The 115,343-nt window shown below is 31.7% G+C and carries 118 protein-coding genes, 5 tRNA genes, 2 riboswitches and 1 other annotated feature (1 of these 126 only partly in view); of the genes, 94 read left to right on the forward strand and 29 right to left on the reverse strand.

Annotation, left to right across the window (positions count from 1 at the left end):
• The first annotated feature begins 202 nt into the window (after window positions 1-202).
• From HNR33_RS05030 to HNR33_RS05060, 7 genes are all read left to right on the forward strand, one after another.
• Window positions 203-278: transfer RNA gene (locus tag HNR33_RS05030), tRNA-Lys, on the forward strand.
• A 5-nt stretch (window positions 279-283) separates the two neighbouring features.
• A tRNA-Leu gene (locus HNR33_RS05035) sits at window positions 284-367 on the forward strand.
• A gap of 139 nt (window positions 368-506) precedes the next feature.
• Window positions 507-581, forward strand: a tRNA-Gly gene (locus HNR33_RS05040).
• 303 nt (window positions 582-884) lie between these two features.
• On the forward strand, window positions 885-1,679 hold the full coding sequence (locus tag HNR33_RS05045; protein WP_429080775.1) for a MerR family transcriptional regulator: 795 nt from the start codon (window positions 885-887) through the stop codon (window positions 1,677-1,679).
• Window positions 1,680-1,758: 79 nt separating this feature from the next.
• Window positions 1,759-2,241 carry a flavodoxin family protein gene (locus tag HNR33_RS05050; protein ID WP_429080777.1) on the forward strand — a complete coding sequence of 161 codons (483 nt, stop codon included), beginning with the start codon at window positions 1,759-1,761 and terminating at the stop codon, window positions 2,239-2,241.
• A complete protein-coding gene (locus tag HNR33_RS05055) occupies window positions 2,238-2,882 on the forward strand; it encodes a flavodoxin family protein (RefSeq protein ID WP_429080779.1) in 645 nt (214 codons plus the stop codon). Before HNR33_RS05050 ends, HNR33_RS05055 begins: the two co-directional genes overlap by 4 nt.
• 289 nt (window positions 2,883-3,171) lie before the next feature.
• On the forward strand, window positions 3,172-4,404 hold the full coding sequence (locus tag HNR33_RS05060; protein ID WP_429080782.1) for an alpha/beta hydrolase: 1,233 nt from the start codon (window positions 3,172-3,174) through the stop codon (window positions 4,402-4,404).
• Between the two features lie 144 nt (window positions 4,405-4,548).
• Here the strand turns inward: HNR33_RS05060 and HNR33_RS05065 are convergent, their stop codons facing one another.
• Complete coding sequence (locus HNR33_RS05065; protein ID WP_429080785.1) at window positions 4,549-4,782, reverse strand: hypothetical protein; 234 nt, start codon at window positions 4,780-4,782, stop codon at window positions 4,549-4,551.
• 188 nt (window positions 4,783-4,970) lie between these two features.
• On the opposite strand from HNR33_RS05065, the gene HNR33_RS05070 reads away from it, so the two are divergent.
• Together HNR33_RS05070 and HNR33_RS05075 are read left to right on the forward strand one after the other, a co-directional pair.
• On the forward strand, window positions 4,971-5,675 hold the full coding sequence (locus HNR33_RS05070) for a class I SAM-dependent methyltransferase (RefSeq protein WP_429080788.1): 705 nt from the start codon (window positions 4,971-4,973) through the stop codon (window positions 5,673-5,675).
• Window positions 5,676-5,792: 117 nt separating this feature from the next.
• Window positions 5,793-5,869 (forward strand) — tRNA-Arg (locus HNR33_RS05075).
• Window positions 5,870-6,057: 188 nt separating this feature from the next.
• On the opposite strand, the gene HNR33_RS05080 is transcribed toward HNR33_RS05075, so the two are convergent.
• The gene (locus tag HNR33_RS05080; RefSeq protein ID WP_429080790.1) at window positions 6,058-6,207 is read right to left on the reverse strand and encodes a hypothetical protein; all 150 of its coding nucleotides are present in this window, start codon (window positions 6,205-6,207) and stop codon (window positions 6,058-6,060) included.
• Between the two features lie 821 nt (window positions 6,208-7,028).
• Complete coding sequence (locus HNR33_RS05085; protein WP_429080793.1) at window positions 7,029-7,202, reverse strand: Spo0E family sporulation regulatory protein-aspartic acid phosphatase; 174 nt, start codon at window positions 7,200-7,202, stop codon at window positions 7,029-7,031.
• A 674-nt stretch (window positions 7,203-7,876) separates the two neighbouring features.
• On the opposite strand from HNR33_RS05085, the gene HNR33_RS05090 reads away from it, so the two are divergent.
• Window positions 7,877-8,677 carry an N-acetylmuramoyl-L-alanine amidase gene (locus tag HNR33_RS05090; RefSeq protein ID WP_429080796.1) on the forward strand — a complete coding sequence of 267 codons (801 nt, stop codon included), beginning with the start codon at window positions 7,877-7,879 and terminating at the stop codon, window positions 8,675-8,677.
• Between the two features lie 108 nt (window positions 8,678-8,785).
• Window positions 8,786-9,241 (forward strand): GNAT family N-acetyltransferase, encoded by a 456-nt coding sequence (locus HNR33_RS05095; protein ID WP_429080798.1) that lies wholly within the window; start codon window positions 8,786-8,788, stop codon window positions 9,239-9,241.
• A 194-nt stretch (window positions 9,242-9,435) separates the two neighbouring features.
• On the opposite strand, the gene HNR33_RS05100 is transcribed toward HNR33_RS05095, so the two are convergent.
• The 3 genes from HNR33_RS05100 to HNR33_RS05110 form a co-directional block, all read right to left on the reverse strand.
• Window positions 9,436-11,148, reverse strand: coding sequence for an ABC transporter ATP-binding protein (locus HNR33_RS05100; protein ID WP_429080801.1), 1,713 nt, complete (start codon window positions 11,146-11,148; stop codon window positions 9,436-9,438).
• A gap of 26 nt (window positions 11,149-11,174) precedes the next feature.
• Window positions 11,175-12,425, reverse strand: a complete 1,251-nt coding sequence (locus HNR33_RS05105) for a radical SAM protein (protein WP_429080804.1) — start codon at window positions 12,423-12,425, stop codon at window positions 11,175-11,177.
• 848 nt (window positions 12,426-13,273) lie between these two features.
• Window positions 13,274-14,521, reverse strand: coding sequence for a radical SAM protein (locus HNR33_RS05110; protein ID WP_429080807.1), 1,248 nt, complete (start codon window positions 14,519-14,521; stop codon window positions 13,274-13,276).
• Between the two features lie 538 nt (window positions 14,522-15,059).
• Here HNR33_RS05110 and HNR33_RS05115 point away from each other — a divergent pair.
• The gene (locus tag HNR33_RS05115) at window positions 15,060-15,839 is read left to right on the forward strand and encodes a class I SAM-dependent methyltransferase (protein WP_429080810.1); all 780 of its coding nucleotides are present in this window, start codon (window positions 15,060-15,062) and stop codon (window positions 15,837-15,839) included.
• A gap of 124 nt (window positions 15,840-15,963) precedes the next feature.
• Here the strand turns inward: HNR33_RS05115 and HNR33_RS05120 are convergent, their stop codons facing one another.
• Window positions 15,964-16,938, reverse strand: a complete 975-nt coding sequence (locus HNR33_RS05120; protein WP_429080813.1) for a hypothetical protein — start codon at window positions 16,936-16,938, stop codon at window positions 15,964-15,966.
• A 199-nt stretch (window positions 16,939-17,137) separates the two neighbouring features.
• Between HNR33_RS05120 and HNR33_RS05125 the strand changes: the two genes are divergently transcribed.
• The 3 genes from HNR33_RS05125 to HNR33_RS05135 all read left to right on the forward strand — a co-directional run bounded on the left by HNR33_RS05125 (window position 17,138) and on the right by HNR33_RS05135 (window position 21,477).
• Window positions 17,138-18,235 carry a GerAB/ArcD/ProY family transporter gene (locus HNR33_RS05125; protein ID WP_429080816.1) on the forward strand — a complete coding sequence of 366 codons (1,098 nt, stop codon included), beginning with the start codon at window positions 17,138-17,140 and terminating at the stop codon, window positions 18,233-18,235.
• Between the two features lie 377 nt (window positions 18,236-18,612).
• Window positions 18,613-18,734: riboswitch (molybdenum cofactor riboswitch) on the forward strand.
• Window positions 18,735-18,906: 172 nt separating this feature from the next.
• Entirely contained in the window at window positions 18,907-20,538 is a 1,632-nt protein-coding gene (pruA, locus tag HNR33_RS05130) for an L-glutamate gamma-semialdehyde dehydrogenase (protein WP_429080818.1), read from the forward strand.
• Window positions 20,539-20,661: 123 nt separating this feature from the next.
• Complete coding sequence (locus HNR33_RS05135) at window positions 20,662-21,477, forward strand: ABC transporter substrate-binding protein (protein ID WP_429080820.1); 816 nt, start codon at window positions 20,662-20,664, stop codon at window positions 21,475-21,477.
• A gap of 88 nt (window positions 21,478-21,565) precedes the next feature.
• On the opposite strand, the gene HNR33_RS05140 is transcribed toward HNR33_RS05135, so the two are convergent.
• Window positions 21,566-22,519 (reverse strand): ABC transporter substrate-binding protein, encoded by a 954-nt coding sequence (locus HNR33_RS05140; protein WP_429080823.1) that lies wholly within the window; start codon window positions 22,517-22,519, stop codon window positions 21,566-21,568.
• Window positions 22,520-23,004: 485 nt separating this feature from the next.
• On the opposite strand from HNR33_RS05140, the gene HNR33_RS05145 reads away from it, so the two are divergent.
• The 8 genes from HNR33_RS05145 (at window position 23,005) to HNR33_RS05180 (ending at window position 27,483) form a co-directional block, all read left to right on the forward strand.
• Window positions 23,005-23,796 carry a P-loop NTPase gene (locus tag HNR33_RS05145; protein ID WP_429080825.1) on the forward strand — a complete coding sequence of 264 codons (792 nt, stop codon included), beginning with the start codon at window positions 23,005-23,007 and terminating at the stop codon, window positions 23,794-23,796.
• Window positions 23,796-24,176, forward strand: a complete 381-nt coding sequence (locus tag HNR33_RS05150) for a NifB/NifX family molybdenum-iron cluster-binding protein (RefSeq protein WP_429080827.1) — start codon at window positions 23,796-23,798, stop codon at window positions 24,174-24,176. The genes HNR33_RS05145 and HNR33_RS05150 overlap by 1 nt, the downstream gene beginning before the upstream one ends.
• 4 nt (window positions 24,177-24,180) lie before the next feature.
• On the forward strand, window positions 24,181-25,014 hold the full coding sequence (locus tag HNR33_RS05155; protein ID WP_429080829.1) for an ATP-binding protein: 834 nt from the start codon (window positions 24,181-24,183) through the stop codon (window positions 25,012-25,014).
• Entirely contained in the window at window positions 25,005-25,874 is an 870-nt protein-coding gene (locus HNR33_RS05160; protein WP_429080831.1) for an ATP-binding protein, read from the forward strand. Before HNR33_RS05155 ends, HNR33_RS05160 begins: the two co-directional genes overlap by 10 nt.
• A complete protein-coding gene (locus tag HNR33_RS05165) occupies window positions 25,871-26,227 on the forward strand; it encodes a NifB/NifX family molybdenum-iron cluster-binding protein (RefSeq protein WP_429080833.1) in 357 nt (118 codons plus the stop codon). Before HNR33_RS05160 ends, HNR33_RS05165 begins: the two co-directional genes overlap by 4 nt.
• A gap of 69 nt (window positions 26,228-26,296) precedes the next feature.
• Window positions 26,297-26,605, forward strand: coding sequence for an iron-sulfur cluster assembly scaffold protein (locus HNR33_RS05170; protein WP_429080835.1), 309 nt, complete (start codon window positions 26,297-26,299; stop codon window positions 26,603-26,605).
• Complete coding sequence (locus HNR33_RS05175; protein WP_429080837.1) at window positions 26,589-27,026, forward strand: Fur family transcriptional regulator; 438 nt, start codon at window positions 26,589-26,591, stop codon at window positions 27,024-27,026. Before HNR33_RS05170 ends, HNR33_RS05175 begins: the two co-directional genes overlap by 17 nt.
• A 4-nt stretch (window positions 27,027-27,030) precedes the next feature.
• Window positions 27,031-27,483 carry a DUF134 domain-containing protein gene (locus tag HNR33_RS05180; RefSeq protein WP_429080839.1) on the forward strand — a complete coding sequence of 151 codons (453 nt, stop codon included), beginning with the start codon at window positions 27,031-27,033 and terminating at the stop codon, window positions 27,481-27,483.
• Window positions 27,484-27,555: 72 nt separating this feature from the next.
• Here the strand turns inward: HNR33_RS05180 and HNR33_RS05185 are convergent, their stop codons facing one another.
• Window positions 27,556-28,014, reverse strand: a complete 459-nt coding sequence (locus HNR33_RS05185) for an FUSC family protein (RefSeq protein ID WP_429080841.1) — start codon at window positions 28,012-28,014, stop codon at window positions 27,556-27,558.
• Between the two features lie 180 nt (window positions 28,015-28,194).
• Window positions 28,195-28,431: a binding site (T-box leader), on the forward strand.
• A 120-nt stretch (window positions 28,432-28,551) separates the two neighbouring features.
• Here HNR33_RS05185 and HNR33_RS05190 point away from each other — a divergent pair.
• The 10 genes from HNR33_RS05190 to HNR33_RS05235 all read left to right on the forward strand — a co-directional run bounded on the left by HNR33_RS05190 (window position 28,552) and on the right by HNR33_RS05235 (window position 39,555).
• Window positions 28,552-29,067 (forward strand): tryptophan transporter, encoded by a 516-nt coding sequence (locus HNR33_RS05190; RefSeq protein WP_429080843.1) that lies wholly within the window; start codon window positions 28,552-28,554, stop codon window positions 29,065-29,067.
• Window positions 29,068-29,342: 275 nt separating this feature from the next.
• Window positions 29,343-30,656, forward strand: a complete 1,314-nt coding sequence (locus HNR33_RS05195) for an L-cysteine desulfidase family protein (RefSeq protein WP_429080846.1) — start codon at window positions 29,343-29,345, stop codon at window positions 30,654-30,656.
• A gap of 145 nt (window positions 30,657-30,801) precedes the next feature.
• Window positions 30,802-31,026 carry a glutaredoxin domain-containing protein gene (locus HNR33_RS05200; RefSeq protein ID WP_429080848.1) on the forward strand — a complete coding sequence of 75 codons (225 nt, stop codon included), beginning with the start codon at window positions 30,802-30,804 and terminating at the stop codon, window positions 31,024-31,026.
• A gap of 45 nt (window positions 31,027-31,071) precedes the next feature.
• Window positions 31,072-32,493 carry a sigma-54 interaction domain-containing protein gene (locus tag HNR33_RS05205; RefSeq protein ID WP_429080851.1) on the forward strand — a complete coding sequence of 474 codons (1,422 nt, stop codon included), beginning with the start codon at window positions 31,072-31,074 and terminating at the stop codon, window positions 32,491-32,493.
• Between the two features lie 231 nt (window positions 32,494-32,724).
• Complete coding sequence (locus HNR33_RS05210) at window positions 32,725-33,645, forward strand: ABC transporter permease (RefSeq protein WP_429080854.1); 921 nt, start codon at window positions 32,725-32,727, stop codon at window positions 33,643-33,645.
• 13 nt (window positions 33,646-33,658) lie between these two features.
• The gene (locus tag HNR33_RS05215) at window positions 33,659-34,840 is read left to right on the forward strand and encodes an ABC transporter permease (protein ID WP_429080856.1); all 1,182 of its coding nucleotides are present in this window, start codon (window positions 33,659-33,661) and stop codon (window positions 34,838-34,840) included.
• Window positions 34,841-34,855: 15 nt separating this feature from the next.
• Window positions 34,856-35,875: an ABC transporter ATP-binding protein gene (locus HNR33_RS05220; protein ID WP_429080859.1), complete on the forward strand. Its 1,020-nt coding sequence runs from the start codon at window positions 34,856-34,858 to the stop codon at window positions 35,873-35,875.
• Entirely contained in the window at window positions 35,875-36,864 is a 990-nt protein-coding gene (locus HNR33_RS05225) for an ABC transporter ATP-binding protein (protein ID WP_429080861.1), read from the forward strand. The genes HNR33_RS05220 and HNR33_RS05225 overlap by 1 nt, the downstream gene beginning before the upstream one ends.
• A gap of 65 nt (window positions 36,865-36,929) precedes the next feature.
• Window positions 36,930-38,615: a peptide ABC transporter substrate-binding protein gene (locus HNR33_RS05230; protein ID WP_429080864.1), complete on the forward strand. Its 1,686-nt coding sequence runs from the start codon at window positions 36,930-36,932 to the stop codon at window positions 38,613-38,615.
• A gap of 190 nt (window positions 38,616-38,805) precedes the next feature.
• Window positions 38,806-39,555 carry a M15 family metallopeptidase gene (locus HNR33_RS05235; RefSeq protein WP_429080866.1) on the forward strand — a complete coding sequence of 250 codons (750 nt, stop codon included), beginning with the start codon at window positions 38,806-38,808 and terminating at the stop codon, window positions 39,553-39,555.
• 14 nt (window positions 39,556-39,569) lie between these two features.
• Here HNR33_RS05235 and HNR33_RS05240 read toward each other — a convergent pair whose 3' ends face one another.
• From HNR33_RS05240 to HNR33_RS05250, 3 genes are all read right to left on the reverse strand, one after another.
• Window positions 39,570-39,746: an aspartyl-phosphate phosphatase Spo0E family protein gene (locus tag HNR33_RS05240; protein WP_429080867.1), complete on the reverse strand. Its 177-nt coding sequence runs from the start codon at window positions 39,744-39,746 to the stop codon at window positions 39,570-39,572.
• 282 nt (window positions 39,747-40,028) lie between these two features.
• Window positions 40,029-40,688, reverse strand: coding sequence for a hypothetical protein (locus tag HNR33_RS05245; protein ID WP_429080869.1), 660 nt, complete (start codon window positions 40,686-40,688; stop codon window positions 40,029-40,031).
• Between the two features lie 131 nt (window positions 40,689-40,819).
• Window positions 40,820-41,389 carry a site-specific integrase gene (locus HNR33_RS05250; protein WP_429080872.1) on the reverse strand — a complete coding sequence of 190 codons (570 nt, stop codon included), beginning with the start codon at window positions 41,387-41,389 and terminating at the stop codon, window positions 40,820-40,822.
• Between the two features lie 263 nt (window positions 41,390-41,652).
• Between HNR33_RS05250 and HNR33_RS05255 the strand changes: the two genes are divergently transcribed.
• Both HNR33_RS05255 and HNR33_RS05260 read left to right on the forward strand, forming a co-directional pair.
• The gene (locus HNR33_RS05255; RefSeq protein WP_429080874.1) at window positions 41,653-42,330 is read left to right on the forward strand and encodes a GGDEF domain-containing protein; all 678 of its coding nucleotides are present in this window, start codon (window positions 41,653-41,655) and stop codon (window positions 42,328-42,330) included.
• 153 nt (window positions 42,331-42,483) lie between these two features.
• Window positions 42,484-43,827, forward strand: coding sequence for an MATE family efflux transporter (locus HNR33_RS05260; protein WP_429080877.1), 1,344 nt, complete (start codon window positions 42,484-42,486; stop codon window positions 43,825-43,827).
• A gap of 23 nt (window positions 43,828-43,850) precedes the next feature.
• On the opposite strand, the gene HNR33_RS05265 is transcribed toward HNR33_RS05260, so the two are convergent.
• Both HNR33_RS05265 and HNR33_RS05270 read right to left on the reverse strand, forming a co-directional pair.
• Window positions 43,851-44,303 (reverse strand): GreA/GreB family elongation factor, encoded by a 453-nt coding sequence (locus tag HNR33_RS05265; protein WP_429080878.1) that lies wholly within the window; start codon window positions 44,301-44,303, stop codon window positions 43,851-43,853.
• A 182-nt stretch (window positions 44,304-44,485) separates the two neighbouring features.
• Window positions 44,486-44,671, reverse strand: a complete 186-nt coding sequence (locus tag HNR33_RS05270) for a hypothetical protein (RefSeq protein WP_429080880.1) — start codon at window positions 44,669-44,671, stop codon at window positions 44,486-44,488.
• Window positions 44,672-44,924: 253 nt separating this feature from the next.
• Between HNR33_RS05270 and HNR33_RS05275 the strand changes: the two genes are divergently transcribed.
• Both HNR33_RS05275 and HNR33_RS05280 read left to right on the forward strand, forming a co-directional pair.
• On the forward strand, window positions 44,925-46,850 hold the full coding sequence (locus HNR33_RS05275) for an OPT family oligopeptide transporter (RefSeq protein WP_429080882.1): 1,926 nt from the start codon (window positions 44,925-44,927) through the stop codon (window positions 46,848-46,850).
• An 8-nt stretch (window positions 46,851-46,858) separates the two neighbouring features.
• A complete protein-coding gene (locus HNR33_RS05280) occupies window positions 46,859-47,212 on the forward strand; it encodes a PqqD family protein (RefSeq protein WP_429080884.1) in 354 nt (117 codons plus the stop codon).
• A 40-nt stretch (window positions 47,213-47,252) separates the two neighbouring features.
• Here the strand turns inward: HNR33_RS05280 and HNR33_RS05285 are convergent, their stop codons facing one another.
• Window positions 47,253-48,167, reverse strand: coding sequence for a DMT family transporter (locus HNR33_RS05285; protein WP_429080886.1), 915 nt, complete (start codon window positions 48,165-48,167; stop codon window positions 47,253-47,255).
• A 582-nt stretch (window positions 48,168-48,749) separates the two neighbouring features.
• On the opposite strand from HNR33_RS05285, the gene HNR33_RS05290 reads away from it, so the two are divergent.
• The 17 genes from HNR33_RS05290 (at window position 48,750) to HNR33_RS05370 (ending at window position 62,724) form a co-directional block, all read left to right on the forward strand.
• Window positions 48,750-49,736, forward strand: a complete 987-nt coding sequence (locus HNR33_RS05290) for a phosphotransferase enzyme family protein (protein WP_429080887.1) — start codon at window positions 48,750-48,752, stop codon at window positions 49,734-49,736.
• A 336-nt stretch (window positions 49,737-50,072) separates the two neighbouring features.
• Window positions 50,073-50,540 carry a hypothetical protein gene (locus HNR33_RS05295; RefSeq protein WP_429080889.1) on the forward strand — a complete coding sequence of 156 codons (468 nt, stop codon included), beginning with the start codon at window positions 50,073-50,075 and terminating at the stop codon, window positions 50,538-50,540.
• A 548-nt stretch (window positions 50,541-51,088) separates the two neighbouring features.
• Entirely contained in the window at window positions 51,089-51,502 is a 414-nt protein-coding gene (locus HNR33_RS05300) for a GFA family protein (protein WP_429080890.1), read from the forward strand.
• 156 nt (window positions 51,503-51,658) lie between these two features.
• Complete coding sequence (locus HNR33_RS05305) at window positions 51,659-52,492, forward strand: VanW family protein (RefSeq protein WP_429080893.1); 834 nt, start codon at window positions 51,659-51,661, stop codon at window positions 52,490-52,492.
• A gap of 216 nt (window positions 52,493-52,708) precedes the next feature.
• Window positions 52,709-53,233, forward strand: a complete 525-nt coding sequence (locus HNR33_RS05310) for an NUDIX domain-containing protein (RefSeq protein WP_429080895.1) — start codon at window positions 52,709-52,711, stop codon at window positions 53,231-53,233.
• A gap of 165 nt (window positions 53,234-53,398) precedes the next feature.
• A complete protein-coding gene (locus tag HNR33_RS05315; protein ID WP_429080898.1) occupies window positions 53,399-54,028 on the forward strand; it encodes a nucleotidyltransferase family protein in 630 nt (209 codons plus the stop codon).
• Window positions 54,029-54,215: 187 nt separating this feature from the next.
• A complete protein-coding gene (locus HNR33_RS05320) occupies window positions 54,216-54,353 on the forward strand; it encodes a hypothetical protein (RefSeq protein WP_429080900.1) in 138 nt (45 codons plus the stop codon).
• A 22-nt stretch (window positions 54,354-54,375) separates the two neighbouring features.
• Window positions 54,376-54,810 (forward strand): DUF3788 domain-containing protein, encoded by a 435-nt coding sequence (locus HNR33_RS05325; RefSeq protein WP_429080902.1) that lies wholly within the window; start codon window positions 54,376-54,378, stop codon window positions 54,808-54,810.
• A 1-nt stretch (window position 54,811) separates the two neighbouring features.
• The gene (locus HNR33_RS05330) at window positions 54,812-54,970 is read left to right on the forward strand and encodes a hypothetical protein (RefSeq protein ID WP_429080904.1); all 159 of its coding nucleotides are present in this window, start codon (window positions 54,812-54,814) and stop codon (window positions 54,968-54,970) included.
• A gap of 89 nt (window positions 54,971-55,059) precedes the next feature.
• On the forward strand, window positions 55,060-55,911 hold the full coding sequence (locus HNR33_RS05335; RefSeq protein ID WP_429080905.1) for a DUF4037 domain-containing protein: 852 nt from the start codon (window positions 55,060-55,062) through the stop codon (window positions 55,909-55,911).
• 91 nt (window positions 55,912-56,002) lie between these two features.
• Complete coding sequence (locus tag HNR33_RS05340) at window positions 56,003-57,247, forward strand: S41 family peptidase (RefSeq protein WP_429080907.1); 1,245 nt, start codon at window positions 56,003-56,005, stop codon at window positions 57,245-57,247.
• Between the two features lie 640 nt (window positions 57,248-57,887).
• Complete coding sequence (locus tag HNR33_RS05345) at window positions 57,888-58,784, forward strand: EFR1 family ferrodoxin (RefSeq protein ID WP_429080909.1); 897 nt, start codon at window positions 57,888-57,890, stop codon at window positions 58,782-58,784.
• A gap of 240 nt (window positions 58,785-59,024) precedes the next feature.
• A complete protein-coding gene (locus HNR33_RS05350) occupies window positions 59,025-59,606 on the forward strand; it encodes a hypothetical protein (protein ID WP_429080912.1) in 582 nt (193 codons plus the stop codon).
• Window positions 59,607-59,765: 159 nt separating this feature from the next.
• Entirely contained in the window at window positions 59,766-60,602 is an 837-nt protein-coding gene (locus HNR33_RS05355; RefSeq protein ID WP_429080914.1) for a helix-turn-helix domain-containing protein, read from the forward strand.
• A 117-nt stretch (window positions 60,603-60,719) separates the two neighbouring features.
• On the forward strand, window positions 60,720-61,301 hold the full coding sequence (locus tag HNR33_RS05360) for a hypothetical protein (protein WP_429080916.1): 582 nt from the start codon (window positions 60,720-60,722) through the stop codon (window positions 61,299-61,301).
• Window positions 61,302-61,671: 370 nt separating this feature from the next.
• On the forward strand, window positions 61,672-62,424 hold the full coding sequence (locus tag HNR33_RS05365; protein WP_429080918.1) for an aminoglycoside phosphotransferase family protein: 753 nt from the start codon (window positions 61,672-61,674) through the stop codon (window positions 62,422-62,424).
• A gap of 111 nt (window positions 62,425-62,535) precedes the next feature.
• Window positions 62,536-62,724 (forward strand): hypothetical protein, encoded by a 189-nt coding sequence (locus HNR33_RS05370; protein WP_429080921.1) that lies wholly within the window; start codon window positions 62,536-62,538, stop codon window positions 62,722-62,724.
• 161 nt (window positions 62,725-62,885) lie between these two features.
• Here the strand turns inward: HNR33_RS05370 and HNR33_RS05375 are convergent, their stop codons facing one another.
• The gene (locus HNR33_RS05375) at window positions 62,886-63,593 is read right to left on the reverse strand and encodes a MerR family transcriptional regulator (RefSeq protein WP_429080923.1); all 708 of its coding nucleotides are present in this window, start codon (window positions 63,591-63,593) and stop codon (window positions 62,886-62,888) included.
• A gap of 549 nt (window positions 63,594-64,142) precedes the next feature.
• A complete protein-coding gene (locus tag HNR33_RS05380; RefSeq protein WP_429080926.1) occupies window positions 64,143-64,889 on the reverse strand; it encodes a hypothetical protein in 747 nt (248 codons plus the stop codon).
• Window positions 64,890-65,034: 145 nt separating this feature from the next.
• Between HNR33_RS05380 and HNR33_RS05385 the strand changes: the two genes are divergently transcribed.
• The 13 genes from HNR33_RS05385 to HNR33_RS05445 all read left to right on the forward strand — a co-directional run bounded on the left by HNR33_RS05385 (window position 65,035) and on the right by HNR33_RS05445 (window position 79,520).
• Window positions 65,035-65,787 (forward strand): hypothetical protein, encoded by a 753-nt coding sequence (locus HNR33_RS05385; protein ID WP_429080929.1) that lies wholly within the window; start codon window positions 65,035-65,037, stop codon window positions 65,785-65,787.
• 51 nt (window positions 65,788-65,838) lie between these two features.
• Entirely contained in the window at window positions 65,839-66,039 is a 201-nt protein-coding gene (locus tag HNR33_RS05390; protein WP_429080931.1) for a helix-turn-helix domain-containing protein, read from the forward strand.
• Between the two features lie 84 nt (window positions 66,040-66,123).
• Window positions 66,124-66,531, forward strand: a complete 408-nt coding sequence (locus HNR33_RS05395) for a hypothetical protein (protein ID WP_429080933.1) — start codon at window positions 66,124-66,126, stop codon at window positions 66,529-66,531.
• Between the two features lie 172 nt (window positions 66,532-66,703).
• Complete coding sequence (locus HNR33_RS05400) at window positions 66,704-69,043, forward strand: ATP-dependent DNA helicase (RefSeq protein ID WP_429080934.1); 2,340 nt, start codon at window positions 66,704-66,706, stop codon at window positions 69,041-69,043.
• Between the two features lie 96 nt (window positions 69,044-69,139).
• Window positions 69,140-69,223 (forward strand) — tRNA-Leu (locus HNR33_RS05405).
• Window positions 69,224-69,536: 313 nt separating this feature from the next.
• Window positions 69,537-70,823 (forward strand): trigger factor, encoded by a 1,287-nt coding sequence (gene tig, locus HNR33_RS05410; RefSeq protein WP_429080937.1) that lies wholly within the window; start codon window positions 69,537-69,539, stop codon window positions 70,821-70,823.
• 22 nt (window positions 70,824-70,845) lie between these two features.
• On the forward strand, window positions 70,846-71,430 hold the full coding sequence (clpP, locus tag HNR33_RS05415) for an ATP-dependent Clp endopeptidase proteolytic subunit ClpP (protein ID WP_429080939.1): 585 nt from the start codon (window positions 70,846-70,848) through the stop codon (window positions 71,428-71,430).
• A gap of 20 nt (window positions 71,431-71,450) precedes the next feature.
• Window positions 71,451-72,731 carry an ATP-dependent Clp protease ATP-binding subunit ClpX gene (clpX, locus tag HNR33_RS05420; RefSeq protein ID WP_429080942.1) on the forward strand — a complete coding sequence of 427 codons (1,281 nt, stop codon included), beginning with the start codon at window positions 71,451-71,453 and terminating at the stop codon, window positions 72,729-72,731.
• Between the two features lie 209 nt (window positions 72,732-72,940).
• Window positions 72,941-74,629 (forward strand): ATP-dependent protease LonB, encoded by a 1,689-nt coding sequence (gene lonB, locus HNR33_RS05425; RefSeq protein ID WP_429080945.1) that lies wholly within the window; start codon window positions 72,941-72,943, stop codon window positions 74,627-74,629.
• A 137-nt stretch (window positions 74,630-74,766) separates the two neighbouring features.
• Entirely contained in the window at window positions 74,767-75,402 is a 636-nt protein-coding gene (locus tag HNR33_RS05430; RefSeq protein ID WP_429080948.1) for a CPBP family intramembrane glutamic endopeptidase, read from the forward strand.
• Window positions 75,403-75,543: 141 nt separating this feature from the next.
• Complete coding sequence (gene lon / locus HNR33_RS05435; RefSeq protein WP_429080950.1) at window positions 75,544-77,898, forward strand: endopeptidase La; 2,355 nt, start codon at window positions 75,544-75,546, stop codon at window positions 77,896-77,898.
• Window positions 77,888-78,532: a ribosome biogenesis GTP-binding protein YihA/YsxC gene (gene yihA, locus HNR33_RS05440; RefSeq protein ID WP_429080952.1), complete on the forward strand. Its 645-nt coding sequence runs from the start codon at window positions 77,888-77,890 to the stop codon at window positions 78,530-78,532. Before lon ends, yihA begins: the two co-directional genes overlap by 11 nt.
• Before the next feature lie 163 nt (window positions 78,533-78,695).
• Window positions 78,696-79,520, forward strand: coding sequence for a DUF2785 domain-containing protein (locus tag HNR33_RS05445; RefSeq protein WP_429080954.1), 825 nt, complete (start codon window positions 78,696-78,698; stop codon window positions 79,518-79,520).
• Window positions 79,521-79,619: 99 nt separating this feature from the next.
• On the opposite strand, the gene HNR33_RS05450 is transcribed toward HNR33_RS05445, so the two are convergent.
• The 12 genes from HNR33_RS05450 to rd all read right to left on the reverse strand — a co-directional run bounded on the left by HNR33_RS05450 (window position 79,620) and on the right by rd (window position 90,811).
• Window positions 79,620-80,999: an MATE family efflux transporter gene (locus tag HNR33_RS05450; RefSeq protein WP_429080956.1), complete on the reverse strand. Its 1,380-nt coding sequence runs from the start codon at window positions 80,997-80,999 to the stop codon at window positions 79,620-79,622.
• Window positions 81,000-81,162: 163 nt separating this feature from the next.
• Window positions 81,163-81,849, reverse strand: a complete 687-nt coding sequence (locus HNR33_RS05455; protein ID WP_429080958.1) for a TetR/AcrR family transcriptional regulator — start codon at window positions 81,847-81,849, stop codon at window positions 81,163-81,165.
• Between the two features lie 52 nt (window positions 81,850-81,901).
• Window positions 81,902-82,810, reverse strand: coding sequence for an FAD-dependent oxidoreductase (locus HNR33_RS05460; RefSeq protein ID WP_429080960.1), 909 nt, complete (start codon window positions 82,808-82,810; stop codon window positions 81,902-81,904).
• 134 nt (window positions 82,811-82,944) lie between these two features.
• Window positions 82,945-84,171 carry an NADH:flavin oxidoreductase gene (locus HNR33_RS05465; protein WP_429080962.1) on the reverse strand — a complete coding sequence of 409 codons (1,227 nt, stop codon included), beginning with the start codon at window positions 84,169-84,171 and terminating at the stop codon, window positions 82,945-82,947.
• Between the two features lie 10 nt (window positions 84,172-84,181).
• Window positions 84,182-84,691, reverse strand: a complete 510-nt coding sequence (locus HNR33_RS05470) for a VOC family protein (protein ID WP_429080964.1) — start codon at window positions 84,689-84,691, stop codon at window positions 84,182-84,184.
• Window positions 84,692-84,708: 17 nt separating this feature from the next.
• Window positions 84,709-85,500: a hypothetical protein gene (locus tag HNR33_RS05475; protein WP_429080967.1), complete on the reverse strand. Its 792-nt coding sequence runs from the start codon at window positions 85,498-85,500 to the stop codon at window positions 84,709-84,711.
• 2 nt (window positions 85,501-85,502) lie between these two features.
• Window positions 85,503-86,510, reverse strand: a complete 1,008-nt coding sequence (locus HNR33_RS05480) for a transketolase family protein (protein ID WP_429080970.1) — start codon at window positions 86,508-86,510, stop codon at window positions 85,503-85,505.
• A gap of 2 nt (window positions 86,511-86,512) precedes the next feature.
• Window positions 86,513-87,367 carry a transketolase gene (locus tag HNR33_RS05485; RefSeq protein ID WP_429080972.1) on the reverse strand — a complete coding sequence of 285 codons (855 nt, stop codon included), beginning with the start codon at window positions 87,365-87,367 and terminating at the stop codon, window positions 86,513-86,515.
• Between the two features lie 14 nt (window positions 87,368-87,381).
• Entirely contained in the window at window positions 87,382-88,638 is a 1,257-nt protein-coding gene (locus tag HNR33_RS05490; RefSeq protein ID WP_429080975.1) for an aminotransferase class III-fold pyridoxal phosphate-dependent enzyme, read from the reverse strand.
• A 14-nt stretch (window positions 88,639-88,652) separates the two neighbouring features.
• Window positions 88,653-89,399 carry a hypothetical protein gene (locus HNR33_RS05495; protein ID WP_429080978.1) on the reverse strand — a complete coding sequence of 249 codons (747 nt, stop codon included), beginning with the start codon at window positions 89,397-89,399 and terminating at the stop codon, window positions 88,653-88,655.
• Window positions 89,400-89,674: 275 nt separating this feature from the next.
• Window positions 89,675-90,556 (reverse strand): DMT family transporter, encoded by an 882-nt coding sequence (locus tag HNR33_RS05500; RefSeq protein ID WP_429080980.1) that lies wholly within the window; start codon window positions 90,554-90,556, stop codon window positions 89,675-89,677.
• Window positions 90,557-90,649: 93 nt separating this feature from the next.
• A complete protein-coding gene (rd, locus tag HNR33_RS05505) occupies window positions 90,650-90,811 on the reverse strand; it encodes a rubredoxin (RefSeq protein WP_429080982.1) in 162 nt (53 codons plus the stop codon).
• Window positions 90,812-91,091: 280 nt separating this feature from the next.
• On the opposite strand from rd, the gene HNR33_RS05510 reads away from it, so the two are divergent.
• From HNR33_RS05510 to cbiB, 27 genes are all read left to right on the forward strand, one after another.
• Window positions 91,092-91,478 (forward strand): ATP-binding protein, encoded by a 387-nt coding sequence (locus tag HNR33_RS05510; protein ID WP_429080984.1) that lies wholly within the window; start codon window positions 91,092-91,094, stop codon window positions 91,476-91,478.
• A 133-nt stretch (window positions 91,479-91,611) separates the two neighbouring features.
• Window positions 91,612-92,778, forward strand: coding sequence for an acyltransferase (locus HNR33_RS05515; RefSeq protein WP_429080987.1), 1,167 nt, complete (start codon window positions 91,612-91,614; stop codon window positions 92,776-92,778).
• Window positions 92,779-92,875: 97 nt separating this feature from the next.
• Entirely contained in the window at window positions 92,876-94,984 is a 2,109-nt protein-coding gene (locus HNR33_RS05520) for a YcdB/YcdC domain-containing protein (protein WP_429080988.1), read from the forward strand.
• Between the two features lie 237 nt (window positions 94,985-95,221).
• Window positions 95,222-95,563: a GrpB family protein gene (locus tag HNR33_RS05525; protein ID WP_429081495.1), complete on the forward strand. Its 342-nt coding sequence runs from the start codon at window positions 95,222-95,224 to the stop codon at window positions 95,561-95,563.
• Window positions 95,564-95,650: 87 nt separating this feature from the next.
• On the forward strand, window positions 95,651-95,854 hold the full coding sequence (locus HNR33_RS05530) for a hypothetical protein (protein WP_429080990.1): 204 nt from the start codon (window positions 95,651-95,653) through the stop codon (window positions 95,852-95,854).
• Window positions 95,855-96,044: 190 nt separating this feature from the next.
• Complete coding sequence (locus tag HNR33_RS05535) at window positions 96,045-96,881, forward strand: SH3 domain-containing protein (protein WP_429080991.1); 837 nt, start codon at window positions 96,045-96,047, stop codon at window positions 96,879-96,881.
• Between the two features lie 74 nt (window positions 96,882-96,955).
• Entirely contained in the window at window positions 96,956-97,762 is an 807-nt protein-coding gene (locus HNR33_RS05540; RefSeq protein ID WP_429080993.1) for a class I SAM-dependent methyltransferase, read from the forward strand.
• 278 nt (window positions 97,763-98,040) lie between these two features.
• Window positions 98,041-98,673: a histidine phosphatase family protein gene (locus HNR33_RS05545; RefSeq protein WP_429080995.1), complete on the forward strand. Its 633-nt coding sequence runs from the start codon at window positions 98,041-98,043 to the stop codon at window positions 98,671-98,673.
• 328 nt (window positions 98,674-99,001) lie between these two features.
• Entirely contained in the window at window positions 99,002-99,562 is a 561-nt protein-coding gene (locus tag HNR33_RS05550) for a GNAT family N-acetyltransferase (RefSeq protein ID WP_429080997.1), read from the forward strand.
• Between the two features lie 222 nt (window positions 99,563-99,784).
• Window positions 99,785-100,339, forward strand: coding sequence for a GNAT family N-acetyltransferase (locus tag HNR33_RS05555; protein WP_429080999.1), 555 nt, complete (start codon window positions 99,785-99,787; stop codon window positions 100,337-100,339).
• A gap of 228 nt (window positions 100,340-100,567) precedes the next feature.
• On the forward strand, window positions 100,568-101,227 hold the full coding sequence (locus HNR33_RS05560) for a class I SAM-dependent methyltransferase (protein ID WP_429081001.1): 660 nt from the start codon (window positions 100,568-100,570) through the stop codon (window positions 101,225-101,227).
• A 396-nt stretch (window positions 101,228-101,623) separates the two neighbouring features.
• A complete protein-coding gene (locus tag HNR33_RS05565; RefSeq protein ID WP_429081003.1) occupies window positions 101,624-102,226 on the forward strand; it encodes a class I SAM-dependent methyltransferase in 603 nt (200 codons plus the stop codon).
• A gap of 150 nt (window positions 102,227-102,376) precedes the next feature.
• On the forward strand, window positions 102,377-102,949 hold the full coding sequence (locus tag HNR33_RS05570; RefSeq protein ID WP_429081006.1) for a flavin reductase family protein: 573 nt from the start codon (window positions 102,377-102,379) through the stop codon (window positions 102,947-102,949).
• 249 nt (window positions 102,950-103,198) lie between these two features.
• Window positions 103,199-103,570 (forward strand): DUF6054 family protein, encoded by a 372-nt coding sequence (locus HNR33_RS05575; RefSeq protein WP_429081008.1) that lies wholly within the window; start codon window positions 103,199-103,201, stop codon window positions 103,568-103,570.
• 139 nt (window positions 103,571-103,709) lie between these two features.
• Window positions 103,710-103,997, forward strand: a complete 288-nt coding sequence (locus HNR33_RS05580; protein WP_429081010.1) for a hypothetical protein — start codon at window positions 103,710-103,712, stop codon at window positions 103,995-103,997.
• Between the two features lie 361 nt (window positions 103,998-104,358).
• The gene (locus HNR33_RS05585) at window positions 104,359-105,021 is read left to right on the forward strand and encodes a nucleoside/nucleotide kinase family protein (protein ID WP_429081012.1); all 663 of its coding nucleotides are present in this window, start codon (window positions 104,359-104,361) and stop codon (window positions 105,019-105,021) included.
• Between the two features lie 294 nt (window positions 105,022-105,315).
• Window positions 105,316-106,161 carry an AraC family transcriptional regulator gene (locus HNR33_RS05590; RefSeq protein ID WP_429081014.1) on the forward strand — a complete coding sequence of 282 codons (846 nt, stop codon included), beginning with the start codon at window positions 105,316-105,318 and terminating at the stop codon, window positions 106,159-106,161.
• 156 nt (window positions 106,162-106,317) lie between these two features.
• Window positions 106,318-106,791 carry a GNAT family N-acetyltransferase gene (locus HNR33_RS05595; protein WP_429081017.1) on the forward strand — a complete coding sequence of 158 codons (474 nt, stop codon included), beginning with the start codon at window positions 106,318-106,320 and terminating at the stop codon, window positions 106,789-106,791.
• A gap of 426 nt (window positions 106,792-107,217) precedes the next feature.
• A complete protein-coding gene (locus HNR33_RS05600; RefSeq protein WP_429081019.1) occupies window positions 107,218-108,111 on the forward strand; it encodes a DUF1848 domain-containing protein in 894 nt (297 codons plus the stop codon).
• A gap of 213 nt (window positions 108,112-108,324) precedes the next feature.
• Window positions 108,325-109,332, forward strand: coding sequence for an ABC transporter ATP-binding protein (locus HNR33_RS05605; RefSeq protein WP_429081022.1), 1,008 nt, complete (start codon window positions 108,325-108,327; stop codon window positions 109,330-109,332).
• Entirely contained in the window at window positions 109,316-110,113 is a 798-nt protein-coding gene (locus HNR33_RS05610) for an ABC transporter permease (protein WP_429081024.1), read from the forward strand. The genes HNR33_RS05605 and HNR33_RS05610 overlap by 17 nt, the downstream gene beginning before the upstream one ends.
• On the forward strand, window positions 110,103-110,894 hold the full coding sequence (locus HNR33_RS05615; protein ID WP_429081027.1) for an ABC transporter permease: 792 nt from the start codon (window positions 110,103-110,105) through the stop codon (window positions 110,892-110,894). Before HNR33_RS05610 ends, HNR33_RS05615 begins: the two co-directional genes overlap by 11 nt.
• A gap of 156 nt (window positions 110,895-111,050) precedes the next feature.
• On the forward strand, window positions 111,051-111,839 hold the full coding sequence (locus HNR33_RS05620) for a DUF4184 family protein (RefSeq protein WP_429081030.1): 789 nt from the start codon (window positions 111,051-111,053) through the stop codon (window positions 111,837-111,839).
• Window positions 111,840-111,844: 5 nt separating this feature from the next.
• Window positions 111,845-112,453, forward strand: a complete 609-nt coding sequence (locus tag HNR33_RS05625; RefSeq protein WP_429081031.1) for a hypothetical protein — start codon at window positions 111,845-111,847, stop codon at window positions 112,451-112,453.
• A 45-nt stretch (window positions 112,454-112,498) separates the two neighbouring features.
• Window positions 112,499-113,050, forward strand: coding sequence for a hypothetical protein (locus HNR33_RS05630; RefSeq protein WP_429081034.1), 552 nt, complete (start codon window positions 112,499-112,501; stop codon window positions 113,048-113,050).
• A 60-nt stretch (window positions 113,051-113,110) separates the two neighbouring features.
• A riboswitch (cobalamin riboswitch) is annotated at window positions 113,111-113,289 on the forward strand.
• 203 nt (window positions 113,290-113,492) lie between these two features.
• Window positions 113,493-114,992, forward strand: a complete 1,500-nt coding sequence (locus HNR33_RS05635; protein ID WP_429081036.1) for a cobyric acid synthase — start codon at window positions 113,493-113,495, stop codon at window positions 114,990-114,992.
• Window positions 114,985-115,343: the beginning of an adenosylcobinamide-phosphate synthase CbiB gene (gene cbiB / locus HNR33_RS05640; RefSeq protein ID WP_429081038.1), read on the forward strand. 607 nt of this gene lie beyond the right edge of the window; 359 of the gene's 966 nt are visible here — the first part of the coding sequence; it begins with the start codon at window positions 114,985-114,987; its stop codon lies beyond the right edge, outside the window. The genes HNR33_RS05635 and cbiB overlap by 8 nt, the downstream gene beginning before the upstream one ends.

The following is a 115,343-nucleotide window of genomic DNA, read 5'->3' on the forward strand; positions in this document are numbered from 1 at the left end:
TGTGCGAATCGCTTAGTTTATGGGTGATAAGCTAAGTAAGGTAAAAAAGTTAATGCCGTAACAGATAAAATATATGACCTATTAGCTCAGTCGGCATAAGCAGGGAGCCAAAACATGTTTTTAGTTTTGTGCGAATCGCTTAGTTTATGGGTGATAAGCTAAGTAAGGTAAAAAAGTTAATGCCGTAACAGATAAAATATATGACCTATTAGCTCAGTCGGCAGAGCACCTGACTTTTAATCAGGGTGTCCCGCGTTCGAGTCGCGGATGGGTCACCAATTAAGCGGGAGTGGCGGAACTGGCAGACGCGCTAGACTTAGGATCTAGTGTCATTGACGTGGGGGTTCAAGTCCTCTCTCCCGCACCAATTAAATAGGTTACGCGGAAGTGGCTCAGTGGTATAAGCAGAGAGCCAAAACCAAGCTCTTGGGTTTTGTGCGAATCGCTTAATGGGGAAGTGAATGATTACCATAGAGTAAAAAAGCAGTAAAAATTAAATAGATCGTGCGGAAGTGGCTCAGTGGTAGAGCATCGCCTTGCCAAGGCGAGGGTCGCGAGTTCGAATCTCGTCTTCCGCTCCAGAATATCAAGAACTATAGAACATACTATAGTTCTTTTTTATTGTCGAAGGATCAAATCATAAATAAGTTGAAATCAACCAGTCTTTAGTGCTGTTTTTTCGAATCAAATCTGAGTAAACAAAGCCAACAACATCATAGATATCTGTATCTAACCGACGATTAGGATTGACAAAGGGGCATTACATTAAAATGAACCACATAAAGAATTATACATTCATCAGATGCATAGGACTTTGATATAATGAAAGTATAATATTAACTACGAGAATGTATGCTATTGGTAAGTAAAGGGGCTGTTACATAGTGTTTAAAAAGTATCGCACAGGCAACATGTTAAACTATTTAGGGATGTCAAGGGATACACTGCGGTTTTATGAAGAAAAAGGGCTATTAAATCCCAAAAAGAATGATGAAAACAACTATAGAAATTATGATATTTTTGACGTATATACAATCATGATAATAGATTTTTATAAAAAGCGGGGAATGAAAATTAATCAAATTAAAGCTTTATTAAAAGAAAGCGATATATCAGAACTGCAGAATTTGTTGAAAGACAAGAAAAATGAGCTTGAGAGTATGATATATAACCAGCAATGTATGTTGAAAAGGATTGAAGAAACACAAGAATTTAGTAAGGGTATAAAGGATAATTTAAATATATTTACAGTCAAGCCTCTTCCATTATACATAGTTAATGGAGAAGTATCTGATTTTATTGCCGTTGAAGAATATGAAAATGTATTAGACGTTATAAATTCTACCAATGGGGACATGCTATCACAAATCATGCGTTACATTTCTTTTAATGAAAATGGTGTTATTAGTACAAAAATGTTTATTGTGGAAACTACAAAAGAAAAAAAAGAAAATAATTATTATCTACAATATCCTAAATGCTTATATACAATCGTAGAAGAAGTACAGCCTCAAAATGAGCAAATAAATATAATGGATAGAATGCATAAAGTTTCTTATGAATACGCGAATACACATGAACTTAAGCTTATAGGAGAAGCTTTTGCTATAATACGACTTGTTACATGCAAAACAAATAAAATTCATTCTTATATGGAAATATTTATTCCGTTTGAATAATTTATTTTTAGATATTGACATGGGTGTAACCCCCTACTTTATACTTAAGATAAGTTAAGGTTGTGGAGGAAAGTAGGATATGAAAACCATAGTAATTAAAGAATGTACAGATATTTCAATTAAAAATACTTATACCTTTGAAATTTCAAAAACAAAGGTAGCCCACTGTGTCGGCTGCTGGACCTGCTGGTGGAAAACTCCGGGGAAATGTGTATATAAAGATTTAAATGAATTTTATCATGAATATATAACAGCGGACAAAGCTATTTTTTTTGCAAAAGTAACAAAAGGATTTGTTAGCGGTAATATGAAAAACCTTTTTGATCGCATGATACCTCTTTATCTTCCGTATACCACCTATAAAACGGGTGAGTCTATGCATGTAAAAAGATATGAAAAATATCCTGACATAGAATTTTACTACGATGGTGAATTTGAAACGAATGACGGTCATGAAATTTTTGAAGACTATATAAATCGTTTATTTTATCAATTTTATTCAAAAAATATCATAGTAAAGCCTATTGAGGAGTTTTATGCTGATGGAGGTTATCAGGTATGAAAACAATTATTTTAAACGGGTCACCAAAAGGTAATGCACAAAACAGCAACACAAGAATTATCAGTGAAGAGTTTGTACGCAGCATGAAAACACCCTGTGAAATAAAATGTATTGCAGACTCTGATTTGGAAGAGTTGGCACAATATATAGAAAGGTTTGACACAGTGATTATAATAATGCCTCTTTATATCCATGCTATGCCGGGAATCATGATGAATTTTATTGAACATTTAAGGCCAGCAGCTATTCAAGGAAAATCCCTTGGTTTTATTATACAAGCAGGTTTTATAGAAACAGCTCAAGCAAAATATGTAGAGCACTATTTTAAGTCTTTGGCTAAGCAACTAAATTATAATTATTTAGGTACGGTTTCCAAAGGGGAAGCGGCAGCAATTTATATGTTTCCGAAGATGTTTAGAAAAGTTCTAAAGCGAATTAATGATTTAGGCAGCATTTACGAAGAAACCCATGCATTTGACCACAAAATAGTGAAAATGTTAGGAAAACCATATGAATTATCAAGGTTTAAAGCATGGATACTACAGTTATTTTGTGACATTGGACTGAATAATTTGGGGTGGCATAAAGTGTTAAAGCAAAATAATGCATTTGATAAACGGTTAGACAGACCATTTTTATAGTAGCTTGGATCTAGCAGTCCAGGCTGCTGCTTCGATCGGTTTTGTGCTGACCAGAAAAAGACAAATTAGCGTATGCAATAAGATTCATTTTGAAGTGATGAGTATTTTGTATGGTTACGGCCAGCATCTAAATCAAGCAAATAACACATATAAAACCTATGTGTAGGGATATGAAACTGCACATAGGTTTTTTTGTTTTGTTGTGATATAATCAATGTGCACATTATTTATATAATCTCATACAATTCATACCCAAGTAAGTTCTATACACTTTTAAGGAGAATAAAGAATGCAAAACAGACATAGAAAGCTAAAATTAATTTCTGTCATGTCTCTTACTGTCTTTTGGATATTGGCTGCAGTGATGATAGTGCACATCATAATTAAATACGTACAATTATCAAGAAGCGTATATTCCAGTGTACCTGGTTTCAAAACATTGCTATTTGGAGTACTTTATTTGTCCTTTCTTGCGGTAGCACTCGTTATACATGTTGTATTTAAAAAGAGGCTGCATAGAGAATTTCCTGATAAATACTTCCTAAAAGAAAAATTAATAAAAAATTATCTTATCAGGCGGAGCATTAAAGCCATAGCAATTGCTTGTATTATATGCGCGGTTTTATTAATTATTACTCCGTTTATTGCCATTCCTGTTTTTGTTAACAGACATGTAGATTACAAAGGCTTCACAACATATGATTATCCGCTACAGGATATCTATGAGGCTGTGGATTACGGACTCAAAGAAAACCAAATGTACTTAAAAACCGAGGATGGATATAACATCTGGTGTTCAGAAATTTATACCAAGCAGCCTAAAGCTGTGATTATTTATTTAACTGGTATTGTCCAGCCATCTGTCACCTATTTTTATGGTCATGCGAAACATATGCAGTTAAACGGATATGCTTCTATTTTGCTAGAGGTTCGGGGACATGGAAAAAGTGATGGAAGTCGGATTGGTTTGGGATATGAGGAAACATCTGATGTAAAAGCAGTTGTTGAATACATAAAAAATGAAAAGAAATACAACGGGGTTCCAATTATATTGCATGGGGTATCTATGGGTGGTGCAATTTCGGTCAATGCTTTTGGTCAGTTTGAGGAAATTGATGGTTTGATTGCAATGTCAGCTTACTCTTCTTTTGACGATATAATTATGGATGTTTTGGATGGATACGGAGTGCCAAAATTCATTCAGGCTATGGAAAAGCCATTGATTCACCTTGCTTTGGAAATGGTCTTTGGGAGCGATACTGTTCGCAAAATAAAACCGGCAGAACAAATCAAATGTGCAGGAAACAGACCTGTCTTTCTGATTGCATGTACGGGTGATACAGAGGTTCCTAAAGTTAATACGAAGAGATTACATGAGGTAAATCCCAATGTGCAGACATGGTTTCGTGATTCTTGGGAACATTTTATCATTAAAAATTGTGATTTTAAGAATGTTGGAAAAGATAAAGAGTATTGGAATAACATATTAAATTTCATTGAGGACAAGGTAGTATATGATTAATACAGAAATGAGCATTTTGCTCATGATTATTATTGTGCCTCTGTTGTGACGTTTTACAAGTCAGAATCAATAAGTATTATGCTTATATCTTTCAACCCTACACTTGTTGCTTTGTCTAGTCAACTGCAGGATGTAATTTTAAATTTAATAATTTACCTTTTTCACCCAGTAATCTTTTTCTGATATTCCGCATACAGGACATATTTTTATTCCTCTACTTTTGTTTTTTTTAAATATAACTGGCATTGAACAGTAAGGACACCACCACTCACTTGGTTTTAATTTAATATTATCTGGTATTTTTTCATCAACAACTTGTTTTGGTTTCGACATTATAGAGAATATAGTAAACTGCTTATTATCACTAATTTTAAACAACTCCTTTGCAGCTTTTTCAGTTGTTTTTATAATAAAAAAGCTTATTTTTATAAGAACTTTCTTTTATTTTATCAGAAAACTGAGATATGTGTTATCTTTTTTGCATATAAACATAAGTCATGTAGTAATTTGTCATAAATGTGTGATAAACTATATATTAATAGACATAAATATAGGAGTGAAAATGTATGGAAAAATTAGAGTCAAAGTTATCAGATGTATCGGGAGGAAAAGTATTAGATGTAGCAACTAGATATGGAGAATTTGCTCTGAAGCTTAAGGAGGGCTTGAAAGATTACGATGAGATTATAGCAATAGACAATAGTCAGGAAGTTGTAAACACTGCTATAGAAAAACATGCAGATAGTGGCGTAAAGTTTATACATATGGATGGAAGCAATCTGGATTTTAAAGATGAAACATTTGACATAGTATGTATATCAAACTCTCTTCATCACGTAACCGATATAAATAAGGTACTTAGTGAAATGAAAAGAGTGTTAAAGCCAGGTGGAATATTCATAGTAAATGAGATGTTTAATGACAATCAATCAGATGCACAAAACACTCATGTTCTTCTTCATCACCTTGGAGGAGAAATAGATACTTTGCTAGGTGAGTATCATGGCAAGACTTTAAAGAAACAAGAAATAGTTGATATAGTAAAAGAAGCAGGAATAAATGTTGAAGATATCTTTGAAGACTATGAAACAGATCCAGAGCTAGCTAAAAAGCTTGCAACAAAGATAGAGAAACTTGACAAAAAGGTTGAGAAAACAAAAGAGTATGATCAATATGAGGAATTTAAAAGAAGGACACGAGAAGTAAAAGAAAGCTTTAATAAATCAGGAATAGAGAGATGTACTCAACTTGTAGTAATGGGAAGAAAATAGTGATACATGATAAGCGGGAAATAGAGATATCTGTTTCCCGCAGTATTTATTAATTTGACGTTATTATATTTTTTTGCTATAATCATTCTGATTGATAGATTTAACAATTCAGAATATGCGCTCTTAGCTCAGCTGGATAGAGTAGCTGACTTCGAATCAGTTGGCCGGGGGTTCGAATCCCTCAGGGCGCACCAGTTTAAACCTTGTAATCCGAATGATTATGAGGTTTTTTATTTTATACTAAATGGCATATAGCGCTTGCATCAGTCAGAATAAATAAGTCAATTGAATTTTATCTAACTCTTTAATCTGATGTGACCTGAGAGATAAGTCCCTTTAAAATTCTAAAAGGGCGTTTGATGATATAAACTGCCTATAGAGTTTAATTTGATGATTTTATTTCAAGCAAAATAGTATCAAAGCAACGATTAAGCATAGATATGTCAGACCTAGACAAATCTTCATTTCTATTAACTTTAGTACAAATAAAATCATGTATACTATCGATTAAATTACTTACTACTGTGGACATCTATGAACACCTCACTATAATTGTTTATACCAATATCATATATGAATAAGAGTCATGTATGTTTAAAGAAATGTTACTTAAATGTTATTTTTTATGAAGAAGGTTTCTATCAATAATTTGGAGAAATCTTTAATAACGGACATATTGATAGTAGGAAATTATAAAAAGAATAATGGTTATGTAAAAAGAGAATAGCCATTAATTAAAATACTGAGGTAAACGGCTATAAAGTATGAAAGACTCTTACAAAAGAGTAGGAATCCTAAAAAAAGAAGAGTGGGACAAGTTAGTAAAAGGAAGAATAAGCGCTAAAGTCTAGTTTTTGAAATCATTTTGTGATTAATATGATTTTCTATGAAATAAGCTATTAAGTCAGTTTGTATAATTGATAAAGACAGATAAACTTTAGATTCTACTATGTGTCCAAGAATATTCTCTAAAACTATAGACGAGGGCATATGCACAAGGTACCAAAATAAAACTTCAGCATAATTTCGAGGAAAACTAGTGTCTGATATTGAATAATCCTCAATGCTTGGGCTGATAAATGTCAGAATAATATCTGAATAGAAAGTAAGCCAGAACAAAAAAAGATCAGTTAATATAACAATGATTACTATTTTATGTCTTTTTAAAATGTTAAACATATAAACTTCTTTATATATGGGATTTATACCCATGTAATGATGATTATGTAACAATATCATAAAGGTAGCCTATATTAACCATGAAATCTTAAAGCTAACAAATATATTGCTTTATTTAATGGTAGGGAAGTTTTCAAATGATAGCACAACAGGTTAAATATGTCTAATTAATTGCTATTTTATATTATTGTTATAGTACTGAGACAAAAGTTGATCAAGCAATTCGCTTGTCTTAATTACCTCAGGATCAATGAGATTGTACTGCTTTTTACATATTAAACTATACAGCTTGGTTTTAACTTCCTCAATTTCATTAATTAATTCTACTATTTTACTTTCGTTGCACAAATTACATGCTCCTTTCGATAATTATTACATTCAACCTGTTGTACTATGGAAATTTTACAGTAAAAATAGAAAAAGATGCAAAAATATGAATAAAAAAGGAATATAATATATATACAACAGGTATGAATGCTCAAAAAGTATAAAAGTAGAAGAAAAGATAGGTAGATTGGCAAGATGAGGCAATGTTTCTAGAAAGCTAAGGATAGAAACATTTAGAAGGAAGCATTAAGAAATTGAAAGGAATTGAGAATTTGAAGAAAGTTAAATATTTCAGGATGAGATGAATCTCTAAGGTAAGTAAGGATTCTTATCTAAGTTATCTTTCCTTAGAATTGGAATTAATTTTGACTTGATAGGCTCAGGAACATATTTTAATTGCGTATTATCGATTTTTAATATGATAGATGTTTTTAACTTTGATTGTTCAGCTAATTCTTTGGCAGTGTAACTACAATTTTTACGAAGTTCTTTTATTGTTTTGTTTTTATTACGGTAGTAAAAAAACATGGAAATCACCTCAAATTAATTATATTATATGAAAATAAATTATTCAATTATTGAGATGAGGTCTGATGAATCACGTTTAATATTAATGAAAATGTCATTAATAAGCTGAAATATCTAGGAGGGAGTATTTTTAATTCCTTTCTTTAATATATTTGGAGGTGGAAAAATTGAAACTAATCTTCATTATAGACAAAGGTCATAGACAAGATACTCCAGGCAAGCGAGCAAATGGATTACATGAATGGGAATTTAATGATGATGTGGGGAACAGACTAAAGAAACTATTAGAGCCTTATGGTGAAGTATATTTTACCATAAATGTTCCGAATCATCCGTATACAGAAATGACAGCAGAAGGAAGAAAAAAGAATCTTCAGTATAGATGTGACATAGCAAATCAAATATATGATGAAGCAAAAAAGAAATATGATGATGCTTTTAAGGTTGTTTTTATCTCAATCCATGCTAATGCACATTCTGATCCTAAAGTATCAGGATATGAGATATATGCTTATAAGCTTGGATCACAAGCTTATGAGATTGCTAAGTCAATTCATGAAGCTGCTAAAGAAGTACTAGGAGTAGGAGCAGCTATTAAAGACAGAAAGATAAAGAAAGCTAGTTTTTATGTACTTGCTAATACAAAGATGCCTGCAGTATTAGTCGAACATGAATTTTATACTAACATTGAAGCAGCTGAAAAACTGAAAAATAGCAGCTTTAGAGACAAGTGTGCAAAGCACATAGCAAAAGGAGTGTTGAAGTATATGGGTATTGAATATAAAGAAGCTACAAATGGTACAGACATCATAAGGTTAAGTATTCACGGCCAATATGAAGAAGTAGAAGGCATATTCAAAGATGGTATCAACTATGTTCCAGTAAGGTTTTTAGAGCAGTTGGGATATAAAATTAGTTGGAATCAGGAAAATAAAATAATAGAGATAAATTACAGAAAAGCTGAATAATACTGGGGTTATGATAACGTTTTTGCACTTAATATTAAATGTCGGACTCTATACTTTTTAAAAAATAAATTCAATAATCTAAACATAAGTTTAAAGGGGATATGTAATATGAATATAGAGATAAGAGAAGTAACAAAAGGAAATTTAGGCGAAATTTTAAAACTAAGTGTAAGTGAGAGTCAAAAATCATACATAGAATCAATAGAACAATGCTTAAAAGATGCTTTGGAGTGTAATTGTTATAAGCCAGTAGGACTTTATATTGACAATTACTTGGTAGGTTTTGCAATGTACGGTTTTTTTCCTGGAGAGGATGGAGAAGGAAGAGTATGGCTTGACCGTTTTCTAATTGATAAAAAATATCAAGGGAAAGGATACGGGAATAGAATGCTAGAATTTTTAATTCAACATCTAAAATGTAAGTATAATTGCAACAAAATTTATTTAAGTTTATACGATGATAATAAGCCTGCCTTGAATTTATATAAAAAATTTGGCTTTCAATTTAATGGAGAACTAGATGTCAACAAAGAAAGAGTTATGGTAAAAACTTTAAACGAATAAGAATATACTATTATATGCTAATGCAGCTAATACTTAAATAAGAGGCTAAATAGTCATTTGGCCTCTTATCTAGATTATTAATTATTTTGAGGAAAATGGAAAATGTATGAAGTTAGAATAAAAGTATAGCTGCTTATACTTAAGGAATTTTATATTGTAAACTAATGTAGATTTACAATATAAAAAACCTAAAATTACAAAGCAAAGGAGCAAAGGTCACTGTTATCTTCTATCATATATAAGCTATAGAAGTAACCTTGTTTTCCAATTAAATAGTTAAAATCACCAGATTCAATCACTTGTCCTTCCTTTAGCACAATTATTTCATCAAATTCTTTGAGTAGTTTTTTTGAAAGCTTATGTGTAATAACTATTATGGTTTTATCCTTTAAATTTAAAATAGTATTTTCAATAAAATCAGAAGTCTTGTTATCAAGTGAAGAAGTAGCTTCGTCTAATACTAGAATAGGTGTATTTCTAATAATAGCTCTAGCTATAGAAATACGCTGTTTTTCTCCACCTGATAAATTACACCCATTTTCTCCAATAAGAGTATTTTCTCTATTATCAAGCTGATTAACAAAATCGTATAAACCAGAGTCTATTAAGGCATTCTTAATCTCTGTACAGCTATAATCTTCAAACAAAGTAATGTTATTTTTAATAGTAGTATCAAACAAAAAAACATCTTGATGAGTAACTGAAATCATTTTATTTAGACTAATAGAACTAATAGTTTTATTGCTAATATTATCAATAAATATGTTTCCATCATAGTCGAAGTAATATTTCATCAGTAATTTAAGAATAGTTGATTTTCCACTACCACTTTTACCGATAATTGCGTATTTTTTACCTTTATTAAACCTAAAATTCAAGTCTTTAAGTACTCTTATTTCATGATCATATGAATAAGAAACGTTTCTGAATTCAATCGAGTTCACAAAGTCTTCTTTTATTTCACCTTGTTCTTCTAAACTATCTTCATTTAGTATGCTTTCAAGCTTTTTGCAGATAAGCGATACTGATTTAAAATTCCCAACTATATGACAAATACTTTGCATAGGTGCTTTAATAAATTCCATTAATTGAACTGCAGCTACGAATGTTCCTACAGTAGATTTATTTATGGCTACTAAATATGCTCCAATACTTAGTAAAATAAAAAATGATAGGAAAGAAAAACCTTCTACGATTAAATCAACTTTGGCATTATAGACAGAAAATTTAAATTTTGAAATGCCAACATTATCATTCGTTTTCTTGTATTCGGAAAAAACTTTATCTCTTAGATTATAGCTTTTTATAATATCAAAACCCATAAGAAAATCTTTAGATTTTTCTGTGAATTTACTAAGGTAATCTGAATGATCTTTTTTAAATAATGCTAGCTTATTACCAAAAATATAAGGTACTATTGCTGGAATTAAGCTAAGAACTAGTACAATAAGAGCAACGTAACCATTAAGCTTTATTATGCCTATTACTGCAATAATAAATGATACAACAACCTGAATAAGAACTAATGAGTTCGAAAAATATCCTCTTTCTAGCATCTCTACATCATTTGTGATGATAGATAAGTAATTAGCAGTATTTTGATTACTAAAAACTCTCTTGTCTCTAGAAATCAATTTTTTGAATATATCATTTTTTAATGACGTAAGAGCTAATTTTATTAGTTTTGCCCAGCATAGTTTTCTTAATAAACATACTAATACCATTACAATAATATAGAAAAATGCAAAAAATTGTAAATTTATTAATCTGTCAAAATTTTTATCTATTCCAAGGTCGATAAGCTCTCTTATGAGGAAGGCAAGACTTGTTACAAGAATTGAATGTGCAGTAGTTAGTATTAAATTGATAATCAAAAGATTTTTGTTTTTAATAAAGTATCTTATCATATCAAATACCTATAGTATAGTTAAATTTAAACACAATGCTCTAAACAGTATTCTGACATTAGCGGGCAGATATCTTCCAAGGAGCATTTTTCTTCTTTAAGGTACTTGTCCCAATTCTGTAGATTTTTAGGTAGCTGTTCAAAATTATACTCTGTTAATATTCTATCTATAGATTTTTCTAAAATATTATCTATAGTATAGATTTCATCTGGGATAAACTCACATGGTTTAATAGAGCCTTTTTCGCTTATGAACCACCTATATAGGCCACCACCACAACTAAGACATTTATATCTTTTGTCTATATCCGCTTTTCTTTTTTCCTCGTCCCAAGTTCCAACTCTAATCTTGTTTTTATATTTCTCTGACAGTGAATATAGCTTTAGCGTTGCCTCTTTCAATTCCTGTTTTGAAAGACACCAAGCACTTTTTAGATCAGCACCTCTGCCACTTGGAATAAAAATACCAAATCTAATAGATTTAATACCTTGATCTATAGCTAATTTAATTAAATCTTCAATTTTGCTTATATTATCTTTGATGACAAGGCAAGCTATAACTGCTGAAATACCATGTTTTATAGCTTGTTCGATACCGTTCATTGTTTTATTAAAAGATCCCTTTGTATTGGTTATTGTATCATGAATATTTGGGTCATTCGAATATACTGACATCTGAATACATTTTATACCTTCAAAATACTTGATGTTCTCAGCGTTAATCATTGTTCCAGTAGTTGTAATAGTGGTTTCAAAATTTTTTATGCTGTATCTTAATATATCAAAAAAGTTTTCATGAAGCATTGGTTCGCCACCTGTTAATTGTAAACTAAGTGATTTTTGTTTTAAAAAATCTAATGCTTTTATTAAGGTATTATAATCAATAGAGTCATTTTGTTGTATATTGCAGCTTTTAAAACAATGCATGCATTTCAGATTACATCTGTTAGTAAGGCTAACTATTAATTCTAAAGGAACTTTTTTTCCTTTTATACCTGACTTGATACAGGATTGTATTACAGGAGAGGTAGTTAATGATAAACCTTTTGGTTTACTGTTAATACACTTCATAACTATATTTTTGACACCTTCTATATCACCTGTATCTAATTCTATGGCAATTTGTTTTGCAATATCGTCAACTGATGTTTTGCCATCAACTTTATCAATTATATATATATCAACATCGTTAAGTATGTATTTACCTGTCCTAGTAAATAAAATACCATGAGTATCAAAATAATGTAATACGCTGTCTTTTAAAATATATGGATACACAAAAACACCTCCACAAATTACATAATAGAAAACTACTAGTATATAATTAATAGCTTTTATCATAGAATTACTTTTTTAAATAAATCATACTTGAAATCCTATACAAAATTATGAGTTAGAGCTATGTAACTCTAACTCATACATTACGATACATCGTCCTATATTGCGTTGAATTCGCCTTCGCACCATGTGATACGAGTATATGGTCCACAATAATCTAATTCTACAGAAGATGCTTGGTAGTTAAAAAATTTTTCCTTATTCATGTATAAGCCCCCTTTCATATATTTTTTTATTGAGCATTGTTCTTCCTAATTTAAATTGTTTAATCAATACATAAAGATTACATTATGCTGTTTAAAATAGAGAAGAACTATGACAATACAAGTATAATAAAATTCTATCTCAGGAATGATAAGTATCCAGATAAATTATAATTATAAAAATAAAGTTACTTTATTTTTATTGTACATGTTATAAAATAAAAAAATAGTAAAATATTGTACTTCACAATGTTAAATTTATTTAACTACTTTTTAGCATCTATAATTAGTAAGCTAATACTATATAAATAATATTAGTTTTTATGACTTAAAAGTTTGAACTCAGCATACATGTTTGCTTTTCAATGAGACGGAATTTTTTTGCTAATTTTATACGAACTCTAGAGGTAATATATTTTTAAATGAAAATATTTTAATTTAAAAATATTAAATAGTCATATAATTTCTGTCAGATAATGCGATTTTTTCACAAAACATCATAAAGCTACTAATAAAAACGAAAGTACTATTTAAAATAGTACTTTCTAATAATAGTAATTCCAATATAACGCTCCATAATTTAGTCTAGCATTTATGTAATTTATAATTTTCAATCATTTCGCATACAGAAGTAAGATTGCTATTATTACTTTTAAGCAACTTGTCCCACTCGTTAATTCCCTTCATCATACCATTTAAATTATAGCTATCTAATATATTTTCAATATCATTTTGCAAGATATTACCAAAGGAAAAAAGGTTGTCAGGAAAAAAGTCACAAGGTTTAATATTTCCTTTTTCTGATATAGCCCATGTAAATAATCCAGCACCACACTGTAATCCTTCAAAATCAAAATCAGATTCTAATCTAGTATTTTTTTTATCCCATATAGAAATATTGATATCATTTGCATATCTTTCACTTAATTCTTTTATCATTTCCGCAGCTATGCTTCGTTCATCAATGTTAATTAGCCATTCACCATTTAAATTTAAGCCTCGTCCCCATTTGCTTAGAAGTCCAATGTTTAATCCTGTGACCCCAATGTCTATTAGATAATTTATCATTTTTTCTATTTGGCTGAGATTACTTTTAGTAGCTATTGTAGCTATGGTTACAGGTATTTTATTTTTTATGAGAAGTTTTATTCCGTTAATGGTTTTTTCCCATGACCCTTTTGTTAAAGAAACCCTTTCATGCTCATACTCATCAATTGAATATAAGGATACCTGCACATCTTTTGTTCCCGAGAAGTTGTGTACATTTTCATCACTTACAAGGGTAGCTGAAGTAGTAATAGTGGTAGAAAAATTATTTACACAAAAATTCAGAATATCAAAGAATCTTTCATGCAACATAGGTTCACCACCAGTAAGCTGGATATTCTTACTTTTATTTTTAAGATGATTTAGAGTGTCAATAAGCTTATCATAAGGTAAAAAATCATTATTAACAGAACTACAGCTTTTATAACAATGTGTGCATACCAAATTGCACTCATTAGTTAAGCTTAAAATGATATTGTATGGATATTTTTTACCTTTTACCCCTGATTTTTTATATGCATGTAAATTAGGAACACAGTTATTTTCTATCAAGTCAGGATTGTCTTTTAAAAATTCTTTAACAATGCTTTCAATTTGCATCTTATCATTAGCACCTAATTCATCAGTAATTTCATTGACTATATCACTAATACTTTTTTCACCATTAAGCTTATCAATGATGTATATATCAACGTCACTTAATAGTCGGCTTACAGTATCTTTTAATGCAATACCATAGTTATCAATATAATGAATCTCTATGTCGTTTTTTAAATGTGGATACATAGTGTTCGCTCCCTCCAGATTATTAATAATATCAAATAAAGTCTGCACAGATGATGTTATCTGACAGACTTTATTTTTTAGCTAACTACTATTATAGATGAACAATAACTCTTTCTGGCATGCAGATATATAGGGTTTGCTGTGACTTCCTATAATTCAAAAACTTTACTAGATTCACTATATTCCCCCCTTTTCATGGATTTCAATACTTTTGCTGAACGTATTATAGAGAAACTCAAGTATTTGGTTAGATTATAGCATTTTTTTCATAAATAATTTGTAGAAGTGTATTAAGTAATTTGGTTAAAAATAGACAAGTTATTCATATAAATTACTTAAACTGATTATATTTGTTTGAAAACATTTATTTATAATGAGATTAATGCTATGAAGAGGTAAATGAGTACAGATATTGTCGACAAATTTTTGTAACAAAATAAATAATATGATTTTTCATCTAATGCTTCGATGTAAAATATAGTATATAATAGTATATAATTCTAATTCCAAAAGGATTTCAGAACAAGGAGGAATGGTTTTGAATACAAATTTATATATTAATACTGCTATGTTTTATGATAAAGAAAATGATTTTGAGCATGATATAGGGTTTTATAAGTCATTTATTAATAATTCAACGGATGTTTTGGAAATTGGATGTGGTACTGGAAGAATAACATTATCTTTGGCTCAAATATGTAATTCAATAACTGGAATAGATTTATCAGATTCTATGCTAGATATTTTTGAAAAGAAATTTAAATGTTTAGATATTAGTATTAGAAACAAAATAAAATTTTTAAAAAGAGACATGATAGATTTCAACTTAGATCAGAAATTTGATGTGATAATTTTACCAAATATAGTGTTTCAAGCATTAATTAAAGATGAAACAAGAATCAAGTGTATTCAATGTGTTAGTAAGCATATGAAACATGACAGTATAATAATTATTGACATGTTTCACCCAGATATTGATACATTAAGTGATACTGTTTCATCGGACTATAAATATGAGTATTTTGATGATGAATTGAATTGTGTTGTTAAAAAACAATCAGTTCAAAACAGGCATGATGCTTCTAATCAGACTATATCTTTCAAATATATTATCGATTTAATACAAGAAGGTAATGTTATCAAGCATATGGAAGATGATTTTATGTTAGGATATATGCATGATAGAGATGCAAGAAAATTATTTGAAATTTCTAATCTTAATATCATAAAGTCATATGGATGGTATGATTTTAGCGAGATTAAAGAGACCAATAAAAGAATGCTTATATATATTCTTAATAAGTCAAAAAATATATAGTGAATATGAATAAAATTAGTTGAAAAGTATATTCAAACTTTAATAAAGATCAAAATTGACAGAACGTTGAGTTCCGTCAATTTTGATTTGAGTGTTGCAGCTGCAAATGTTTATTATGTATTTATTATTGAATAATATTACCATTTTCATCCAGTATATTACCATCTTTATCAAGGAAGACTGTAACCATAACAGATACAGGAACTTTTACTTCTCCTATTATTTCTTCTCTTCTCCATTCTTTTGTTGATCTTTTCCACTTGCTTTCGTCTGGCGTAACTATACCTAGTTCAACTAATCTCTGAATTTCCATGCTATCTGTATGTACTGTAGTTCCATCAGCAAAAGTAAATCTATAAGTTGTTACTAGATGATGCAAATGTCTAGTTGGGTCACTGCACTCACCTGACCCGCAGATATCACATATTATGTAGTCACCTAATATTTCCTTTTTGACAATATCTACATATTTTACCACATCTACTTCTTTTTTTATGTCTATAATTGATCTATAAGTGTCATACTGAAATCCTACTCCTCGTTTGGCCTTAGTACAATTTTCTGGTGTACTATTTACTGGGAAGCCATAATTATATCCCTGACTAAATGTCTTAGTAACTGTGTGTCCAATACTTTTGGTAATAGATTGTGATTGCGTAGCAGTAATTTGTGATTGAACTTTTGCAAACGGTGGGCCTGCTGAAAATCCTAAGCTTACGGCAACCGAATTAGTTAATGTACTCGAATGGGTAACTGAATCTGATATTGATACTGTTTCACTTAAACTACCTGAGAAATTATCTGTTCTGTATACTGTACCGAAATCTCTATAATTTCTAACAGGATCATTATCTGATGGACCATGAATAAACTTGATTTCTCTAACTCTAATATGGTACGTTCCAGTTGAAGGATCAGAAACTTTTTCATATCCTTCATTTGAGTTTTCATCATATGGTCCTACAAGATAGATAAATGAAGCTTTAAGCTCTGGATCGGTAGGGCTTATAGTTGAATAAGTAGGGTCTATAGCATAGGATGGAGTTACCATTAGGAAGATTATCAAACTTACCATTAACAATGAGCAAAACCTTTTCATTTTTTACACTCTCCTTTTTAAATCAATTTATGTAATAGCTTTTATATAATTATATCAACTAGTCTAAGGAAAATTATGTAAAAAAATATCGATGGGGAAAATTTATTTTATCAAATCAAATTAAAAATATGTATAGTATGTTGAATACTTTATATAATAGGACAGATACTAAATTAAAGAACTTTTGAAGGAGTAACCAATGAAAAAAGAAATAGTTTCTGATAGCCAAAGTATAGCAACAATTATTTTTTTCATGATAGGAACATCTTCTATACTAGTAAGAGGTTTAGAAGCTAAAAAAGATGCTTGGATTGCTATTATAATAGCTTTAGTAATAGCTGCAATATTTACATTTATATATGCTTATATTCTAGCCATTTTTCCTGGTAAAGACTTATTTGATATTTGTGAAACTTTATTTGGTAAAGCTATTGGAAAAATCATATGTATATCATTTATTAGTTATATTTTTTTGACAGAGTCACTTGTTTTAAGAAATATGGGAGACTTCATTAAAATAACATCTTTGACAGAAACTCCTCTAATCATACCAATAATTGCTACTGTTATTGTAAGTATTATAATAGTAAAACAAGGAACTGAGGTAATTGGTCGATGGTCACGTTTATTTATCCTTCCAGTTATATTGTTAATGATAATTGCATTAATACTACTAACTAATAAAATGAATGTAAACAATATTTTTCCTATATTAGATAGTGATATTAAGACAATTATGGAAGGCGCCACTTCTACATTTTCATTTCCGTTTGCTGAAATAATAGTATTTACAATGGCTTTTCCTAACTTTAGCAATAAAAAATCCACCTATAAAGTGTATATGATGGGATTGGCTGGCGGTGCTATAGGAGTACTGTTAAATTCAGTAACAAATATCTTTACAATAGGCGAAGGTGCTGCTATGATTGAATTCTATCCAACATACACTGCTATTTCTACATTGAGAATTGGCAATTTTCTACAAAGAATAGAAGTAATTGCTGCACTTGTATTTACCTTGGGAGGATTTATTAAATTAAGCATTTATTTATTAGCTGCTTGTAATGGAATAAGTAAACTGTTTGGGTGTAAGGATTACAGATTTCTAGTAGTACCTATTGGGCTTTTGTTTGCTAATTTAGCCTATCTAGTATTTGATAGTGCAATGTCTTATCTTGAATGGGATACTAAAATATGGAAATATTATGCGTTTACTTATCAAGTAATATTGCCTGTTATGATACTTATTGCTGCAAAATCAAAAAAGAGAAAGACAGAGAAGAACTTAGCTAATTAAAACCCCACGAGTATTCTACTAGTGGGGTTTTAATTCATTTGAAAGATACTTATTAAACATCTTTGTTTTTTAAGAGAAAGGTAAAATACTTAGGTAATATATGAATGAATACTATCCTTCTTAGTATTTACCAAATCCTCCGCCATAGCAGCTACAGAATAAAACAACTAGTAATAAGAAAAAGAATAGTAATTCACTACCTATACCACCATATCCTCCACATTGACCTTCAGCCATGAAAGTACCTCCTTTTAAATTGATTACCTATTTCTAAGGTTAATATATACTATGTTTATGTGCACAATACTGTGATTGTCCTTTCAACATATATTTTTGAAAATTTGACATAATATAAAATTTGCTATAATATTCAGATATATCGAGATTTACTCCGAGTTTTTTTTCCTGTGGATATATTATTTATGGAAGAAAGACCGATAGGGTATAGTTGGAAACGGGTATGCCTCCCATTGTGGAAAGGAGTTAATGCTCATATCGGATTAATATCATAGGTTTATATATTATTGCTTATAATAGTTGTGATATTGTTTTTATGAGTAGAATTTTGAAATAAAGTATCATGCATTCTGCTTACTAATGTATATAGAAAATAACTCTATGGGAATACCTTCCAATAGTCGATTTCTAGATTGATAAAGGGGGTATAAAAAATGAGCAATGGTTTCTTTAAAATCAAAGAACCAGCTAATGAGATTGTAAGGGAGTACGCACCAGATAGTGAAGAAAGAGCTAAGCTTAAAGTAAAACTAATGGAGCTTAAAAACCAAGAGATCGAGATTCCTCTTATTATAGGAGGAAAAGAGGTAAAAACAGGGAATATAGGATATTGTACTATTCCTCATGAGCATAAGCATATACTTGCTAAATACCATATTGCTGGAAAGAAAGAATTGGAGATGGCCATAGCAGCTTCTTTTGAAGCCAAGAAAAATTGGCAGGAAATGTCTTGGGAGCATAGATCCTCAATTTTTCTTAAAGCAGCTGAATTAATATCAGGCCCTTGGAGAGCCACTATGAATGCTGCCACAATGTTAGGTCAAAGTAAAACTGCTTATCAAGCAGAAATTGATTCAGCATGTGAATTAATTGACTTTCTAAGATTTAATGTGTATTTTGCTCAAAGCATATATGAAGACCAACCTATATCGACTAAAGAGATATGGAATAGAATAGACTATAGACCACTTGAAGGGTTTGTACTAGCAATAACTCCATTTAATTTCACTGCTATTGGAGGCAATCTTGCAGTGGCACCTGCTATTCTTGGAAATGTAGTTAATTGGAAGCCAGCGTCAACAGCCGTATATTCTAATTATTTTGTAATGAAGCTTCTTCAAGAAGCTGGGCTGCCAGATGGAGTGATAAATTTCATTCCTAGCAGTGGAAATGATATTGCAAAGTACATGATGGATAGTGAGCACCTTGCAGGTATCCATTTTACGGGCTCAACAAAGGTCTTTAACACAATGTGGAAACAAGTGGCTGATAATCTTGATAAGTATAAAAGCTATCCTAGACTTGTAGGAGAAACAGGAGGTAAAGATTTTATATTTGTACATAAATCCGCTGATATTAATGCTTTGACTACTGCATTGATTCGAGGGGCTTTTGAATATCAGGGGCAAAAATGCTCAGCAGCTTCTAGGGCATATATTCCCAAAAGCATGTGGACAGATTTAAGAGAAAAAATATTAGAAGAAATGAAGACCATAAAAATAGGTAGTGTTGAAGATTTTACTAACTTTATGGGTGCTGTAATCGATAAGAAGGCTTTTAACAATATTAAATCATATATAGAATACGCAGAAGATGCTTCTGATGCTGATATACTCTATGGTGGAAAATGTGATGATTCTATTGGATATTTTATTGAACCGACAATAATTGTAACTAGTAATCCTAAATTTAAAACCATGAGTGAAGAAATATTTGGACCTGTTCTTACTTTATATATTTACGAAGATGAAAAATTTGAAGAAACTTTAGCGATTTGTGATACTACTTCTCAGTATGGATTGACAGGTGCAGTTTTTGCTCAGGATAGAAGTGCAATACTTACAATGGAGCGTCTATTAGGTTATACAGCTGGAAACTTTTATATAAATGATAAACCTACTGGAGCAGTAGTTGGACAACAACCCTTTGGAGGGGCAAGAAGCTCAGGAACAAATGATAAAGCAGGAAGCAAGTTAAATATGATGAGATGGATAAATCCGAGAACTATAAAAGAAACCTTTAATCCTTCAAAGTCATATGGCTACGTTTTTATGCAAGATAAATAGTGTTTGTTCTTATTCAGTATATAAAGACGAAAAGGATCTCAATATTGAGATCCTTTTCGTTTTCTTACATATCAAATAGTACTACTTATTAGTGTTATAATAAGTAAAAGGAGGAAGTCAATTATGGAGTCAGTTCAAAGAAAAAAAATTATTTCATTAGTCCCTTCTATTACTGAGATTATTTACTATTTAGGACTAGAAGAACAGCTTGTAGGTGTTACAGAACACTGTAATTACCCTAGGGAAGCTGTAAATAAAGAGAAAATTGGAACATTTGGCAAACCAGAATTAGAAAAAATACTTACGATTAATCCAGATGTTGTTTTAGCTGATAAATCAGTACACAAAAAGACTATAGATGAACTAATTAAAAACAATATTGAAATTATTGCATTTACCAATTCAAATTTAGAAGAAGTTTTTAATAGTATGTATGAAATAGGAAAAGTTTGTGACAAAGAAGATCAAGTTCAGACGCTTATAGAGTCTCTTAGAAAGAGAGTCGAAAACTTGAATCGAATTCGTATTGATAGGAGACCGCGAGTTTTTAGACTGATGAATACAAATCCTTTTATAACACCAGGAATAGGGTCATTTCAATACGATGCCCTAAGCTCAGCTGGAGCCAAGCTAATGGATTTTAATTCAAATGATTCGTATATTAAGGTTACGTTAGACCAGATAAAAGAGTTTGATCCAGAAATAATATTATTTTGTGGAGTAGAGAGAGGGCAGACGCCGAAGCCAAGATGTAAAGGATGTAATGTAAATAGTCCAATATGTCAAAGAACAGTCGATGACATTTTAGATAATGAGTGGGAAGAGATAACAGCAGTTAAAAAAGGAAGGGTCTTTCCAATCTCTTGTGATACACTATGCAGACCAGGACCTAGGTTGATAGATGGAGTTGAGAAATTGCATAATTTGTACTTCAGATAAAAATCAGTAATCTTTAAAAAATTCCCCACTAGTATGATTGGAAAATTCTCTAATCATACTAGTGGATTGTATATTTATGAAATAACTATTATTTAATATACTCAACATTTTCAAGTGAAGGCTTTGAAATACCAAGCTTATTCAAAGTATCTTCGTTGATATAAATATTTGTTTCATCTGATATTTTTATAGGTATTTCAGATATATCTTTTCCTTTTAATACTTCTACAGCCATTTTACCAGCTTCATAACCTAGGTTATAGTAGTTAATTCCCACAGTAGCTAATGCACCAGCTTCTACAGAACCTTTTTCTGCTGCTATTACAGGAATTTGCGCTTCTAGTGCGTTTTTAGTTATGATAGGCATGGAAGAGACTACTAATTGGTCAGTAGGTACATATAGCACATCTATTTTACTTACAAGGCTTTTTATGGCATTATCAACTTCGTTAGTATTTGAAACTCCAGTTGTAATTATTTCATATCCATTTGCTGCTTTTTTTAGTTCATTTATCTGAACTTCAGAGTTTATTTCACTTGTGTTATAGATTACACCGATTTTCTTAGCACTTGGAACAAGTTTTTCAATTAACTCAAGTTGTTTTTTTACTGGTAAATAGTCTGAAGTTCCAGAAACATTAGTGTCAGGTTTATCTAAAGATTTTGCTATGCCTGTTTCTACAGGGTCAGTTACTGCAGTGATTATAATTGGAATATCTTTTGTAGCATTATATGCTCCTTGTGCAGAACCAGTAGCGATTGCAAAAATTAAATCCTTTTTTTCTGATGCGAATTTTTCACCGATTGTTTGAGCCATAGCAATATCGCCCTGTGCATTTTGATAATTAATATTTAAATTTTCTCCATTTTTATATCCGTTATCTTCTAAAGCCTTAATGAAACCTTCTCTACTTTGATCAAGCGCGACATATTCTACTATCTGACTTATGCCTATGTTAATTACCTTATCATTACTTGTTGTTTTACCACACCCAGTCACCATAACCATAACCATCAATACTCCTGCGAATAACTTTTTCATATAAATCTCTCCTTTTATAATATTTTAATTGAAATAAAAGAAACCACATGGATTCCATGTGGCTATAGAAATAGATATACGAAAACATAAAAGCCACATAGATTATCTATGTGGCTCTCTTTATATTAATATGAAAAACATTTATTAATAGCCAACATAGATACAAACCCTTTTTATTAAAGCGTTGCTGGGTTTGTACCTATGTTAAGACATAACTAGGAACAAACCCTATCTAAATTGGCTACTAAAGACAAATTGTAAGTTTATGATTGCTAAGTTTTTCATATCTAATACCTTCCTTTATAAAAATATTGAAACCAGTGTATCATGGATATGTATTTGAGTCAAGAATTTTTTTGTGAATATAATAATTATTTTGTTTAAAAATAAATTTTAAATTTTTTTAAAATAGTTATTGGCATTTGCTATTTATAGGAGTATAATATAAATAGCAAATGCCAATAACTATTTCGGAGGGATAAAAAATGCATATAGAAGTAGAAAAAACAAATGAATTTACCGACATAAAAAAAATAGTTGCAGTTATGAGTGGGAAAGGTGGTGTAGGAAAGTCTTCTGTTACCTCGCTAATGGCAATAGCTCTTAAAAGTCAAGGCTATAAAGTAGGTATTCTTGATGCTGATATTACAGGACCAAGTATTCCAAAAGTATTCGGTATAAATAATAAAAGAGCTGTATCAGATGGTAATGGAATCATACCTGTAGAAACAGCTACTGGAATAAAAGTTATGTCTATTAACCTTTTAATAGAACAAGAAGATAAACCTGTAGTATGGAGAGGACCACTAATTGGAGGCACAGTAAAACAATTTTATACTGATGTAACATGGGGTGAATTAGATTATCTTCTAATTGACATGCCTCCTGGAACTGGAGATGTTCCTCTTACTATTATGCAATCATTGCCTATTGATGGAATCATCGTTGTTTCTTCTCCACAAGACTTAGTAAAGCTAATAGTTACAAAATCTATTAATATGGCAAAATCAATGAATAAACCTATATTAGGAATCGTTGAAAACATGAGCTACTTTATATGCCCTCACTGCAATGAGCCATTAAATGTTTTTGGAGAAAGCAGAGTAGAGGCTATATCAGAAGAAATGGGAATAAAGCTTATAGCTAAAATGCCTATTGATTCTGACTTTGTATCCCTATGTGATGAAGGCAAAATAGAGCTATATGAGAAATATAACAAAGATTTTAAGGAGGACTTTTCTAAAAAAATTAATCAGACTTTAGGAGGCTTAAAATAATGAAACTTTGTATTTCTAGTACATCTAATGATAAAAGTGCATTAGTTGACAAAAGATTTGGAAGATGTTCATATTTTGCTATCTATGATACTAATACAAATGCTTTTAGTTTTATAAAAAATAGTGCTGTGAATGAAGCTCAAGGTGCCGGCTTATCTGCATCTCAAAATATCATAGATGAAAAAGTAGATGTTGTAATAACAGGTAATGTAGGCCCAAATGCCATGAAGATTTTAAATGCAGCAGATGTAACCATATATCAATTCATTGGGAATACTGTTGAACAACAGGTACAATTTTTTTTGGAAAATAAACTAAGCACTATTGATAATCCAGGACCTTCTCATGCCGGACTAGGAAATCGTCACAAAAGGGGATGATGTAATGCAAATTGCTATTTTAAGTGGTAAAGGAGGCACTGGAAAAACTACAGTATCAACAAATTTAGCAAGACTAATGGGTTGTAGGTATGTAGATTGCGATGTAGAAGAACCTAATGGAGCCATTTTCTTAAAGCCTAATATCACTGAAACAAAAGATGTAAAAATTCCTATTCCCATAATAGATGAGAATAAATGTACTGGATGCAAAAAATGTGTTAACATATGTCAGTTTAATGCATTAGCATTAGTTAAGCAAAATGTTATGCTATTTGAAAAGCTATGTCATGGATGTGGAGCTTGCACAATAGTATGTCCTGTAAATGCAATAACTGAGCAGGGTAGAACAGTAGGAAAAATAGATATAGGGAAATATGAAGATAACGAATTTTTTAGCGGAACGTTAAATATCGGAGAACCAATGGCAGGTCCTATTATCAGTCAATTAAAGCGCTTAATTGGCAATAGTACTACAATTATTGATTGTTCACCTGGAAGTTCATGTAATGTTGTAAAGGCAGTACAGGATGTGGATTACGCAATTCTTGTAACTGAACCTACAGCTTTTGGACTTCATGACTTAAAAATTGCAGTAGACCTTGTTAGAAAAATGAACATACCATTTGGCGTTATAATTAACCGAGTAACTGAAGATGACAATCTAACTTCAAGATATTGTGACCAAGAGAATATAACTATTTTGGGTACTATACCTTTTGATAAAAAAATTGCAGTACATTACTCTAATGGAAAACTTCTAATAGAAGAAGATGAATCATTTAAACTTATCTTTGAAGATATAGCCTCAAATCTCCAGGAGGTGAATATATGCAATTAGTAGTTATAAGTGGCAAGGGTGGAACAGGGAAAACAACCGTTGCAGCATGTTTTTCTTACTTGAATGAGATGGGTACAAATATTGACTGTGATGTTGATGCATCTAATTTGCATATGATGCTAGGAGGCAAAGATGTTGAATCAAACTTATTTATTGGTGCAAAGGTAGCGCATATCAATATGGAAAAATGCACTCAATGTGGAGCCTGCGAAAATGTCTGTAGATTTGATGCAATAAGTAATTTTGAAATAGATGAGTTAAAATGTGAAGGGTGTGCTGCATGTTCAGTTGTTTGTATGTTTGATGCTATTTCTTTAGCAGATGAAGTTACAGGAAATACTATCATAACTCAGACTGATAAAGGTATTCTTTCTAGAGCAGAAATGAAACCAGGTGCAGAAGGATCCGGGAAACTAGTAACAGAAGTAAGAAAAAATGCTTTGAAGTACAAAGTCGAAGACAAGTGGACAATATTAGATGGCTCTCCTGGTGTTGGATGTGCAGTAATGGCATCTGTGGCAGGCTGTAATGCAGCGTTGCTTGTTGTAGAACCTACTCAATCAGGTCTAGAGGATTTTGTTCGTGTTCTTTCTGTTGTTGATTTTTTCGATATAAAGCCTTTTGTTTGTATAAACAAATATGATATAAATGAGGAAATAACTAATGAAATACAAATCTTCTGCAAAGAGAATTCTGTAGAGATAATTGGAATGATACCATTTGATAGTCTAGTGGAAAAAGCTATCAATGAATCAACTCCAGTAGTTTGCTATGCTGATAGTCCTGCAGGAAAAGAAATAAAAAAAATGTGGCAAAAACTAAACTTAAATAAAAATAATAAGGGAGGAATTTTGAAATGAGAATAGCTATTGCAAAGGATAATAATTATGTTTCAGGTCATTTTGGACATTGTGAGGGTTTTGAGGTCTTTGAAGTTGAAAATAATGAAATTAAAAATCGTATTTTTTTGCATAACCCGGGACATAAGCCAGGATTTTTACCGGTTTATCTAGCTGAAAACAACATAAATGTAATAATAGCTGGAGGGATGGGAGCTACTGCACAAGAGCTTTTCCAGCAAAATAATATTTCAGTTGTTGTTGGGGCGCAAGGTAGTGTTGATGATACTATACAAAGATATATAAACAATGATTTGAAGTCTACAGGGAGTGTATGTGAAGAACATGCCCATGAGGGACATTGCAACGACTAAGCAGAATGATTTCATTCTGCTTTTATTTCATATCATTATATTTAAATGCTGAAAGGAATGATAAAACAAATGTATTCAGAAAAAGTTATAGATCATTTTATGAATCCTAGAAATGTTGGAGTTATCGAAGATATTAAATTTCAAGTACAGGGCTGTGGTGGCGCCATTGCTACAAGTAGTATAACTACGGAGCTTGCTAAAGGAAAACATATATTAGAGGCCTATACTATCACAGACAAAAACATAATTGAAGCTCTAGATGGGCTTCCTGAAGAAAAGCACCATTGCTCTGTTCTTGGTGCTACTGCTCTAAGAAAAGCAATCTATGATTATAAAAGAAGATTAGATCAAGGTGGTGTGGATGAAAAACAAAGCTGAAAAATTATATGATGTTTTGAGAAGAAAAGGAATTAGGTTAACATATCAGAGAAAAGAAATACTCTCCATATTCATCAAAAGCCAAGAACATCTAAAACCCGAAGATGTATATGATCTAGTAAAAGATAAAGGAATAGGAATTGCTACAGTTTATAGAACTATAGAAATGCTTAAAGAAAGTGAAATAATTAAAGAAATAACTATAGCAAAAACTAGATATTATGAGTTAAAGATGTTCGGTGAAAAATGTATGCATATTCATTTTAAATGTGATATTTGTGGAACAGTATATGATTGTGATAATATTAAACTAGGGTTAAAAGTAATAGCTTTACGTGATTATACCGAAACTTTATATGATGTTGAAGTCAAAGACCTGACTATTACAATGAACGGTATATGTAAAGATTGTAAGAGGTGAAATTATGCCAAGACCAACAAAGCTTAGAAAAATATCATTTGTTCCAGAAAACACATATTTTGTTCCATTAGGAAAAGGAAAATGCCAATTAGAGAAAGTAACTCTTAAGCTGGAGGAACTGGAAGCCATTAGATTAAAAGATTTAGAAAACTTATCACAGGAAGATTGTGCTGAAAAAATGCATATATCTAGGCAAACTTTCCAGCTCATAATCGAGGAAGCTAGAAAAAAAATAGCTGAAGCTTTAACAGCAGGAAAGGCTATTGATATACAAGGTGGCAATTATACCCTTAATATTTGTAAATATAAGTGTAACGACTGTGGAAAAGAATTTGATGAAGCCTTCGAAAAAGATGCGCACATATGTCCTAGTTGTAACTCTGAAAATGTACTATGTATAGACCATAAAAATTGCTGTATGAAGCCGTGTCGCAAAGGCTGGTGCAACCAGCTATAGTAATATATTTAAGGTAATATAACTAAAAAGCTTCTACACATATTCTGTGCGAATATGGTGAGGCTTTTTTTACTATTCTGCATCAAGTTTACTAAAGTTAATGTATTTATTAACTAATATAGCCACAATAATTCCTACAAAAGTATCAAATACTCTGTTTATAGCATACATATATGATGTTCCCTCTTTAAGATTAGTCATTATAGCTAAAAATACCACACAAGCTATTGATACTGAACCATCATAATTAAAAAAGTTACATAGATAGATAACAAGCACGATTCCTAATCCAGTAACTATAGCGTTTTGTCCTATAAATATTGAAAACATAATTCCTACAACAGCTCCTATAATAGTACCAATCATTCTATTTTTCCCTGCAACAAAGGAATTATGCACCGAATTTTGCATACAAATTACAGCAGCTATGCATGCGTAAAATGGATAGGGCCTTTTCAATAATTGAAATACTATTATGCATATAAATACTGAAATTGCTGTTTTAAGATTACGCGAACCTATTTTCATCATATTATTAGACTCTCCTTATAGCAATATTAGTGTAAGCAACGTAATTTTATCATAATATATACTAAATGCCAAATAGATCAGTTAGTTTAAAAAGCTTAAAATTCATGAAACTAAATGTATTTATACAAAAATTAATAATTGACAATACTAATATATAGTGATATTATATGAATAATTTAAATGTATCCGTTGATAGGGAAGAGTAGTTGTGTATTTAGTTATAGAGAGCTGGTGGTGGTGGAAATCTGGCACGACAATATTCAGCAAATGGGCCCTTGAGGAGTAATGTGAAATGATTATATCATATTAGCATTACCGTGAGCCACACGTTACAGTGGATAGGGTATGTTAGTACCTGAAAGAGAGGTGTATTTTACACAACTTAGGTGGTACCGCGGATATTACTCCGTCCTATTTTTTAGGACGGAGTTTTTTGTTTTTGATTTTATTAGATATAGAAGGGAGTGATTGTGATGTGAAGAGCTTTAAAGAATGAAAGAAAAATAAATAATAACAAATTGAAGGAGAGTGTTTTTTATGAAAATGAAAAAATTTGTACTAAATTCATTATTACTTGCTATAGGAGTTCTTTTACATCAAATCACCCCACCTCTAGTGCTAGGCATGAAGCCAGACTTTTCATTAGTTATGCTTTTCATAGTAATATTATTTAATGAAGATTATAAGTCTTGTATAACAGCAGGTTTAACTATAGGTATGTTTTCCGCACTTACAACTGGATTTCCAGCAGGTCAGCTACCAAATTTAATAGATAAGATAATTACAACAACTATAATATATTTAACTATAAGAGCGCTTACTGAACGTGTTAAAGAACAGTTATTAATGATAATAGCCATATTTGCAGGAACAGTAATAAGTGGAGTAGTATTTCTGTCTTCAGCAGCAATTATTGCAGGACTTCCAGGAAGCTTCAATGTACTGTTAATATCTATAGTATTACCAGCAGCACTGATTAACACAGTCGTAGGAATGATTTTATATAATGCTGTAAGGCTCAGCATCAAGAGAAGCAACTTCAAAATGAATTAAATTTAATTTTATAATCACGTGTAACTCTTCTATATATTTTGACTTTATATAAGAGTTACACTTTTTATTGTTATTGCTCTTCTCATTATCAAAATAGAATTATATTTGTCTCAAATTGATAAAGTTGATATTAAGAACATTTTTTGCTATTAAGATAAATCCTAATATATACACATTTTAGGAATTATTTTGTTTTTGGCATGGTAATTGCTTACGTATATAGTGACATCACCTATAGCGGAAATACAATTTTTACAATGGAGGCGAGATGAGAGATGAAACTATATAAGCAGAAGCCACTGTCAGACAAATTCATTAATCTAATGGAAATACTTGAGTCTGAACTTAAACCGGCAACAGGATGTACAGAACCTGTAGCGGTAGCACTAGCAGTAGCAGTAGCAGCCGAACATTTAAAAGGAGAGGCTGTTAAAATAACTGTTGAGGTCGATAAAAATGTATTTAAGAACGGAAAAAAAGTAGGAATACCAGGAGGATTTGGAACAGGATTAGAGCTTGCTGCTGCACTTGGGTATTTGAAAAGAGATCAACCTAAAGATCTCAATATCTTATCACACATTGATGTTAATGACATAGATGATTCAAAGAGGATTGTTTCAGATGATACAATTAATTTAGAGTTAAGAAAAGATTTTAATGGACTAGAAATTAGAGCTATAGTAGAAGGAAAAGAAAATAAAGTTACTTGTGTTATCAAAGATAGCCACAGCAACATTACCCAGATTATAATAGATGATAAAGTGATATTTAACAATAAGGGATGTCAAGAAGTTTCAACATGCGCAATGAATACACTTGAGAATTACAGTTTTAAGGATTTTTATGAATTTGCAGACAAAGTACCTATAGACCTACTTGATATAGTTAGAGATGCCATGAGAATGAACTATAATTTCTTTACCGAAGGCTTAAAGAACAAAGATCAATTTGTTGAATTCCAAGAAAAGCTAATGGGAAAAAGTGAAGATATTGATGATAGTACAATTAGCTTATATGTTAAATCTGTGACTTCTATAGCAGTATACTTAAGAATGAAAGGTATAGTATTTCCAGTTATGTCATTAGGCGGTAGTGGAAATCAGGGACTAGTGGCTACATTGCCGGTTGTAACCGTAGGTAAATATAAAAAGTCATCTGAAGAAGAGATTATCAGAGCTGTTACTCTATCCTACCTTGTAGCTTTATATATTAAGAGCAAAACAGGTAGATTAACTCCTACATGTGGCTGTGGAGTGTCAGCAGGTGCAGGTGCCAGTGCTGGATGTGCATATTTACTTCATGGAGAATATGAAAATGTTAATAATGCTGTTAATATGACACTAGTATCTTTATTTGGTTTGATTTGTGATGGAGCGAAAAAAAGCTGTGCTTTTAAGGTGTCGACTTGCGTTCAGTCTGCAGTAGAATTAGCAGTTATGTCTTTGGAGGGGATAAAGATTGAGGATCATGACGGTATAAACCTAGACAAAGTAGAAGACAGTATCGCTAATATAAGTGTAATATCTAAAAATGGGTTAAAAGAACTCGATAGCAGTTTAGTTGACGTATTAAACAATATTTCATGTTAACATATCAATGAAAGCCTGTTAAATTTGTTTAAGTTGAAATATAATAAGGATAAGGCTTTTATTAGAATAATAAAAACTAAAAGGAGAGAGATAAATGAAGAAGATAATTTTATTTGGAAGCAAACATTGACCAGGATGTGCTCCAGTGAAAGAGTTACTTTCAGAAAATAATATACAATTCTTATATATTGATATTACTGATGGAATGCTAAATTTGAAGAGATTCCTTAAATATAGAGATAGCAGACCAGAGTTTGAAGAAGTCAGAAAAGCAGGCAGAGTAGGGCTTCCATGCTTAGTAGTAAATGATGATGATGACGAAAGAATCATATTTGGAGAGCCTGATTTAAAAGAGCTCAAAGATGAGTAATAAAAAGAATGTTTATATTGAATGTAATACTAAGGAGTGTTTACTGTGAAATTAGTAAATATTAAGGACTATGTTCAAGACATTTCTAATAATATTTCACAGATATTAAATGTAGATGTTACAGTTATTGATTGTGATGGTACAAGAGTCGCTGGAACAGGAAGATTTGAACTGAAAGTTGGCTCTAAGATAGATAAAAAGTCAATGTACTCTAAGGTACTAGAGATGGGAAATCACCATATTATGGGTGAGAAAGGGACTAATGCAAGCTGTAGACATTGTAGCGAAAAAATTGTGTGTGAAGAAATATTTGATATTTGCTGTCCTATCAAAGTATGTAATGACACTATAGGAGTTATTGGGTTTGTAGCTTTTAACGAAGAAGAAAAAAACATTATGTTCAATAAACAGAACGTAGTATTAAACTTTGCATATAGAATGGCTGATTTAGTTGCGGGTAAGTTCGAGGAACAGATAAGGAAAGCTAGGTTAAGCTGGAACTATTTCCATGACATAACATTTGAAGATATAGTTGGATGCGACCCTTCTATAATGAAGGTTAAGGAACAAGCAAGAAAATGTGCAGATACTTCTTCGAATGTTATGCTTTATGGAGAAAGTGGTACTGGTAAAGAATTATTTGCTAGAGCTATACACAATTGCAGCATCAGGAAAGATAATCCTTTTGTCGCAATTAATTGTGCTGCTATACCAGAAGGATTGTTAGAAAGTGAGCTATTTGGATATGAAGAAGGAGCTTTTACAGGTGCTAGGAGTTGCGGAAAGGCAGGAAAGTTTGAGCTGGCATCTGGAGGAACTATTTTTTTAGATGAAATAGGAGATATGCCTGTACACCTACAAGCAAAACTGTTGAGAGTACTACAGGAAAGGTATATTGAAAGAGTAGGAGGAAATGGTGTTATACCTGTTGACATACGTATTATTTCTGCTACTCATAAGGATCTTGAGGAGCTTGTTGACTCAAAACAATTTCGTGGAGATTTATTCTATAGATTGAACGTCATACCTTTATATATACCTCCTATAAGGGAGCGCCAAAAAGATATTAAGCTTCTTATGGATTATTTGCTAAAGAAATATAATAAAATATTGCTTAAAAACAAGAAAGACTTTACAGATGAGGTAGTGGATATATTTAAAAAATATAACTGGAAGGGCAATATTAGGGAAATGGAAAATGCAATAGAATATGCAATAAATATGGAGGCAAGTGATATTATAACTATGAAAAGTATACCTCCTAAAATAAAAAGCTCCATAGGACTTACCAAACCAATAGATTCTAGCTTTAAAACATTAGAGCAATTAGAAAAGGAAGAAATAGAGAAAATTCTTAAGTACTATGGAGACGATTCACTTGCAGTTAAAAAGTGTTCAGAGATACTTGGGATAAGCATAGCGACCTTATATAGAAAAATCAAAAAATATAATATCGAATATAACTAGGCTGTGGTATTTTATACTACAGCTTTTTTATTTATTTTTTTTAATATTATTTAATAAAAGTTAATATTTACTAGAATACATATGAAAACTGTAATTTTAGCCATATCCATATTAATTTGTACAGGGCTTGGTTATATCAGTTTCATATTTAAATAATATTCAGAATATACTGAATAAAGATAAATATAAGTTGTATACAAAGTAAATATAATTATGAAAGAGGTGTTATGCTTGGGAAGGTTTTTAGCTAAGAGAGTTATATCAATCATTGTAACTGTTTTTTTAGTAATAACATTAACTTTCTTTTTAATGCATGCTATACCAGGAGGTCCTTTTACTAAAGAAAAAAAAGTGCCACCAGCAATAGAACAAGCACTAATGGAGAAATACAATCTAGATGATCCATTGCCAAAACAGTACATAGACTATCTAAAACGTGTTGTGACACTTGACCTAGGACCGTCGTTTCAGTACGAAGGTATGTCAGTTAACAGACTTATAAAAAATGGATTTCCAACGTCGGCCAAAATTGGTATTATCTCTGTCCTTCTAACATTATCTTTAGGTGTACCTTTTGGAATACTGTCAGCATTAAAGCAGAATAAATGGCAAGACTATATTGTAATGTTCATGGCCACACTTGGTATAACAATACCTCCATTTGTTATAGCTACTGCTTTAATTTACTTCTTCGCAATCAAGATAAATATACTCCCTGCATTTGGCATAGATAGCTGGAAGGGATATATACTACCAGTTATCGCTTTATCCGGATTCTCACTTTCATTTGTTGCAAGACTCACTAGATCTAGTATGCTTGAGGTTATGCAACAGGATTATATTAGGACTGCAAGGGCTAAAGGATTACCAGAATGGAATGTAATAACAAAGCATTCATTAAGAAATTCAATTTTACCTGTTATAACTTATGTAGGACCATTGGTTGCAAATATTCTTACCGGTTCCTTTGTTATTGAAAGGATATTTGCGCTACCTGGAATGGGTAGGCATTTTGTTCAGAGCATTACAAATAGAGATTATACTACTATCATGGGGATGACTATATTCTTCGCCACGTTTTTAGTCATTATGGTACTAGTAGTTGATATTATTTATATTCTAGTTGATCCAAGAATCAAACTCGATGAATAAAGGAGGGAAGTATATGAACAACTCAAAAGCTACTGATGAAGTTATACCAAAGGAAATGTGGGAGAGACTTAGCGAAACTGAAAAGGATAATGAAGCTATTTCTAGAAAAAGCCTCACTTATTTCCAAGATGCATGGAGAAGATTAAGGCAGAATAAGTTAGCTATGGTTGGACTTGTTGTAGTCATTTTATTGATATTAATTGCTGTATTTGGTCCATTTTTTTCAAAATATAGCTATTCTGATCAGACGTTAGAGTATGCAAGTCTGACTCCTAAATTAGACCTGCATAAAATTTCAGATAATAGTTTTGTACATTTAGCTAATGGCCTTAGGCTTTACGAAGTAACAAAAAAAGGAGAGGTTTTGCAGTTTTTGAGCCCTATTGAACAAAACCTTACACAAAAGCTTAAGGTTTATGAAGTAGATGGAAATAAAGTTATTCTAGATTTTAGTCAGAAACCATTTAAGTTGCTAAATGAAAATAAAGAACAGTATTCATATTACAAAAAAGTATGGAACAAAACTTATATTTTAGGCTCAGATGATCTTGGCAGAGATATGCTGACAAGAGTTATTCATGGTGCGAGGATATCACTGTTAATCGCATTTATAGCTACTTTTGTAAACTTTTTTATTGGAATACTATATGGAGGAATAGCTGGATATGCGGGCGGAAGGATTGATAATATAATGATGCGAATTGTTGATATTATTAGCACTATTCCATTGATGCTTTATGTGATTTTATTAATGGTAGTGCTGGGCTCTGGACTTAAACCTATAATTATAGCTCTAGGCTCAGTTTTTTGGGTAAACATGGCAAGAATAGTCAGAGGACAGGTGTTAAGTTTAAAAGAGCAAGAATTTGTATTAGCAGCCAAGACTATTGGAGCGAGCCATTTCAGAATCTTAATAAGACATCTGCTTCCAAATGCTATGGGTCCTATAATAGTTTCTATGATGATGATGATTCCAACAGCAATATTTGTTGAAGCATTTTTAAGCTTTATAGGGTTAGGAGTTTCAGCACCAAAAGCTTCATGGGGAACGTTAGCTAATGATGCTCTAGGTGCGTTACGTTCATATCCGCATCAATTATTTTCTCCAGCTATTGCAATATGTATTACAATGTTAGCATTTAACTTCTTGGGTGATGGCTTAAGAGATGCCCTAGACCCTCGATTACGTAAATAGAAATGAGGTGAAAATATGAGAGAAAAACTATTAGAAGTAAATAATCTAAAAACCTCCTTTTTTACTCATCTAGGAGAAGTTCAAGCGGTTCGTGGAGTTAGCTTTAGTCTTAAGAAAGGAGAAGCTATAGGCATAGTTGGAGAGTCAGGTAGTGGAAAGAGCGTTACTGCCCTATCTGTTATGAAGCTTCTTCAATACCCAGGTAAAATTGTAGATGGAGAAATCATATTTAAAGGACAGGATATAGTTAATTTCCCAAATAAAGAAATGTTGAAGATAAGAGGTAATGAAATAGCCATGATATTTCAAGATCCTATGACATCTCTAAATCCAGTATATACAATAGGTAACCAGATAGTCGAAGCAATAGTAAGGCACCAAAAACTTAGCAGAAAAGAAGCTGGAAAAAGAGCTGGTGAAATGCTAAAGCTTGTTGGTATACCATCTCCAGAGAAAAGAATTAACAGCTATCCCCATGAATTCAGTGGGGGTATGAGACAAAGAGCTATGATAGCTATAGCTTTATCATGTCAGCCAGATTTATTAATAGCTGATGAACCGACTACGGCACTAGATGTTACTATTCAGGATCAAATATTAAAGCTAATGAAAGAGCTAAAGGAAAAGATAGATACTTCAATTATTCTTATAACTCATGATTTAGGTGTGGTTGCAGATGTATGCTCAAGAATTGTTGTTATGTATGGTGGACTAATTATGGAAGAGGGTACTTCAAGAGATATATTTTACAATCCTAAGCATCCATATACCATGGGTTTACTAAAGTCTATACCAAGGCTTGATTTAGGGCAAAAGAAGAGGCTTATTCCTATACCTGGTTCACCACCTGATTTATTGAAACCACCAAAGGGGTGTCCATTTGTTGAAAGATGCTCTTATGCAATGAAAATATGTAGTGAAAGGTTACCACAGTTTTATTATATTGATGAAACTCATAAGGCTATGTGCTGGCTATTACATCAAGATGCACCGAGGGTTGAGTTAGATACAGGTGTGAAGAAGGGGGTTGTGTAATGTCTAAGTCTAATGAAGCAACACTACTTCGAGTAAAAAATCTTAAAAAGTACTTTCCTGCAAAAAGAGGATTTTTCGGTAAAAATATTCTTTATACTAAAGCAGTTGATGATATAAGTTTTGATATTAAGAAAGGAGAAACCTTTGGCCTTGTTGGAGAGTCTGGCTGCGGCAAAACAACTACAGGCAGGTGCATAATAAGACTGTATGACATTACAGATGGAGAAGTGTACTTTAATGGAAAAGAAATTGGTAAGGCAAAGGAACGTGATTTAAAATATCTTAGAAAAGAGTTCCAAATGATTTTTCAAGATCCATATGCTTCGTTAAATTCGAGAATGACAGTTAGTGATATTATAGGAGAACCTTTAGAAATACATAATATTGCAAGTGGGAAGGAAAGACAAGAATTAGTATATGAGCTTCTACACAGGGTTGGGTTAAGTAAAGATCATGCTAATAGATTTCCACATGAGTTCAGTGGGGGCCAAAGACAACGTATAGGTATAGCAAGAGCATTAGCAGTTGGACCGAGCTTTATAGTGTGCGATGAGCCAATATCAGCATTAGATGTATCTATACAGGCGCAGGTTGTAAATATGCTTGAAGATTTACAAAAAGATTTAGGACTTACCTATCTGTTTGTAGCACATGATTTATCAATGGTAAAACATATATCAGACAGAATCGGTGTAATGTATCTTGGGAAAATGGTAGAGATAGCGTCAAGTCACGAACTTTATGAAAGCCCAATACACCCTTATACTCAAGCATTGTTGTCAGCGATTCCAATACCAGATCCAGATATAACTGCAAAAAGACAGACTGTAGTGCTAGAAGGAGATGTTCCAAGTCCAATAAATCCACCTTCAGGGTGTAGATTCAGAACAAGATGCAAATACGCAATGGATATATGCAAAGAAGAGGAACCACAGCTTGCTAACATTGGAACAGAGCATTTTGTTGCGTGTCATATAGCTGGTAGATAGATAAAGTGTTTGATAAAGCATAAAGCTTTATTAATAAAAAAGAAATTAAAAGGGGGATATTGTTTATGATTAAAAAAGCATTATCGTTGTTGCTAATCTTAGCTCTAATGTTGACTGCTTTTGCTGCATGTGGTCGCGACGAGCCAGCTCCAGCTAATGAAACTGAACAGCAAACAACTGAAGAAGAGAGTACACAACAAGAAGAACAGCAGGAAGAGACTAAGGATGTGCCACAGGTACTTACCTATAACATGGGTGACGAACCAGAGACTCTAGACCCAGGAAAGGCTACAGAAAATGTTGGAATCAATATTCTTGGTAATACTAGTGAAGGGCTAACTAGAGTAAGCAAAGAGGGCAGTCCTGAACCAGGTGTAGCAGAAAAATGGGATATAAGTGAGGATGGAAGTGAATATATTTTCTATCTAAGAAAAGATGCAAAATGGTCAGATGGTAAACCAGTAACAGCAAATGATTTTGTTTACTCATGGAGAAGAGTATTAAACCCAGAAACTGCTGCAGATTATGCATATTTTCTATATCCAGTGCTAAATGCAGAAGCTGCAAATACTGGAGAAGTTAGTGTTGAGGAGATTGGAATAGAGGCTGTAGATGAGTATACTTTAAAAATAAAACTCGACAAGCCTGTAAACTATTTTCTATCACTATGTACTTTTATTACAACCTACCCAGTTAGACAGGATGTAGTTGAAGCAGATCCAGAAGGATGGGGCTTATCAGACAACGGGATTATAAGCAATGGTCCATTTTACGTGAAGGAATGGAAGCATAATGAAAAGGTAATAATGGTCAAAAATCCAAACTATTGGGATGCTGAAAATGTTAAACTCGATGAGTTTACTATGACTTTAATCAATGAAGAGTCTACAGCGTTAGCAGCATTTGAATCTGGTGACATAGATGGTAGCGATACCGTTCCAGTAGCTGAAATTCCAAGACTGTTAGCAGAAAGCGATGAGTTTTATATACTACCTAATCTAAGTTTGTATTACTACGTATTTAATAACAGTGCACCGCCATTTGATAATGAAAAAGTTAGAAAGGCGTTTACGTTAGCAATAGACAGAAAGGCTATAGTTGAAACAGTAACAATGGATAGCTCTACACCAGCGTCAGGCATGCTTCCTAGCGGTTTGATCTATGGTGGAGAAGAATTCAGAAAGGCTGGGGGAGACTATGATATTAAACCAACAGCACAGGTAGAAGAAGCTCAAAAACTATTAGCAGAAGCCGGATATCCAAATGGTGAAGGTTTACCAACAATCAAAGTTAATTATAATACACTTGAGCGTCATAGAAAGATAGCTGAAGCTATTCAAGAAATGTGGAAGAAAAATCTAGGCGTTGAAGTTGAGCTAGTTAATCAAGAGTGGAAAGTTCATCTAGCTACATTAGAAGAAGGTAACTTTCAGGTTGGAAGAATTGGATGGGGAGCAGATTACGTGCATCCTATGACATTCTTTGATATGTGGATTGAGGGTAGTGGAAATAACTATTCACAATATACAAATAAAGATTTTGACGAGCTAGTTAAAAAGGCAATGATTACTCAAGATGAGAAAGAAGCAGCTAAGATTCTACATGAGGCTGAAGATATATGGATGAGCAGATACACAATCTCTCCAATTTACTATGCAACAGACCCAGACTTGATGAAGAGCCACGTTAAAGGATGGTGGAAGAGTCCTGTTGCAAACTTATTCTTACGTGATGCATATATAGAAAAGTAAGTGACAATGCTTGAAAAGGTAAAAAGATTAAAAGTTGTTTATATTTTTTTACAGATTTATTAATTAAGATAGGCTATATTATTGATCTTAATCTAATTATCAATGATATAGCCTATAAATTTTTTTAGTACCCCAAAAGAAATATAAGTTTATAGACGATATTATTATTAATAACAGAGAGGGTGAGAAAATGAGATCAAATAAGATATTTACAAGATTTTTAATAATGGTAGCTATATTGGTATTATCTGTTGTACTATATATGAAACAAACTAAGGACAGTAATACAATTAATAATGTTATAGATTCAAAGAATGAGGATAGAAGTGTTTTTAAAGAAAAAACTGAAGAAATTGTACCTGTATTTTCAAACAATAGGTTAACAGAAGAAAATATAAGAAGAATAGATGGTATGTCATGGAAGACGGAAGCACCTGTAAAACTAGATGATTTGAGATATATAAAGGTAACCTATTGGGGTTTTGATGATAAAGCGCATCTAGGAGAGCTAGTTGTTCACAAGGAAGTATCAAATGAAGTCATAGAAATTTTTAAAGAATTGTATGAAGTTAAATTTCAGATTGACAAGATAAAAATTATTGATGAATATAACGCTGACGATAATTTATCTATGGAGGACAACAATACTTCTTCATTTTGTTTTAGAGTAGTAGCTGGAACTAATAAGCTTTCAAAGCATAGTTACGGACTAGCAATAGATATTAATCCAATACAAAATCCATATATAAAAGGAGAAGTTATTTTACCTGCAGAAGGAGAAACATATGTTGATAGAAGTAACGTAAGAAAAGGAATGATAGTAAAGGATGATGCTTGCTATAAGGCATTTACAAATAGAGGCTGGGCATGGGGTGGTGAATGGAAAACGGTAAAGGATTACCAACATTTTGAAAAAAATGTTGATCTTAGAAAGAATTAATTTGATAATATATTTTATCTTATTTTCATATTTTTAAATGCTTCATTGTATTTATTAATTAATATATCAAGCTTCTGAGATACAGATATAATTTCATTATCTAGTAGATCACCCTTCTTGTTATTTATTAGTAAATCTAAAGTAGTTCTAATTGTATTAATCTCTTTTTTTATTGTATCTAAATTACACATTGGCATGTCTCCTATACAATAATGTGAAAAAACACGTTGAAAATATATCCAAAAATCACATATTAAAATGATATCAAGATTACTTTATTTTGTAAATATGAAAAGACAAATATTATTTAGTAAATATTTACATATACAAAACAGTCTAGCTTATACTATCTAGGCTATTTTAATGCTCAAGAAAGCTATAGATTATTTGAATTTACGTTAATAAGAACTTTTTAAGGATACATTTTATTTAAAAAGTATGTTCAAATAATATTTAGTATGATAGATTATACCTTATCCAAGCTTTATGCTGAAAATGTTATTATTACTTACAGCTTTGCTTTTTAGACCAGTGTATAGATTGTGATACCATGTACCATTGTAATTAATATTGGATGTAGATTCATCTATAAAGATTCCATAGCTGTCAAAACCTATATGTATAGAAGCTTTACTTCTTGTGAGAGCAGCAGATAGACCGTCAATTATTCTGAATAACCTATAAGTAATTAACCAATTTTCATTGGCAGTGTGTTTATTAAGGGGAAGTTCCTTTTCCTCGTGATGATGGTACAAAATAGTGTAATAAGTGTCTGTAGATATATTGTATTTTTCGAATGCTTTTTTCGCGCTTTTTTCTGCGTGAATTGTGCCATCTTCAAAAACTTCATTAGCAAAGACTTTTTGCCCAACTGATAATACTGGCTGGTTTTTACTTATATCATGAAACAAAGTTGTTTCGATTAACTTTTTTTCTAAGATGTCAAATTTTTTAAATATATTTAGTTGCTTTAACTTATAAATTATATCTAGGCAGTTAATAATGTGGTCAAATGTGCCTTTTTCTATAACTTCCGTAATTAATATCATCCCTGTTTGTTGATCGTAGTAGTCCATAAACTCTGGAGAATCACGTAGATCATCTATGATTGACAAAATGCTAGTGATATCCAAGTCAAACGATAATTGTGCCAGTTTTTCTAGTAAAATATTATGCAATATTTTTCACTCCTCAAATTGTGCAGATGAATTACAGGAATTTTACAAATAAATGATGTAACAAAAGAGATATTTTGTTACATCATTTATAAGCTGAAATTTCTATATGCTTTATTGATATTATCTTGATTTATGCCTATATATCTTAGAGTAATTGATGGAGATGAATGATTAAACACTTCTTGCAGGAGTGCCACATCTTTATATTGCTTATAAAAGTGATACCCAAAGGTTTTTCTCAAAGTATGAGTGCCTATCTGACATTCTATGCCTGATTGCCTAGCAACATTATTTATTATCCTATAAGCTTGAACTCTAGTTATTGGTTTATTTGTCGTTTTATTCAAAAAAATATAATCTGTATATTTATACTCATTATTTATATAATCTAGGTATTCTCTAATAGCTTCATTAGCTGAACTGGTTATTGGAAATTGCTTTATCTTCCCAGTTTTAGTTTCTTTAATAATAATATTTGATTTAATTTTACTTCTTAAAACAATATGTTCATACTTCAATTTCAGCAAATCACTTATTCTCAATCCTGTATTAATCCCTAATACGAATAGCAAATAATCTCTCATATTTTTGTTTTTAAGAATTTGTTTTATTTTTTTTATATCACTAATTTTCCTTATTGGTTCTACCTTTTCCATGTTTTTTTCTCCTTCATTTATAAAAATTATTAGTTATATAAGATAATATACATTGGTATTATAAGATGCTACAAGTAAATTGTGGGCGGCTATCAATTGTTATACAATTATGTCAGTAAGTGTTGACACACGATATTAACTAATGTAAAATTATGTATAAGGCATTCGAATGATGTAACAAAATATCTCTTTTGTTACATTATATAAGACATGTTAAAGTATTTAATATAGTCCTTTAGTAATATTTTAAGAAGAGTGATAAAATGAAAAAGACAGGAAGAATTTTTTCAATACTAACTTCAATATTAATACTAATGCTTATGTACACACATGAAAACTACATGGCAAGATGCTATGGGATTTCTAGTAATAGTATTTTTAATTGCACTGGTTTTGTATTTACTGCAGTAATTTTAATTAGTCTATTTTTATGGTGGGGTGGAAAAAGATACGATATGTCTGTGTTCTATTCTCAAATAGATCCTTTAACAGGAGTATACAATAGAAGATATGTTTATGAAGTTGCTTCAAAGACATTTGATAATGCATTTAAAAGAAGTAAGTTGGCTTTTCTATTAATTATTGACATTGATAATTTTAAAGCAATTAATGACACATACGGTCACTGTAATGGAGATTTAGTCCTACAGAGTCTAGCTCATAAGTTAAATAAAATAATGGGCAAAAAAAACGTGGTTTCAAGATGGGGTGGAGATGAATTTCTGATTATATATAAGGATTTAAAATATGATGATAAAAACCTTATAATACAAAAAATTCAAGATGAGTTGGATAATATTTCAGATAGTATTGGTTTTAACATATCTGCTTCTATAGGTGCCGCATGTTACCCTAAAGACGGGAACACATTATCTGATTTACTGAACAAGGCGGATAAAAACATGTACTCTTTAAAAAAGAAAGGTAATAGTTTATTATAAATTGGAATAGATAAAAGCAGGTACAAATCAAAATGCCTGTTTTTTTAGTGCCCCTAAATATTTTTATGATGTATATTGAATATATATATATTTATAATATAATGATAGATATGACTTATTTAGAAAATCAAAATGTAAACTGTGAGGTAAGAAATGCTTAGAACAGAGAACAAAGAAATAAGAAATCAGATTTTTAAATTAGCAATACCTGCAATAATGGAGATGATGCTACATACTTTAGTGTGGACAGCAGATACAGCGATGGTCGGAAGATTGACACCAGCAGCTATTTCTTCAGTAAATTTAGGCACGCAGATAATGTTTACTGTAAGCAATATTTTTGGAGCATTGGGTATAGGTGCTACTGCAATGGTTTCAAGGCAGATTGGGGCAAACAATAGAGATGAAGCTGAAAGAATAGCCTCACAATCCATAGGTGTAGGAATAATAATAAGTGTTGTGATTGGCATATTGGGTATAGTTTCAGCTAATTTAATATTTAGTACAATTGTTGACGATACAGAAGTAATATTTTTGGGAACAAAATATCTAAGAACAGTATTTATAGGTGCATTTTTCTTAATTCCACTTTTAATTGGGAATTCTATACTTAGAGGAGCTGGGAACACAGTTGTTCCACTAATTTCTGCGATGTTTGCAAATGTTTTTAATATAGTTGGTGATTATGTTCTTATATTCGGAAAGTTTGGATTTCCTAAATTAGGTGTGGAGGGTGCCGCAATAGCAACTGGATGTGCACAAATACTTGCAGCAATGATCACTTTTTTCTTCCTTATAAGAGGTAATTCAGGAATTAAACTGCATATAAAGAGAATTTTCAAGTTAAATAAAGATATTCTTAAAAATATAATAAACTTAAGTATACCAGCTACATTTGAAATGTTAATGAACGAAGGAAGCAGGCTTCTATCATCATTTTGGATAGCCCAGTTGGGAACAGTAGCATTTGCTGCACACTCATTAGCTACTGCAGCAGAATCATTATCATTTATGCCAGGATATGGGTTTGCTATTGCAGCTACAACTATGGTAGGTCAGAGCTTAGGAGCCAACGATGTTAATAAAGCTGAGACCAGTGTAAAAGAATCAATCAAATATTCAGTAATACTGATGGGGACAGTAGCACTAGCTTTTTTACTTGTACCCTATGGGATTATGAGATTGTTCAGTACAAATTTAGATACAGTATTGCTAGCTTCTAGATGTTTAAGGGTTGGAGCAGTTGAGCAAATACCAATAGCTATTGCTATGGTTGTATCAGGTGCATTGAAAGGAGCAGGTGATACAAAAGGACCATTTAAAATTGCTTTAATCACTAATTTAGCAGTTAGACTTCCAGTTATATTCATAGTTGTGTTTGTGCTTAAATTGAGTGTAGTGTATGTATGGTGGGCCACTGCAATACAGTTTATTGTGGAAGCAACACTTATGATAATAAGATATAAAAGAGGCAATTGGAAAAGTATAAAAATTTAGGGAGCTTTTGCTCCCTAAATTTTTTATGCAGAAGGTAATTCTATGGATTTAACTCTATATTCAATATTCTCCATAGGTGTATCTACTATGACTTTTTCTCCTTGCTTTTTAAGTAAAAGAGACCTGCCAATTGGCGATAGGTAAGATGCTGATTCGCCATCTAAGGAATGATCATTTAAAAAAGGTGATATAATCTGAAACTTTTCAACAGAATTATCACTTAAATCTTCCACTTCTACAACACTATTAATCACGACAAATGGACAATCACTATCTGACTTATCTGCTATTTCTGCATTTTTAATATACTTATCGATGTTTATAACATAGTTGTCAATTAGATTTTCAAAATTAAGTCTATCAGCTGTCATGTCATAATAGTATTCTTCAAGAACTTTATTTTTTTCTTCTTCCATATCTACTAAGTGCTTTATTAAACCTTCATATATTGGTTTTGATATAACGAACTTACTCAAGTTGCTTACCTCCTATATACATTAAATGGTAAATGATCAAATATACAACAAGCCACTTCGCATAAAAAGCGAAATGGCTTGTTAATTAAGCTTACCATATATGTTAATGATTGTCAATGGTTACTGACATTACCATTTAATTGAAGAAAGAACATTTAATTCAATTAATATTCTGAAAATTACTATTTAAATCCAATTAGATTGAATCTAGACCTAGATACAATTTGTCTATTCAAATCTTTATTTAAATTAGTTCTTGTTTCTTCATCTAAAGATTTTCTATCAATAGTACTTAATTCAAGTGCCATTTCATTTTTTAGCTCATTTAATGCTTGTATCGAATTTGGATTTCTTAAGCCTCTAGTCATTTAAACACCTCTTTTATAGTTAAATTCTTTACTATATTTTCTTCAATTAAAATAGTAATTATGCAAGATATAGCCGTATTTTACAGTTTAATATAATTAATAAAAATAAATGTTCTTTGATAATGAAATTGCATAATAAGCATATAGTTGTGGGAATATAAAATTAACTAAAACTCAGTTAAGATTAAGTTTAAACTTTACTTGAAATGTAAGCTATAGGAAGAAGCAAAATAACATAAATGGAGGGTTGAAAATGCCAGAGAAAAAAGGTTTGTCACATAATGCTTATGGAGGAATTCATGGAAAGGATTATATACCTTATATACCGGCAGACGAAGCAATGCCAGAGATAACTACAGCATCTCTAGTAATAGGATGTCTTTTTGCTATATTGTTTGGTGCTGCAAATACATACTTAGGATTAAAGGTTGGGTTGACGATTTCAGCTTCTATACCAGGTGCTATACTTGCAACAGGTATACTTAGAGGAGTATTAAGAAGAAACAATATTTTGGAAGCAAACCTTATTCAATCAGTAGGATCTATGGGAGAATCAATCGCAGGCGGGCTTATATTTACACTTCCTGCTATTATAATTTGGGGAATGACATTAAAGCTTAGTACAATAGTAGTTGTTACTTTATTAGGGGGACTTTTAGGAGTTTTATTTATTGTTCCGTTAAGAAGGTTTCTTACTGTAGAAGAGCATGGAGAGCTTGTATATCCAGAAGGAATGGCAGCTGCTGAAGTTCTTGTTACAGGTAGTACTGGTGGAACAGGTTTTAAAACAGTATTATCAGGTTTATTTGGAGGGGCAATATATAAGCTTTTATCTGGTGGATTCGCTCTATGGCTTGAGGAGCCAGAGTGGACTATTAAACCGGTTCAAAATACTATTTTTGGTGTAGATGTTTTAGCTTCACTTGTTGGAGTAGGTTATATAGTTGGGATAGAAGCAGCTTTATATATGTTTTCTGGAGCTTTAGTTGCATGGATTGGATTAATACCGCTTATCAAATATGTTGGTTCAGGTCTAACGGTTCCATTATTTCCATCAACTGACTTGATTGCTGACATGAGTGCTTGGTCTATATGGAGCAGCTATATACGATATGTAGGAGCAGGTGCAGTTGCAGCAGGAGGATTCATCAGTTTGGCTAAATCAGCACCAACAATCGTAAGTTCATTTAAATCAGCAATGTCAGGTATAGGAGCAAGTGGCGGAGGAAACAAAAGAACAGATAAAGATATACCACTAACTTGGATAATTGGTGGAGCTATACTAGTATTTATTCTTTCGTGGGTCTTACCTATAATTGATGTTGGACCAGTTGGTGCTTTAATGGTTATAATTTTTGCATTTTTCTTCTCTGTTGTTTCAGCAAGAATAGTAGGAATAGTAGGTGTATCTAATAACCCTGTGTCTGGTATGACGATTGCTACTTTATTATTTGTAACTTCAATACTGAGACTTATAGGATTTGTAGGCGATACAGGAATGTTAGCAGCTATAATTGCTGGAGGAATAGTGTGTGTAGGTATTGCTGTTGCAGGTGGAGCAGGACAGAACATGAAGACTACATACATTATTGGAGGTACTCCTAGAAATATTCAAGTAGGTATGTACATTGGAATAATAGCCAGTTCAATATTTGTTGGTATGGTCATACTGCTCTTGCATAATATTTATGGAATGGGGTCTGAACAAATACCAGCGCCACAAGCTACATTGATGTCAATGGTTGTAAAAGGAGTTATGACAGGTAAGCTTCCATGGACACTAGTTATAATAGGTGCAGTTTTCGGTGTGATGTGCGAACTAATGGGAATACCAATATTGGCATTTGCTCTAGGCCTGTATTTGCCAATACATTTAAGTGCAGGTATTTTAGTTGGGGGTATAATAAGAACACTTGTAGATAAAAAGTTCAAAAAAGATGATAATTTACTTAAAAAGCAAACTGAAAAAGGAATTTTATTGTCATCTGGGTTGGTCGCTGGTGATGCATTGATGGGAATAGTCATAGCTGCGTTTGCAGGATTAAATATTGACATAGCTATCGGGAAGAGGATAGCGCCAGGGATAACTGGAAACCCAATTACGGCTTCTATAGCATTTTTGATATTAGCAATATGGATATACTACTTTACTACTAAAGTAAACACAAGAGATGTATAGGTGATAATATGTCAAAAAAAAGTAAGGATAACTTCCTATTGTATATACCGAGTAGAAATCATGATACATGGAAAGAAAAAAATGGTAATATTTATTTAATAATTCATCATGACAAGTTAGCTGAGAAAATAACTAGTTGGCTTACCAAAAGGCCTACAGCTACAGATGTAAAACTAGATGAACTAGGTACTTTTGTATGGAAAGAAATAGATGATCGAAAAACAGTGTATGATATTGGGCAATGCCTGTTCAAGCAATTTGGAGATAAATGCGAACCAATATATGAAAGGCTCATAATGTATCTTAGGTATCTAAATAAAAAGGGATGGATTAGATTTAGAAAAGAAGAGATGATGGGATAATAAGAGGCTTATTTAGACTATGTCTAAATAAGCCTTTATATTATGTATTTTCTAATACTACATTATTTTTAAGAGTTTTTTTATCTTCATATCCAACTATATATACAGATAAAACTATCAGTAGTCCTCCAATTATTTGAGGCGAAGAAATTTTTTCATCTAGAATAAAATAACTAGCTATAACAGTTACAAGAGGAAGCATGTTTAAATATAGAGATGAAGTAGATACTCCTAGATGTTCCATAGAATAAACATAAGTATAATAGCCAATGGCAGAACAGAATATTCCTAAGTAAAGTACATTGAATATTATTGTTGGACTAATCATAGATATGTTAGTTGATTCGAATAAAGAAAATGGTATAAAAAATATAGTTCCAAAAACAGATTGATAGAAAACTATAGTAAGCTGAGAATATTTACCGAATAACGGTTTTGTTACAAGCGAATATACAACCCATGCTAATACTGCTCCTAACATATGTAGGTATCCTAGGAAGCTGCCAGAAGAGGTTAGTTCTTTGAAATTTATATTTACGATAAAGAAGACACCTATAAACGAAATAAACACGCTAAGCATCTTCAATTTTGTTAGTCTTGTTTTAAAAATAATAGTTTCAGAGATAAAAGTGAAAATAGGGATAGTAGCAATTATCAGTGAAGCAGTAGATGCTGGTAATAGTTTAACACCATTATTTTCAAAGAAAAAATAAATGGTTACACCTATAAGCCCTGCTATAGCCATGAGCGGTAAATCTTTCTTATTTACTTTTGTATTTGGCTCCTTAATTTTAAAAACTGCAAATAAAAACACTGAAGCTATAACAAATCTTACTAAACCTAAAGTCATAGGAGGTATGACATCTATAGCAACCTTTATGCTTAAGAATGAAAGTCCCCAAACAAATACTGTAAATATTACACTGATAATAGGAAGTAATTCTTGTTTTTTCATGTCTATTCTCCTTTACATCACATATTATTTCATGGATACCAACTATTATATTATCACTTAATTAGAATTTAGGATATAAATAAATTTAAATAATTAATTAGGTAGAGATATTAGTTTATATGTTAGTTTTTGTAAAAAATAAAGGGAATGTATGGCATGTGTAGAATTATAAGAGTAAGATTAAATTATAAAAGTTAAGGTAGGAGAGATTGCTAGAAAAAAGTACTGGAAATATAAACTCATGTAACAAAAGAAAATATTAGTAAGATAAAAAGTCAGTTGGATAGGTTATTAATAAAGTATACACCTATAAGCAGAAATTCACGAACACATGGTTAGAGAATGCAATAGTTATAAGAAATTATGACTTCAATTTCCGAGTATTTCTTTGGGGTCAAAAGATCACGAAGTTAAACTAATAAATAATAATTTTGAAGGGAGTGAGCGACATGAAACGTCGATTAATACGAAATAAGGTGATTTTTGTTTAAGTTGAAATAGTATAAATGTTAGTGCTGTTATTTTACTATTTCAACAAGTTTGTTAGTACAAAATAATTTAGTATGAAAGAGGTAGAATAACATGTTAAAATTGAAGCATCTTTTTGACAATAGAGATTTGGCTGAAATGCTAGTGAAAAATTGGGAATACGATACACTTTCTTTGGATATGTTTAACTATTATAGAATTTCATCAAACGCTGTTTATCCATTTAAGTATAATGGAAAAACAAGATTATTAAGATTTTCTCCCGTTGAAGAAAAAATTAAGAGTAACTTAATAAGTGAATTAGATTTTATCCACTATCTGAGATCAAATGGCTATCCAGCTTTATGTACTGTAGCTTCAAAAAATAATCAAGAGCTTCTAGAAGTAAGTACACCTTGGGGTGATTATTTTGCAGTTGTATTTGAAAGAGTTGCTGGAGTTCAATTAGGGGAGATAGATTACAATTATGATATTTGCAGAAAACATGGTAAGTATTTAGGTAAATTGCATAAGCTATCTTCAGAGTACAAACCGAAAACAAGATCCCGTTGGTCATATGAAGATGTTCTTCGATGGATCGAAAAGGTACTATCAAATTTTGAAAATGAAGTAAAGGCTATGCAGGAGGTAAAAGAACTAAGATCATATTTGCTAAAACTACCCCAAAATCATACAACTTTTGGATTGATTCATTACGATTTTGAGTTAGATAATATTTTTTATGATCAAACTACTGATACTTTAAGTATTATAGACTTTGATGATACAATGTATCACTGGTATGCAATGGATATTGAACAGGCGTTGGATAGCATAATGAATGAATCATCTTGTGATAATTATTTTGTAATGAAGGATATTTTTATTGAAGGTTACAGAGAAGAATTTTATGTTTCTGACGAGATGCTATCATATATGCACATATTTAGAAGATTTGCAAATTTATATGGTTATGTTAGGATTTTATTATCTTCATCAGAGGTTTGGGACAATGAGCCTGAGTGGTTAGTTAATTTAAGAGATAAACTGACATTCTCTATGAATCAACGTTCAAAGTCATTTGATGTAAAGATAATATAGTAATTATTATTAAGAGGCTGATATTTTGTTAGCCTCTTAATAAAATCAGTTTAGAGCAATAATTAGGGCTTGAAGTCATAATACCGTATAACAATGTACTTGTGCAAGGGTGCACTAGGGTACAAGCCTAGTGCATTGTGCACCACATCCCTTCGCTGGGAGGTAAGGGGACTATCTCTGGGAGTCAGCTCAGGGACATCGCAAATACTGGGGCGTTAGGTGTAATTTTTTTAATAGAGCAGTAGCTTAAAAGTTTTTAGGTTTAATTTTACTGAGACAGGATTGTAAATAAAGATGAGTTTGAGTTAAAGATATTTATATTTTATGAGGTGAAAAATGAAAATCGATAAAAATAAATTATTTCAATCATTTGAATTCTGGTGCAAGAAATTGCGTGTATCTCCATACTGGGATATTCGACTTGAATTTGTTGATGATTTTAACTGGAGAAAAACAGGAGATATTAAGGTTGACTGCGATGATAGAAAAGCGGTTCTTCTTCTTAACATAGCCAATCTAAAACAAGAAAATCTTGAAGAAGTAATTGTTCATGAATTGTTCCATTTGAAAATGTATCCGCTTGACCAGGTTACAGAATCTCTAATTATTGCTAGTTTTGAAGAAGCAACACCTGCATATGATTTTGCATATAGTCAGTTTTTTATATCATTAGAACAAACAGTAGAAGAATTGACAAAGTGTTTTCTTCTTGAGTTTGGTGATAATAAGGAGTTGTCATATGGTAGGTGTAAAAATCAAAAGTCGTATAATGAGCTTTTTGATGGGCTGAAAAAACTTGAATAACTTCATGGAATGACCATATTAATGATGCAAAATATTCTTATAAAACGTAATAAATCAATAGAAAGTTAGAGTAATCTAAGCTCAAAGTGAAGTGGTGAAAACTACATCTAGCAATGCATCTTCGTAAAGGTTCGCAGGGGATTCCTCTAGGGTTTGTCGGAGAAGTATTCCTTACGGGGCGTGCTCACCACATTGTTTCGCTAACCTAGTAATGCCTGCATTAGGTGCTTGGAGCCTCGTAACAATGAGTAGACCTTGTAAGCTCAACGACGTGGCGAGTGACAGACGGTATAGGTAATTTCTGTCTCATAAACTGGAAGAAGGAATTCAACCTTGCCGTCCATGACGAGGAAGATGGGGAGATCATAGCAGACTTTTGAGGCCGTCAGCTCCATTGTCATGTTCTTTGCTGTTCGAAATGATCACGTCAATGAGATGAGTTGCAGCTTAGAAGGATGTAATAATTTTAATAGTAAAGATATATGTTTGCTTAAATGTTATTTTATTACCGTATTAAAACCGAAAAAATCAAGGAAGGAGTAATAATTATGAAACACACAGGATCATGTCTTTGTGGTGAAATTGTTTTTGAGATAGAGGGAGATTTTGAAAATTTCTTTCTTTGCCATTGTGAGCGTTGTCGTAAAGATACTGGTTCGGCACATGCTGCAAATCTGTTTTCTTCCACAGCCAAGTTAAGATGGTTGTCAGGTGAAAATAAAGTAAAAACTTTTAATTTTAAATCAACTGGGCACATAAGAAGTTTCTGCTCTGATTGTGGATCTGCGCTTCCAAATATTCAGATGGATGGAAAACTATTAGTTGTTCCAGCAGGGTGTCTTGACAGTGAAGTACTTATAAAACCTCAAGGGCATATTTACTTAGCAAGCAAAGCTAATTGGGACAATGACTTAGATAAAGTGCCCAAGTTTGATCAGCTTCCAAAAGTGAATAAAACTTGATTGTAAATATGTATAACGAAGAGGATTTGAAAATCAATTCATGGTTCTTGATACCAAGAATCACGCCAACCCTACGGGTCACAAGACTTCATATATTCCTAAGCATTATGTGAAATCAGTCTATCTGGCATAAAATTGGGTCATGGGGGGATCACAATGGCTAGTTTTGAGAATTTAAAACCCATTTATAGAAGTAAATTACGTGTTTTCTTAGGCAAGAGATATTATAGATTGCTTAGATATTTTAATTGGTATTTTGGGAGCAAAAGATATGCAAAAACGAAATATAGCAAGTATCTAGAGAACATATTTTTTTCGCATAGAACACCTTTATATAGAAATTTAAGAAATGTAGATATGTGGTTACAGCATAATAAAGTTGAAAACTTAAAGATAGCATTAAATCGAGTTAATGGAATACTCATAAAACCAGGCGAAACATTTTCATATTGGAAAAGTATCGGTAATCCAACGAGATTTAAAGGTTATAAGAAGGGAATGAATCTTTATTACGGGAAGTTTAGAGCAGAAATTGGTGGAGGATTATGCCAGTTATCGAATCTAATATATTGGATGACATTGCATACACCATTAACAGTAATTGAAAGGCATAGACATAGTTTTGATGTTTTTCCTGATTCTAATAGAACACAACCATTTGGAAGCGGTGCAACGTGTGTTTATAATTATAGAGATTTACAAATTTCAAACGAAACTAATGAAACATATCAAATTAGCATTAGAATCGAAGACGAGCACCTTACAGGTGAAATTAGAACCGATATAAAGCCATATTTAAAATATAGGGTATATGAGAAAGAACATAAGATAACTCATGAATATTGGGGTGGCTATGTAAGACATAATCTTATTAGAAGAGAGATACTAGATATGAATAATAAATTAATAGATGACGAATCCATATGTGAAAATCATGCATTAATGATGTATGAGCCATTATTAGATACAAGTAAGGAACTAGGGATATAAAAAGGACTGATTATCACATAGCACGGTATTTACACAAGGGTGCGCAAGGATAAGTTTTTGGGGGAAACCAGGTGTACAACACCCCTTCACTGGGAGCAAGCTACACTAGGGAAGTAATGCTATGGGGTTCGGTTCAGTGATGATACAAATATAGGATGTTATATGACAATTAATACTGGGTTTCCAAAAACAAACAGTAAGTAGGTGGTAAGAAGAATGTATTTTGATAAATTGATAGGGCTTAAAGAAAGAAACGGGCAAGATATTATTACGAGGCAAGCAGTAAGAGCTATTTCAATTAGAGATGATAAAATTTTAATGGTTGCATCAAACCAAGGAGATTATAAACTTCCTGGTGGTGGAATTAAAAAAAATGAAACACATGAAGAGGCACTATCAAGAGAAATTGTTGAAGAAACAGGTTATAGGTGTAGACGTGTCAGTAGTATGATTGGTAAAGTATTAGAACGTAAAATGGATATGTATGAAAAAGATAAAATCTTTGAAATGACATCGTATTATTACGTGTGTGAAGTATCAAATGATATGGGAGAACAATCGTTAGACGGATACGAAATTGAACTAGCGTTTAAACCAATATGGATTAGTATCAATGAAGCAATTTTAAAAAATATAGAGTTTCAAATGTGTTTGAATAAAGATGATATATGGACTCAACGAGAAAATTATGTATTAGCTAAGATTGAGAGTATGGGGATTAGAGAGTTATTGGCTCTATAAATGATATAGTACTTCCGTATTAACCGTTGCATAGCACGGTATTCATAATATTCTACAGCTTAAGATAAGAGCTATCTAAGGTTGCAAAACATCAGGAATATCCAAAATGTTAGGCAACGTTCAAGTTGAAATTTGTACAAATTAATATAGAAGGAGTTCAGTTTAATGAATTCAGTGAAAGAAGCTGAAAGGCTGATAGATATAATTGATAAAAGTTTGCATTTGCAGAAAGTGGCGTTGGCTTTATATGAGTTAGAAATTGAAAATTGTTATATTGGAGCAGGTGCTATCGTGCAAACAGTATGGAATGTATTAACAAACCGGCCAGCAGATTATGGGATAGATGATATTGATATAGTTTTTTATAATCCTCGAAATCTAGAAGAAAAGCATGAGGAGAAAATCGTCGAGTACTTAAATCAAGAATTAGGAGAGTATCCCTTTTGGCTTGATGTGAAGAATGAAGCAAGAGTTCATTTGTGGTATAGAGAAAAATTTGGGTATGATATTGAATCATATAAATCAGTTGAAAGCGCAATAAATACTTGGCCAACAACAGCAAGTTCATTAGGTGTAAGAAAGATATCTGAAAGATGTTGGGAAATTTATGCACCATTTGGACTAAACGATCTTTTCAAAATGAAGGTTAGGGCTAATAATAGACAAATAACAGAAGATATTTATAATATCAAAGTCGAAAAATGGATTCAGAAGTGGCCAGAATTGGATGTAGTTCAATGGGATGATAGATTAATTCCATTTGTTGAGGATAAAAAGATATTTATAAGAAAGTAGCATTTGAAAAATTTCCTAACAAAGCATTTAGCGCAAAGGTGCACGGATTCACGTATTTGGAACAGTTTAGGTGCGCTACACTTCTTCATTAGGAACAAAGCTCCACCAAGAAGAATGGCTATTGATTCCAACTTATAGACGTCACAAATGCTAGATGTCACACGACACTATAGAAAGGAGTGTAATAATGGCAAGTCATTTTTCAAGTTTAGGAATTCCAATGAGAGATAGAGATAGTTTTTTTGACTATTTCAAGAAATCGTATGAAAGTGGTAAACATATCAATACTGATAAAGGTATGTATACAAGATGGGAAAATAGTTAATATACTGTGGGGTGGTAACGTAATGTATGAGAGAATGCTTAGAAAAGATGTAATTCCAACAATAAATGACATATACGAAACTATTGGAGATGAACGTAGTATATACTTTAAAGAACTTCAAAAGTTTTTAAATAGTTCATATGAACTATGTACTGAACTTCGCTTTCCTTTCGGAAAGAATTATGGTTGGGGTTATAAATACAGTCATAAAAATAAGCATATATGCTATGTGTTCTTTGAAAAAGGTGCATTTACTGTGATGATTCAAATAGGGAAAAATGAATTATCAAAGTTGTATAGTAAATTACAAGATTTATCTCCAAAAACGAAAGATATATGGGAACATAGATACCCATGTGGCGAAGGCGGATGGATGCATTATAGAGTTTTGAATAAAGAAGATTTGGAGGATATAAAAACTCTTATTGTAATAAAAAGAAATCCCGTTAAGAAGTAATTTGGGTAAGGTATTAGAATATGTTACAGCTCCTGAGAGTTTATTTAGATTTAAAAATATGATTGAATTCGACGGTCGTATTCACTATTGCTCTTATGTTACTAAGCATGAATTTGAAGTCTTATCATCAAGAGGGGAAGGCTTAAAAGTCTTAATTTAAAAAGTTTTCATATCTAAAAAATATATTGTGAAGTTGACTTTGAAATTATTTAGGAGTTGAAGTTTATATTTCCAATAGGAGGGGATACAATGTTTCACAGTACTGAAGAGATTATACATAGATTAATTAATAATATTTCTATTATGGACGAAGTACAATCAATTGGAATAAGTGGAAGCAAAAATCCATTTCCCAAAGAAGCGGAAGGAGACATTGATATTTTTATATATTGTAATACTATACCTGATTTTCAGAAAAGGAACGTTATAATGGACGAAATGGGTTACTTATTACAAGAAGGTAAAATTAATGTTTTTGATGAGGGACATTGGGGAATTGGAGATTTTGGAATTATAAATGGTGTTGAAACTTGGTTAATGTATTTTACGGTAAACGAAACATTGAATGAGGTAGAAGCTATTTTAAATGGAGACTATCCAGATAAGTTGGACAATTATTACTATCCAGTAGGCCGTTGTGCAATGTTGAAGAATATTAATATTTTATACGATAAAAATGACTTTTTATATTCTTTAAAAGAAAGATTGTCTGATTATCCTGAAAAATTAGCAAAAACACTTGTACAATATCATTTTGACAAGCTAGAAGACAAAGAAGATTTAGAACGTGCTGTAATCAGAAAAGATGTACTGTTTTACCACTTTGCATTAGATATAGCAATCGATCATTTCCTGCAAGCTTTGTTTGCAATGAATAGAACTTATTTTCCAAGTCGAAAAAGGACACTTCATTTTATTGAAAAATTTAATATCAAACCTGAAAAATGTAATGAAAAATTATTGGAGGTTGTTAACCTTGGCAGTTATTCAGAAGGTATCAATCAATCTTATAAATTATTGAATCATATTATAGATGAGCTGAAGGTGTTATATAAAGAACAATACCTAGGTAACGGTGTGAACTTCCACGGATTGTTCTAGTAAAGCTTTGGAGATTTTATTAGTTCATATTTATATGGAAGTAGGAAGTAAGAGGTAATAATAATTTATATTGAATTTACTGGAGGTAAATATGAAGAAAATAAATTATTTAGCAATAATTTTCTTTCTAATGAATATTTTAACTGCTTGTTCAATCAGTTCGACCAGCACAGATTCTAATCCTAAACTTGAGGATTTAGATTATTTTTGTGATGTTTTAGAAAGAAGTCATAAAAATCTATATGCAAATATATCAAAAAATGAGTTTGAAATAGAAAAACAAAAGATAGCTGAAAAAACGGCTGAAATGAGTGATAGTGACTTCTACTACTCTTTAAAGCATCTTTTATCTATGGTAGGAGATGCACATACCAATATAGCTTTTATAGATTCTCAATATAAACATTTAAATGCATTAGGTTTTGCTGTCAAAAAATATAGTGATGGTTGGCATTTGATGATGCTAGAGAAAGAGAATGAACAATATTTAGGATGTAAATTACTTGCAATAAATGATATGGATATTAATGATATATTTACTCGTGCTAAAGAAATTATGAGCTATGAAAACGAAGCTTGGGCAGAAAATAGTTTTTCAAACACTATCAATTTCAGAGAGCCATTAGAATACTTAGGTATTATTGAAAAAGGAGAACCAATCCTACTAAAAGTAGAAGACAGTAGCGGAAATAAGCAGTCATTTGAAATTAAATCAATGAATGAACAAGAAGTTGCAGGAGCCAAAATTTCAAGTGTTGTTCAAAAAACCACTCCCAAAACTGTTTTGCGTGGAGTTTACAGTGCTATGCCACTGGATAAAAGCTGCTTTTACATACAATACAACAGTTGTCGAGAAGCACCAGAACTTTCTATGAAAAAATTTGTGTCAAGTGTAAGCAACGAAATTAAAGAAAATAACTATAAAAAAGTAATTATAGACCTGAGATATAATTCGGGTGGCAATTCTAGAATATTTGAACCTATGATTTCAGAACTGTCAAAACTGCAAAAAGACAGTTATTTTAAAGTATATACAATCATAGGAAAAAATACATTTTCATCTGCAATTATTAACGCAATACAAATTAAAGAACAGTTACACAGCATACTTGTAGGAATACCAACAGGCGGAAATGTAAATAGCTATGGTGAGTTAAAAAGCTTTACTCTTAAAAACACTCCTGTTACTGTATGGTATTCAACAAAGTATTTTGAATTAATTAAAGGATACGAAAAAGATTCACTTTACCCGGATATTTATGTTGAACAAATTTTTGAGAACTACTTAAATGGAGTAGACAGGGAAGTAGATATGATTTTAGAAATTAAAGGCTAAAGTTTAAATTCCTATTATAAGGATTATTCACACATATTATTTGTATTATATACAACATAAATTTAACGGGGATATTTAAGGGTGACATATCCTGTTGCACTCTGAATTATGGGGAGTGGGGTTTGTAACTTCGAATAACAAAGTACTCGCACAAAGGGCAAAAAGCAGGAAGGATATTTCGAAAAGGCTGCCTTGACTACATCCTCCAGACTAAGATAAGAATTATCTAAGGCTGGAGGATGTAGTGAGTGCCAGCCTTTGAACTAAACCGCTGAAGTGGCGTTGAAAACCAAACAAATTAAATCGTATATAATTTTTTACTGATACTCATAAATAAGCTCTTTTTGCAAGTAGTTGGGAATTATACAAAAAATATTAAATATATTCATTGAATCTTTTTGGTAAAAAAGTAAACAAAGATTTATTAAAAACATATACACAAAATAAGAAAGCTTGAAATACCATAGCATGGTGGTCTGCTACATCGTTCAACTGATTGTATCTGAAAATGAAAAAAGCATAAAGTGGTTATAGCTCTTGATTAATGAGTGTGGATATCGAGGATTAATTATTTTGTGCTTTCAACTTCAGATACAATCCTGAGAGTTGGCGGAAGACTTTAATATCGGAGGAATAGGTTATGAATAAAGATAATGTTTTAATAGTTTATTTTTCAGGTACTGGTAGTACAAAGCGAATTGCTGAAACTTTTGAGGAAATATTTAATGAAAGACATTATTATACAATTAAATACCCATTGGATTTAAGCATAAAAAAATCATTATCTACTCAATATAATGAAATTATTCATAAAGTAAAATTATTACTTGTAATTTATCCTGTTTATGCTTTTGATGCACCACAACCTGTTTATGATTGGATTGAGGACTTGACATTTGAAAATGATATTCCGACAGTTGTGATATCTGTATCAGGAGGTGGCAATATATGGCCAAACACTTTATGCAGAGTATCTTGCATTAAAGCACTAGAAAAGAAAGGTTACAAAGTATTCTATGAGAAAATGTTAGTAATGCCGTCAAATTTTGTGGTTAAAACGAATGATGATTTGAGTATGTGGCTATTAAAAAAAATCCCTGTAGTAACCAACAAGATTGCAAATGATGTTATTATAGGGAAAAGACATAGAACAGGATTCAAAATAGGTACAAAGTTCATACATTTATTTTCAAGAATAGAAAAGAAGTATTCAGGATTATTTGGTTTATCATTAATGACAAAAGAAAGTTGTAATGGATGTGGATGGTGTGCAAAAAATTGTCCAAGTAATAATATAAGCATGGTTGAGGAAAAGCCGATATTTTCAAACCAATGTATAGTTTGTATGCGTTGTATATATGGATGTCCTTTAAAAGCTATTTATACTGATAAATATAAATTTATTATCATAAAAGATGGATATAGTATAGAAAGTATAGAAGAAAGAATGAAAGAGAAAGAACTCCAACCAGTTAAAAAGTGTAGTAAAGGATATTTGTGGTCTGGAGTAAGAAAATATTTATTAGAAAAAGATTAAATTCACAAGTTTTTTTGCTGGAGATGAAAACAATATAGAATTCAACAACTATGTTAGTGATTTTATAGATCAAGAAATTGAATTAAGGGTAATTGAACAAAAGCTTAAAGTGGCTTGGTTTTTGCTAGTCCCAATGTTTTACTGAAAACGTGTATAACATCGGGACTAGCAAGAATGTTAGTAATCATATGGGTCATATATTTTGTTAACAGATTAATATGAAAGGTAGAGGTTGAGAAAATGAGAATGCTTGTAAGAATGTTCCTTTTAGGTTTATGTGCAATATTGCTAAGTTCTTGCAATAAAACACATAATGGTAGTCGTATCAATTCAGAAAAAATAACTGAAGAGAGTAGTGAATCAATTAGCGTGACAGCAGATGATGATAACAGTTTTACAGGAATATTTAAGTATGATTATGAAAATGATTCGGAAGATTTGATTGAGGACCATTATATAGTTCTTGAAATCGTTAATGGCAAGCTTCAAGGAAGGTATTATGGGACAAGCGATGAGTTTGATGAAGTACGAGAAGGCTACTATCCAGGATTTTTTGTGGCTAATATGCAAAACTTAGAAATTGTAGATGATGTAATCACATTTAGTGTTGAGGTACAAGAAAGTGACTTATTTAGCAAAGAAATTAGTGTAGAGTACAAAACTAGTGGAGAAATTCCATTGGACGAGAACCCTATATGGGAGAATAGACATATTATAGAGGGAGTAGAACAGAACCCTAGACACTATACCGGGAGAATAGTTGATGGAGAAATACTCTTAGAAGTAGAATATGGGACACGTGTTTTTAAAAGAGTAGAGTGAGATGAATTTACGTCCACTAACATACTATTTGTATACATTTCACTAAAAGCATGTAGAACATCATAACATGTTTATAATAAGCGTTTTATACTTTAAACTGCATAGATTGCATAGCTTTTGTTTTGAAAATTAGTACAATTTTAATAGGGAGGTGATTTTGTGAGTTGGCTTTCAAAAATGAATGTGGCTGTTAACTATGTTGAAAACAATCTTCTGGAAAATATTGATTTATCGGCACTTGCTAAAATTCTATGTTGCTCAAAGTATGAGTTCCAACGACTATTCTCATTTATCGTTGGAGTTCCAATGTCTGAATATATCATGAAACGTAGATTGACTTTAGCTGGATATGATATACGAAATAGCAACGATAAAATCATTGATATAGCTATAAGATATGGTTATGGATCCCATTCTTCATTTTCACGTGCTTTTAAGAAATTTCACGGTATAACTCCATCATTAGCACGTAATAATGAGAATGCAAGATTGGAAGTGTATCCACATTTCACCTTTACATTAATGGTTGGAGGATTAAGTGAAATGGAACACAAAATTATTGAATTACCTGCAGCAAAAATGGCACGTTCTGGTGATAGAGACATTTGGGAATTTGGTGAGTGGTGGCCAACTATTGCTGCAAAAGAGAAGGGGGTGCTTTTTCCAAAAGATTTTTGGTGGAACAATGAAAGAACTGGTCGTCCAGAGTGGTTATATGCTATTCAAGAAGGCTTAACAGATACGAATGGATATGAGGTATTTGATTTTCCAGGCGGATTATATGCAGTAACGACTTCTTATGATGAAGATGACGAAAAGACAAAAGCTTTTTTTGCTTTAAAAAAGTGGGTAGAAGATAGCGAATGTTTCGAGATTGCTAATGAAATCAATGACCCAACTTATCATAACCGTTATGGAATGGGACATGTGTCTACGCCTCAAGGATTTACAAGGCATCAATTTACAATGTTTATACCAATCGTTAAAAAGAAATAGTAGAACAGAGATTTGGGGATCTAGTTCTTAAATGTAACAGAAGCTAACCGCTATGCGAAATTGGTTATAGGCTGAAATATTCGAGTATGAACAATTCATAAAAAAGGAGAAGATATTATGCCATACCCAGAAAAATTAAAAAAATCATTACATAAACACAATGTTGATGAATCGATTATTAATCAAATTTTTAAAGGACATGAAGATTTGGATGATAAAGCATCTAAAAGAAAAAAGATATCCTTCTTTACTCAAGCAATGGAAAAAATGGATGAATTGATGGACTATGATACAAAATATGAAATTATTGATTGGTGTGCTTGTTGTAAAAGTGGAAACCGTGATAAAGATGTTAAAAAACTAGGAAAGGAATTAAAGGGGAAAAACCTTGAAGAAAAATTGAAAGCACTTTGGGAAGTGCCTAATATGGGTAAGCCTATATTAGACGAAGATGGTAATATTAAAACAGGAATATATTACCAAGGAGAAGAAGGTTTTAAATGTGCATGTCCTTGTCTTCATGATGAAAAAATTGGAGAATCTATATCATCAACTTATTGCCTATGTTGTGCAGGTCATTTTAGGTATCATTATCAAAATGCATTAGGGGTTAAATTGAAAACTATTGGAGTATTATCATCTCCAATTACAAGTTTGGGAAAAGAACCATGCGAATTTGCTTTTGAAATTTTAGAATAACTTATTATTATACTAGAATACTGAGGTTATGAGGTGTTTACTCGTAGGATAGTTACCATCACCTAACAAAGAATTTACAGTTACCCTGAACCCCAGCCAAATTCATTTTCCAGTCCAATTCTGGCTAGGGTTCATGAACCTTGTAAACTCAAGAACGTTAGCGTACCAAGAAAGCTTAGCAATTCTTGTAAGGTGAAAGTCAGCTTTTTGACTCTTATGTGAATTGTTTATTTTCTTTATCTGGGAACTATGTAGGCTATAGGGGAGACTGTAATTCCTAAAGCATATTCAGCCTCATAAAACAGAAGACGGCGTGTTTAGCGTCACGGAAGTCAAAGCAGAGAAATCGGTAAGACTGGGAGGAAAGTAAATGAAGTATGGAAAAATAATTGGTGTAGGTAATACAGCAACTGTGTATGAATGGGAAAAAGGTAGAGTACTTAAACTCTTCTATCAAGACTATCCAAAAGAAGCGATAGAAAAAGAATTTCAAAATGCAAAGGCAATAAGTAATATGGATTTTGCGAAGCCAAAGGTACATGAGATTATTTTTTGCAAAGAGCGAATGGGTATTATATATGACAAAGTAGAAGGTGAATCCCTGTTAAATTGGGTTTTAAAAACTGGTAATGCGCAGGGATGTGCGGTATATATGGCAAAACTGCATAAGACAATCCTTCAGAATAAGATTAGCAATGTGCCCAATTATAAGGAATTTTTAGAATGTAATATAGTGAATGCATCATTAGTTAATTCAAAGAAACGAAAAGAAGTATTGCAAATATTAGATAAACTGAGAAATGGAAATACACTTTGTCATGGTGATTTCCACCCTGGCAATATTTTCATATCGGATGGACATACAATGGCTATAGATTTTATGAATGTGTGCCGTGGAGATTACTTATATGATGTTGCAAGAACTGTATTTTTAGTGGAATATACACCTGTTTCGGCAGAAGTTGAAGATAGAGAAATGTTAATGCAATTAAAGAAAACACTGGCAGACTTATATCTTATAGAAATGAATGTTACTAGAGAAATGATACGGGATTATTTATCAGTTATTATAGTAGCTAGAGAGGGTGAATGCCCTAATGAACAGTTAAGTGCAAGGCAGTAAATAAACACTTTCCAGAACCATCTCTGGTACACGTAAGTCCATTTTTATGGAATATTTATCTGTAAAAGAAAGACGAAAAATGGATGGTAACAAAGCTAATGTCTCTAGAAGATGTTTGGAGATAACAATGATGACAGATGGATAGCGTTTTTAGATGGAAATGGCATAAATTCTGATAGAAAACGAATATTACTTTATGCGATAGTGCACATGCTATGTGTGACTATGGAAACTTATATAGAACTCAAAACAGAAGAAAATAGGATATGGAAAGAAAGTTGTTTGGAAGATATTGATTAATAATAGAACAGGTAGAATCCGGTAACATTTAGAAGAAAAAATATAGAGCGTCAGGTTAGTTGGCTGGCCATTAGTAGGTAAACTCTAAGGTTACAGTACAGGACAACTGTGCCCGGGGAGATGGGCGACCATCGGCTCTATTGGTTATGCTAACATTAATATTAACTTAGTATTACATTTTTCAAATCAGATATTATTTGATCGTTTTGTCGAGCGCTATTATTCTCAATAATTGATTCATAGATCATTTGCACTCCATCCTTTAATATCCGGTATTCATTTGGAGAGAGAAGATCTGGATTATCTGTAATTCTGATTAAATCTAATTTTATGTTATATTTTTTTTCAAGTTCTAAACGCATGCTTTTTATTGAATCAATTAATATACCATTTACTTGTTTATTTACTAATGGTATTAAACTCTCTCCTATTTCGATGATAATATTGTTTTTATAATTATCCATGTAAAACATCCTTTCATTATTTTTTTGGAAATATATTTGTTCTTTAATAAATTCTTTGACATTTATTTTGCTATCATCTTTGCAACTGAGTATATCAAGAACAGTTATTAATATCTGTTTCTCATTATTTAATCTGTTTATTTCGCTGCTTATATCAGACATTCTTTTTTTGAACAAAGACTTAATAGTATTAACATCCATGTTTGTTAATATATTTTTGATTTGAGTTAGTTTTAAGCCAAGGTTTTTGAAGAAAAGTATTAGTTCAAGTCGCTCTATCTGAAGTTCATTAAATTCTCGAATATTTGCTTCATCTCTTCTTGAAGATATTAAGCCAATTTCTTCATAATATCTAATCGTACGTATAGATATCTTATATTTGTGGGCTAATTCATTTATTTTCATTGAGATTCCTCATTTCAATTTTTATGAAGTACTTCATAAATCCATTATAATTGATTACGTAACGGAACTGTCAAACATTAATTTTAGAGCTTAATTAACGTCGAACATAATGTTAGTAGATATATTTTTATCTGAAATCTTATATGGATTTTTGCTTAGAATTCAATTTTTAAAAGATGAATTTAACATATATGTTTTAAAAAACTGTCAAGTCACTGAATATTACCATGATTAACTTAAGGGACTCGATGATTAAGATGATCTTTATAAAATGATAAGCAATAGATATATCTACATAGAGATATAACAAGAACCTAGTGAAATTTGTTATATAAAGCAATAAGGGAAGAAGTACAGCCTTTTGTTTATGAAGTATGCTGCCGTATATATTGACCTAGAAAAATATTGTTAGAAAAGTTAATTAAGAATATAATTTGAACTGAAAAATGAAAGAAAAGTAGCTAAAATATAAAAGACTATAGGCAAGCAAGAATATTTTTAATTACCTATAGTCTTGAAAATTACTTCTAAATAATTAGCTAAGAAATTTTAATAAGTAAAATAAACATGACTACCAATTTTAACTGGTGCTGTTAATATCTTATTATAAGTAGTACTAGTTTTATAATAGTAAGCCTTTGTAGTCACATTGGAAGTAGTACATTTTACTTTATTTATGTCATAAAATGGCATACCATACTGAACGTCATAAAAATGCAATCGTGTTCCTATACTAGTATGTTTTCCACCAGAGTTACCGCTAGGATACTTAAGAGGAATTGAGTCACTATTTACTAGACAACCAGCTAAAAACACACACTCTGCCCATAGCTGTGGGTCATTATATTTTGATGGATTTGCGAAGTAAGGATTACCATCTGAAATTGAAGAGAACTGGTATCTTGCGATAACAACTGATCTAGCAGTTTTAGATGTACCCATTCTATTTTTTATTACTTGTGCAACAGCAAAAGCATTGTCTTCACGTGGAGGGACATTAACAATTTCTGCAAAAATGACTCTTGCAACTAAATCCACATCATTTAAGTTCCGTGCTTCAGGATATAAACTGCCATCATTTGTTTTTGTTATTGTTATAGATTGGCCATAACTTTTGTACTCATTGAAAGTAACATACTGCTCTCTTCCATATCCCCATTCATCTTGAGTCCACTCCATTTCAGCACTCCAGTAAGCTTGAAGCCAATCATCTCCTTCCCAGGCAAAACTGGAAATGGAAGATCCAGTTATTGCTATGGCAAGTACTAAGCAAAACATTAACACTTTCTTGAACATAAAAAAACCCCCTTTTTATTTATTCAAATAGTAAGAGAGAAATATTTACATAAATGTAAAATCGATATATAATTTATATGAAATAATCATAAAAAGATTATTTAGGGAAATAATTCAAAAATAAGTTTATGAGGAGAGAATATATATGCTGAATACTTCTATAACACTAGGTTTATTCATTGTGTTTTTATATTTTTGTTTTAAACCAACTTCAAAGGTTAGAAATTTGGTTTTAATTTTAATAATGCTTTTAACTATAGTAAATGTGCAGAAAAGTAAAACAACTGATAAAGAAATAATTTCTAATTTTGAACAGAATAATTTTGTCAATGATGACATAATAACATCGATTAGAGAACAGTATAAAGGTGATGATCTGATATGGCTGGATAAATTAGATATGACTAATATACATTTTGTTCAATTAGATGAAGATAGTGATTATGAAATAGTGATTTATGACAGAAATTCAGAAATTGAAAAAGAAAATTTTATAATATTAAGTACTGATAATAACAAATATAACATTCTGTTTAGAGGAGTAAATATTGAACAATATTTTGTGACTTCAGACAATAAATTTATTGTCACTACTACAAAACCTAGTGGCATAGGAAGCGGTGTTTTTGGTTCCAAATATATAATATATACTTATGATAATCCTAAATTTAAAATGGTGTGGTCGGGAGACCGGTATATGTTATATAACAAGAATGATACAGATATAGTGGATAAAGTTATTGGTGAAATTGATATAGTTGGTGACGATTTAAAGTATACTTATATTCACTTTGTAACTGATAGTTTAGGACGATATACAGAACACCAAGAACATATAGATAATTACAAGTTTAAGGATAATAGTTTTGAACTTTTAGATTTTAAAGGAGATAAATAGACAAGTATATTAATACCTAAATAATATAAAAATAGAAAAGGAGTCATAGATATGGAAGATAAACGTCTTTTAGAAAAGATTGTGTTAGCAAAAAAAGATGCTGCTAATGCTATATTTTTCATAGATAGATATAAACCTTTAATGATTAGGTATAGTACAATTAACGGTATATTTTATGAAGATTTATACTCAGACTTAGTCGAAATTACATTAATTGCAATAAAAAAGTTCAAATATCCTAACAAAGTATAATATTTCAAAGATTAAAATAAATTTTGTAAAAAATTTTACTTTTATACATATAAACCTCTCTTTTTATTTAAGGGGGGTTATTCTATGTATAATATAGATAATGATCATTTGGAAGAAACGTTTTTAGAAAGATATTTGATTAGCTATTTAAAAAAGTGGTATCTAGGTAAAAGAATTGACTTCATTAAAAAAGATATAAAGAAAAGAGAGGAATTGAGTAATGATATATGTAATAAGAATACTATTGTAAGCGAAGATATAGTAACTCTAAATGAAGATAATTGGATTGAATATATAGAAAATAGAAAAATATTTTACTATTTTAAGAGTTTACCTAAAAATAAAATACAAATAATCTATAAAAATATAGTTGAAAATAAATCATTAACCAATTCAGCTAAAGAAATAGGGATAAGTAAGCAATTAGCATATTCGTATAAAAAACAAATTTTGGAAAATTGCAAAAAAATATTACAAGAATATGACTGTTGAAGTTTGGTAAAAAATAAAGAGAAAGTTATTATAGTTATGCTAATGTATTTAAATACTGAACGGATTCTAGTTAAATTTAGTACATCAATATAATTCACAAGACAAATATGATAGAATATTAACTAACGAAAAAGCTAATGATAACTTACAGTTACTAAGGAAGGTATGTTTAATGGGAACAGGAATACAAATCAAAATAGCAGTCCGAAACCTAGTAGAATTTGTCATGAGAGCAGGGGACTTAGATACTAGGTTTGTTGGTGGAAGCAGAGCACTAGAAGGGACAAAAGCACATCAGAAAATTCAGAAGTCAGCTGGAGAAGATTACGATGCAGAGGTATACTTATCTCATACATTTGAGTACGAAGGATTTACATTTACTATAGACGGAAGAGCAGATGGAATTATAGTTAATGACTATGGAGTAACGATAGATGAAATAAAATCTACTGCAAGACCACTGGATGTAATTGATGAAAGCTTTAACCCTCTACACTGGGCACAAGCACAATGCTATGGATATATTTATGCGTTTCAGAATGAGATAGAGCAAGTAACAATACAGTTAACATACTATCATATAGAGACAGAACAAATAAAAAATATAGAAAGAATATTTACTATAGAAGAGCTTGAAGTATTTTTCTATAGCTTAATTGGTATGTACCTTTCATGGGCAAAACTTACATCAGATTGGAATATAACTAGAAATACATCAATAAAAAATCTCCAATTTCCATTTAATTCATATAGAAAAGGTCAGAGAGAACTTGCAGTTGCAGTGTATAGAACTATAACTGAGAATAAGCGAATATTTGTCCAAGCACCAACTGGTATAGGCAAGACTATTTCAACATTGTTTCCAACTGTTAAAGCAATGGGAGAAGGAAGTACATCTAAGATATTTTATTTAACTGCAAAAACTATTACAAGACAGGTTGCAGAAGAAGCTTTTTTTAAAATGTCAGAAGGTGGACTTAGATTTAAAGTTGTTACTCTTACTGCAAAAGATAAGATATGCTTTAAAGAAGAGTCAAACTGTACTCCTGAAGCTTGTGAATATGCTAAAGGTCACTATAATAGAGTAAATGACGCTCTCATGGATATGCTGACTAATGAAGATACTCTTAACAGAGAAACTATTGAAGAATATGCAAGTAAGTATAAAGTTTGTCCTTTTGAATTTTCTTTAGACTTATCTTTATGGGCGGATTGCGTTATCTGTGACTACAATTATGCATTTGATCCTAGAGTATATCTTAAGAGGTTTTTTGAAGGAAGCACAGAAGCATACGCTTTTTTAATTGATGAAGCACATAACCTTGTAGATAGGGCTAGAGAAATGTTTTCAGCAGAGCTAAATAAAAGGGTGTTTTTAGAACTAAAGAGAAGAATGAAAGAAAAACAGCCTAAAATATCAAAGGCTTTAGGCAAGATAAATTCATTTATGCTTGATATGAAAAAGAAATGCGAAGATGAAGAGCATTATATTGATAAAGAACAGCCAAAAGACTTATATCCGCTTCTTAGACACTTCATAACTGAGTCTGAAGAATGGCTTGTAAATAATCAAGGTTTAGAAGATCATAGTGAACTCCTTGAGCTCTATTTTAATGTATTGTCATTTATAAAAATATCTGAAATGTATGATGAGAGATATGTAACGTATGCAGAAAAACAAGGTAACGAAGTAAGGTTAAAGCTTTTCTGCTTAGATCCCTCATATTTACTAGGTGAAGCAATAAAAAGAGGCAAATCAGCAGCTTTTTTTTCTGCTACACTTACTCCATTAACATATTTTCGTGAAATACTTGGAGGATGTGAGGAAGATTATATAATGCAGCTGTCTTCACCATTTGATAGAAATAACCTATGTCTATGTATGGCAGATTCTGTATCTACTAAGTATAAGGACAGAGAAAACACTTATGATATAGTAGTAGAATATATTAGAACTTTAGTATTACAAAACAAAGGCAATTATTTAGTGTTCTTTCCTTCTTATAAATATATGAATGATGTATATGAATTGTTTGCTGAAAGATATGCTGATATTAATACTATAATACAATCTAATACTATGAATGAAGCTGAAAGAGAAACTTTTCTGGAAAGCTTTAACACTGAATTAGATAGTGCACTTGTTGGATTTGCAGTATTAGGTGGAATTTTTTCAGAAGGTATAGATTTAACCGGAGAAAGATTGGTTGGAGCAGTAATAGTTGGAGTTGGATTACCACAAATTTGTTTGGAGAGAGATATTATAAAAGGATATTTTGATGAAAAAAACAAATTAGGATTTGAATATGCATATATGTATCCTGGTATGAATAAAGTATTGCAAGCAGCAGGAAGAGTTATTCGAACAGAAAACGATAGAGGGGTAGTGCTTTTGATAGATAAGAGATTCTCATATTCGTATTATCAGAAGCTTTTTCCGAGAGAGTGGAATACAAATAATAGAATTAGAAAGCTTAAAGATATAGAAAAAAGTCTTAACTCGTTTTGGTAAGAAAAAAATACCAACAAAAAAATTAAAAAAATATATTGACTTTATTCGTGAGCATGGTATAATTAATTTTGTCAGTAAGACATACAAACAAATCACGCGGGAGTGGCGGAACTGGCAGACGCGCTAGACTTAGGATCTAGTGTCATTGACGTGGGGGTTCAAGTCCTCTCTCCCGCACCATTGAAACCAATGGCTTAACCATTGGTTTTTTTCATATGTTTTTTTGAAATGAATAGTTATATGTTTACTAGGAAAAATAAACTAATGAGTAATAAATAAAAAATTGTATTTTAAATATTTGTTACAATTAATGGCATCATTGGACATGGAATAATTTTATGTTATAATATAATGGTTAATCTTGTAGGAAAAATTATTCGCACTATACATAAAGACAGAATAATGAATTGATTTTATATTGATTCTTATTGTACGGGAGGCAAGGTGTGAATTTGAGATTATATAAATTATAAAGATTTAAGGAGGAGTTTCAATGAGTTCAACTGTAGAAAAAAAAGAGAACAACATAGTTACATTAAAGATTGAGGTTGATGCAGAAACATTTGAAAAAGGTATCCAGCAAGCGTACACTAAAAATAGAAATAAATTCAATATACCAGGATTTAGAAAAGGTAAAGTGCCAAGAAAGATTATAGAGTTAAATTATGGAGTTGGAGTTTTTTATGAAGATGCTATAAACATCGTATTCCCAGAAGCATATGATAAAGCTATAGAGGAACATAAACTAGAGCCTGTAGACAGACCAGTTATAGACGTAGATGAGATTGAAAAAGGAAAACCAGTTGTTTTTACTGCTGAAGTTACTGTTAAGCCAGAAGTTACACTTGGCGAATATAAAGGTATAGAAGCAGAAAAAGTAGAGTATAATGTTACAAATGACGAAGTTGAAGCAGAAATAAAAAAAATACAAGACAAAAACGCAAGAATAATTGAAGCAACAGACAGACCAGTTAAAGAAGGAGACACTTTAACAATTGACTATGCTGGATATGTTGGTGAAGATCAATTTGAAGGTGGCACAGCTCAAAATCAAACGTTAGAAATCGGTTCAGGAAGATTTATCCCTGGATTTGAAGAGCAATTAATTGGCAAGAACAAAGATGAAGAAGTAGAAGTAAACGTAAAGTTTCCTGAAGAATACCATGCAGAAGAGCTTGCTGGTAAAGATGCAAAATTCATGGTTACTATACATGAAATAAAAGAAAAAGAGTTACCTGAATTAGACGATGAATTTGCAAAAGATGTTAGTGAATTTGATACATTAGAAGAATTAAAAAATGATATTAAGGGTAAACTTGAAAAGCAAGCTAAAGATAAAGAAAAGGCAGAAAATGAAAACAATGTAGTTGAAAAAGTTGTTGAATTATGCCAAGTTGATATACCTGAAGTTATGATTGAAAGACAAATAGACAATGATGTTAATGATTTTGCATATAGATTAAGATACCAAGGATTAGACATAGATAAATACTTTGAGCTTACAAATACTAAGCTAGAAGATCTAAGAGAACAATTCAAAGAAAACGCTGGAAAGCTAGTAAAAGTTGATTTAGTTTTAGAGACTATTTCAGAAAATGAAAAAATAGATGCAACAGAAGAGGAACTAAATGCAGAATTAGAAAATATCGCAAAACAATATAATCAAGATGCTGAAAAGTTCAAAAAGAACTTAGGAAACGATGATTTAGAGTATATCAAATTGGGTATAATTAAAAGAAAGACAGTTGAGTTTTTGGTAAACAATGCTAAATTGTCTTAATTCGTAGACCAGGAGGGATATTATGGCTTTAGTACCAGTAGTTGTTGAGCAGACTAATAGAGGTGAAAGGTCATATGATATTTATTCAAGACTTTTAAAAGAAAGAATTATATTTATTAGTGATGAAATAAATGATGTTACTGCAAGCTTGGTAGTAGCTCAATTACTGTTTTTAGAAGCAGAAGATCCAGATAAGGATATTCAGCTTTATATAAACAGTCCAGGGGGCTCTATCACTTCAGGATTTGCTATATTTGATACAATGCAATATGTTAAACCCGATGTATCTACTATATGTATAGGTATGGCTGCTAGCATGGGAGCATTCTTACTTACAGCTGGAGCAAAGGGTAAAAGATTTGCGCTTCCAAATGCAGAGATTATGATACATCAACCACTTGGTGGCACTAGAGGGCAAGCGGAAGATATTAGAATTCACGCAGAGAGAATATTGAAGTCAAGAGAACAAATTAACAAGATATTAAGTGATAGGACAGGACAGCCTCTAGAAAAAATTGCTAAAGATACAGATAGAGATAACTTTATGTCTGCGCAGGATGCTAAAGAATATGGTATAATAGATGAAGTGATAACATTTAAGAAATAACATTTAAGAGAGGTGTCACAATGTCTAGGTTTGATGAAAAACAGCTTAAATGTTCTTTTTGTGGTAAAACTCAGGATCAGGTAAGAAGACTTATCGCTGGGCCCAATGTATATATATGTGATGAATGTATAGAGTTGTGTCAGGAGATAATCGATGAAGAGTTTGAAGAAAACTTGGATTTAGAGATAAAAGACTTACCAAAACCGTCAGAAATAAAGAATGTTTTAGATGAATATGTAATACAACAAGACAAGGCAAAAAGATCATTAGCTGTAGCTGTGTATAATCATTACAAAAGGGTAAATAGAAAAACCTTAAGTGATGATGTTGAACTTCAGAAAAGTAATATTGTTATGCTTGGACCTACTGGGTCAGGTAAAACTTTACTTGCTCAGACATTAGCTAAAATACTTAATGTACCTTTTGCTATTGCTGATGCTACATCCTTAACTGAAGCAGGATATGTAGGAGAAGATGTTGAGAATATACTTTTAAAGCTTATTCAAGCAGCTGATTATGATATTGAAAGAGCAGAAAAAGGTATAATATATATAGACGAGATAGATAAGATTGCAAGAAAATCTGAAAATCCATCTATAACAAGGGATGTCAGTGGAGAAGGAGTTCAGCAAGCTTTGCTTAAAATACTTGAGGGAACAGTAGCTAGCGTTCCACCTCAAGGAGGAAGAAAGCATCCTCATCAAGAGTTTATCCAGATTGATACAACAAATGTACTTTTCATTGTTGGTGGAGCTTTTGATGGTATAGATAAAATAATTCAAAGAAGAACAGAAAAGAAATCAATGGGATTTGGTGCTGATATACAAAGTAAAGAGGTTAAAGAAATAGGCGAATTATTGAAGCATATTCAGCCTGAAGACCTTTTGAAGTTTGGTTTAATACCAGAGTTTGTAGGCAGACTTCCAGTTATAGTTACATTGAATCAGTTGGATAAAGATGCTCTCATTGAGATTTTAACTAAGCCTAAAAATGCACTTGTTAAGCAGTATAAAGAGCTTTTCATGATGGATGGAGTTGAGCTAGAGATAGACAATGAAGCATTAGAGGTAGTAGCTAAAAAAGCTATAGAAAGAAAGACAGGTGCAAGAGGATTAAGAGGAATATTAGAGGAAATCATGCTTGATATCATGTATGATATTCCTTCAAGAGAAGATATAGAAAAATGTGTTATAACTAAAGATACAATAATTAATCAAACTGAGCCAACATTAGTTTTATCTGAAAAAAGAAAAAAGAAGAAAACTAAGAAAGCCAGTGATAAAGAAGAAACTGCATCATAAAAGTCCACTTAATGTGGACTTTTTCTTCGTTTTTGCCACATATTGGTTCATAAGATATTTTATCAATTATAGGATAAAAAAATATATATAACAAAAAATAAATATACATATCTAAAACAACTCACTACATTATTAGTGAGTTGTGTTTATTTTAGGATATATGGTATTTAATTCATAAACAATAGTTTTTTAGGAATGGAGGTAAAGCTTTGGAAAGAATTTTTATTGTAGTCCAGTTTTTCTTTGCTATAGTAATTGGACTGTATTTTTTAAATCTACTTAAAAATCAGAAAGATAATAAATCAGCTGTAAATAGAGAATCGGAGAAGGAAATGAAAAAGTTGAAAAAGCTTAGAGAAAAAAGACTGTCAGTTCCATTATCTGAAAAGACAAGACCTTCAGAGTTTAATGAGATAATAGGACAACAAGAAGGTCTTAAAGCATTAAAAGCTGCTCTTTGTAGCCCGAATCCTCAGCATGTTATTATATACGGACCGCCAGGCATAGGTAAAACAGCTGCAGCAAGAATTGTATTAGAAGAAGCAAAGAAGAATCTATTTTCTCCATTTACAAGAGATGCTAAATTTATAGAGATGGATGCTACTACACTAAGATTTGATGAAAGAGGTATAGCTGACCCGCTTATGGGCTCAGTACATGATCCAATATACCAAGGTGCTGGAGCGCTAGGGCAATCAGGTATACCACAGCCAAAGCCTGGAGCTGTTACGAAAGCTCATGGAGGAATATTGTTCCTAGATGAAATTGGTGAACTTCATCCTATACAGATGAATAAGTTGTTAAAAGTATTAGAGGATAGAAAAGTTTTACTAGAAAGTTCATATTATAGCTCAGAGAACAAGAACATACCTGAGCACATACATGATATATTTCAAAATGGTCTGCCAGCAGACTTTAGACTTGTTGCAGCAACAACGAGAACTTCAGAAGAACTTCCACCTGCACTAAGATCAAGATGTGTTGAAGTGTATTTTAGAAGTCTACAGCCAGATGAAATAGAAATTATTGCAAGGAATGCAGTAAAAAAAGGAGGATTTAGCGTCGATGAGGATGCTATCGAAAAAATAAAAAGTTATGCTACTAATGGGAGAGAAGCAGTAAATATGGTACAGATAGCTGGAGGTCTATGCTTGACTGAAGGGCGACATCATATATCCCTAGAAGATATAGAATGGGTAATAAATAGTGGACATTATAGTCCTCGACCTGATAAAAAAATACACGATACGCCTCAGGTAGGGCTTGTGAATGGTCTGGCAGTGTTTGGTGCGAATATGGGTACACTGATTGAAATAGAAGCAACTGCTATCTCATCATTTACTAAAGGCAGTGGGAAAATCACCGTAACTGGTATAATAGATGAAGAAGAAATGTCATCTACATCAAAAAAACTTAAGAGGAAAAGTACAGCTCAAGGCTCAGTTGAAAATGTACTCACAGTGCTAAAAATATTTTTTGATATAAATTACACTGACTATGACATACATCTTAATTTTCCAGGTGGTATGCCAATAGATGGACCTTCAGCTGGGATCGCTATTGCAGCAGCTATATATTCTTGTATTACAAATATTCCTATAGATAACAAGGTGGCTATGACAGGAGAAATATCTGTTAGAGGAGATGTAAAACCAATAGGTGGAGTTACAGAAAAAATTGAGGCGGCTAAAAGATCAGGCTGCAGTAGAATTATAATTCCAAGAGACAATTATCAAGAGAACTTTAACAAAATAATAGGTATTGATATAATAGCTGTAGAAAATATAAAAGAGGTCATGCAAAATGTTTTATTTAAGCAAGCTGATACAGAGAAAAAATCAAGTGGTGTAGATATTAACAGCGAAGTTTTAATAGCCAAAGGTATTGATATTAGATAAATAGCTACACAATCAAGGGGGTCACTATTTTGAACTATGTTTCCTTGCTTTTTTTCTTCTTTTCTATTATTTTGATTTTAGTCACTCTTAGGCAATATCTGATGATGTGGATTCTTTTAGAAAATGTGAATTTAAAGATGTTAAAATATTTGTTGCCGTTTTGTGAGATAATGTTATTAATATTTTGTGACGAGCTGTTCCTTTTTCCTTCAGTATTCATGTTTTTAGTATTAATATGTAGATTTAATATTTGCGAAGATGAAATTTTTACAAAATATTATATAATCGATAAAACTAAATTTAGTTTTAAACCAATATATGTCATACATGTTTTAATGTTATCTCCTATAATATTTTTAGTTATTGGCTTTTTAGCTGATAAATCATCGGTTTTGTTTGACAATAGTATTTTAAACTATACAATATATATTGAAAGCAATGAAGTATTTTTTCAAAAACAACTTATTGACTATATAGTACTATTTACGGTAACATGTATAATAGCGCCAGTTGTAGAAGAATTTACTTTTAGAGTATTAATATATAGAAGTTGGCTATCTTCATTCACTAACAAAAAAATAATAGCATTATTGATATCGTCTGCTATTTTTGCATTCAGCCACTTTAATATTGCAACATTTGTGTATACTTTTCTAGTAGGTATTATATTATGTTTCATTTATGATGTTTACGGGTATTTATCTAGCGTAACCTTACATATTCTACTAAATGCATATGCCTTTGTTGGAGTATTAGGAATTGTAATTAATTAATAATATATAACTTTATTAGTAACAGTTTCTATAGTTTCATTATATGGATTAATATTAATAAATAAGAGACAATATGCTAAGAGGAAAGAAAAACTATAAGAGTCTAGTATATGAAGATATTTTCTGAAAGGAGTTAGAGTTATGAATAAACAGAGCTATAAAGCTGAAAAGAGAACTATTCCTCTTATTCCGCTAAGAGGGTTATCTATTTTTCCTTATATGGTACTGCATTTTGATGTAGGACGAGATAAATCTATCAATGCCTTAGAACAAGCAATGGTAAATGATTCATTAATATTTTTATCATCTCAAAAAGAAGCAAATGTTGATATGCCTGGTCCTGAAGATTTTTATCATGTGGGAACGGTATGTAAAATAAAGCAAATGCTAAAGCTTCCAGGAGATACAATAAGAGTATTAGTGGAAGGTATTAATAGAGGAAAAATTATTGAAATTATAAAGGATGAGCCTTATTTTGAAGTAGAGATAGAAGAACTCATATATGAAGAGGAAATCAGTAAGGATAAGAGAACAGAAGCACTAATGAGGATGGTAACCGAATCATTTGAAGAATACATAAGTATAGGCAATAAGGTTTCGGGTGATGTTATGGTAACAGTTGCAGAGATTCAAGAGCCTGGAAGATTAGCAGATGTCATAGCATCATATTTATATCTAAGTCCTGAGAACAAGCAAAAAATACTAGAAGCACTTCATCCTTATAAACGATTAGAAGCACTTCAAATAATTCTAAAAGAAGAAATAGAAATATTGAAGCTTGAAGAGAAAATTGGACAAAGAGTGAAGAAGCAGATTAATAAGGTGCAAAAAGAGTATTATTTAAAGGAACAGCTAAAGGCCATTCAGCATGAACTTGGAGAAGATGATGAAATAGTTGATGAAGTAGAAAACTACAAGGATAAGATAGAAAAGATTAAGATGCCGAAAGAAGTAAAAGAAAAGTCTCTTAAAGAAGTTGAAAGATTGTTAAAGCTATCACCTTCTTCAGCAGAAACTGGTGTTATAAGAACTTATTTAGATTGGATAGTTGATCTACCGTGGGATAAAGAAACAAAGGACAGAGTAGATATAAAGAAATCAAGAGAGATATTAGACCAAGACCACTATGGACTTACTGATGTAAAAGAAAGGATTCTTGAATACCTAGCAATAAGAGAGCTTGCTAAAAGTATGAAAGGACCTATTCTATGTCTTGTAGGACCTCCAGGAGTAGGTAAGACATCCATAGCAAAATCCATAGCAAAGGCACTTAATAGAAAGTTTGTTAGAATGTCTCTTGGTGGAGTGAGAGATGAGGCTGAGATAAGAGGTCATAGAAGAACATATGTTGGAGCTATACCAGGTAGAATAGTTTCATCTATTAAAAAAGTAGGTTCAAAAAATCCTGTGTTTTTATTTGATGAGATAGACAAGTTAAGTAGTGATTTCAGAGGAGATCCTGCATCTGCACTACTAGAGGTATTAGACCCAGAGCAAAATAGTACTTTTACAGATCATTTTCTAGAGGCTCCATTTGATCTTTCAAAGGTAATGTTTATTACTACTGCAAATTCCACAGCCACAATACCTGGTCCACTGCTTGATAGAATGGAAGTAATAAGAATATCTGGTTATACTGAGGAAGATAAAGTTCAAATAGCCTTAAGATATTTACTACCAAAGCAAATAAAGGAGCATGGACTAAAGAAAGAAAATATAAATATATCAGAGAATACCTTAAAGGACATTATAAACAGCTATACTAGGGAATCAGGAGTAAGAAGTCTTGAAAGAAATATAGCTAGTGTATGCAGAAAGGTTGCTAAGAAGATAGTAGAAGAAGAAATTGATGTTGTTAGAGTTAATAGTGCTAATCTTCATAAATATTTAGGGATACCTAGATATAGACATGAGAAAGCTCAAGAAGAAAATCAAGTGGGTATAGTAACAGGTCTAGCATGGACAACAGTTGGAGGAGAAACATTGTCTATAGAAGTTACTCCGATGAATGGAACAGGAAAGTTGCAGCTTACTGGACAACTGGGAGAGGTAATGAAGGAATCAGCTATGGCTGGTATAAGCTTTATTAGATCTCGTGCTAAAGAATTTGGAATAGATGATAACTTCTATAAGGATAAGGACATACACATACACATACCAGAGGGAGCTATACCTAAAGACGGTCCTTCAGCAGGTATAACAATGGCTACAGCAGTGATCTCAGCACTCTCAGATATCCCAGTAAATAGAAACGTTGCTATGACTGGTGAGATAACTTTAAGAGGAAGAGTTTTACCTATAGGAGGAGTAAAAGAAAAGGTATTGGCTGCGAATAGAGCAGGTATTACAAAGGTACTATTGCCTTGGGAAAATAAAAAAGACATGGAAGAAATACCTGATAAGATTAAGAGAAAGATAGAATTTGTTCTTGTCAAGACAATGGATGAAGTACTTGAACATGCTCTTGTAAAAAAGGATGATAAAGATGAAAATTAAGAAATCAGAGCTGATAATAACAGCAGCTAAGCCATATCAATATCCACCAGAAGGAGCTATAGAAGTAGCTTTTGCAGGAAGGTCGAATGTAGGCAAATCCTCACTTATAAACACACTAGTAAATAGAAATAACTTAGCTAGAACCAGTGGTCAGCCGGGTAAAACTCAAACTGTAAATTTTTATAATATAAATGATGAATTTAGACTAGTAGATTTACCTGGATATGGATATGCGAAGGTTTCTATGACTGAAAGACAAAAATGGTCTAAAATGATAGAAACATACCTTGTAAATAGAAAAAGCTTAGCTGAGGTTTTACTATTATTAGATATAAGACATGAACCTGGTGATCATGATAAGATGATGTATGACTGGATAAAATCATTTGGATATAATGGTATAATTATAGCAACAAAAGCTGACAAAATTTCAAGAGGACAATGGCTAAAGCATATAACAGTCATTCAGAAAAAGCTTGGAGTAGAGAATAAAGACTTTATAATTCCATTCTCTGCATCAAAGAAGCTTAATGTTGATAAAGTATGGGATACAATAGAAGAAATACTAGAGGTAAACAGTTCAAAGATAGAAGAAGTAAAAGCACAAATGGAGAGTACAACCGAGGAAGAATAATTCCTCGGTTCTCTTATATCTAAATGTAATACATTTACTAATAAAATCTAATCAAATCATATATTCAAAGTAGGAGTAAGAGAAGATTTAGTTTTATTGCATTATTAGTCATAAAATGGTATTGTTATCTTAGTTAGAGGAAAAAAGACAAGGGGGATATGTAATGGAAAGAACAGCCTTAAAGGAAATCTTAACAGAAATAAAAGAGAATGATTATAAGGTTTTAGAAGGAATAAAACCATTTGATTTATCATTAGATATGATGAAGTACATAGGTGACATAGATGGTGAGCTTAGAGATAGGCTAATCTATAGTATATTGTTTACTTGGATGACAGGTGATGTTCTTACATCTGAAGAAGTTCATCAGCTATTAAACATAGCCTTAGATGATAAATATTTACTTTATGGAATAGGTAATATGGATGACTCAGTATTTACTAGAACCTTTTCTGTATTAGTAATTGCCGTTGCTATATACAGGCATAGAAATGATAGTTATTTATCTAAGGAAGAAGTAAATAAGGCTCTTGATAAGGTACTAAAATTCTATAACGACGATATAGATGTAAGAGGATATATAGGACCTAAGGGATGGGCGCACGGAGCTGCTCATGGAGCAGACGCAATAGATGAACTAGCACGATGTGAGGAAATAGGCTACGAAGGCTTAAAGAGTATATTAGATGTAATATATAAAAAAGTTAATATTAACTATTACTCATATGTTCATCAAGAGGATGAGCGTATGGTTACACCAGTCTCAGCAGTAATAGAGAGAAAAGTTATAAAGGAAGAAGAGATTATCGAATGGATAAATTCCTTTAAAAACATAACATACCAAAACAAATATCCTGAAGATATGATTCTCAGAGTCAATGGAAAGAACTTTTTAAGAAGCTTATATTTTAGATTAATTAGAGATGCACAATATGATGGAATTGTGAAAGTGATAAGGGAAGTTTTAGATGAGATAAGTGGATTTTAAAAAATAGAACTATATAAATAGCACTATTAATATTTGATAATAATCTAAAACAGAAAATAATAAAGCATAATTAAAGGAAGCTAATCAAGCTTCCTTTAATTATGCCTTTACCTCTTCAAACAATAGCTCTTGCTGGTATATATCCTTAGTTTTGTATATTGTTAAGCTTAATATAAATCTGAAAATTAAATCTACACCCATAACAATCCATATTGCCATAACATCAAATTTGAAATAGTAGGTTAGAATGAAGGCAAAGGGAATCCTGATTCCCCATAGCCCTGCACCAGCAACTATCATTGGTACTCTAGTAAAACCTGCTCCCCTTAGAGCTCCATTTAGCACTCCAGAAATATTTTGAGGAATCTGCACTAACCCCATTATGAAAAGATATACTGAGCCAATTTTAATTACAGAATAGTCATCTGTCAATAATCTCATAACTCCATTTGGAAGGAAAACTAAAATACCTGCACAGACAATAGTTATTAAAAGAGACCCTTTTACTAACTCCTTTAAATAAACTTTACCTAACTCTTTATTTCTTGAACCAATAGCCTGACCTATAAAAGCCGTAGCTGCAATTCCAAATCCAGCTGCAGGCATATACGAGATTGACTCAGCTTGAAGCCCTAGCTGATATGCAGCAAATGCAGTTTCTCCGAAAGTTAATATTATTTTGGTTAAAATAACTGCTGATAGCTGCCAAAATATTGATTCTAGAGCAGTAGGCATTCCTATTTTATATACTGACAATATCTGATTAAAATCTAATTTTAAAAAGCTTCGATTATACATTGAGCCTAGAACCCCATCACTATTAAAAAGAACGTACAAGCCTAACAAGGCTGAAATTATCTGTGCAATAACAGTTGCAACTGCAGCACCTTTAAGACCTAAAGCTGGGAACCCAAAGTTTCCAAAAATAAATATAAATCCAAATGCAATATTTATTAAATTCATTATAAATGCGATCTTCATAGGGGTTTTAGCATTCCCCATACCCTGCAACACTCCTGCAACGACTAGCATTACTGCCATAAAAGGTAATCCCCAAGAGACAGTTCTCATGTACATAACGGCATTTGACATAAGCTCTGGACTTGGATTAAAGACACTTAGAAGTGTTGGAGCCTTCCAGAAAACTATTTGTTGTAGAATTAATACCAGTAGAATTGTGGACAATAGAGTTTGCTGTACTACACTCTTAAGTCTTTTAGTATCATTCGCACCAAAAGCTTGAGCTACAAAAACAGAGGCACCAGTGGTAACTCCTTTAAATAATGCCCAAATAATCTGAGTTATTCTCATGCTTATTCCTAGTGCTCCAATAGCTATTGCATCAATTCTTCCAATCATGGCCATCGAAATAAAGCCTGCAGTCATTTGAAGGATGCTTTCTATAGTTATAGGTAAAATCATAGATAAAATTCTTTTTCTGATTTCTTTTACATTAACTGTGTTTATGGCTTCACCCATCTTCATTTTTCTCCTCTATTGACGAAATTGAACTAAAACAATTATACAACAAATATATGAAATAATCTGTTATTTTTCCGTCATAACTTATATTATTCTTATGCACTTAATAGATATAGAAATAAGCAAGGACAGGGGATTATGAACTGCACCCTGTCCTTGCTTATTTAGAGATTGCTTTTTTTACAAAGGAAATTATACCTTGTATAATTCTTTCTTCATTTTCCATAGCATCTGACCCAATGAATATTTTCATCCTTTCCTTGTAATAGCTTGATGTAAAAGAAAACTGAAACATAAGGATTAGATTATCAAAACAGAATGAAAGAACTCGATCATCAATATTTGGGTCTATTTTTTTATCGTGCTTTGCTTTACGAATAATATCGTTGTATAATTTTGCCGTACTTGATTCTAGTTGTAGAGTGAGTCTGCTTGAAAGGCTTGAAAGTCCTTGTGTAGTAGCATCTAGATATAGCTGATTTACTTCAGGATAATTAATTGCATAGTCACGTGCCGCTCTTAGGAGCTTTTCAAATACTTCAAATATATCATTTTCTTCTATATTTATCTGACTTAGGGCTTCTTCTAAAAGAATAGAGCCTTTATCCATTACTGCTAGAAATAAGTCTTCTTTTGAAGCAAAATAATTGTACATTGATCCAATGCTAATATCTGCTTTTTTTGCAATTTCATTAATATTGGCAGCGTTATATCCTTTTGATGCAAATTCTGAAATTGCTACATTAAAAATCTTTTGTCTTCTTTCTTCAGAGATTTTTTCAAATGTGCTCTTATGAAACTTTATTCTAAATCTATTTTTTTTTCTGTTCTCAAGTGCTTTTTCCATGTATTCCTCCAACTGTAGTATTTATTTCTGACAAAACATGACTGCTTATTATTTAAATTGAAGTACCAAGTGCGTAGCCAGCTTTAACCGCTTCAAGTACTCTCCCTTGAGTAAATGAATCTCCAATATTGTAGACTTCGCTAGCAGTTCTGCTTCTAATACATTCTTCATACAAACTATCGTCAGCTTGGCTGCCTGTACATAGAATAACTAAATCTGCATTTGTTGTTATTACCTTAGTTTGTTTTTTTATTGGCTTTGAAAATGGATTTATGATATTATCAGCTAGAATAGGAGTCCAAGTGATATATGGATCTGGAACAGTTTTAGATACATTTTGAATTAACTCAACACTGTCTTTAGTAATCCTTTCAAGACTTGTGCAGTTCATAAGCTTTACTTCTGCTGTTTCTAAATAATGAATCATAAAATGCCTATTAGAAGTGCAGGTTTTTTTCATGAAATATGGTTGTGTTTCTACAACTATGACATTTTTATGCATTTCATAGCTTAGCATATATGCAACTTCACAGCCTACATCAGAACCTCCTACAATTACAATATTCTCAGCCTTTTCTGCGATTGATGGGTTATTTAAAAAGTCAATGCCAGAGAATACATGAGGTAGTGAAATGCCATGGATTTTAGGCTTAAAAGGCTTACTGCCAGTACAAAATACTAATACATCGTAGTCGCCTTGCTTCAAGAAATCTTCTGTAACAATTGTATTAAAAACTGTTTTAAACTTATAGCTTTCAGAAACTAATTTTATTTCATTGTTTAGATAGTTAACATAATTAGCTAGCTCATATTTAATCTTCGGAACTGAACCAGGTATAAGCATTCCTCCGGCTTTATTATTTTTATCATATATTGTTACATCATGACCTCTTTTAGCGGCAGTAGTAGAAAACGTCACTCCTGATGGACCAGCTCCAACAACTGCAATTTTCTTTGGCATAGGCGTTTGCTGCAAATTAGCTGGATAGATATCCTCAAAAGCTGTTCGTGGATTTACTGCACAATGAGGATGTCCTCCTATGGCTAACTGGCCTAAACAGCCTTCATGATCGCCAATACATGGGATTATTTCTTTTATTTTACCATAATATACTTTTTTGGCCAGTTAGGATCTGCTAATAAGGGGCGAGCAAGCATTATCATGTCACATTTATTTTTTCTTAGAGCACCTTCTGCTAAGTCTGGAAAACCAAGCTTTCCAACACCAATAACGGGTATTGGAATTCCAATGTTTGATTTAATATTGTGTTCTGCAAAATATTCTTTTACAATATTCGAAAGCTCTAAATAAACACCTGGAGGCATACCGTTAGGTGGATGAGGGAGCCACCAGTTTTCATATCCTCCTAAATCAACATCAAAAACATCTACACCAGCTTTTACGAGATTTTCCATATATTCCAGTGTCATATCAATAGTTCTGCCATTTTTAAGTTTCTTAAGAATTTTATTTTTCTCTACTTTGATACTGTAGATTTCTTTAAGAGCTAGTGATAAATCGATTCTATAATGGATGGGATAGTACTCACCACATCGCTTTCTGATTTCTGTAACAAGATCAAGGCCAAATCTTTGCCAATTTGAGTATCGTCCTATTTTTCTTCGGTTATAAGCTGGGTCAGTCATTTGCTCTATTAGATATCCTGAATGTCCATGAAGATATACACCATCTATCCCCAGCTCTTTTGCATCAACTGCTATTTGACCTGTATGAGTAATTATTTTTCTGCATTCTATATCAGTAAGACGTCTGCATGGTATCTGAGGAATATACCAATTAGGATTCCATGATGAAGAAATAGGAAGTCTTTTTTTCTTAGTCAGACACTCTGGATTACCTACGCGCCCCATGCCAGGTGCAAGCTGTAAGAAAAAACGTGCTCCATAAGCATGGCAGCCTTCAACTATAGCTCTCCAGCCTGCATACGTAGCTCTATGGCTATCTATTCTAGGGAAAATACTAGTTTCATGTAAATCTTCATATGAAGGATCATCTTTCCACCTTACAGGGGTCATACCGCTAGTTATAAGCCCTGCACCACCTTTGGCTCTTTCGATAAAATACTGTATCATCTTTTGACTTGGTTTACCTGTTTCATCTGCCATAGATACATTACCCATGGGTCCCATTACAATTCTATTTTTTATCTTCAGCTTGTTGATATAGATAGGTTCAAAAAGCTTTGTATAAGGATAAAGAGCATCTGTCATTGCTCCAGCTTGCAGCACCTCATCATCTTCAAACCAGTTTCCCAGCTTATTGATTAATTCATTAATATGATATTGATAGTTTTTTTGCATTGTTTACTCCTTAATAATATTTTTTGAATTTACTTTTTGCCATGATTTTTCCTACTACATTACCCAAAATACGTATGATATAGTAGTTAAATTTCAAATCAATAAGCTCAATTAGATTTCCGTCTAGGTCTTGCATAAAAACCCAATCAGTTCCGCTTGTATGCTGAGGCTCTGAAAAGAAATGTACTCCTTTTTTTTCTAAACAGTTATACCATTTGTGCACATTTCTGACATCTACTGTGAAGTGAGTAAGTCCAGGAACATTCCATTTTACACATTCTGCTGATAGAGAAGGAGAGAATTCGAATATTTCCACTACACCGCCCTTAGGAGCTCTAAGGAACCCTAGACGAATAGTTGTATTATGAAGTTTGTATAATGGATAAAGTGATTCAACCTGTTTTTTATCCAAAGTCTGTTCTGAAATCAGCTTAAAACCAAACATATCTGAGTACCATTTTACAGCATTTTCAAAATTAGACACTGTAAGACCTACATGACTTAATGAGCGAATTTTCACATTATCACCTCGCTGCTTTATTTAGCATATGAACCTACTAGAAGCATAAATTCACCTAATTGGGCACCAAATTCAGGTGCACCTTCCATTATTAATCTACCATTTACTGTAGCATCTACCATATCATCAATCTCAAGAAGAGTACCTAATGCACTATCTACATTATTAAAGCGCATTGTAAAAAAGGGTTTAGAACGTTTGTATTCTCCACGTACAGCCTTTGTGTTTCCAGCCTTAACTCTAATATATGCTGATAGTTCAGATTTTTCATTGACTGCCCAAGCATACACTCTGTCTGGACTTCTCTTAGCCCATTTTGATACGCTTGGATGTCCAGCCTTATTCAATTGGCTAATACCTGAAGACAGAAGATAAAAGTAAAGCTTAACTAAGAGTTCTTTTTCATCATCTTCTTTAGGTATATTGGTTGAGCCAAGCAGATTAGCCATTGTTGTAAGAGCTTTTAACGTATTTACTAGTAATCCTAGTTTTGTAAAGCCTTTTATCTTTGGCAGTTTTTTGCTTTTTCCTGCGAAAAAGCTATTTAGTGCAGGTATACTTTTAAACTCTAGTTCTACATCAGGATTTTCAGCTGTTCCTTTTACTACATTCCAAATACCATCTTCTATAGCAAAGTGAGTTCCAACCTTACGATTGTTATCGATATCTTTTGCACTGATTTGAATTTTTACATTTTTTCCATGAAATTTTTTTGATAAATCTTTTTTCTCTTCTACAACTACTTTTACTAATGGCAATACTGCATTTAGAAAGATTTTATTTGCATATATGTCTTCGTTGGATATCATGGCTACACCTCGTCTTCCCAGTTCTCATCTTCTTCGAAATCTCTTCCCATAAGCTCACGAACACTGTCGACTATGGCATTAGTATCAATTTTATAATACGCCATCAGGTCTTCATGAAGACCAATTATTGAAAATGTATCTGGAATACCAAGTCTTATGAAAGCACATGCTTTTCCACTCTCAGCCATTACCTCAGCGACTGCACCTCCTAATCCACCAATAACATTATGATCTTCTACTGTGATTATTCTTCTGGTTTCATGAACAGCTTTTAAAATAGCATCTTTATCTATAGGCTTTATAGTATGCATATCTAAAACTCTTGCCTTAATGCCGTCAGCTGTATTAAGAATTTTTGCTGCTTCTACAGCTTGATATACACATGAACCACAGGCGATGATCGTAAGATCAGTTCCATCAGCGAGCTGTACTGCCTTGCCTATTTCAAAATCATAGTCTGTATTTTCATATAGTTTTTGATCAAATCCACGGTTGATACGGATATACACTGGACCTTCAATGTCATAGGCAGCTTGAACTGCATTTGCAGTTTCTATACCATCTGCAGGAACTATAACCTTACAGTTTGCCATGGAACGCATTATAGATAGATCTTCAGTGCAATGGTGAGTTGATCCAGCTTGACCGAATGAAAGCCCAGCATGAGTTGCTATCATTTTAACATTAAGATTTTGATAGCATATATCTGTATGAACTTGGTCAAGAGCTCTCATTGAAGTAAAGACAGCGAATGTCGATACATAAGGGACCATACCTGCTTTTGCCAAGCCTGCTGCTATTCCAAACATGTTTTGTTCTGCAATGCCTACATTAAAAAATCTTTCAGGAAACTTTTCACCGAATTTACCTATTTTAGTTGATTTAGCCAAGTCAGCCGATAAACCAACTATTTCAGGATGCTTTTCACCAAGGTCGCAGAGTACTGTTCCATAAAACTCTGTAGTGGAGAGATTTACAGTATCATGCATTGTATAAGTTAATCCAGCCATTTTTATTCTCCTTTCTTTCTTTTTTCATAATATCTATTTAAACTTTCCATACATTGCTTGTATTTCTCAGAATCTAGGCCACCGTAGTGCCAGCGATGATCATCCTCCATAAAATCTACACCACAGCCTTTTACAGTATTTGCAATAATTACAACTGGTGCTGATTTTTCATTTTGTGAATATTCGATTGCTTCTGATAATTCTTTAAAACTATGTCCATTGACTTCTTTTACTATGAACCCAAAGGCTTTCCATTTGTCAGCAAATGGTTCAAGCTTCATAATATCTTCAGTTCGCCCATCTATCATGCATTTATTTCTATCAACTATAGTTATTACATTAGTTACATTGTAATGAGATATTGCCATGGCTGCCTCCCAAATTGAACCCTCATTACATTCGCCATCACCTAAAAGGCAGTATGTTAGATATGATTTATTTTGAAGACGAGCAGCTAGTGCAGTGCCAAGTGCTATTGAAAGACCGTGACCTAAAGACCCAGTTGAGGCATCAACACCGGGAACTTTTCTAGAATCGAGATGCATTCCTAGACTTGAACCTGTATGATTGTACTCTTTTAGCAGTTTTTTATCAAAATACCCTTTATCAGCTAGAACAGGTGCAAAGCCAACACCTACATGACCTTTACTCAAGATAAATCTATCTCTATCTTCCCATTCTGGATTTTTGGGGTTAATATTAAGGTATTTGTAATACAGGATTGTAAATATATCCATAGCGCTTAGAGAACCACCGATGTGGCCACTTCCGGCCCATACTACCGTATTAACACAAAGAGAACGTAATTCATGTGCTTTTTTCTCAAGAAATTTTAATTCTTCAATATTTATTAACATGGTATTCTCCTTTCTTATTTGAATTCCGGATGATTAGCTTTCAATGCCTTGAAAGCATCATCTGCTATTTCGTGAGTAAGCTTAATGTCTTCATCAGTCATAGCACAGTTGACAAATAGATTATGATGATTAGTAAAAAATGCACCTCTTCTTACACATTCAGCAATCCACTCTTGGTGAAGTGAGAGAGAATCGTCATCAGCAATTCTCATATACCACATTGAAGGAGCACCTGACACAACTAGATTGAATCCGTGACTTTTAGCTATATTTACTAAGTCATCAGTTAGTTTTTTTCCTAAATCATTCATTAGCTTTGGTCCATTTAGCTTTTTAAGCTTATTTATACAAGCTATACCAGCAGCAAAAGGAACAGCAGAGAGCCAGTAGCTGCCTGTATACATAACCTCAGATGCAGCACTTTTTAGAGCATCAGTACCACAAAGTACAGATACATTCCATCCATTTCCTATTGCCTTGCAGAAACACATCAAGTCTGCTCTGAAACCAAAATAGTGGTCTGAACCTTCCATATCCAAGCGGAAACCACAGCGAACATCATCAATCGCAAGTACTATGCCATTATCAGTACAAAGCTTGCGTATTTTTTGCCAATAATCTTCTTCAGGAAGCTGGCTATCTTGAAATATGGGATGATGATAAGGAGTAGCCATAAAGCATGCTATTTCACCTTTATGATCATTAACTATTTTCTCTACCTGCTCATAATTATTCCATTCGACGTACAAGTTGTTTGCAACATCTTCTGCTACTATTCCTGGATACCCTAGCTTTTGTGTCCAAGGAGCAACTCCATGATATCCTCCTTTTATAAGTATGGTTTTCTTTTTGCCAGTTGCTGCTTTCGCAACCATAAGAGCGAAGCTAGTAACATCTCCACCATTTTTTGCAAAGAAAGCCCAATCAGCCATATGAACTGTATCAACCATTAGCTCTGCAAAATCTACCATAATAGGCGAAGGACAAGTTGTACAATTGCCTGATTCCATTTGTTTTCTAACAGCAGTGTCTACATCGTCATCATTGTAGCCTAAAACGTTTGGTCCATAAGCACACATATAATCTATAAATCTATTTCCATCCATGTCCCAGAAATAAGCACCTTTTGCTTTTTGAGCAAAAAATGGGAATGAACTAGCGGGAATATAACATCCAGACGCTGGGCCTAAATGACCATGGATACCAGTAGGGATTACTTTAGTGGCTTTTTTAAAAAGCTCTTGATTTTTTTTATAATTATAGATTTTCATGATTTCCCCCCTTATCAACTTAAATATGATGGTACCTGAGCCAGAAGTTTGTTCATATTATCAATCATTGGAATATAACCTTTAATTTGAAAATCACCTGAGCCGATGCAGGTATAGCTATCAATCTTGCCATTTAAAATAGAATTAGCTATTTTGATGCTGGAAAAAGTCATAGAAGCACGTGAAAACTCTCCGATACCTTTTTCAGTCTCTAGATGTCCATTTTTTACTGTAAGATGAACAGCTGGACCTCCGTTTTGAACAGAAACGGAAATTGTTCCATCAGGAATTCTTGAAGCATTCATTTTTCCTATTGTATCCGTATTACCAATTTGTGCAAGTGCGAAAAATGCCGTATAAGCAGTAAGAATTGTATTTATTTTAAGATATGGTGGGTCGTTTAAAAGAGAATCAGTAGGAGTTAAGTAGTAGGTGAGCTTTTCTGTAAGTTTTGCAAACTCATTTTTAAGAAAGTTGAGTTTAGTGAAGCCCTTTAGTGGAATAGGATTTGCTTTACCTTCAAACATGTCATTGAAATGCTTCGGTGATTTGAAGTAGAGCTTGATGTTACATTTTTCTTTGCCTCTCTTGAAGCTACATTTGCCGTTCTTAAATGTTAAAAAACCATCTGGTCCATTTTTTACGGAGAATTGAATAGATATGTTTTTGTTCTTGATGAGAGCTTTCATCTCGCTGTCTAGCTCACAAAGATCTTCGAGATTACGAAGTATTGCGAATAGGTTGATATTCGCTTTTGTCAATTCTTTAGACATCTCAAAATTTCCTCCTTTTTATTTTTTTGAAAAGATTTTTGCGTTTATTTAATAAAACAACAACATTAATTAGAGTGAGTACTCACTCATAAATCAAGAAAAAATAAAATGTATTACTAAATACATTTCAGGTGACACGAACTTATGTTCTTCGTTGACTAAAAAAAATATATACTAAATATATATTAGCTAATTTAGTATATATGAATATTTTTAATCTTTTTTATTTTATTTTTGAAACAACATGAGATTTTAATCATAAGCTAGCTTTCAGTTTTAACTCTATTTGTTTTAAAATCTAATTTTATTTCACCGAGGATCATTGCTAAAAGTATTAGTATACTTCCAAAGATAGCTTTATTAGTCATTCTTTCGCCTATTAGCATAAATGCAAATATAGCAGAAAATACAGGTTCGGCAGTATATATGAGTGCAGTATGTGTAGCTGAGGTAAATTTCTGCATAGTATTTTGTACTATAAATGCACCAGAAGTTGCAAGAATACTTGTTATCAATATTCCGCCCCAAGTATTAACAGTACTTGGAATTGTAAAGCTCTCAGTAGATAAAGAGAACAGCAGGCTTGAAAAGCCTACAACCCCAATTTGTATTATGGCAAGGTTTATGGAATTGACGTTCACGGTATATTTTCCAACTAATATAATGTGTAAAGCAAAGAATACGGCTGCTATTAATGTATAGAAATCACCTATATTAGGAACAAGGCTTGAGTCAAGTGTCATAAGTCCAAGGCCTATTACTGCTAAAACTACACCTGCAATTATGGATAGGCTTGGAAGCTTTCTAAACATTATGGCTGAAATCAGAGGGACTATTACTACTGAAAAGCCTGTTATAAACCCAGACTTGGATGCTGTAGTATAATTAAGTCCAACTGTTTGAAATGCAAACCCTATAAACAATACTATACCTATAAGAATACCGTATTTAATAGTATTTTTATCTAGACTAAAAAAGCTTTTATAAAAAACTACAGATGAAAAGATAAAAGCTGTAAGAAATCTTATTGCCAAAAAGTTATATGTAGGGATATCTTTGAGTACGTTTTTAGTAATTACAAAGGTTGATCCCCATACTACAGTTACAAGTAATAAAGCCAAATCTGCTTTAAATTGCTTTGTCATATATATCACCTATCCTTTCTACATATATGATATCAGATTTTTCTGCAAAAAAAATAAAAACCTCTGGTAGAAACAGAGGTTTTTATGTAAAAATTAATCTTGTTTTTCAAACATATCTTTACTTACACCACATACTGGGCATACCCAATCATCTGGTATATCTTCAAAAGCTGTTCCTGGAGCTATCCCTCCATCTGGATCTCCTTCAGCTGGATCATAAACATATCCACAAGGTATACATACATATTTGTCCATAATTCAAAATCCCCTTTCATTAATTAATTGTTCATCTAAATAATACCCAAAAAAAATTTTTTTAAACTTATGTTGATTTAATTTTATTGTATAATATATTAAAAAATAATGCTGGAATATTCATATCATAGTAAGATAAATATAAAAATCTAATAATTATATTTAAAGTTTTTAAGAATTATAGATTAGATTTATTTTTAGTGGGTAAAATTAAAATAAAGAATAACGGTCTGTATATCTTTACCAATAATACTAATATATATAGATAGAAGGGATAAGCTTGATATTTGCAATAGATCAATCAATTTGTAGTGACTTACGTGAGATAAAAACAACATTGGAGAATATTCTTGAAGAGCTTTGTCAAATAATACATGATGAATCTCTATTGTTTGACATAAAGCTTATATTAAATGAACTTATTATTAATAGTGCTATACACGGGAACAACCAAGATAAAAATAAAAATATTAACTTACATTTACATGTTGACAATCGATCAATAAAGATAGAAATAACTGATGAAGGCAGTGGTTTCTGCTACGACAAGGATTCATACGATCCCATGGACTTAAAATGCTGCGGCAGGGGACTTGTATTAGTAGATGGATTAAGTGATGAATTTTATGTAAATAAAAATAAAGTAATTTCTATTAAGTATATTTAGACTCTCAGTAGTGAGAGTTTTTTTATTTCGCTTATAACTGCAAACTAAACTATAATTGACTAAAGCAATAAAGAATTGTAATATATAATTATTGTAACCAAAATGTAATATTTTAAGATAAGGGAGTGAAGAATTGAGTAAAAGACAACAAATTGATGAATTATATTATATTAGAGCCATAGCAGCCTTTGGTATATTTACAATACATGCTACTGGAGGATTTGCATTGTTTTCAGAGTTTGGAAGCAAAGCAATGTGGCTAGGAACATTCTTAAATCAGTTCTTTAGATTTGGTACCCCTGTATTTATGATGGTGTCAGGATTTGTGCTATTTTACAATTATAGAACTCCAGACGAATTTAATCCTAAAGCTTTTTATAAAAAGAAATTTACTTTTATTATAATACCTTACGTTGTGTGGTCTATAGCATATTTCTTGTTTAGTGTCTATATGTATGGAGTGCAGTTTAATCAAGCAACTGTGGCAGATTTTTTAAGGAAGCTGCCAGTTGGAGATACGTTTGCACATCTATACTTTATTTTTCTCATTGTTCAATTTTATGTTTTATTTCCACTTATAATAAAATATTTATCTAATTCTATGAAGAATAAACCATTATTAGTTACAGCTGCGGTTTTTATGCTTCAAGCAGTAATATTAATATATGAATTTTACTTTAAAAAGACTACAAATTTTGCAATAATCAACTTTATAAACACATATTTTTGGAAAACAGTTATTGGATGGTTTTTCTATTTTATAATGGGAGGAATATTTGCTTATCACTATGAAAAGGTTGTTAGAATAATAGATGAAAAAATTAAAACCATATTTGTTTTATATTTTGGGGGGCTTCTTTTATTTGTTGGTGAACCGTATTTGAATATGTATATAAATCAAAGCAGAGATTATTTTGAAAGATATGGTTCTATAAGACCTACGAACATGATATATGCTATTTTGACATTTGCAGTTCTTGTATGGGTGACTAGAAGGATAAAAGAGTATGATAATGTAGCGATAAAGCTGTTTAAATCCTTTGGTATGTATTCATTAGGCGTGTATTTTGCACATCCAATGGTGCTTGAATTCTTGAAAATGAAGCTGATGTGGATGTTCCCTAATGTCATAGGATATGGGAGAGTAAGCTCAGTTATCATTATAATAGGCTTAGGTTGGATATTGACTATGGGATTATGCTATTTTATAGCTCTATTTAATTGGAGATGGCTTTTTATTGGAAAGGTTCCATCACTTTTAAATAAGAAGAGTGAAACAAAAACAGTAAGGGCACAATAAATAGTCTGTAAAAAATAAATAAAATTTAGAAATTAAGGAACTTTATATCTTAAGTTTACGTCTTAATGGTAAATACTGAGATATAAGGAGGAAAAAAATGAAAAAGAGAATAAGCTTACTATTATCAATCTTACTAGTATTAACTTTTGTGCTACCATTACAAAGCTATGCACAGTATGACAAAGAGTTGGAGAATGCAATAAAAAAAGCAAAATCATTATTGAATATCACAGATGACTACGACAAATTTAATTATAATATCAACAAATACAATGATGCTACAGAATATCAATTGAATTGGTATGACAGTGCTGATAAGCTGGGTAGCATTAACGTAAATATCGATTCGGATGGTATGGTAAGAAATTATTACAGTTACAAGCCTAGCAATGAAAAGTATGAGCCTAAGCTTCCTAAGATAAGTAAAGCTGATGGACTCAAAATTGCTAATGACTTCATAAAAAAGGTCAATCCTGATATTGTAGCTAGTATAAAATATCAAGAGGATATCTCTCCGTTAAATGTATATGATAGAAATTACTATTACGATTTTATAAGAATTGAAAATGGAATCCCTTTTTATGATAATTCAATTAATATTTCTGTAAACAATATTACTGGAGAAGTAAAGAGTTTCGGATGTGATTGGGACAAAAATCTTAAGTTTCCAGACAAAAATGGGATAATGTCACTAGAACAGGCCAAACAGTCATTTAAAGAAAAATTAGGGTTAGATTTAGTATATAAGCTTAATCGTAGTTCTAATGAAACGAAAGCGTATTTAGTTTATACTACCTTGAACAATAATAAAGCAATAGACGCTAAAACTGGAGAAATTGTGGACGTATATGATTATTACTATGGAATATCTGAAAAAAATGCTGTTACTCAAGATACAGCTGATAAATCAGATCTTTCTCCAGAGGAGCTTGATGCAATAAAAAATGCTAAAGATATAATATCAGAGTCTGAAGCCGAAAAAGTAGCTAGAGATTTTCTTAATATCTCAAAAGATTATAAGCTTAACAGTATAAATTTATATAGTGACTGGGAAAATAAAGATGATTTTATTTGGCGTATGTATTTTGTAGAAGAAAATAAAGAAGAGTCAGCTAGCATTAGTATAACAATAGATGCAAAAACAAAAGAAATAAAGAGCTTTAACAAATATATATCACATTCACGTGATGAAAAAGCAAAATATGATGAAGATGAAGTATTACAAATAGCTAAGGATTTTATTAAATCAATTCAAAAAGAAAAGTACAGTCAAGTTGAATACTTTGATATTGAGCAGCCAATTTACAGACCTATGAATAATGAAGAAAAACCTACACAATATCATTTTAACTTTGTTAGGAAGATTAATAGTGCGTATTTCCTAGAAAATGGCTTTAATATTGGGATAGATGCGGTAACAGGCGAGATTACTCAATATAACTATACCTGGTATAAAGGAGAGTTACCATCTTCAGATAAAGTTATGTCAATAGATAAGGCCTATAATATTCTGTTTAATGATATCGGATATGAGCTGCAATATATAGGTCAAAATAATAACAGATACATTGATAACGATAATTCTAATAAAGAGGTAAAACTTATCTATACAGCTAAAAAAGATAAACCATTAAATATTGATGCTTTCTCAGGTGAGCTCTTATATGATTATGGAAGACCTTATAAAGAACAACAAATATCAAAATATAACGATATCAATGATAGCTTTGCAAAAATGCAAATAGAAATATTAGCAGAATATGGCATTTCACTACAAGGAAATGAGTTTAAGCCGAAACAAACTATAGCACAGAAAGATTTTTTATATCTTCTTGCTAAAGCTAAAAACTATTACTTTGACATTTATAGTGAAGAAGGAAATTCAGTTGATAGACTATATAATTACTTGATTAACGAAGGCATAGTAAGGGAAGATGAAAAGGCACCTGAATCAACTGTAGCTAAGCAGGATGCAGTGAAGTATATTGTTAGAGCCCTTGGATATGACAAGGTCGCAGATATAGAAGGCATCTATAAGGTAGAATTTAAGGATGCTGATCAGATAGATCCTGAGCTTTTAGGTTATGTGGCGATAGCAGCTGGATTAGATATTGTAAGTAATGACGCAGAAAGCTTTAATCCTAGCTCTAGTCTTACGAGAGAACAGTCTGCTGTGATTATATACAATCTTTTGAATGTAAAGTAAAAGGTGCTAAACACAACGATATAAACCAAAGATTTTAAAATATTATTAATTGAATATACAATCTGAAAAACACTGTGATTTGATATACTCCCATTGTAGTAGACAGTTCAAATAATATAATTGTTTATTTTGAGGGGAGTTTTATCATATTCACAGTGTTTTTTGTATTAACAAAAATTTACTGAAATATGGTATAATATGTAATGAACAAAAGCCATATATAAATTAAAAATTATAATAAATTTTGAAGATGTTAAATCCCGTCTAGAAAATTTGGATTATTATCATGAAGGAGATTTAGGGATAAAGAATGGAAAAGCTTTTGGTTATAATGAAAAGTTTGAGTTTATGACTCATAATTTATACGTTTGTCCAAGAGATTCTGAAGAATTAAAAAAGCATATTGTTTTTCGAAATTATTTGAGAACACATAAAGAAGATAGGGAAAAATATAGTGAGATTAAATTACAAGCATCAATAAAGTACCCAACAGATATTGATAGTTATATAGAAGATAAAAGTCCTTGTGTTAATGAAGCTTATAAAAAAATGTGGGTTGTAAGCATTATCCTTACTTAATTTGCAGATAACATCCTTAATAAGGATCACAACGCTAGAATCAGGTGAAATAAAGATAATTTTATATATGAAATGGGGGAAATAGAAATGAGAATTTGTCCTCAGTGTAAATGTGAAATGATTGAGGGATTTGATGTAAAAGTTGAAGGTGCAGGTTATGGTATCAAAATTGCTACAGGAACAGGTATCTTTGCCAACAGGATAGAAAAGCCTAAAGTTGCGGTCTGTCCTAAATGTGGTGAAATCTCTTTATACATTAAGAATGTAGATGAAATTTCAAAAGGTATATAGCAATAACAAATTTTTCTTACTAGTGAAGGGTTATAGGGGCCAATATGCCACTACATCATATAAAAATATGTTTGCACAAGGGTGCGGTAGAGTCAAGGAAGTGTTCCTATAGGGTCCAGTTCGAAGGTGCCATAAATATGAAGACGTTAGAAGAAATCAATATAGTTTATTTTTAAAAAAGGAGGAGCATATGAAGAAAGACATGATAAATAAAAGGATTATCTCGATATTATCTTTTGTAATAATAGCATTACTTGGTATAAATATTAAAACTGTAATTGATAAAAATGAAATAAAGAAGGAAATAGAAATTTTAAATATAAAAAAGAAAAGTGAACAAGCTATAACGTCAGCGGAAAGAACAGCTTACTTAAGAGGTTTAGGTCATGTGAGGTTACATTTTTCTCCTGACGGACACCCTGCATTTGGATATAAGGCAGATATTAATACTTTTGTAAGGTCAGAGGACAATAAAGTTGAAATAATAGAGAGTAATGAAAAATGGATTAAAGTAAATATTAGCGGTTGGATCCCAAAGTGGTATTTAACAACTAATGCTCCAAAATATGACGAGTTTAGATATGTTTTTCCGACGGAAAAAAGAACAGTAAAAGAAGATTGTCGTTTATATTTAACTCCTGAAGAGAATGAAGATGTTATAAATCCTGAGCTTTTGGAAGTAGATATTAATTCAGTACAGTTAAAATATGGACAGGTTGTAGAAGTGATTTATGAATACGAAGAATGGTGTTATGTTAAAAGATATATATTATGGGATGCTAATCATTATAGAGAAGGTTGGGTTAAAAAATCGAATTTAGCAACTCTTGAAGAATTAAAGCCATCTGAGATAATGATTAAAAAAGGTACTTTGGTTCAGGTTTATGATGATGGCTATAAATTAACAGCATTAGATGAAAATGCTTATGGTAGAATAGAAGAAAAAAAAGATGGATGGTATGATGTGTCATTGCCTGGAGCGACTATCGTTAGAGTTAAAGAAGAAGATGTGACATATGGAAACTGAAATATAGTCATATAAAAGTCTCAAATAACTTTTTCTGAGATACAATATTATTTATATTTCTTGGAGGTAACCGCATGAAAATACAGTTAAAAAATGAAATGGAAACTCTGATAATTCCTCTTTACGGGAAAGCTAAGATGAGTGAAATGGGGGTTTTTAAAGATTCATATGCCGAAGAAGCGATAGACAAACTAGACTACGATTACTCAAGGTTGAAGATCCAGAACAAAACACAGATTATGCTTGCAATTCGTGCAGCGATTATCGACGATTTTACTAAGAATTTTATTAGTACAAATCCTAACTGTTTGGTTCTATATCTTGGATGCGGGCTTGATGCACGATTTATGCGACTTGGATTTAACATTGGAATGTGGTATGATTTGGATTTTCCTGAGGTCATTGACATAAAAAGGCAGCTGTATCGTGAAACAGAAAATTATAGATACATTGCTTCCTCTGTTACAGATCTCAGATGGATAGATAAAATTGAAATGGCTGAAAACGATATACTTGTTATTGCGGAGGGATTGCTTATGTATCTTTCTGAAGGCGAGATAAAAGCACTTTTTAGAGCCCTGAAATCGAAGTTCGAGAGCTACACAATAGTTTTCGACGCATATTCTAAGCTAACTGCAAAAAGTTCAAAGAATCATCCATCCTTGAAAAAAACTGGCGCAACGATTAAATGGGGTGTTGATGACACACAGGAAATCGAAGGGTACGCTGAGTCTGCAAAACATTTGAAAACACTGTATTTGACCGATGAAAATGTAATTGAAATGCTGCCCAAGAAGTACCGAACAGTGTTTATGCTTGCAGGTCTTTTCAAAAGTGCAAGGGAGGCACACCGAGTTTTTGTTATGAACATTGGGGATTGAAAATATGGTAACAAGAGCTACAACACATTTTTTTATAAATTATATAGCTTAAAAGTATTTTTAGAGATTAGAGGGGGCGATGTCCTGTCGTCCTCTGAATAGCGGGGTATCTAGTACTTATAGTACAGCATGACTGTTCGGGCTGGAGGGATAGGTCTCGGAGCAGAACCAGTACACTCCTTTACTATGATAGTAGTTATCTAAGGTTCAAACGTGACGGTCATTCAGGACGTTAGCAGGCATGGGAAAAAGACTATCACTTAAAAGGGGGAGTAATTATGGAAAAAATCATTATAGTACAGCATTGTCAGTCAGAGCATCATATTAACAATTTATCAGGTGGATGGACTGACACACCACTTACTGATTTTGGTCGGGAACAGGCTAATCTTATTGGAACTAGATTAAAAAAGGAAACTAATGGTGAAGGATATGTTTTATACTCATCTGATCTGATGAGGGCAAAGCAAACGGCAGAAATTGTTGGTAGTCATTTAGATATTAATATCATAGAAGAAAGCGGATTAAGAGAAATAAACACTGGGATAGCCGCAGGTAAAACAAAGAATTGGGTTAGAAAAAATGAAAATCCAAGATTAAAAGAAGGTTATGATATGGATTACTTGGCATTTTCAGATGGAGAGACACCGAGAGAATTTTATAAAAGAATTTGTGAGTGTATGGAGAAAATTTACACTTTTGAAGAAAAGAATATGTTAGTCGTTACTCATGGTGGTGCAGTATCAAACATACTAGCATGGTGGCTGAAATTAACTCCTGAAATGTTAAAAGAAGCTTGTTTTTTAGCTTTGCCTGGAAGTATATCTGTGTTAACAAAGAGCCATTATGGTCAAAATGCATTAAAATTGTTTAATGATACATCACATTTAGTAGGATTGACTCAAAGATAGCAATGCCTACAATTTACCAACGATGTTTTTGCACAAAGATACACAAGGCGCAATTTTAGAGTGTTGTGTACTACATTTCTTTACCGTAATCAAAGCTCTACCAAGGGGTAGTATTCTGGATTACGGTTCAGGAACATTGCAAGTACGAAAATATTATATGACATTATCTTCACATTATCTAGCAAAATATTTCTGTTCGCTACGTACATATCTTCACCGGGTGCAAGCACTGTTTGCGAAGAATTGCTTCGAAGGGTCCAGCATAGAGATGATTCGTCATAGAATCAAAAGCTTGGACACTTCTTGTTAAAGAATAGGAGCTGATTTTATGTTAAATCACAGGGGAACAATTACAATTAATACTGATCGATTGATTCTTCGTAAATTTTCTATTGCTGATGTTGAAGATATGTTTTATAACTGGGCAAATGATGAAGAAGTTGCAAAATATTTGAGTTGGTCACCTCATGGCACAATAGAGGTTACTAAAGAAGTAATATTTGAATGGATATGTGCATATGAAATGTCTACTGTATATAATTGGGCGATTGAGTTAAAGTCTACTGAAAGAGTGATTGGCTCAATTTGTGTTATAGAGGTAAGTGACAAGAACTGTCGTTGTGAAGTAGGTTATTGTATAAGTAGAGCTTATTGGAATAAGGGTATTATGACCGAATCATTAAAAGCAGTAAATGTTTTTTTATTTTCTGAGGTTGGGATTAACAGAATACAAGCAAAGCATGACACAAAGAACATAGCATCTGGTAAAGTCATGGAAAAGGCAGGTATGAAGTATGAAGGTACACTTAAGCAATACAAAATACATAAAGATGGAACATTTGGAGATTTGAATATGTATGCAATAGTGAAAGAAGATATGGCTAAATAACAAATAATTCAATTTTCAAATTATACATAGGTACTTTATAAAATTATCTTGGTATATTCGTAAATTCAGGTAGAGTAATGGTCCAGATTTCAACTAACACGTCCATTCCCACCTTTGAGCTCAGGAATAGTGTATTTAGGTAGCATGCCACATCACACTTTCCTTATTGAATATTGCGGGAATGTTAGGCATAATTGCGTTAATAAAAATTCGGAGGTTAGTATGGCTAATCAAAATATATGTAATGATTTAAAAGAACATAAGAGAAGAATTTTAGCAAAATTACCATTTTCGATCGATGATTTTATTATTCGAGAATTAAAACGTACAGATATTGATATATATGCAAATTGGCCAGATTACCCTATTAAATATGAGATGTTTAATACATCATTAAAAAATAGACCTATTTCAGAAAGAGATAACAGGTGGGAGTGTTATCATCAAGATAATAAAACTATAAGTTTGATAGTGGATCATAAAAAAGAAAAGGTAATTGGTAAATTTTCCTTGACTAGAATTAATTGGGAAAAAATGCACGTTGAGAATGTAGGTATTAGAATTCATCCAAATTGGTGTAATAAAGGATATGGCACCAAATTATTAAAAAGTATTTCTGATTGGTGTTTTGATAATGGGATAGAAAAAATAAAATTTGATGTACTAAGCACAAATAACCGTGCTATTAAAAGCTACAGAAATGCTGGATATAAAATTATTGGTGAATTTAAGTGTGGCGATGCAATGTTTTATTGGATGGAGTCAAGGTTTAAGTAAGTTTTTTCTTTTATCAGTGTGTATAAACAAGGAAATATACTAAGCAAATATAAAAACATTCAGATCTACAACTGCACCCAACATGGGCTTGAGCGACATTGGCATATGTTGTAGAAGTAACTTAATAACCATGTTGCAAAGCCTGAAAACGTTAAGTTACAGATGACATCATTATCTTCGATTGATTCATATAAGGGTATTATAAGTAAGATGAAGGGAGTAAGATAGTTGAATAATATATCAAAGGCATGGAATTGGAAGAAAGCAGACAGCAAATTTTTTATAAGTCCTTGTGAAGAGTCCTACTATTTGATCAATAGATGGAAGTATAAAGGATATAGTGATTTTTTAGATTTAGGTAGTGGAAAAGGTAGGCATTCCATACAGTTTGCAAAGGAAGGATTTAACGTTAGCGCAATAGATTTATCAGAAGAAGGTATTAATATTTTGAGGGATTGGGCAACGGAAGAGAATTTAACTGTCAATGCGAAAGTAAGTGACATGCTGAAGTTGCCATTTTCTGATGATAGATTTGACTGTTTATTATCTTATAACGTTATATCACACACTGATACTAATGGGCTGAAAACAGTTATTTCTGAGATAGGTAGAGTCCTTAAAGATGGTGGAGAATTCTTTGTAACTGTATGTTCGAAGAATGACAGAAAATTTAAGGATAAAAGATTTCCTAGAATTGACGAGAATACAACGTTGATGATTGAAGATGGTCCTGAATTTAATATTCCACATTGTTGTGTTGATGAGGTACTTATTAGGGAATTGTTTTGGGAGTTTGAATTGTTAACAATTAGACAGGTACAGGATTTTTATGTTATTGATGGAACACAGCATGATTCATGGCATTATATTATAATTGGACAAAAGTGATGGGAGTAGTAGTTTACATGCAGTCTATCATCTAATACATATTAATGTATCTGAAGTATAATCTAGAGGAAATTAACATGGTTGCGTCTCAAATCGTTATACTACATTTATAAAACGTCTTTTCATGGGCAGAAACTTTACGCTTATAAAGAATGAGGAGGTAGAATAATGATGAAAAAATTTGTAATCTTGCTGATTATGATTGCGTTCTATCAAAATGCCTAAGATAACTGGGTCGAAGTTTAAGAAGATAACATAAGAGATATTTTAGTTCTCTTAAACTCCTGTAACGCTAGAGTACTTCGGAGAGCCAAATCACTATGTGGCATGCAGCGAGTGAGCTGGCATGAATGATCACAATAGAAAGATCGAAATTTTTGAGACAAGGAGAAAAAAATGAAAAACTCAACAAATATTACTAAGTATAAACTTTTATCGTATATATATGACTTGTTTTTTAGAAATCTTTTTATTAAAGCAAGGCATGCTGCATTCTCCACCTTTAATATTAAAAATAACAAGAAAGTTCTATTGGTTGGCGTGGGGACTGGAGAAGATTTGAAATTCATACCTGATGACTGCTCAATTATAGGTATAGATATATCAGAATCAATGCTACTTCAAGCTATAAAGAAGGCTCAGGGTAAAAATGCTGAATTTCATATTATGAATGCGGAAAGTCTCAAATTTCTTGATGATACTTTTGATTATGTAATATTTAATTTGGTTTTAAGTGTAGTTGAAAGCCCAAGAAAAGCAATGTTAGAGGGAATAAGAGTTCTGAAAAGCGATGGGAAAGTATTAGTTTTTGATAAATTTATAAGTGGAGATAATATATCACTTATCCGAAAATTCCTTAATGTACTAACCTCTTTAGTTGGGACTGACATAAATAGACGATTTGAAGACATTGTAAGGGACATGCCAGTGAGAATTATAAAAGAGAATGATTCAATGTTCAAAGGCAGTTACAAGATTATTCAATTAGAAAAGGTGTAAAGGCTTGTTATATCAAACAGCAATGAATTGTTGATGACACATACGAACAAGGGAGACTATATTTTTTCAAAAGTTTTTAATCATTAATTATTAAAATATAGTAATGACATAGAATGTGTAATAAGAAACATTAATCGGAGGGTATATTTCATGGGTAAATATTCGTTACAACCACAAAGAGGATTTTTTCCTCAACCAGTGTATTTAATAGGAACTTATAAAGATGACGGTAATCCAAATTTTTCTTTAATTACTTGGACAACATTTTGTTCTGTGGATCCTCCAACGATGATGTTCGCATCGAGAGGAAAGAAACTGACACGTGAACTAGTTGAAAAAAACGGGATGTTTTCTGCAAATCTCGTAACAACCAATATGATGTTTATGGCGGATTACTTTGGGAATACATCAGGTTATGAGAAAAATAAGTGTGAAGATATTCAAGCTGAATATTCAAAAGGTAATACCTTAAATGTTCCAGTATTGAAGAAATCACCATGGATATATGAATGTTCTCTTACTGATATTATTACAAAAGGCAGCGGGTGCATTTATATAGGAGAAATCAAGAATATATTGGTTGATGAAGAAATAAAAGATGCTGAGTATGGGAAAATTGATCTAATTAACTTAGATCCACTAATATATGCTCCAGGACATTATTATAAAGTTTCAGGAAGCATTGGTACAGTTGGGTACTCTAAAAAGAATAATCATAAGTAGTAGTTTTATGCTATAAATTGGAAAAATTATAGCCTGTAGAAATCGAGAGTCTTGGTGTAACCTGAGACTTTCACTAGCAGAATTTTGATGATGTTCCAAAACCTAAGATAAGAACTATCTAAAGTTTTGAAATGTCAGCAGTACGAAAACGCTATGTAAATTCATTTAATATATATAATTTCATCTAAATTTAAAAATAATCCAAATTTATTTATGTTCACTATAAAATTATTCAAGAGGTGCTAAAATATGAAAAATGAAAGTTTTGTTGTAAACTGTACAGAATTTAATTTATTATGCGATAAGATAACAGAACTAATAATAGAAAAATATAAAGAAGACTATTATACATATCAAATTACTGAAAATATATATTCTTTACATTTTGAAAAATATTATTTTAGGACCAACTCTAACTTGATGATGTCTGTAATACTAAAAAAACTCGATGAACAAAGAGTAGAATTCAAGGTTATAAGTGGAGGTGGGAAGCAGAGTTTAACTAAGAGTGATTGGGGAGCAGAAGACTCAAGTATAGTTAAATTTATAAATCTTGTTACCAGAATTTTAGCGAAAAACAATTGGAGATATGATCAAATTGATGATTATTATCTTAAATAAAAACTTTCTTAAAAAATAAGTACAGATTTAGCAAGATGGTGACTTTTCATAACATGTGTTCCCAATGTTTACATAAATGTATAAACATCAGGATATATGTAGATTTGAGTCTTTATATTGTTAGGAGGGATTACTTGATTTGAAAAACCTATTTAGAAAAAAATCAATTATAGCAATATTTATCTTTATTTTAATTATTGTATTGTACTTAACAAGAATTATACCTTCAGGATTATGTATGTTAACAGCAATAAAGCATGTTAATGACAGCTATCCTGATATGGGCTTTAAGTATAAATCTATAGAATATTTTTCAGTTATCGATGATTACCTAGTTTATTTTGTTGATAAAAATGGATATGAAATGGCTTTAACAGTATCACCTCTTGGGGGAATAATATATGACCCACTTAATCCTCCTGGTTAAGCAAATAGTTTATTATTTTTAAAAGCAATGTATATATGTTGAAAATTATCTAGGGATAACAGTAAGAATGTTATTAATTACAAAAAAATAAAGAGGTAAGTAGAAATGAGAGTTTTAATAGGACAACCAATACATGAGGAAGTTGAGGTATAAATAAATCTATAGTTAGAAAATTATTTTATTAAATTTATTAGACGGTGTTGTATGTCAGAGTTTTAGAACCTTATCCTGGGTGTTGTGAGAAGCCTCTTTTGTTGATTTATGATATTTTTGCTTATCGTACTATTCTAAAGTTTTTATTGATAACGACTTGAAAAACAAAATAGGCAAAATTATTGAAAATGTTTTAGGAGTGATGATTATGAGTTTTACGGGTGAGATTTTTGACTACATATACAAAAATTTAATATCAAAAAAACAAGTAAATAAACCATTGATCGTTGGAATAAATGGTATTGATACATGCGGGAAAACTGTATTTTCAAAGAACTTAGAGAAATATCTAAAAGATAAAGGACACGAAGTTCAATTGACTCATATTGATGATTTCCACAATCCAACGGAAATTAGATATTCAGGTAAAAATCAGATTGAAAATTATTATAATAGAAGCTTTAACGTGGAATTCTTGGTGGAAAACATTCTAAAACCAGCAAAGATTAATGGGACGCTAAATGACAAGTTTATGCTATTGAATTTGGAAACTGATAAGTATGACGTAGAAAAACAATATAGAATTGATAATAATACTTTTGTAATTTTGGAAGGAGTATTTATTTTAAGAGAGGAAATTGAACCGTATTTAGATTATAAAATATTTATTCATGTGCCATTTGAACAATGTAAAATTAGAGCATTGGAGAGAGATGTACCGGTATATGGTGATGATATTTTGAAAAAATATGATACAAAATATATACCAACTCAAAAATATTATCTTGAGAAATATCCTCCAGAAGAATACGTTGATATTATTATTGAAAATTCAGATTGGAATAATCCTACAATAATTTTTAAAAGATAAACCTTATGCAGTTTTAAATATGCTGATGATATTTTATAATTGTAAAGATTGTGAGCTTATACATGTAAATATTATTATAGTAAAAGAGCAGGATAAATATCTTGGAGTGCAACTGGTGACAAACCATTTATGAGATGTTGATGTTGCAAATACTCAGAACGTTGAACTAAACACTCCGCGTAGGAAAACTAGAGATTTTCATACTATGTATGCTTATATCCTACATATTTGTGCATTAAATGTCGTACAGATATTTTTATCTCGTGTAAACTAGATACTGAAAGGAGTGAACGTATGGATTGGCTGGAGAGATTCAATAAAGCATTAATTTATATAGAGGACAATCTTGATAATGAGATAAACTACACAAAGATTGCACAAGCTGCTTATTGTTCAGAATATCATTTTTCAAGGATGTTTTCTTCTATTGCAGGGGTATCACTTTCAGAATATATTAGACGCAGACGATTAACACTTGCTGCATTTGAAATTCAAAAAAGTGATGCTCGAATTATCGATGTTGCAACTAAATATGGATACGAGTCGGCTGATTCGTTTGCAAGGGCTTTTCAAAAGCTACATGGAATAAAACCATCCCAAGCTCGTGGAAAAGGAGTGCAATTAAAAGCCTTCTCCAAAATATCTTTTCAAACTTCAATTAAGGGAGATAAAGAAATGGAGTATAGAATTGAAAATCTTGACTTTGAGTTGAAAATCGTTGGGAAAAGAGAAATAGTAAAAACAAATAGAGCGTTTAAAACAATTCCTTCACTGTGGAACAGTGCAAAAAAGGATGGGTTTATGCAGAAACTTATTGATATGTCATGGGAAAATCCCAAATGCAAGCTTGAAGGACTGTTGGGTGTTTGCGGAAAAGAAGCAGCTATTACTACTGAAGAATTCGATTATTTTATGGGAGTGAGATATGACGGAGAGGTTCCAAGCGATATGGAAACTCTTATACTCTCACCAAGCCCATGGGCAGTTTTCCCGAATGTTGTGGAGGCGTGGAAGCGACTTTATTCTGAATGGATTCCGACTTCAGGTTATGATCTTGCTAATTTACCATGTATTGAATGTTTTTATGGACCTAAGCACAAACCAAGACATGAATTATGGGTTCCTATTATTAGTAAATAGTGTCTGATCAGAGAATGAGCATGTTTTTGTGGGAGGAAAATTCTCTTTGAACTTCAGATCATTATAGGTAAAATAGACAAGTTTTTCGAAAAGTTTAAATACATTTATAGTGCAAAAACGTTATTTTACGTTTATACACAAGGAGATGATTTTCTTATGAAATATAAATTTGTACCAATGAATGAAAAATACGCAAATGAGATTGCATATAAATGGAAGTATGAAGGTGTTTATTCCTTTTATGATATGACTTCTGATGAAGAAGATCTGGAAGAATTTTTGAATTCAAATCAATGGAATTATAAATATGCAGTTTTAAATGACTGTAAAGAATTAGTTGGGTTTTATTCATACTATTTTGAAAATGATATTATGTGGCTTGGTTTTGGACTAAAACCTGAGTTGACAGGAAAAGGGTATGGTTCTGATTTTGTAATGTCTGGCATAAAGTTTGGAGTAAGGTATTTTAATTATAGTAAAGATTATTTAATGTTAGCAGTTGCAAAGTTTAACCAGCGTGCAATAAAAGTATATCAAAATATAGGTTTTGAGATAATAGAAGAGTATATACAGGAAACAAATGGAGGGAAATATATGTTTTTAAAAATGAGCAAGAAATTAAACATATAATCCTTTTATGCTCGTCGCTCTTTTATGCACTATCAGTTGGATTTTTAAAATACATGATTTAGTATTTATCCTATATCTTACTATGAATGTGATATTCTCATATCAAAAGAAAACTGGTGTAAGAATAAACCTGATATAAATCATGTTTTAGGGAAATTATAAAATACTTTAGAGATAATCACTATGTGCCCTATTGAGATTGCGCGAAAAAGAATTTAGGTTCAAGAGAATTAGCAGAGAAACTTGGATATAACAAAGAATTTGAGTATTTTTTGTATGAAATTGAACTATGATGATAAAGTACTTTGACTAGCAATAAAGGCTTATTATAAAAATCACTGGATTTTTAAAGGGATTTAATATATTATGGAGAAATATTAAGTCAGAATATTTTATCTTTTTGGAAAAAGGGGATGGGGCAAAAATATGATATTAAGTGTTAGTAGAAGAACTGATATCCCTGCATTTTATAGTGAGTGGTTTTACAATCGGCTAAAAGAGGGATTTGTATTAGTAAGGAACCCGTTTAATCCGAATCAAATAAGTAGAATAATATTAAACCCTGAAAAAATAGATTGTATAGTTTTTTGGACAAAAAATCCAGTTAGAATGATGGAGCGAATAAATGAATTGTCTCAATACAATTATTATTTTCAGTTTACATTAACAAGTTATGATAAAAGCATAGAGCGACATGTACCAAAAAAGAGATATTTGATTGATACTTTTATTGAGCTTTCAAGGCTTATTGGTAAAGAAAGAGTTATTTGGAGATACGATCCTATTATTCTGACAGATAAATATACTAAAGAGTATCACTATAAATGGTTTAACTACCTAGCTGAAAAACTAAGTGGGTACACTGAAAGATGTATAATCAGTTTCTTAGACTTGTATAAGAAAACTCAACATAACATGAAGGGAATAAATCTTTTAGATATTCAGAACAAAGACATGGAAGAAATGGCGGATATATTATCTAAGACTGCTTCAAAATATAATATTAATATTCAATCATGTTCAGAGGAAATTGACTTAGAGAGATATAATATTAGTCATGGAAAATGCATAGATGATAAACTGATTTCTAAAATTATAGGAAAAGATATTTATATTACGAAAGACTCTAACCAGAGAAGTGAGTGCGGTTGTGTTAAAAGCATAGATATTGGTGCATATAATTCGTGTAAGCATATTTGCTTATATTGTTACGCAAATTATACTCAAAACGTTATGAGAAAAAATGTGTGTCTCCATGACAAAAACTCACCTATTTTAATAGGACAGCTTAATGGAAATGAAACAATAATCGATAGGTAAATAAAATTCATAATAAATATTGACAAAATTACCACCATAATGTATATTATAGGATAATACTTGAGAGTGTACCTAGGGTTCCGGCTTAAAAAGCGCCTGGTCCAAGCGGTACAGGATTGTATTCTACACTTCTAGGAGAAAAGCCTGGAGGACGAGTCTCAGAAAGACTTGTCCCCGGGCTTTTATATTTTTAAGCTTTAAGGGGGGATGTATATGAACATAATACAAGTAAATGACCTACAAAAAACTTTTAAGGTAAAAATTAAAAAAGCAGGATTAAAAGGCAGTATGAAATCAATTTTTTCTCCAGAGTACAAAGAAGTCCAGGCAGTAAATAACATTTCTTTTAGAGTAGAACGAGGTGAGGTTCTTGCATTTATTGGACCAAATGGTGCTGGGAAATCTACAACAATAAAGATGCTTACTGGGATACTATACCCAACTTCAGGTGAGCTTAGTGTTCTAGGATTAAATCCTTCAGCAGACAGAAAACAGTTATCGTATAGAATAGGTACTGTATTTGGACAGAAATCTCAGCTGTGGTTTCACCTTCCACCTATTGATAGCTTTTACTTGCTAGGGAAAATATATGAGCTACCTGACTCATATTTGAAAAAAAGAATTTCATACCTTACAGAAATGTTTGAGGTGGAGGATATTTTAGAGACACCTGTACGTAAGCTTTCATTAGGTCAAAGAATCCGTTGTGAAATAGCAGCATCTATTCTGCATAATCCAGAAATTATTTTTCTAGATGAGCCTACTATTGGATTAGATGTTGTAGTAAAGCACAAGATTAGAGAGCTCATTACAAGACTAAATAAGGAAGAAAAAACAACTATATTTCTCACTTCTCATGATGCTGGAGATATTGAACAAATGTGTAAGAGAGTTATGATTATAAATCATGGAGAAGTTGTACTAGATGAATCGGTTAAGAGCCTTAAATACAATTACTTGAACCAAAAAGTAATTGATATAAAGTACATGGAACCTGTTGAAATTAATGTTCCTAATATAAAAGTACTAAAGCATAAAGGATATGCTGCTAAGGTAGAAGTAGATAGTTCAATAAGTGATATAGACGATGTAATTGCAGGGTTAATGAAAATTGGAAAAGTGGCTGATATCACTATTTCTGAGCCTCCGATGGAAGACATAATATCTCACATCTATCAGCAGAAGATGAAAGTAGGTGATACAGTTGAAGAAATTCAGTAAATACAATTACATTACAAAAATTAGTTTATCAAATAACCTTGTGTATTTTGCAGATTTCTTAGTTCGAAACTTCTTTTTTGTATTTATTATGTATATTATGTTGATGCTATGGACTAATATTTATGGAAGCAAGGGTGGAAATATTGCAGGTTTTACTTTAAATCAAATGATATGGTATTTAGTTGTGACAGAAATGATCACTCTATCTCGTTCTAATATATTTACTGAGGCTTCTTTAGATGTAAAGAATGGAAATATAGCATATATGTTAAATAAACCATATAATTATATTCTCTACTGTTTTTTCAACTCCTTAGGAGAGATGGGCGTAAAGCTGTTAACTAATATGCTAGTTGGACTTTTTATAGGTATTTTATATGTAGGACCACTTGCAAATTTTAACCTTATTCATTTGCCTTTTATAGTTGTATCCATATTATTAGGTATATTTATCAACTTTTTTATTCACATTTCACTTTCGCTTACTTCATTTTGGTTAGAGGAAAACAGTGCTTTTTTCTGGATATATCAAAAGCTAGTATTTATGCTAGGTGGTATGTTGATACCGCTAGATATGTTCCCAAGCTGGCTTAGAAATATTGCTGCAAATCTACCTTTTGCATACGTTACTTATGCACCAGCAAAGCTTGCTGTAGGTTTTTCTTACAATAGCTTTATATATACAATAGCTTTTCAATTAGTATATTTAGGGTTTTTCTTTACATTATCTATGATGATATTTAGAAAGGGGGCGAAGGCATTAAATGTTAATGGAGGTTAAAAAAAATATAAAACTCATAGCAATGTATTTTAAATTCAACCTTTCTGCTTCCATGGAATATCGTGCTAGTTTTTTGATGCAGACCTTTGGAATGATTCTAAACAATGCTTCTTTTATTTTCTTCTGGTGGGTGTTGTTTGAAAATGTTGATACTATTGGTGGGTACGGATTTAAGCATGTTATGATGCTATGGTCTATTTCATCTTCTTCATTTGGACTTACTTTCATATTGTTCGGTAACATAAGAAACATTTCTCGAATGATATTAAATGGAGAACTAGACACTTATTTGTTACAGCCTAAAGATGTATTAATAAATATTATTTCATCAAGTACAGTTGTTTCTGCTTGGGGTGATTTGTTCTATGGAATTATATTATTTATTGCAGTAAACGGATTTCATTTAGGAGATTTTTTACTATATCTATTATTTAATATTACTGCTTCGCTTCTATTTTCAAGTGTATTAGTTTTTGCAAATTCACTTACATTTTTTATGGGAAACTCACAAGGGATAAGTGGTCTTGCATTAGAGTTCATGATTTCATTTAGTATTTATCCTGAAGGGATATATAAAGGATTAGCAAAGCTCATAATATATACAGCAATACCTGCGGCCTTTATTACTTTAATTCCTGTTCGACTTCTAACTGTTTTTTCATGGAAATGGTTTATTATACTATTCTTAGTTGTGACAGTTTGGGTACTATTTTCATATTGGTTTTTTTATAAAGGACTTCGCAAATATGAATCTGGAAACTTAATTATTAGTAAAATGTAAATAAAAACTTAGTCTATGTTGTTGTAGGCTAAGTTTTTCATTATTTTCATTGCTTTTAAAAAACATTGTATGTATGATATTATTAAGTTAACTTAGCTTATATAACAGTATGCTTAATAAAATATTTAAAAAGAGCTAGAGGAAGGAATTAATAAAATGCCATTCACATTTTCCCATCCGGCTATGATCATACCAATTAAAGAAAAATGGAAAAGATATTCTAGTTTAACTGGTTTAGCTTTAGGAAGTATGTCACCTGATTTTGAATATTTTATTAGACTTGCCCCTATAGGAAGAATAGGACACGAAATTAGCTCATTTTTATATTTTAATTTACCTATAAGTCTATTACTAGCGTATATATTTCACTATATTGTTAAGGAGCAACTTATTTTAAATGCACCTAAACCAATAAGCAGTAGATATTATTGGATGACTACACAAGATTGGAAATTGACTTCGTTAAAGGAGTTTAGTATTTTTATATACTCCATATTCATTGGGATGGTATCTCATATATTCTGGGATTCGTTTACTCATAAGTCTGGATATTTTGTAAATCAGATATCTTTGTTGAGCAGACAAATAGAGATCATTAATCATAGCGTACCTATTTATAAAATTTTACAACATGGGAGTACAATTTTAGGATTCGCAGTTATATTTATTTACCTATATTCAAAAAGAAGTAGACCTGAGGAAATTCACCCATACCACCATTTTTCTAAAAAGCTTTTTTATTGGTTTTTTATTTTATTAATGGGAGTAGCAACAGCTTTGTATAGAGCGTTGTTTACTTTAAATAAAATAAGTATTAACTATATAGGAATATATATAGTATCGTTTCTGACAGGACTATTTTTAGGAATAGTAATTCTATCATCAATATATCAGCATGCTGATAAAAGAAAGTGGCATAGAGTTTATAATATGAATAAGGAGTGATAATAATGACACGAGGTGTTAAATCTATTTTAATAATATTATTAGTGATAGCTTTAATAGGTGGTGTTATTTATGGTATCAATACATTGAATAAACCAGAGGGCAATAATGTGCGGGATGAGATTGTAAAGGAGCCTAGTGACACAGATACAGAAGAGAATAATGTAGATGAGAATAGCTCAGGTGATAATGAAGTTAAAGCTGAAGTTGTCTCTATAGCTAATGATAAAATTAATACACAAGAACTTACACTTTTAAGTAAAACAGAAATAGATATAGATGATGATGGAGAATTAGAAAATGTTGAGATGTATACAGCTGCTCAAAGAGATGAGAAAGGAAATATGATGTGGGATGATGGTCAAAATTGGTCATTAATAGTGAAGGATGGAGATAATGAATACCATTTATTTAATGAATACGTTCAGCTAGGCGAGCTTAAATACTGGGTATATACTTCAGGAGAAAAAAGTGAGTTTCATATAACCACTGTAATGCCAACAACAGCAGGATTACTTATGACTGATTATGTTTTTGATAAAGACAGCAAGAATTTTTACAAGACTATAGTATTTAATGCTGAAAATGTAAATATGTTAGGTTCTTCACATTGATTATTGACTGATTTATTATTACGCATAAGCACAAGGAGGATTTAATTGATTAAAAAAATTTCTATACTGGTTATTTCTTTACTAGTTATAGCTAATATCTTTAGCTTATATAAGATAAAGGGATACAAAGATGAACTGAATAAACAGGAAAAGCAAGAATATAAATACTATACCTTAAGCGGCCAAAATGGGAATTGGATAGTTGAAGATTGCAAATTATTATTGACTGCAGATAAATATAAAGCAGGAGAAGGGATTTTTAAGTATAAAGGCAATGCAGAAGATATTAATAGTGTAAAATTCTATGAAGTCGAATTGGTAAAGGTATCTAAAACAGACAATTCAGATAAAGAAGTTCTATATAATACATCAGCATCATCAAACGTAGAGGGAGTTCTGATGTCTAAAGAAAGTAAGACTTTTGGCAGTATATCCGGTCCAATAAAAGATGTTGGTAGATATGATTCAGGTATCAATTATGATGTATATTTTATAATAAAATATGATAAAGGTGTTAGAGAAACAATAGAGGAAACAATCCTACTCGACGTTGAAGAAATTGATCTAAGGTTCTTTAATTACAGCACTACAGAGTAAAGAAATGATGCTTTTTCCATTGACAAAAAAATATATATTAACTATAATTATAGTGACTTTTAAACTGAATAGTTTCAGGGTGCTTTGTTAGAAGTTAAAAGGGAAAGAGGTGTAAAGCCTCTACAGCCCCCGCTACTGTAAACAGGGATGAAATCTTTGGTGTCCACTGGGAAACTGGGAAGGAAAAGAGAGTAAAATGATCTGTGAGTCAGGAGACCTGCCTTGAAATATAAGTAAGACTGCTTCGGAGGGGGGCATGTTAATTTCATTGTATGAATTTAACGCATAGATCCTCTATGCGTTTTTTTTATAGCTCATAGGAAGGTTTTAGTTTTTCTTAATATAAACTTTCCGTAAAATGGGTTTCAAAAAAGGCTTCCTTAATATATGGATGTTTTAATAGAAGTCTTTTTTATTAATAGAAAAAATAGGAGTTGGTATAGTGGCAAAAAAAATAATGCTTCAGGGTACGGCTTCATCAGTAGGTAAAAGCCTTCTTACTGCTGCACTATGCAGAATATTTAAGCAAGATGGATATAATGTTGCCCCATTTAAATCTCAGAATATGGCATTAAACTCATTCGTTACTTCTGAAGGAAAGGAAATCGGTAGAGCTCAAGCTGTTCAGGCTGAAGCTGCGATGGTTGAGCCAATGGTTGAGATGAACCCAATTCTATTAAAGCCTACAAGTGATGTTGGAAGTCAGGTTATACTTAATGGAGTTGTATATAAAAACATGACTGCAGCTGAATATCATAATAACAAATCAGGGCTTAAAGACGAAATAGCTAAGGCATATAATAAGCTTGATTCTTTCTTTGATGTTGTAGTTATAGAAGGCGCAGGAAGCCCTGCAGAAATAAATCTAAGAGAAAATGATTTAGTTAATATGGGTTTAGCCGAGCTTATAGATTCACCTGTAATATTAGTAGGTGATATTGATAGAGGTGGTGTTTTTGCTTCAGTTTATGGAACTATAATGCTGATGACAGAGCAGGAAAGAGAAAGAATAAAAGGCTTTATGATAAATAAGTTTAGAGGCGATGTAGAAATATTAAAGCCAGGAATAAAGATGCTTGAGGAGCTTGTAAAGAAGCCTTGCTTAGGGGTAATACCATATATGAAGTTAAATATTGATGATGAGGATAGTGTAACAGATAGATTTGCTTCGAAGTCTACTGGAGATATAAATATAGCAGTAATAAGAACACCGTATATATCAAACTTTAGTGACTTTACGCCCCTAGAAATAGAGGAAGGAGTAAATGTAACATATGTTACAAGCAGAGAACAACTAGATAATGCAGACTTAATTATTATTCCTGGAAGCAAAAATACAATAAAGGATATAGAATATGTATTTAATAGCGGTATAGATAAATCTATATATAAAAAGCACAGGGAAGGTGTACCAATCATAGGCATATGCGGTGGTTATCAGATGCTAGGTAAGCAAGTAGAAGATCCTAACCATATTGAATCATCTATTGAAAGAATTAATGGATTATGTTTACTTGATACAAAGACTATTATTAAAGAAAAGAAGCAGACAAAGCAGGTTACTGGTAAGCTAATTAGTGAATTGAGTTCATTTAATATAAAAAAAGATGCTTTTGTTACTGGATATGAAATTCACATGGGCAAAACAGAGGTTTTTAGTGACAGTCATCCTGTATTTGAATTAGAGGATGGAAGATTAGATGGAGCAATAAATAGGTCTGGGAATGTTTTTGGAACGTATCTTCATGGAATTTTTGAGAATGATGACTTTAGAAGAAGTATCATAAAAACATTAAAGGACAAGAAAGGCATAGTGGAAAACAGTGGACTACTAAGCTATAAAGAGCTAAAAGATAACGAATATAATAAACTAGCTCAAGTTGTAAGAGATAATGCTGATATAGATAAAATTAAAATGATAATGGGGTTAATAAATGAATGATATTTTAATTTTACTAGTTGCATGCTTGCTTGATTATCTAATAGGAGATCCACCTAATTGGCCTCATCCTATTAGATATATAGGTATGATTATAAAGAAATATGAAAATCTGATAAGAAGTCTTAAATGGATGAACTTAAAAGTTGGAGGATTTTTCCTAACAGGGGTTACTGTAGGTACTGTCGTGTTGATAGTACATCTAATATTGTTGTTAGCTAGATTTATACATCCTGCTGTAAATCTAATTTTATCAATATATTTAATATATACTACTCTTGCAGCTAAATGCTTAGATGTTGAGACAATGAAGGTTCATAATGCGCTAGTTAATAAGGATATACATGAAGGAAG

This window comes from Brassicibacter mesophilus, assembly GCF_050433385.1.
In the GTDB taxonomy this organism is placed as follows: Bacteria; Bacillota; Clostridia; order Tissierellales; family Proteiniboraceae; genus Brassicibacter; species Brassicibacter mesophilus.

Coding starts and splice junctions, on each gene's coding strand:
- HNR33_RS05050 (WP_429080777.1), top strand. CDS start 1,759: ATGAAAACCATAGTAATTAAAGAATGTACAGATATTTCAATTAAAAAT.
- HNR33_RS05055 (WP_429080779.1), top strand. CDS start 2,238: ATGAAAACAATTATTTTAAACGGGTCACCAAAAGGTAATGCACAAAAC.
- HNR33_RS05060 (WP_429080782.1), top strand. CDS start 3,172: ATGCAAAACAGACATAGAAAGCTAAAATTAATTTCTGTCATGTCTCTT.
- HNR33_RS05070 (WP_429080788.1), top strand. CDS start 4,971: ATGGAAAAATTAGAGTCAAAGTTATCAGATGTATCGGGAGGAAAAGTA.
- HNR33_RS05080 (WP_429080790.1), bottom strand. CDS start 6,207: ATGTCCACAGTAGTAAGTAATTTAATCGATAGTATACATGATTTTATT.
- HNR33_RS05095 (WP_429080798.1), top strand. CDS start 8,786: ATGAATATAGAGATAAGAGAAGTAACAAAAGGAAATTTAGGCGAAATT.
- HNR33_RS05100 (WP_429080801.1), bottom strand. CDS start 11,148: ATGATAAGATACTTTATTAAAAACAAAAATCTTTTGATTATCAATTTA.
- HNR33_RS05110 (WP_429080807.1), bottom strand. CDS start 14,521: ATGTATCCACATTTAAAAAACGACATAGAGATTCATTATATTGATAAC.
- HNR33_RS05120 (WP_429080813.1), bottom strand. CDS start 16,938: ATGAAAAGGTTTTGCTCATTGTTAATGGTAAGTTTGATAATCTTCCTA.
- HNR33_RS05125 (WP_429080816.1), top strand. CDS start 17,138: ATGAAAAAAGAAATAGTTTCTGATAGCCAAAGTATAGCAACAATTATT.
- pruA (WP_429080818.1), top strand. CDS start 18,907: ATGAGCAATGGTTTCTTTAAAATCAAAGAACCAGCTAATGAGATTGTA.
- HNR33_RS05135 (WP_429080820.1), top strand. CDS start 20,662: ATGGAGTCAGTTCAAAGAAAAAAAATTATTTCATTAGTCCCTTCTATT.
- HNR33_RS05140 (WP_429080823.1), bottom strand. CDS start 22,519: ATGAAAAAGTTATTCGCAGGAGTATTGATGGTTATGGTTATGGTGACT.
- HNR33_RS05145 (WP_429080825.1), top strand. CDS start 23,005: ATGCATATAGAAGTAGAAAAAACAAATGAATTTACCGACATAAAAAAA.
- HNR33_RS05150 (WP_429080827.1), top strand. CDS start 23,796: ATGAAACTTTGTATTTCTAGTACATCTAATGATAAAAGTGCATTAGTT.
- HNR33_RS05155 (WP_429080829.1), top strand. CDS start 24,181: ATGCAAATTGCTATTTTAAGTGGTAAAGGAGGCACTGGAAAAACTACA.
- HNR33_RS05160 (WP_429080831.1), top strand. CDS start 25,005: ATGCAATTAGTAGTTATAAGTGGCAAGGGTGGAACAGGGAAAACAACC.
- HNR33_RS05165 (WP_429080833.1), top strand. CDS start 25,871: ATGAGAATAGCTATTGCAAAGGATAATAATTATGTTTCAGGTCATTTT.
- HNR33_RS05170 (WP_429080835.1), top strand. CDS start 26,297: ATGTATTCAGAAAAAGTTATAGATCATTTTATGAATCCTAGAAATGTT.
- HNR33_RS05175 (WP_429080837.1), top strand. CDS start 26,589: ATGAAAAACAAAGCTGAAAAATTATATGATGTTTTGAGAAGAAAAGGA.
- HNR33_RS05180 (WP_429080839.1), top strand. CDS start 27,031: ATGCCAAGACCAACAAAGCTTAGAAAAATATCATTTGTTCCAGAAAAC.
- HNR33_RS05185 (WP_429080841.1), bottom strand. CDS start 28,014: ATGATGAAAATAGGTTCGCGTAATCTTAAAACAGCAATTTCAGTATTT.
- HNR33_RS05190 (WP_429080843.1), top strand. CDS start 28,552: ATGAAAATGAAAAAATTTGTACTAAATTCATTATTACTTGCTATAGGA.
- HNR33_RS05195 (WP_429080846.1), top strand. CDS start 29,343: ATGAAACTATATAAGCAGAAGCCACTGTCAGACAAATTCATTAATCTA.
- HNR33_RS05215 (WP_429080856.1), top strand. CDS start 33,659: ATGAACAACTCAAAAGCTACTGATGAAGTTATACCAAAGGAAATGTGG.
- HNR33_RS05220 (WP_429080859.1), top strand. CDS start 34,856: ATGAGAGAAAAACTATTAGAAGTAAATAATCTAAAAACCTCCTTTTTT.
- HNR33_RS05225 (WP_429080861.1), top strand. CDS start 35,875: ATGTCTAAGTCTAATGAAGCAACACTACTTCGAGTAAAAAATCTTAAA.
- HNR33_RS05230 (WP_429080864.1), top strand. CDS start 36,930: ATGATTAAAAAAGCATTATCGTTGTTGCTAATCTTAGCTCTAATGTTG.
- HNR33_RS05235 (WP_429080866.1), top strand. CDS start 38,806: ATGAGATCAAATAAGATATTTACAAGATTTTTAATAATGGTAGCTATA.
- HNR33_RS05240 (WP_429080867.1), bottom strand. CDS start 39,746: ATGTGTAATTTAGATACAATAAAAAAAGAGATTAATACAATTAGAACT.
- HNR33_RS05250 (WP_429080872.1), bottom strand. CDS start 41,389: ATGGAAAAGGTAGAACCAATAAGGAAAATTAGTGATATAAAAAAAATA.
- HNR33_RS05255 (WP_429080874.1), top strand. CDS start 41,653: ATGAAAAAGACAGGAAGAATTTTTTCAATACTAACTTCAATATTAATA.
- HNR33_RS05260 (WP_429080877.1), top strand. CDS start 42,484: ATGCTTAGAACAGAGAACAAAGAAATAAGAAATCAGATTTTTAAATTA.
- HNR33_RS05270 (WP_429080880.1), bottom strand. CDS start 44,671: ATGACTAGAGGCTTAAGAAATCCAAATTCGATACAAGCATTAAATGAG.
- HNR33_RS05275 (WP_429080882.1), top strand. CDS start 44,925: ATGCCAGAGAAAAAAGGTTTGTCACATAATGCTTATGGAGGAATTCAT.
- HNR33_RS05280 (WP_429080884.1), top strand. CDS start 46,859: ATGTCAAAAAAAAGTAAGGATAACTTCCTATTGTATATACCGAGTAGA.
- HNR33_RS05285 (WP_429080886.1), bottom strand. CDS start 48,167: ATGAAAAAACAAGAATTACTTCCTATTATCAGTGTAATATTTACAGTA.
- HNR33_RS05290 (WP_429080887.1), top strand. CDS start 48,750: ATGTTAAAATTGAAGCATCTTTTTGACAATAGAGATTTGGCTGAAATG.
- HNR33_RS05295 (WP_429080889.1), top strand. CDS start 50,073: ATGAAAATCGATAAAAATAAATTATTTCAATCATTTGAATTCTGGTGC.
- HNR33_RS05300 (WP_429080890.1), top strand. CDS start 51,089: ATGAAACACACAGGATCATGTCTTTGTGGTGAAATTGTTTTTGAGATA.
- HNR33_RS05305 (WP_429080893.1), top strand. CDS start 51,659: ATGGCTAGTTTTGAGAATTTAAAACCCATTTATAGAAGTAAATTACGT.
- HNR33_RS05310 (WP_429080895.1), top strand. CDS start 52,709: ATGTATTTTGATAAATTGATAGGGCTTAAAGAAAGAAACGGGCAAGAT.
- HNR33_RS05315 (WP_429080898.1), top strand. CDS start 53,399: ATGAATTCAGTGAAAGAAGCTGAAAGGCTGATAGATATAATTGATAAA.
- HNR33_RS05320 (WP_429080900.1), top strand. CDS start 54,216: ATGGCAAGTCATTTTTCAAGTTTAGGAATTCCAATGAGAGATAGAGAT.
- HNR33_RS05325 (WP_429080902.1), top strand. CDS start 54,376: ATGTATGAGAGAATGCTTAGAAAAGATGTAATTCCAACAATAAATGAC.
- HNR33_RS05335 (WP_429080905.1), top strand. CDS start 55,060: ATGTTTCACAGTACTGAAGAGATTATACATAGATTAATTAATAATATT.
- HNR33_RS05340 (WP_429080907.1), top strand. CDS start 56,003: ATGAAGAAAATAAATTATTTAGCAATAATTTTCTTTCTAATGAATATT.
- HNR33_RS05345 (WP_429080909.1), top strand. CDS start 57,888: ATGAATAAAGATAATGTTTTAATAGTTTATTTTTCAGGTACTGGTAGT.
- HNR33_RS05350 (WP_429080912.1), top strand. CDS start 59,025: ATGAGAATGCTTGTAAGAATGTTCCTTTTAGGTTTATGTGCAATATTG.
- HNR33_RS05360 (WP_429080916.1), top strand. CDS start 60,720: ATGCCATACCCAGAAAAATTAAAAAAATCATTACATAAACACAATGTT.
- HNR33_RS05365 (WP_429080918.1), top strand. CDS start 61,672: ATGAAGTATGGAAAAATAATTGGTGTAGGTAATACAGCAACTGTGTAT.
- HNR33_RS05370 (WP_429080921.1), top strand. CDS start 62,536: ATGTTTGGAGATAACAATGATGACAGATGGATAGCGTTTTTAGATGGA.
- HNR33_RS05375 (WP_429080923.1), bottom strand. CDS start 63,593: ATGAAAATAAATGAATTAGCCCACAAATATAAGATATCTATACGTACG.
- HNR33_RS05380 (WP_429080926.1), bottom strand. CDS start 64,889: ATGTTCAAGAAAGTGTTAATGTTTTGCTTAGTACTTGCCATAGCAATA.
- HNR33_RS05385 (WP_429080929.1), top strand. CDS start 65,035: ATGCTGAATACTTCTATAACACTAGGTTTATTCATTGTGTTTTTATAT.
- HNR33_RS05390 (WP_429080931.1), top strand. CDS start 65,839: ATGGAAGATAAACGTCTTTTAGAAAAGATTGTGTTAGCAAAAAAAGAT.
- HNR33_RS05395 (WP_429080933.1), top strand. CDS start 66,124: ATGTATAATATAGATAATGATCATTTGGAAGAAACGTTTTTAGAAAGA.
- HNR33_RS05400 (WP_429080934.1), top strand. CDS start 66,704: ATGGGAACAGGAATACAAATCAAAATAGCAGTCCGAAACCTAGTAGAA.
- tig (WP_429080937.1), top strand. CDS start 69,537: ATGAGTTCAACTGTAGAAAAAAAAGAGAACAACATAGTTACATTAAAG.
- clpP (WP_429080939.1), top strand. CDS start 70,846: ATGGCTTTAGTACCAGTAGTTGTTGAGCAGACTAATAGAGGTGAAAGG.
- clpX (WP_429080942.1), top strand. CDS start 71,451: ATGTCTAGGTTTGATGAAAAACAGCTTAAATGTTCTTTTTGTGGTAAA.
- HNR33_RS05430 (WP_429080948.1), top strand. CDS start 74,767: ATGTTAAAATATTTGTTGCCGTTTTGTGAGATAATGTTATTAATATTT.
- lon (WP_429080950.1), top strand. CDS start 75,544: ATGAATAAACAGAGCTATAAAGCTGAAAAGAGAACTATTCCTCTTATT.
- yihA (WP_429080952.1), top strand. CDS start 77,888: ATGAAAATTAAGAAATCAGAGCTGATAATAACAGCAGCTAAGCCATAT.
- HNR33_RS05445 (WP_429080954.1), top strand. CDS start 78,696: ATGGAAAGAACAGCCTTAAAGGAAATCTTAACAGAAATAAAAGAGAAT.
- HNR33_RS05450 (WP_429080956.1), bottom strand. CDS start 80,999: ATGGGTGAAGCCATAAACACAGTTAATGTAAAAGAAATCAGAAAAAGA.
- HNR33_RS05455 (WP_429080958.1), bottom strand. CDS start 81,849: ATGGAAAAAGCACTTGAGAACAGAAAAAAAAATAGATTTAGAATAAAG.
- HNR33_RS05460 (WP_429080960.1), bottom strand. CDS start 82,810: ATGCCAAAGAAAATTGCAGTTGTTGGAGCTGGTCCATCAGGAGTGACG.
- HNR33_RS05465 (WP_429080962.1), bottom strand. CDS start 84,171: ATGCAAAAAAACTATCAATATCATATTAATGAATTAATCAATAAGCTG.
- HNR33_RS05475 (WP_429080967.1), bottom strand. CDS start 85,500: ATGATATCCAACGAAGACATATATGCAAATAAAATCTTTCTAAATGCA.
- HNR33_RS05480 (WP_429080970.1), bottom strand. CDS start 86,510: ATGGCTGGATTAACTTATACAATGCATGATACTGTAAATCTCTCCACT.
- HNR33_RS05485 (WP_429080972.1), bottom strand. CDS start 87,367: ATGTTAATAAATATTGAAGAATTAAAATTTCTTGAGAAAAAAGCACAT.
- HNR33_RS05490 (WP_429080975.1), bottom strand. CDS start 88,638: ATGAAAATCTATAATTATAAAAAAAATCAAGAGCTTTTTAAAAAAGCC.
- HNR33_RS05500 (WP_429080980.1), bottom strand. CDS start 90,556: ATGACAAAGCAATTTAAAGCAGATTTGGCTTTATTACTTGTAACTGTA.
- rd (WP_429080982.1), bottom strand. CDS start 90,811: ATGGACAAATATGTATGTATACCTTGTGGATATGTTTATGATCCAGCT.
- HNR33_RS05520 (WP_429080988.1), top strand. CDS start 92,876: ATGAAAAAGAGAATAAGCTTACTATTATCAATCTTACTAGTATTAACT.
- HNR33_RS05530 (WP_429080990.1), top strand. CDS start 95,651: ATGAGAATTTGTCCTCAGTGTAAATGTGAAATGATTGAGGGATTTGAT.
- HNR33_RS05535 (WP_429080991.1), top strand. CDS start 96,045: ATGAAGAAAGACATGATAAATAAAAGGATTATCTCGATATTATCTTTT.
- HNR33_RS05540 (WP_429080993.1), top strand. CDS start 96,956: ATGAAAATACAGTTAAAAAATGAAATGGAAACTCTGATAATTCCTCTT.
- HNR33_RS05545 (WP_429080995.1), top strand. CDS start 98,041: ATGGAAAAAATCATTATAGTACAGCATTGTCAGTCAGAGCATCATATT.
- HNR33_RS05550 (WP_429080997.1), top strand. CDS start 99,002: ATGTTAAATCACAGGGGAACAATTACAATTAATACTGATCGATTGATT.
- HNR33_RS05555 (WP_429080999.1), top strand. CDS start 99,785: ATGGCTAATCAAAATATATGTAATGATTTAAAAGAACATAAGAGAAGA.
- HNR33_RS05565 (WP_429081003.1), top strand. CDS start 101,624: ATGAAAAACTCAACAAATATTACTAAGTATAAACTTTTATCGTATATA.
- HNR33_RS05570 (WP_429081006.1), top strand. CDS start 102,377: ATGGGTAAATATTCGTTACAACCACAAAGAGGATTTTTTCCTCAACCA.
- HNR33_RS05575 (WP_429081008.1), top strand. CDS start 103,199: ATGAAAAATGAAAGTTTTGTTGTAAACTGTACAGAATTTAATTTATTA.
- HNR33_RS05585 (WP_429081012.1), top strand. CDS start 104,359: ATGAGTTTTACGGGTGAGATTTTTGACTACATATACAAAAATTTAATA.
- HNR33_RS05590 (WP_429081014.1), top strand. CDS start 105,316: ATGGATTGGCTGGAGAGATTCAATAAAGCATTAATTTATATAGAGGAC.
- HNR33_RS05595 (WP_429081017.1), top strand. CDS start 106,318: ATGAAATATAAATTTGTACCAATGAATGAAAAATACGCAAATGAGATT.
- HNR33_RS05600 (WP_429081019.1), top strand. CDS start 107,218: ATGATATTAAGTGTTAGTAGAAGAACTGATATCCCTGCATTTTATAGT.
- HNR33_RS05605 (WP_429081022.1), top strand. CDS start 108,325: ATGAACATAATACAAGTAAATGACCTACAAAAAACTTTTAAGGTAAAA.
- HNR33_RS05615 (WP_429081027.1), top strand. CDS start 110,103: ATGGAGGTTAAAAAAAATATAAAACTCATAGCAATGTATTTTAAATTC.
- HNR33_RS05620 (WP_429081030.1), top strand. CDS start 111,051: ATGCCATTCACATTTTCCCATCCGGCTATGATCATACCAATTAAAGAA.
- HNR33_RS05625 (WP_429081031.1), top strand. CDS start 111,845: ATGACACGAGGTGTTAAATCTATTTTAATAATATTATTAGTGATAGCT.